A 115,343-nucleotide genomic window follows, 5' to 3' on the forward strand; every position below is an offset into this window, starting at 1 on the left:
CCGTTCATGATATTGAAATACATACCATATTGGTAAGCATCCATCATTTTTGTTCGATAAGCTTCATCGTTAATGGCATATGAACCGTTATAGCTAATCTTTGGCGTGCCTACTTTTCCTCTTTTCGTCGTAACCAAAACAACACCATTTGCCCCTCTAACACCATAAACTGCAGCTGCCCCATCTTTCAAAAAAGATATACTCTCAATTTCAGAAGGATCTAAATTGCCGAACAATGTTGCATCAGGTTGATTCTGTCCATCTACCTGAACCATACCATCAATAACGTATAGAGGATCTGTTGTCCCTCCATCTTTACTTGGCCCCATAGGTTTTCGTATAGTTAAAGACGCTTTCGTGCCAGGTCGAGTATTGCCTCCACTTACACTTAGTCCAGTAACACGACCCGCTAACGCAGCACCCACATTCGTCGAAGGTAAATCTTCAATTTCTTCAGCTTTTATCGCCACAACCGATCCAGTCAAATGTGCTTTTTTTTGTGTGGTATAACCAACTGTCACAACCTCTTCGAGCTCCTGACTTTCAGCCTCCATGCGTATGTTTAACACATTCTGGTTTCCAACTGGTATTTCTAATCTTTTATAGCCAACAAAATTGAGCACCAAAATCTCATTTCCAACTGGCAAATTTAGCCTAAACGTACCATCTGCATCCGTTGAAGTCGCAGTTTTTGATCCTTTAATGGATATCGTTACCCCTGCAAGCGGTTTTCCATTTTGATCAACCACCTTTCCTGTTATATTTTTAAAAAAAAGCAGATTGAGTTCACTTGAATTCGCACCATAAGAGAAGCATGGAACGGCTCCGCCTGTCATTATTCCAATAGCGAGCAGCTTTGCCAACCGAATAGAAGATTTTCTTGGAAATATAAAGTAATTCATAATTTAGGTCCTTGTTTATTGGTTTGTTTTTTTGAGTCTCGCGGCCCAGTTGTCACCTTCCTCCTTCAAATTATAGCCGTGAGACGCTAAATAGTTATTGATTTTGCCTTTGTATTTACCGAACCAAGCGTGTTTTTTTTCCGAAGATTCGGCCTGCATGGCAAAATCTCGAGCTTCATAAAGTAAACTGTCAATCATCTGTACTTCATCTTTTGAAAGACCGGGAATCATATCTTGATAGGCCTTTACGGTGTTCGGATAAACATGATAGGTCATGCCGTTTTTAACCGCTTCAACTTCTGCCGCTGTTAAAACTTGTTTTAACCGGTTTACGAAAGCTTGATTTAAATTGGTAGTTTCCTGAAGCGTCTCCTGTGCGATCTGCTCTTTTAGACTCTTATCCGTATTCTCCTTGATTTTTAAATCGCGAAGCGAATAACAGGCATTCAAAAGATAATATTGATCACGAATAATGTGAACGGCTCTCTCTTGCTTGGCCTGATCTGCTAGTGCTAGTTTAGCTACAATTTTTGCAGACCGATCTGTAATAGTTTTCCAATAGGCGTCTTCTGTTTGACCAAATGTCATAGACACGCTCAAAAATAAAATTGTGAATAATGTAAAACGTTTCATAGGCATGAAATGGTTTATCCCTTTTTTGGTTATTAAATATTAAATAAAGTCCCTTAACTTTATTTCCGTTATAATTGCTCAAAATAAACGTCAAAACGACACAAAATTTTAAGTGCTCAATATAACTGAAAATTTCATCGGCAACCGTCATGTACTATCCTGACCCACTTGCTATTTGACCTCTAGACTATCTACAATAACACCTTTACAGTCAACACCATAGAGTTTAATAAAGTAAGTCCCAGCATTGATCATTGTCTTTGTATCAGTATTGATATAATTCCACTTTCCGGAACGCGTAGGTTCCAACGATACAAGAGTTTTAGACACCAACACCTGCTTATTTTTGTCTAAAACTTCATAGTAAGCTCGACGAACTTCCTTAAATGGATTATGATACTTCACCGATAATGAATACACATCCGCTGCACCGACCTGAAACTCCCAAGCGATATAACTCTCACTAGTATTAAATACCAAACGCTTTTGTCCGGCAAACTCAATTTCGGAAACCCCTTCCCGCCAAAGGGCCTGATAGGCTTTATAGTTTTTGACCTCTTTCAAGTCATACACTGGAAGAAGCCCGCTCTGCTGCTGAAAAACCACAATACCTCCGCCGCGATCAGTTTTCAGCAAAACTTCCTCGCCTGCCTTTAGCACTTTACGGAATACGGCAAAATATTTTCCTGTATTCAATTGCACACTGTCTTTGGTACTTTCAAAATTTTCAGGTTTCTCATTTCCTAGATAGAAAGCAGTGGTAGGTTCTTTAAAACGTAGATGATAGGTGCTATCGCTATCAAGCTCAAAATAATCTGAGCCAAACAAGGATGGAGGCAAGGAAAAAAACGATGTTACGCTAGCGCCATCCTTTTTCAATACACTGCCTATATCCAGCCAACTATGGAGTTTTATATGCTGACGCGCTAAATCTAGATTATAATGATCTTGACCGCTTGATTCTAAAACTAGGTGAATATGCTCCTTTGTGGCGATGGAAATCGCTTGTAACACTGCTTGTCCAGCATAAACACGTGGGAAATTGATAACGATCTTTCCGTCAGCAACCCTCACAGTATACCTTTTTCTGACTGCACGCTGGAACCCTGCTTCTTTATAAATATCAAACTTATGTTCTACAATTTGACCATTAATAGCAATGTCAAAAATACGATCTCCTTTTCCGGATGAAAACTTCCCATACCAGGGCTCGGCAAAATAGAGTTCGACGAAGTAATCTCCATTAGTTACGTCAAATTGATAGCCCAACTTATCCAGCCCATAGCGGAAGCTCTGAAAAAGAGGCCAGTCTCCAGTTCCTTTAATTGGATCAAAAATAACGCGTTGACTGGCAAAATAAGTGTTCATCCCTTCAAAACTATCTGCCCAAGATTTACTGCCCCAGCCCAATTTAGACCGATACGGTTGGTCAGCTTTCCATTCTGCCCCGTATTCATCTGTATAATTATCGCCACCGCAATTCACACGGTAGAGATAATGATATCCAAGATCTGGTTTTAGAATTTTGGATGAGCCTACGGAAAAGTCTCGAAAATGTGGACTTTCGGGAAAATTATGTAGTATAACGGTGTCACGGCTAACGATCTTTCCTCCTATTCGTCCCTCGGCGTACAATATATTATACCTCACCTCAACACCATCAAATTCAATATGCTTTCCAAAACCAGGATGTTGCTTTTTTCCAAGTGACAGGGATCCTATATCATTGAAAAGTTCGACTTCCTCACAATTCGAAAAAATACGAATGTTGTCTTTCACTCCAGGGGCCAACCACCGATTTGGCCAAGAATGCATGGCGATATAAACCATTGGATGCTTCTTTTTACCATAATGCGACAGATACATGTAATAAGCGTCCGTAGGTTCTCCCCATGGGGTTAATAAACCTTTATAATTAACCGGTCCAATCCTGTCAATATCACGATTTCCTTCTCCCCCCTGAATACGCCCCGGATTATCATGTGAGTTCCAAAGCCATAGATAATGACCAATCGCTTTGGTTTTAACAGAGTCTGCTAAACGAACTTTTGTTTGTAGTATATCAACAAAGCGCTCTTCGTTGTAGTTATTTTCGTTAGGAAGATAGGGTGGTTCGGCATGTAAGCCCAAGCTCCTCCAAGCGCCGTACTCTCCTACAAGCTGCTGCTTTTTAAGATCCTCTCCATAGGTATTTTGATTTCCCCCGTAAGTGCCTGTCCAATTTTGCGGAACATCCCAATCGGTACCACTACCGCCATTGCAGGTAGTCACCAGCCGTTGTATAGACGCCGTAGGATCTAATTTCCGAATTAGTGCTGTACATTCCCGTGCAAAATCTTCCGGTAGTGTGCTCTCATTTTCAAGGCCCCACAAAATTACTGAAGGGCTATTTCTACGTTCTCGCACCCATTCTGTTAACAATTTTTTGAAATTTTCTCGAAATGCCGGTGTGTCAAACCAGATATGGGCGGCAAGCTGTGTCCACAATAAAATACCATGACGATCCCATGCGTGTTGATATCGCAGGTTATGGGGTTGATGTGCATCACGAAATGAATTGAATCCGAGCGTTCTAATTTGTCTAATCCGGGCATCAATCTCCTCCTCATCAAAGGCATGTGATTGTCCCAATTTATGTTCATACTCCGCAATGCCATTAATAAATATGGGCTTTCCATTAACCAAGAGACTTTCGCCAGAGGGCTTTAAACCTTTTGACCAGCGAACAGACCGAATTCCGTAAGGTGTTTCTATTTCGTCGACGATCTTCCGACCTATCTTGATCTGCATTTTTATGCGATATAGGTAGGGTGAATCCACAGACCATAATTGTGGATTGGCCAAAACCAGATCTTTCAGCCGAATTTCCTTTGTTGTGTTTACTTTTATCTGATCTTTCAATGTAGATTGAAGAATTGATATCCCTTTTTGATCCAACACTTCGGTTACAATCTCCACATCTTTATTTCTCTGACTTTTATTACTCACTTCTACAACTTGATGTACGATCGCTTTTCGATGATCGGCAGTCTCATCGTTCCAGTAATGCTCGCCAAAAGGCGTAATAGAGACTTCATTTTTAATTAACAAACTCACAGGTCGAAAAACTCCCATAGGCTGTGATCCTTCTGAAAATCCACGCTCAGTAGAACATCCGCCATCCACCCAAGGAAGATCCATGATATGAGCTGGATGGTCTGCCCGAACAGCTAGCAAATTAGGACTCCCGTCCAACTTAATCGCATCAGTAACATCCAATGTAAATGTGGTTCTTCCACCCGCGTGATATCCTACCCGAACACCATTTAACCAAACTGTAGCATAGGAACCTACTCCCTCGAAGAATAAATAGAACCTATTCTTTTTTCTTTGCTGTTTGAGCGAGAAATTTTTCCGATACCAGGAGTAACCATGTAAATTGCCATGTAACAATCTACGATAACCTTCGTAGCTATCCCAATTATGAGGAACATCGACTTTCCGCCAGTTATCGTCTGTCTTAAAAGAAGCCTGGTGAAATCCATTATATCTCGCGGAATCTTTTTGATCCATTATCGTCATCCAGTCAGCATCCAATGTTACTTTTTTACGAACGTTCTGACCAAAAGAAAATAGCCCAAACACTGAGATACATATACAGCAAAAGAGTCTTCTTATCAACATCAACCTGTTCTTCATTATTTCTTTAAAATCAATTCCCTACCAAAAGCATAAGATTTGCCTTTCTTTGTTTGAATCTTTACTTCATGGTTCTGATAACGCAAATGGAGGTCTTCTCCTGAAAGTGATTCAACGGTAACCCCTAACAACTGACTGTCTTTCCATTCCATATTGATCTGAAATGCGCCTCGCGCTTTAATTCCCTTCACTTTTCCGGTGCCGATTTCAGTAGGCAGTGCAGGTAATAGCTCAATCCCATCGACATGGCTCTGAAGTAACATCTCCACAATTCCCGATGCCCCACCAAAATTTCCATCGATTTGAAACGGTGGATGGGCATCAAATAGGTTTGGATAAGAACCACCTCCATTATCCGCCGGCCGCAATAGCATTTTTACCATGCGATAAGCATGCTGCGCGTCTTTTAATCTAGCCCAAAAATTAATTTTCCATGCTAAGCTCCAACCTGTCCCTTCATCTCCCCGTAACACCAACGAGCGCTTTGCAGCTTCAACCAGCTGTGGTGTACCCATCAGATTGATTTCATTTCCCGGGAATAAACCCCACAAATGGGATACATGTCGATGTTTATTTTGCGGATCGTCCATATCTGCCAACCACTCCTGCAGTTGTCCATATTGCCCGATTTGGTTAGGTGCAATCTGATTCTGCATGTCGCTAATCGAATCCCGTAAAAGACTATCGCTATCCAGTATCTTGGAGCTTCGGTTGAAAATATCAAATAAGGAGCGAATAATCTGATGATCCATGGTAGGTCCCTTAACCAAACCTCCATTCTCGGGGGAGTTTGAAGGCGAGCTGACCAACCATCCCGTTACTTTGTCCTTGACAAGAAAATCCTTAAAAAATAAGGTAGCATCCTTAATAATTGGATAATATTCTTTTAAAAAGTGTAAATCTTGTGTGTAAAGATAATGTTCCCAAAGATGTCGCACCAACCAAGCTCCACCTGTGGGCCATATACCATGGTTGGAATTATTAATGGGAGCTGTACCCCGCCATATGTCTGTATTATGATGTAAAACCCACCCCCGAGCGGCGTAATATTCTTTGGCCGTTTCTGCACCCGCTACGTGAAGGTCTCGAATCATCTGAAATAAGGGTTGCTGCAGCTCAGAAAGACTCAATGCTTCCGTCGGCCAGTAGTTCATCTCCAGATTGATGTTGGTTGTATATTTGCTCCCCCATGATGGCTCTAAGGATGAATTCCAAATGCCCTGAAGATTCATAGGTTGGCTACCTGGTCGAGAAGCAGCAATTTGAAGATAGCGGGCGTATTGCACATAAAGCGCGAGCAGTCCAGGATCATCCAGCATTACCGCCCTTTTTAATCTTCTATCTGTTGGAATAGTATCGAGCTGGCTACTATCGCCAAGTTCTATTGCAAAACGATAGTACAAATTCTGGTAATCTTTTTGATGAATTTGATACAATTTATCAAAGTCCGACTTCCATAAATTTTTGGATCTATCTAATGCACTAGCAGCATACTGGTCGTTCAGTTCTCGATAAGATCTAAAATTGGTTGATGCAGTTAGATAAATCTGGACCTCATCGACCTGTTTTACAACAAGATAATTACCCTCATAAAATACCCGACCACCTTTCAATTTGAGCTTGACAAAGGCTGTCCCTCGCATCGAACCATTTTTGACCCATACTTCCATGCCGATGGATGAGTCCATCATGTGATCAAGTTTGGCACGCTGGTGTTTGGTCTTTAGAGCAAGTCTAAAACTAACTTTTTTCTTCTGATCAGCCTGCAGTCGTACACCGATAAAATTGTTAGGCTGGCTCGCAAAATAGGTTCTTGTGTATTGTACTCCCTTGAAAACATAATTAACCCGGACTTCTCCTTTATTCAAATCAAGCACGCGATTATAGCGTTCGGCCCCTTTGTGATCGAATTTTAAATTTAATGAACCAAAAGGCTGATAGGATGCCTGATAACTGCCTATTTTGGGACTGTTTGAATCTTGAATAAAGTATTTCCACGCTCCATTTAGGGAGATTAGTTTTCCGGTGGAACTTTTTAATCCTATTGACTGATTTGTATCCTTATATCCAGCTACACCTCCTTTTCCTTCTAAATTGATTACCTGAATTGCAATACTATTCCTCCCTTCTTTCAGTAGCTCTTTAGGTATTTGATACAATCTTCTGGTATCATCTCCCACCGACTGACCCACGAGCTTACCATTAATATAGGTGTAATCGTTAGTTCGGATTTTATTTAAATCCAACGACCAGAGCTCTGACAGCTGATTTTTCGAAAGGTGAAATTCATAACGAAACCAAACGGCACCATCCAAACCCTCCAGCCCCTGATTCTCCCAACCTTCATAATGCGGCACCGCTATACTTGGCCATTTACTATCATCAAAAACGAACGCAAAAGGCCCATGCTTTTGCTCGCGAATGCGTCCAATCTCTTTTAGCCAAGCACTAGGATCTTCCGATTCACTTTTAAGCCCCATAAATTCCCGCATCGCTAAAGATTCCGCACCTCTCTGTTGTCCTTGATCAAGTAACTCCCGTATATTTTGAAGATACTTTGATGCGCCTTTTTTATTGTAATTTCGTGGTCCATCTGTCCATAATGTCTCTTCATTAAACTGCAATTCTTCCTCCTCGACTCCCCCATAAACCATGGCTCCGATTCGACCATTGCCAATAGGTAACGCCTCCTCCCACTGTTTGGCAGGATGATCAAACCACACACGTGTTTGTGCAAAAGCGGAGCCCAAGGGCCATATCGACAAAAAGGACAATAAAATATACAGATACAAACGCATTATTTAGCTTCCAAAGGGTTTACATTTGACGTTAACTGACCATTTTTATAATTACCACGGAGTATTTGTTTTACACGAGCTAGATTATTACCGTGAACATAGATAGCTTCATTTGCTGGTCCGACTAAATCCAAAAAGAGTGCTGTACCTAACAATGGAAAGCAACTCTGCACATTCACTGATTTACAATTTTCAAGCTCAATAAGCGATCTTTCAGCCACCGGTGTGGTGTTTTTTATATTCAATAGATTCAGTTCTTTACCGTTGTTGACGGATAATAGCGCACCTTTTGTGATCGCGACGTTGACATTAGTCAATGTCAATCCATTCACATTGAGCGCTGAAAAACCTGTGGTTCCCTGCATGTTAATCTCCGAAAACACGACATTTTCAATTGGCATTTCTGCTAAGCCTCGCATATACCCAATGCGATTTGTTGTACCAGATAAATTGTTGATAAAGATGTTCCTGAATTTAGGCGTACGTTCACTAACAGGCCCAGGTTCACTTTTAGCATATTCCATATCGAGTACAATAGCCTGATCTCGAATATCACGCATGACAATATTGGAGACTTGAATATTTTCTACAATCCCACCTCTACCTCTTGCGGTTTTTAAACGTATACCACGATCTGTTCCGTCGAAAATACAATTGGAAATAACAATATTTTTCACGCCACCTGACATTTCACTCCCAATAACTACCCCACCATGTCCGCGAAGCATCGTACAGTTTGTAATGGTATAATTCTCTGCAGGGATATTGATTTTCCTTCCCGAACGATCCTTTCCGGATTTTATGGTAATGCAATCGTCCCCTACACTAATGTGACAATTGGCGATGCGAACATTGGAGCAAGATTCTGGATTGATACCATCTGTATTAGGCGAAGGAGGGTTATCTATTGTAACGCCTTCCACGGTAACGTTATCACAATATTGTGGATTAATTGTCCAAAACGGCGAATTTTGAATTTTAATATCTCTGATCTGTACATTTTTACAGTTTAAGAACTGTATAAACGGCGGGCGTAAAAATCCTCTCTCAATCCATCCCGGAAGGTCCGGAGCCAAAACATCTTTATTGAGGCGCTTAAACTCTTTTTGCCATTTGCTATCTTCTGTCTGCTTCTTAACTTCAACCTCCGAATAGCCCCACCATTTTTTACCGTGTCCGTCAATGAGCCCGCGTCCTTGGATACTGATATTCTCTAGATTATTACCGTAAAATAATGGCGAAAAGTTTGTAACAGCAGTTCCTTCCCAACGAGATTCAACCATAGGTAAATACTCATCAAAATTATCGCTAAAATGTAACTCCGCTCCAGCATCGATATAAATCGTAATATTACTTTTAAGATGAATGGGGCCAGTGACGTATTTCCCCGCTGGGAAATAAATCGTACCCCCGCCTCTATTGGACGCTGCTGTAATAGCTTTTTTGATAGCCAATGTATTACTTCCGGTGCTGTCCTTCCGACCACCAAAATCCATGACGTTGAGCCAAGTTTGTGCCTGCAAACCCAACATGAATAAACAGAGTAATACAGTTATTATTCCATGACGATAGCTCTTTATGATCATATTATTTTAAGTTAATCTTACAATTTTTTAAATCCTTTTGTTGCATTGACTTTACGCCGTCCACATAAATGGTCAGCCCCTTACCTTTATGATATTTCTCGCCAGTGACATCCCAGTAAATAGCAATGTTCTTATTGTGATACGTTAACTGGGTGAGTGAAAAGTAGTCCCAATGATCTTTCGAAACCAACGGTTTTATCTCAAGAATAGGATTAGTCTGTGGTTTTATTCCAATTAGATCCTGAATAATGACATCCGCAAAGGTAGAATGGTTATAAAACTTACTTCTCGGATGATCTCCCTTCAACCATTCGCCAGTTTTCTCATCTTGATATTCACCGATGTAGGGTTTACCATTCATCACATGGGATTTGGCATATTTATGGATCTGCTCGTATAAATCGTTTGCATCAACTGCTTTATTCCTTTTATAATCGCTTAAATAATTAGCCATCCCCCTGATGGTCTGTGAACTTGTAAAAGGCCAAATTGCACCATCCCATTCACAGCTATGTCCAGTTCCACGGGTTCGAAATGTCGGTTCACGCCGCTCAGCCGTAGTTGTTCCCCAAGCTGCATTAAATCCTGCGGTATCAGGTAGCTGCAGCCAAGCTTTTCCATAAGCTGTTCTATCCGGAGGTAAATGGAAATACCATGGGATAAAACCGATTGCTTCCCGCGTGGGGTGTAGCCCCCCTTTTTCCATCTTTGTTTTAAAAAACTGATCTTCGTTGTCCCACAGGGAATCCAATACCAATTGGCGTAAAGTCTGTGCATAGGACTTGTATTTTCTCTCTAATTTTGGATTAGACACCAATTTGGCAATTTTCGCAATCGCTACAGCGTTTCCATACATATAGCTATTGATTGACGGACGCATATTGTGAACCTTACGTCCACCCGACACCGACTCTTCCATACCATCTTGGACGTCAAATTGCCAAAAGAGCCCATTTTTAGTCTTTCTTTCTTTTTCCCACTTTTCAAAATCCAAATCCAAATCCAATAGACGGTCTTGTAGATATTGATTATCAGGATTAACTTTACAATAAGCTAATAAGGCATCAGGTAGCCACGAGCTGAATTGATGAAATCTTGGCTTCGATTGATTCTTGTCTGCATGATAAAGCCAAAAGTCGACGTATTCTTTTAGAAATGCATTGTCACGAATCCACCTTCCTTCATACAAATGGTGTCCGAGCGCACAACTGATTGAATTGTATTTTCCAGCATGCTTTACTGGCTCAATAAATTCGGTCACCAAGGTGCCTTCCGGACTAGATTTGATATGTTTTCGGTAAGACCACCATCGAAAATAATAAGTTTGCTCGATGTCCTTATCCGGACATTCAAACAAAGGAATATTAGCCATCATCCAGTCATAGGCATCCTTATTCGAAATATTATTGATTACTGCTTCGTTATCATTTTTGTTAAACTCTTGAACATAGCTATGAACTTTATCTTCTAATTTTTGCTGTGCCTTTACATACGATAGCGCAAAAAAAAGAAGCGCAAGAATAGATTTTATAATTTTCATTCCTTATTTAATATCAAAAAAGTTGAAGTAGATGTATGGTATTCTCGTAATATACCCACTTCGTTTAAGTTATTTATCCTGTACTATCCTGAAGGACATGGTTGTATTTACAATTTGGTTCCACGATAATAGCCAAACAAGTCGTCAAGATCATCTCCTTGATTGTCCACGTCTGCATTATATGAATTAGAGAGTTCCTCATGATCCACTATACCCAAAATAAGCACCTCTCCCTTTGGAATCTTCAGCTCATTGACCCCTGGAGGAAAGGAATAGGTATGAATATCGACCATGGGCATGTATTGTATGCGTATTGCATTACGCATCCTTGCCTCTGCTTGACCAAAATCGTTTGCACTTGCATCAATTTCCAGTATAGGTTTAGGCGCAAAAACCTTGTCATCACTATTAAAATAACCAATCAATATCTTCACTGCTTTATTATTCTTAAAGCGAAGATGTGTTCCCTGAAGCTTTTGCTTTTCGGCATTAATCTGTAGTGCTTGCAGTCCTTCCAATTCATGGGCCATATGGGTAACCACTAACTCCTGATCTGCATACAATTTTGCGCCCTTTTTCAATGGAATAAGTTGCTGATGATCCAAAAACGTAACCTCTTCTGACTTCAATACCGCTTTGGTATGTGTATAGACACCCGAAATTGTGGCTAAAGAATCTATCGCATGTTTAAAATTATTCAACTCCGCTTCAAATACAGGAAGCATCTCTTTCCAGTGAACGAACGAAGCATCAGCTCCACGCATAGGTATCTTACGTTGTTTAGTCTGCATGCTATTTGCATATAGATAGGCCTGATTTGTGATCTGCGTAAGTTTTCGATATTCCGTCACACTTTGCTCCAAATCTGGCAGCGCTTTCCGAAGCGCGCCAAGATCATGGGAATACTTGTATTGAAGTAGCTGAATAGCTGCCTTAACCTTATAGCTATAATGATTGGCCAACAATTGATGAATCCGTATATCAGTAAGCCAGCGATTAAATTCTGCAACATTTTTCATTGGTTTTCCTAACCCCTTAATCAGCGCGGCTGCACGATCTCCATGTTTCAAAATTTCTTCCGACACTTGGAGAGGTGTCTCCCCAACATGGCCTTCCTTGTGGTAATCTCTCTCGACATAATCAATTATCATTTCTCCTTCCGGAGCTTCAGATTCATAAAGAAGAGTAAACAGACCATAACGATAAGGATTTATCAATTGCGTCATCAGCATTCCGAGTGAAGATGTCTGTCTATTACCATCTGTAATACCAAATCGCCTAAGTATTTTGGGCGATATCTCACCAATTTCTTCGATAGCCAATAGTAAATTCAGTGCATCCTTCTCGGGAATGCCATAATATCGGGAAAGTTCATTCGACCAATAAGATTGCTCTTGTGACAAACCTCGATTTTCATTCCAAGCATATCGTGACCATGCCTTGTACCACATCCAGTCGCGATCTACCTGAAGCAATCTATTATTTACCTTGTCTGCTGCATATGGCCAGTCCCAGTAAGATGCCTGGGGGTAAATATGAATACCGTTTGAATGATGAACTTCGTGCATGGCTTTGACCGATTTTTGGATAAAATCAGGTGAGCCATATCTAAATGGTTCCAAGTTGGCTAAAATATGAACATTCTGAATATGAACAGTACCAATGGCACTTAAAGAGCGATGTAACTCGGCCCACTTCCCTCTTGGCGTATAGGTGGTCAGCGCCTCACCATTATATTTAGCCATAGTATAGAGGTTTTTATAAATTGGTAATGCAGCTTTCATAACAGCTGGTGCATCAGTATCGTGGGCTCTTAAAATAATCGGTGGCTCATCATGAGTACCTGATGCATGTAATCCGTCCTGTACTCCCGGGATGATGGTATTGGTAAACCAGTTAATATCATCTTGACCGACTCCCTCCATTGCCTCGCCCAACGTGATCAGTAATCCGACGTTTGGATACTTAGCCACAAAAGCAGCAATACTTTTGCGTGTGTAATCGGAAATTAGCGGTGTAATAGCGCGATTGCGTTCTTGAGTTTTTAACCCATGACGATCGGCAAAAGGCTTCGGAATGATGATGTTATAAAACATCTGTATAATCCAAATCCCCCTTTTGTTAGCTTCTTTTGTCAAAAAGGTATAGATCTCCTCGTTTTTATCAAGTGTTGCCTCATCAACTTCCAGCGCATAAGAATAATCTTTTAATTTCACCAATGAAGAAAAAGGGTGCCCATTCCATAAATACAAAGCATTATACCTGTTTGCAACCATCATATCCAAATACTTCGACCACAATTTTTTATCATAAAACCATGGAAAAGATTCAGGTGTATAAGGATATTCGTAAATATCATGCCCAGGCAAATACGCAGTTTTTTGAAGGCCAATGCTTGTGCCGCGCATAACCATTTTTGGCCCATCGGCTAAAAAGAATGGCTCAGCGTTCAGCCAATGCCTGTCTGCCAACAACGCCATACAGCCATATAACACCCCGGACTCATCTGTACCAATCAAAGTGATCGGATCTTTTTTGCTCTTTCGAAATAGAACAAAATGTTCTTTTTCGATCAATTTACTCCTGATTGAGTCTGGTAAAGATTTCCTTTGTACTGCCGTACTTACCTCAATATCGAGATGGTCGGTAACAATTGATTTCATCAATTCTTTTTGTAACAGATCAACTGCATATTGAAATCGTTCTTGATTTACAATCCCTTCCATCGTGTAACGAACGGTACTCCTTTTATTTCCAGCATAAAGTTCAGCAAGTATTGAAAAGACACAAAGTAACAAGCATAATAGTCTTTTGCACATAATTGGTTATTTATAATTCACTAATAAATGTTAATTTTACATATAAAATTTCAAACATTAAAATTCGTATCTCGTTTTTTACAAAAGAGATGCTTTACAAAAGCAGATTTGTCTATTATTAACTAGAATATTTTAGTATTTTAGAGCATACTCAACACTAATTCATTGAAAAAATATTTGCTATTTCTAGATACAGAAACGTCTGGCCTACCGAAAAAATGGAATAAAAGGTACACAGAAAGCGATAATTGGCCACATGTACTGCAATTGGCCTGGATCATTTTTGACGAAGCCCAAAATGAGATCAAACGGAGCAATAAATATATCTACGAACCACTTATTCCAATCAGTCCGGCATCAGAGCAGATCCATGGGTTGACGCCCCCATTCTTAAGGCAATATGGTGAGAAGAAAAAAGATGTGTTGCGCAAGCTCAGTCATGACATCAAAAAATATAAACCACAGCTTGTTGGACATTTCCTTTCCTTTGATTTACAAGTATTATCTGCGGAATTCTACCGATCGAACCTTGCGCTTCCATTTGGTGAAATAGATTATTTTTGTACACTTTTACATAGCAAAAGGTATGTTAGAAATCCAAATATGGTACATCTTCCACTGTCGCTGTTACATGAATCCCTATTCTTGTCTCCACCGGAACATTTACACGATGCCGAAAAGGACGCTGAGATAACAGCTAAATGCTACTTTGAAATGATTCAACGAAACGACCTAACTCATCAAGATATCCTTAACCAACAAATAGAATTTCATAACATCTTTTAATTTTTTCCTAATGAAAAATTCCGAGGTTATCCTTTCTACACTAAAATCTACCCCTCCATTTCAGGCGCTGCCCGAATCCCTGCAGCTCAGTATTGTTAATCTATTCAATGAGTACCGCTTCTCCAAAGACACACTTGTTTATCGCCAAAGCATTACGGACATGGATGGAGTAGACTTAATCTATGAAGGTGAATATGAAACATTTTTCTTGGACGATTTAGACAACAAAAGATTAATAGAAATTCACCATAAGCCCTATTGTTTTGGCGGAATATCCGTCCTTTTAAATAGAACAAAAGCATTAAAATCCGTAATTGCAAAAAAAGGTACAATTATCTATCGGTTGCCTAGGAAAAACTTTATCGAGCTTTGTAACGCTAATGAAGAATTTTTTCATTTTTTCACTAATTCTTTTGGAAGAAGAATGTTGGATGAAGAATTTTCCCATTTTGTCAAATCTCCAGCTTCCTTTGAAGAAAGCTATTTTGCTGCAGATCAATTATACTCAAGAAAGATCGAACACATCACCTACAAAGATATTGTTGCTTGCTCCCCGCAAACACCCATCTATGAAGTTGCGAAGACCATGGCCAACCAAAAGGTGAGCTGCCTGTTCATAAAAGATGAAAACAGCATTATTGGTTATGTAACCGATATGACCTTGCGTGATAATGTAGTTGCTCAACAGGTGCCGGTCGACCACGAAATTATGGAAGCCATGGACAACCCCATTGTTAGCATTTCAGATCAATCTTATCTTTATGAAGCCGTATTAAAAATGTTCCGGACAAAATCAAGATACTTGCTCGTAGAAAAAGACGGGAACTATGTTGGCTTCCTAAGTCGTAATCGTTTGTTGAGCGAACAAGGCCAATCTCCACTTGTATTTATACAATCGGTAAAATTAGCAGAGACTTTGGATGAATTGCGTGAGAAATGGAACAACGTTCCGGAGATTATCCATCAATTGCTTGGCAGAGGCGTAAATGCTGAAATTGCCAATCAGGTAATCACAACGGTAGCAGACAGTATTGCACTCAAAGTCATCGAAAAAGTCATTGGAGAAATGGGCGAACCACCTGCTAAATTTGTCTTTATGGTGACTGGCAGTGAAGGGAGAAAAGAGCAAACATTAATGACGGATCAGGATAATGCCATTATCTATGAAGATAAGGCAAACGAACAACGTGAACTCGTCCGGGAATATTTTTTAAATTTTGCTACCAAAGTGTCAGATCATCTAAATACAATAGGTTTTAGCTACTGTACGGGCGGATATATGGCCAGCAATCCCGAATGGACACACTCCCTATCCCATTGGAAAAACAACTACAAAAAATGGATTGAAGAAAGTATCCCTGAGAACGCGATTAAGTTTTCAACTTTTTTCGACTGTAGACGCTTGTATGGCGATCAGGATATTATCAATCAGCTTAAAGATTTTCTTAATGTTGAATTACAGCGGCCAAATGATCGCTTTTTTACCTTTATAGCAAAAAATGCTCTTCAATATGAGCCACCGCTAACGTTTTTTAAAGCGATAAAAACCCAAACTATAGGATCATCCGAAGTATTTAATATAAAGAAAGCGATGACGCCTATTGTTGACTTGGTCCGCGTATACGCTCTTAAAAACCGAATTTATGAAGAAAACACTGGTGGAAGGCTCAAACAACTATTAGAATTAGGAATATTCACGCAAGAACAATATGAAGAATTGCATCAATCCTATTATTATCTGATGTCGATTCGACTGAAAAATCAAGCAAATCAGATTAGAATAGCCAAACTAAGTCCAAACAATTATGTACCGATGGACAGCCTGACAAATATCGAAAAAGCAACCATCAAAGAGATATTTAAAACGATCACCAACTTTCAGTTGGGAATCAAAGTTAAATTCACCAGCAACCTCTTCGGTTAACAGGACGAATTAACAGCAAACTGCTAAATAATCTCTTTCGGAAGGTTCAATTTTATATCCCTATACCCCTAAGGAAAACAAGAAAGCCATCAGTAAACTGATGGCTTTCTTATCGCATCTATCGACAGATTCGGTAGCTTCATTTATCAACGATTGATTAGAGGGTTTTGCTGCCTATTTCGTAGACAGTCTAATCAGCGTAAAGGAATATGGTGCCAAAGTGTTAAGAAGTTTTTTCCCATTATAAACAACAGTACTTTCCTTTGGACGGATATTTAATGGTTCTTCCAAGCTATTACTGACATTTAGGTCGGCATTGGCCAGCGTAACAAGATGTGCCGTAGCCGTTAGTTTCTTCTTTGAAACTACATCAAGATTAACTTTTTTTGGCTGACTATTATAATTGACAACTTTCACAATTAATTCCTTTGAAGCCTCGTCATAAACTGCAGATGCATACAAACTATCTTTGCCCGCAACGGATTCACCATCACGCATAATCGGAATAATAGCTGTACCCCTGTTGGTTGCATACAATTTTTGAACCTGGTAGCTAGGTGTACCATACACCTGCAGATTATCCACCCAAATTAGATCCGGCGACCATTGCCACCCATCTACATGACCAAACAATGGCGCATAAGATGCCATTTCAACCACATCACCATTTCGTTCAAGACCAGTCATGAATGCAGCTTCAGAAAGTGCTGCCTCCCACGTACTTTTTCCAGGACCGTTCGGTCTTGTCGTATGTGAAGCGTATTCGCCAGCAAAAATCTTTGTGCCGTTTCGGTTGTAATTATCATAACGGCTCGCACTTGAAAGAAACCAGGATGGTGGGCGATAATAATGTTCATCTATGATATCGATATTCATGGCACGCAACTTATCATCTAAGAAATCAAAGCGGTCCCCCTCTGGATCAGTACCTGAACTCGCTATAATTTTGATCTCTGGATGCTTTTCGTTCAATGCCTTCTTAAAAATGGCCAGACGTTCAATATATTGAGGTCCCCAATTTTCATTTCCAACGCCTAACATTTTGAGATGAAAGGGTTCGGGATGCCCCATTTCTGCACGCAATTTACCCCATTTTGTGGCAGTGGAGCCGTTGGCAAATTCAATCAGATCCAAGGCATCCTGAACATACTCATCTAACTCATCTAATGGTACAACTTCGCCTGTATTATACTGACAAGCCATCCCACAATTAAGAATAGGCACCGCAGTGGCGCCGATATCTTCTGCCAATAAAAAATATTCGAAGAAACCTAAGCCAAAAGTTTGGAAATAATCTGGCGTTAAACGATGTTTAAATTCGGTATTCCAACGGTTAATAATCAGTTCTCGTTCACTAATTGGACCAACCGTTTTTTTCCATTGAAATCGATTGGCCAAATCTCTACCTTCCACAATACAACCTCCCGGAAACCGGATAAAACCAGGCTTCATATCTGCAAGCATTTGAACCATGTCTTTACGCAAGCCCTTTCGTCTCCCTTTCCAAGTGTCGACGGGAAATAAAGACAACATATCGACATCTAAAGTGCCCTCACCTGTAAACCAAACATTTAATTTAGCCTTGTCTGTAGTTTGGTTAACAGGAAATTTGACCGCAGCTTCCGACCACGATCCGACGGGATCAAGAGGAAGTTCAGCGGCCCCAATTATCTTATTTTGAGGATCAAGCAACTCAACGTGGATCGTCATTCCTTTCGCAGTACTTTGGTATTGTAAAGAAAACTCATATGCTTCTCCCGCTTTCACCCCCATTCCCCTAAAGCCTTCATTTTGCAATCCTAATTTTAGATTGCTTGTATTATTTAATCTTAAATACCGTTTATTTCCCTTACGCTTACTGTCATTCACCAGCAAATAAGTACCCTCAACACCGTTTTCGAGCTTCTTCCAACCCATCCAAGGTTCATCAAATTCAAAGGATCTATTCTTCACCAATTCAGCATAGATCCCCCCATCAGCGCCCAAGTTAATATCCTCAAAAAATACCCCCCACATATGTGGCGATATTTTCCCCGAGGGCTTATCTAACTGAATATTTAATGCTATTGGTGACTGCGCCGCAGCAGAAAAGCCTAAACCCGCTAGCGCTAACATCAACGATACAACTTTCTTCATCTATATAATTATTTGATCATTAATCTTTAATTAATGAGTTTAAAACTATCTTAGGTTAATTCCAATACGATTACTGAAAAAGCAGGAATATCTACTTCAACAATACCATTAGCAACCTTCGCCTTGTTGTATACGGCAGGTGTAATGGTTGTCGGTTTGTCGAACGAATTATAATCGCGCAGATGCTCAGCAGTAAGTATTCTACCTGTCACTTTTCCAGCTTTCAATGAGCCCAAATCTACCTGAACTTTATTTTTCTTTTTTGGGTCAATATTTACAAAGGAAATATGTGTTCGGCCTTGCTTGTCCTGTGAAGCTGAAACCGAAACTGCAGGGATTTTCTCTTGATTAAATTCAAAATCCGTCGATTGCAGCGCTATAGGAATTAACTTCGCGTCCTGATGTACTTTATACATTTCCATGACATGGTACGTGGGCGTCAAAATCATATTCTTCCCTTCCGTAAGAATAACTGCTTGTAATACATTCACTGCCTGCGCTAAATTGGCCATCTTAACCCGACGAGCATGATTATTAAAGATATTCAATGTCATACCAGCAATCATAGCATCACGCATGGTATTCTGTTGATAGAGAAAGCCGGGATTTGTACCCGGTTCGACCTCATACCATCCCCCCCATTCGTCTACGATTAGATCTATAAGTCCTTTTGGATCGTATTTGTCCATGATGGCAATATTCTTCTCTACTAGTTCATTCATAAACCAAGCAGATTTCATGGTTTTGAAATACTCTTCTTCCGAATATTTCGTTGCAGAGCCTTTCTTATCCCAGTTGATGACCGCATAGTGATGTAACCCCATACCTTTCATCAGACCACTTGGAATTTTCTTCATGAGTGTTTCGGTCCAATTGTAATCTGCACTATTGGCACCAGAAGCAATTCGATATAGACCACTCCCATTCGTCCAATCCGACATGAAAGTAGCGTATTTGCGGTAGATATCAGTATAATAATCGGCAGTCATATTTCCACCACAGCCCCAAGCTTCATTTCCCACACCCCAGAATTTAACCTTCCAAGGTTCCTGCCGTCCATTTTTACGCCTCCAGTCTGACATGGGGCTTTCTCCTTTAAAGTTTACATATTGGACCCAATCAGCAAGCTCCTGCACCTCACCACTACCAACATTACCAGCTAAATAAGGTTCTGCTCCAAGCAATTCACACATATTTAGAAAATCATGTGTTCCGAATGAATTATCTTCTGTCACGCCACCCCACCAGTTATTAACCATAGCAGGACGTTGGGCTTTGGGGCCAACTCCATCTTTCCAATGATACGTATCGGCAAAACAGCCCCCGGGCCAACGTAGATTGGGGATGTTCAAATTTTTGAGGGCTTCGATGACATCTTTCCGAACGCCATCAGCGTGGGGAATCGAGTCATTTTTTTCACCAACATAAAATCCATCATAAATGCAGCGGCCCAAATGTTCAGCAAAATGACCATATATATGTCGACTTATAATCTGCTCTTGCTGCGGAGTTTGCAATTTAACACTACTCTGTCCATGGAGTAACCCATTGACCAGCGCGAATACAACGCCTAATGTAAATCTTAGCTTCATCCTATATTGACTTTACTTTTTCACGATAAATTTATAAGTCGTTTTGGAGCTATATTGCTCGCCCGGCTTTAATACTGTTGATGCAAAATTGGGATGGTTCGGTGCATCTGGAAAATGTTGCGTTTCCAAACAGAATGCCGAACGGAATGGATAGACTTTTCCTGCTTTACCTTTAGGGTCTGTATCCTTCATAAAATTGCCACTGTAAAACTGCAAACCAGGTTCGGTCGTATAAACTTCCATTGCAATACCAGTCTTGCTTGTATACACCTGAGCAACTTTTTGGAAACCATCTTTCTTATCAAGTTCAAAATTATGATCATAGCCCTTTCCGATCTTCAGCTGCGCATTTTCATCCTCAATCCGAGCACCAATACGTGTCGGCATCTTAAAATCAAATGCTGTACCCGCTACCGGCAAACTCTTTCCTGTTGGAATCAAGCTGTCATCAACTTCTGTAATCGCCTTTGCATCAATTTGAAGTTCGTGATCCAAAATCGAAGAATCACCGGCCCCGTTAAGATTAAAGTAAGCGTGGTTGGTAAGGTTCAATACGGTCTCCTTATCCGTTGTTGCTTGATAGTCTATCGCCAACCCATTGTCGTCCAAAGTGTAAGTTACCTCCATCTTGACTGTCCCCGGATAACCAGCTTCTTTATCGGGTGAAGTATAAGCCAATGTAATGGATGTTGCCGTGCTACTAACGATATCCCACACTTTATTATACACACCATTTGTACCACCATGAAGCGAATTTTCTCCGTCATTCTTTTCCAAAGAATACACCTCGCCATTCAGCTTAAACGAAGCTTTACCAATCCGATTACCATACCGTCCTACGATAGCCCCATAAAAATTATTATAGTTTTCCTTGTATTCATTAGCTGAATCATAACCCAAAATCACATCTGTCAATTGACCATCCTTATTCGGAACATTTAAACTCACCAAGCGTGCGCCATAATTTGTCAATGTAATGGCAAGTTTGTCATTCTTAAGCTGGAATAGTTTCACCTCTTTACCATCAATCTGGCTGTCAAAAGCCTGGTTGGAAGAAGAATCAGCCAGTGTCGATGCTGACTTATTTTGAGTTGACGGAGATTGGCAGCCATAAGCTAATGAAGCACAGGTCAACAAACCAATAATAATTTTCTTATTCATCTGCAATTAAGTTTTGTTCCATCGTTTTGATGGAGGCTTCCTAATTTCAATTAGGAATGGTTCATAATCATTTATTTAATCAAATAGCATTAATGCTACCAAAAACGCACATAAATAGCAGTGACCAACAATAAAGTCACGACAATTAATGCCAATACGGATGGTTCTACTTTAAACATCGATCGATCCAAGACGAAAGCTTTTGGATTAACCTTTGGTCCAAATAAGCTAACGGCAATCATAGCGATCATAGTAAATACAAAAGCTAATCCCATACAGATCTGGAACGGAATTTCATATACACCAGCTTTATTCAGATACGCGGTATAGATCCATGTCTCTGGTCCAAAAACTTTCGTTGCAAACTCGTTGAAGAATATAGACAACGCAAATCCAGTGATCAGTCCAGTGATAGCCGCCGCCCCTGTGGTTCTTTTCCAAAACATACCCAACAAAAACATCGCAAAAACCCCAGGACTAATAAAACCGGTATATTTTTGAATGAATGTAAATCCTCCGGCCCCGCCTATGCCCAGCGCATCGTTCCATGTAAACAGCACAGAAAGTAGAATAGAGATCACAATCGTTATCTTTCCTACCCAGACCATTTTAGCTTCGCTCGCGTCTTTATTGATATATTTTTTAAAGATATCCAATGTGAAGATTGTTGCGATACTATTTGCTTTTCCTGCTAATCCAGCAACAATAGCAGCTGTTAAGGCAGCTAATGCAAGTCCTTTCATACCATTTGGCAAATAGCCCAAAATTGCTGAATATGCATTATCGGCATGAAACACTCCTCCAGGAGCCATTTCGTGTTGTAACGCCCCATTTTTGTATAGCACATAAGCGGCTATCCCCGGAAGCATAACGATAATCGGCATAAACAATTTTAGAAATCCGGCAAAAAGAATTCCTGTTCGCGCAGTCTTCAAATCTGCTCCCAAAGCGCGTTGTGTAATATATTGATTGCAGCCCCAGTAATTTAGGTTGACAATCCAGATCCCGGCAAGGTACATCCCTATTCCAGGTAACATCAGATATTTATTAATATCTTCCTGACTAGCGCCAGGCCCGGGTTTATCAACAAAAAGGTTGAAATGCTCTGGAGAGTCTTCCATCAGCTTATTAAATCCAGCTAAGGCATCTTTTCCTAAACCAAAATGTTCGCTGACTAACGTCAGTGCTACATAGGTCGTCGCTATACCACCAATAATCAATACAACAACCTGAATAACATCCGTAAAACCAATAACACGCATTCCTCCTAGGGTAATAATCACCGCAAATACAGCTAAGGCGACTGTTATCGTATGAAAGCTATCTCCGCCGCCGGCCATACTTGAAATAGCGATTGCCCCTAAATACAAAATCGATGTCAGGTTGACAAAAACATATAAAAACAACCAGAAAATTGCCATGATAAGACTTGTCGTTTCATTGTATCGATTATTTAAAAACTGGGGCATGGTGAAAATCTTATTTTTCAAATAAACCGGTATAAACCAAACCGCCACAATAATTAGCGCTACCGCCGCAATAAGCTCATATGCCGCCACAGCAATACCGACCTCAAAGCCGTTACCGCTCATCCCTATAAACTGTTCAGCCGAGATGTTTGACGCAATCAATGACGAACCTATGGCCCACCAAGTAAGTGACCCTTCTGCTAAAAAGTAGTCCTTGCTACTGCTCAAACTATTGGTCTTTTTACGATAAATCCAATAGCCGTAGCCAGCTACGATAAAGAAGTAAATTACAAAGATGATGTAATCTACCGTTGCAAATTTTTCCATATTTCCCAAATTGGTTATTATAAATAAGCCACTTATGCCTTCACGAGAGAAGGACATAAATGGCTCAAGTTATTATTTACTGAGTAAATAATAAAGTTCATTCCATTTTAATTGATCTTCGAGTTTCGCTAGCGTGGTGTCCTCATCGATCAAAACATACTCCAGGCCGGCAATACGCGCAAAATCTTCGAGATATTCAGGCGTCAAACTCAAACTATAAGCGGTATGGTGAGCACCTCCAGCTAAAATCCAGGCGCTGCAACCTGTTTTCATATCAGGAAGCGGTTTCCATAATACGCGTGCGACAGGAAGCTTTGGTAAATCCTCTTCCACGGAAACACCTTGTACCTTATTAACGATCAAACGAAAGCGCGTTCCCATGTCGACCAACGAAGCATTCAGTGCATCCCCGCTCTGACCGTTGAACACCAAACGGGCAGGATCCGCCTTGCCACCAATTCCTAGCGGATGCACTTCGATACGCGGTTTTCCGGTTGCTAACGCCGGGTCTACTTCTAACATATGTGAACCAAGTACCATTGGATTCTGTGGATCAAAATGGTAAGTATAGTCTTCCATAAATGCAGTGGTCCCCGATAATCCTGCCCCCATCACTTTACATGCACGCACCAAAGCTGGAGTCTTCCAATCTCCTTCACCTGCAAAACCATAACCCTCAGCCATTAATCGCTGTACTGCCAAGCCCGGAAGTTGCACCATACCATGCAAATCCTCAAAAGTATCCGTGAAACCTTTAAAGTTTCCTTTTTCCAAAAACTTCCTTAAACCAATTTCAATTTTAGCAGCCTCGATTAAGTTCGTACGAAACTCTCCGCCAGCTTTTACATTTTCGGCCAACTCATAAGAAGATTCGTACTCTGCTAGCAGTGCTTCAATTTCTGCTTCTGTACTCGAGTTGATAACCTCTACTAAATCACCGATTGCGTAAGTATTTACCGAAAAGCCAAATCTCGACTCCGCTTCCACTTTATCGCCGTCTGTAACCGCCACATAACGCATATTGTCACCAAATCGTGCAAATTTTGCGCCCTGCCAGTCATGCCACCCAGCTGCCGCGCGAGCCCAAACATTGATCCGCTCAAGCACCTCCGCATCTTGCCAATGGCCAGTCACGACTTTACGCGCTATCTTTAGCCGGCTGACGATATGTCCAAACTCGCGATCTCCATGTGCGCTCTGATTGAGATTCATAAAATCCATATCGATACTACTCCATGGAATGTCCTGGTTGTACTGCGTATGCAGATGTAGCAATGGTTTTTGTAACGCCTTTAAACCTCTAATCCACATTTTTGCTGGGGAAAATGTATGCATCCATGTGATGACACCTATACAATTTTCCGCACTATTGGCGGCAGCCAATGTCGCATATATCTCATCGGTATTTTTTACGATCGGTTTATATTTTACTCCTACCGGAATTGCTTTTTGCGTATGAAGGTAATTTGCTATCTCTTCTGCATGTAGAGCAACTTGTCTTAAAGTCTCCTCTCCATACAGGTCTTGGCTACCCACGACAAACCAGACCTCAAGTTCTTTTAAATTGATATTCATGTTAAATTGTAGTTTTTCTATAGATTTTTTATTACTGAAAATTATTGACCATAATAGGAATTAGCACCATGCTTCCGTTCATAATGCTTTTTGATCAGTGCAGGCTTTAATCGAGGCGCATTCGGATTGATCTGTTCTGTCAACCAGGCCATTTTAGCAACCTGTTCGAGCACCGCGCTGTTATACACTGATTTTGCTCCAGTTTTACCCCAGGCAAATGGAGCATGGTTGCCAACAAGAATCATTTCCACTTCTTTATAGTCCAGCTCATGCTCAGTAAAGTGATTGATAATCTGAAAGCCTGTTTCATGCTCATAGTTCCCTGCAATCATTTCATCGCTCATTGGTGGGGCACATGGAATATCTTTTGTCAGGTGATCGGCGTGTGTGGTACCAAAAATAGGGATATCCCGCTGCGCTTGTGCCCATGCTGTGGCGTAAGTTGAGTGTGTATGGGTAATACCTCCAATCTCTTCCCAGTGTTTGTAGAGCAGCGCATGCGTCTTGGTATCGGACGACGGGCGGAGATCACCTTCAACGATTCGGCCGTCAAAATCCACAATTACCATATGCTCCGGCGAAAGTTCTTCATACGGAACACCACTAGGTTTAATAGCAAATACACCATGCTGACGATCCACCACACTCACATTTCCAAATGTAAAAAGCACTAAGCCCAATTGGGGTAATTGCATATTGCAATGATATGCTTCCTCTTTAATTGAATTATACATGATTAAATTTGAATGGTTAAACAGTAAGGGCACGCAATTCTTTTCCTTCTACGAAAGCACCCAAAGCGCGGTAACGTTCGTAGCGTTGAGCATACATGGGCACCCATTTCTCCTCGGGTATATAAGTTTGTTCAAAGCCTTGTCCCATCGCTGCCATTGCATCTTCGACGCGGTCATATAAACCCGCTGCCGTGGCGGCAAACATCGCTGCGCCGATAGCGCAGGTCTGCTCACTTTTGTGGATACGAATCGGCATATTCATTACATTGGCCATCATTTGCATAATAAAAGGTGATTTTTTTGCGACACCACCCAAACCAATCAAACCTTTTACAGGAATACCCTGGGCGACAAAGCGGTCCACAATCGCCTTTGCTCCAAAACATGTCGCTTCGACAATGGCCCTGAAAATACGTGGAGCATCAGTTCCGAGGTGCAAACCCGTAATCGCACCTTTCAAGGATTGATCTGCATCGGGTGTACGGCGACCATTGAACCAGTCAATTGCTAATTCGGACGCTTCTGTTACGGGAAGCAACGCAGCCTGCTCACTTAAACGAAACAATAGCTTATCCTCCAATGTGGCGATCAACTGTTCACGGTTTTCTTCAGACATACCTTCAACCTCTTGTATTAAATTCTTCGTTGGCCACAATAAAACCTGCTTCAGCCATGCGTAAGCATCACCAAATGCAGATTGTCCGGCCTCCATGCCAATCATTCCCGGAATAATCGAACCATCTACCTGCCCACAGATCCCCTTCACCAAAGTATGCTGTACTTCCTCCTTTGGGGCAACTAGCATGTCGCAAGTAGATGTTCCCATCACCTTACTTAAATAATACGGTTCAATTTGCCCCCCGACCGCACCCATATGACAGTCAAAAGCACCTACACCGACAACGACCGACGTCGTAAGACCTAATCGCTGTGCCCATTCTTCCGAAAGTTGGCCAGCAGCTTTATCAGCCGTATAGGTTTCGGAAAACAGTCGGTCGACTATACCGTCCAACAAGGGGTCTAGCGACGAAAAAAAAGAATTAGGAGGCAATCCTCCAAATTCTTCAGCCCAAAGCGATTTGTGACCAGCCGAACAGACACCACGTTTCATAGCAGCTACATCTGTTCCTCCAGTTAATAAAAAAGGAATGTAATCGCAATGTTCCACCCAGCTGTATGTAGCGGCACGCACCTTTTCATCAATCCTAAAAACATGAAGCAATTTGGCCCAGAACCATTCCGAAGAATAGACGCCCCCAACATACTTCAGATAATCGACTGAACTATTTTGATTATGAAGGTTAATCTCCTTGGCTTCCTGAACGGCAGTATGATCTTTCCATAAGACGAACATGGCATTGGGGTTGTGCTCAAATTCTGCCATTAAAGCTAGCGGAATACCCTTTTCATTTACGGCAACTGGAGTAGACCCCGTTGTGTCAACGGAAATCGCTCTTACGGTTTCACCGATATTGCTTAATCCCGATTTGCTTAAGCAATCTTTTATGGTCGCTTCCAATCCTTCGATGTAATCCAAAGGGTGTTGCCTGAACTGACTTAAAGCAGCATCACAATACTCACCTCTTTTCCAACGCGGGTAGTAAAATACCGAAGACGCGATTTCCTCGCCATTGTTAGCATCGACCAATACCGAACGGACCGAATCACTTCCATAGTCCACCCCAATGACATGCGATTTATTCATTTTTGCTGAATTTGGTTTATAACTTATAATTGTTCTTAACGTCTTACTTTTCAATTTTCCATCTGTAAAGTTAGCATTGAAAAAAATAATTAGTGTCAAATAAACATTTAATTTTTTAAATATGAAAGAAAATTTTCATATTTAAAAAATTAATCTAACTTCATAGCAGCAAATTATGATTGACCCTAAATCCTGATATAGGCATAAACGACTGTTTAAAGGAGTATATCAGACAATTATTATACTTATTTTTAGCTATTTACTTTTTTACATAGTTTTGCCCATGGAATTGGTGGGGTGAAGTCAGATAAAACGATAAAACGATAGACAATGGAATATTATAAAAAAGATTCAGGGATCCTTTTGGCTGTAGACTGTATCATATTTGGATTTAACGGCGAATCCCTAGAAGTACTTTTAATTAAACGCGATTTCGAACCAGAAAGAAATAAATGGAGCCTAATGGGCGGTTTCGTTCAATCCAATGAAAGTCCTGAAGAAGCTGCAAGCAGAGTGCTGAGACAGCTAACAGGACTTGAAAATGTATATATGGAGCAATGTAGCGTATTTGGGGAGCCTACCCGAGAACCTAACGATCGCGTTGTCAGCATCTGTTACTTTGCCCTGATTGATACGCAACAGTATAAACATATCCTCAGTGATGATTACGAAGCAAAATGGTTTCCTTTGCAAGAGCGCCCAGCACTTATCTTCGACCACGATCAGATGATTACGTCAGCGCAGCACCGCCTACGCATGAAAGCAGCGTTATATCCCATATTATTTGAATTGCTACCCGAGAAATTTACCATCCCCCAAATTGCGGCGCTGTATGAAGGCGTGTATAATATCGAGCTGGATAAGCGCAATTTCAGCCGAAAACTCCTATCTTCAGATCTTATCATCAAACTCCAAGAAAAGGATAAAGAAAACTCGAAGAAAGGAGCCTATTTCTTTAAATTGAATACGGCTATTTATAAGGAAAAGATCATGTCCTTTCTTCGTTATTTACCGAGCTGGTCTATTGAGCCCTAAAAATGAAGCAGGAAAATCTGATCTAACAATAGGAATATATTCACTTTCAATTTTCGTTTTTTCAATTATTCCTTATATTTATCACAGGTATATCCTAGCTTTACATCTAGGAAAAGCTAAATGATACATTTTATAACTATAAACAACATGAGCAAATTGAGATTAGCATTTATATTCTTTACAATTTTATTTATTTCATCATATACTACACTACAGGCACAAAATCCTGCCTCGGCTCCCCAGACTAAAACAGCACAACAGGATAATACCTTCAAGTATAGTCCCGATGGATTAAAAAAAGGAAGTTTGTCCAATCAATTTGATCACCTTAACTATATCTCGAAAAACAACTATGATTTCAAGATGGTACGTAAAACCAATCTTGACATTGTCAAAAGGAATGTGATTGATACCGTAGCAAAATTGCAAAAAGAAATCAGTTCCTTGAAATCATCTTCAAGCAATTATTCTTCGAACACAAAAAATTTGCAAGATTCTATCCAGGTCTTAAACGATCAGCTGGCACAAGAGAAAGAAAAGACAGAAAGTTTATCTTTCTTGGGAATCAATACATCGAAAGCTTTTTACAATACAGTTGTTTGGACGATCATTGGGATATTGGCAGTAGCGACATTTATTTTTCTATTTTCCTATCGAAAAGCAAAAGTGGATACAGTTGAATTCCAAAAGACAGCAGAGCAATCCCAGGAAGAATTTGCAACTTTTCGCAAAAAGGCTATGGAAAAAGAACAACTGCTTAAGCGCCAGCTACAAGACGAGTTAAACAAAAAAATCTAGCACTCTTTTTTCTAAAATTAGGAGATGTATCTTGATCGACCTGTAGCGAATTCATGAACCATTCGATTACAGGTCGATTTTATTTAGCAGTGTAGGTTAAGGAAGAATAACTATCTTTGCATAGATCGAAATTGAAACAGACAGAATTACAATAGATAACATTTTGACCTACGTTAATAAATTTATAATTTAATTATAAATTCTATTTGTTTTTAAATACGAATAACCTTATTTTTGCTGACCAAAAAAGAGGCCTTTTATGTCTCTTATATAAAATTGATTAATAAATATTTAGTCCCTATAATATGCCCAAGATTGGTAAAATAGCGCAGATTATCGGCCCAGTTGTTGACGTCAACTTCGCCGACAGTGAAAATCTACCTAAAATTTACGATGCATTGTACATTCAAAAAGAAAATGGACAACGTGTTGTATTAGAAGTTCAACAACACTTAGGTCAGGATCGTGTACGTACAATTGCCATGGACGCAACTGAAGGTTTAGTTCGCGGAATGGAAGTTGTCGATACTGGTGCTCCTATCAAAATGCCTGTTGGTGAAGAAATCAAAGGTCGTGTATTCAATGTAGTTGGTGATGCCATCGACGGGATCCAAAATCTGAATAAGGAGAATGGCCGTCCTATTCACAACGTGCCACCTAAATTCGAAGATTTATCAACTGAATCCGAAGTACTTTTTACTGGTATCAAAGTTATTGACCTTTTAGAGCCATATGCTAAAGGTGGTAAAATTGGTTTATTCGGAGGTGCCGGTGTAGGTAAAACCGTATTAATCCAAGAATTAATCAACAATATCGCAAAAGGTCACGGTGGTCTTTCTGTATTTGCCGGTGTAGGTGAACGTACACGTGAGGGTAATGACTTATTGCGCGAGATGTTAGAATCTGGTATCATCAAATATGGTGAGCATTTTATGGAAGGCATGGAAAAAGGCGAATGGCCTTTAGACACCGTAGACCACGAATTGATGAAGGATTCAAAATGTACATTCGTATTTGGTCAAATGAACGAGCCTCCTGGTGCACGTGCACGTGTTGCTTTATCAGGTTTGACAGTAGCGGAATACTTCCGTGACGGTGATGGCGAAGGTCAGGGCCGTGATGTATTATTCTTCATTGATAACATCTTTCGTTTTACACAAGCAGGTTCTGAAGTATCAGCCCTATTGGGTCGTATGCCTTCAGCCGTAGGTTACCAACCAACGTTGGCAACGGAAATGGGTTTGATGCAAGAGCGTATCACATCAACTAAAAATGGATCAATCACTTCTGTACAAGCCGTATATGTACCTGCCGATGACTTAACTGACCCTGCTCCAGCGACAACTTTCGCCCACTTGGATGCAACCACAGTATTGTCTCGTAAAATTGCTGAGTTAGGTATCTATCCTGCCGTGGATCCATTAGATTCTACATCTCGTATCCTTTCTCCAGCCGTTTTAGGTAACGAACATTACAATACCGCTCAACGTGTAAAAGAAATTCTTCAACGTTATAAAGAATTGCAAGATATCATCGCCATCTTAGGTATGGACGAATTATCTGAAGAAGATAAATTAACAGTACACCGTGCACGCCGTGTACAACGCTTCTTATCACAACCTTTCCACGTTGCAGAGCAGTTTACAGGTTTAAAAGGCGTATTGGTAGATATTAAAGATACCATCAAAGGTTTTAATATGATTATTGACGGTGAAGTAGATGAGTATCCTGAAGCTGCCTTCAACTTAGTAGGTAACATTGATGATGCTATCGAAAAAGGTAAAAAATTATTAGCAGAAGCAGTTTAATTTAGATTATATCTAAGAATAATGAAATTAACAATTATCACTCCTGACAAATTAGCATTCGAAGGCGAAGTAACAGCTGTTACTGTACCTGGCTCTGCAGGCTCTTTCCAAATTTTGAAAGACCACGCTGCCATCGTTTCTACTTTGGAAGATGGAAAAGTAATTATTCAACAAGGTAAAGGTGAACAAGAAGTGTTCATTAAAGGTGGTGTTGTCGAAGCAAAAGACAATGTCATTACCGTGCTTGCTGAAGGAATTATCGGAGATTAAATCAAATCGATTTTATAAAATTTAAAAGCTTCCGGTAGAAATATCGGAAGCTTTTTTTTTAAAGTTTTTTTGACGTTTTCATCATTTTAAGAAGAAAATTGACCGTTGTCACAAAAAATAATTTTATAGAACAGTAGACCAATTTTAAATACGGTATACGACTAACAAAATATAAAACCGAATAAACCTAATTTTTAATCAATAAAAATCGTTAAAACACACTAATATAAAATTTTATTCTAAATTCAAAATTAGCAGTTTGCCTATTGTCAATTATTGGAATTCCTACTACCTTGAGGAAATGAAATTCGAAAGTTTTTATTAAAACTTGAGATCACATGATTTACCACCAAAAACACCACGAAGGGAATTATTATACTGAGGTAAATTTAGGGTTATGAAATACTACGATAAAAATACATTGATCTATTTGAATGGAGCTTTTGTAAAAGCTTCCGAAGCGGTATTGGATCCGTTTGCACAGTCACTGCATTATGGGTATGCTGTATTCGATGGATTACGCGCATATAATACCCACAATGGCCCCCGTATCTTTAAAGCTGATAAGCACTTCGACCGTTTGAAGAGATCATGTGAAGGGGTTAATATTCCTTATCGTTGGAGCAATAGAGAGCTGATCGACATCTGTTATGAGCTACTGGCCACCAATAACCTCAGAGAAGCCTATATACGTCCATTGGTATTGACCGGTTCAAATATGCACTTAACCTCATCAACCGAAGCAACAATCATGATTGCAGCCTGGGAATGGGGTCCATATCTTGGTCAAAACTTATTACGGGTATGTATTTCGGATATCAAAAGACCTAATCCAAAATCGTTTAAAATTGACTCGAAAATCTCTGGGCAGTATGTTAACTCCATTCTTGCCACAACGGAAGCCATCGAAAGAGGGTATGACGAAGCTTTAATGCTCGACCACGAAGGTTATGTTGCCCAAGCATCCAGTGAAAACATCTTTATCGAAAAAGATTTCAAAATCTATACACCGCCCACGAAAAACATCTTCCCGGGCATTACACGCCAAACGGTAAAAAATATCTGTAAAAAGTTAAATTTTGAAGTTATCGAAAAGCAACTGACTGTTGAAGATATTTACACCGCAGACAGCGCCTTCTTATGTGGGACTGCCGCAGAAATCATCGGAATCAAACAAGTCGATGATGTCATCTATCAAGAAGCGTGGGAACACAGCATAGGGGCATCAATCCAAAGACGTTATAAAAATTTAGTATTAGAGAACGAAAATTATGAAGTCATCATCTAACGGCGAAAACGCAATGAACAAATACAGCCGTACATTTACACAAGACGAAACGCAACCTGCTGCAAAAGCCATGCTTTACGGTATCGGTCTTACAGATGCCGACATGGACAAAGCACAGGTCGGTATTGCCAGCATGGGATATGATGGTAATACGTGTAATATGCACTTAAATGATTTAGCACAAATCGTCAAGAAGGGCGTTTGGAACAATGATTTAGTGGGTTTGACCTTTGGAACTATTGGCGTCAGTGACGGTATGAGCAATGGTACCGATGGGATGCGTTATTCGTTGGTAAGCCGGGATGTGATCGCTGATAGTATCGAAACAATCTGCGGTGGACAATATTATGATGGCTTGATCTCTATTCCTGGCTGTGACAAAAACATGCCTGGTGCAATTATGGCAATGGCCCGTTTGGATCGCCCTTCTTTAATGGTATATGGCGGTACCATCGCTCCTGGCCACTACAAAGGCGAAGAATTAAATATTGTATCTGCATTCGAAGCATTGGGACAACGCATCTGTGGAAATCTTTCCGATGAAGACTATGAAGGCATTATCAAACATACCTGTCCGGGTGCTGGTGCTTGTGGCGGAATGTATACAGCAAATACCATGGCTTCGGCAATTGAAGCCTTGGGCATGAGCTTACCATACTCATCTTCCAACCCTGCGATTTCGGAAGAAAAGAAAAATGAATGTTTAGAGGCAGGTCAACATATCCGCACGCTGCTTGAGAAAGATATCAAGCCCTCTGATATCATGACACGTAAAGCATTTGAGAATGCGCTACGTACCATTGTTATCTTGGGTGGTAGTACGAATGCTGTACTTCACTTTATCGCAATTGGTAAAGCCGTAGGCGTAGATATCACGCAAGATGACTTCCAACGCATGAGTGACGAAACCCCTGTATTAGCTGACTTCAAACCATCCGGTAAATACTTGATGCAAGATCTTCAGCAATTTGGTGGAACTCCTGCTGTCATGAAATATCTTTTAAATGAAGGTTTACTTCATGGTGACTGTATTACGGTAACAGGAAAAACGGTCGCTGAGAACTTGGCTGATGTTAAATCAATCATGGAATATGACCAACCGATTATCAAACCCTTGAGCGATCCAATCAAGGCTACTGGACACTTACAGATTCTTTATGGGAACTTAGCAGAGAAAGGTTCTGTTGCCAAGATTTCCGGTAAAGAAGGTGAAAAATTCACTGGTCCTGCACGCGTATTCGATGGAGAGCATGATTTAGTGGCCGGTATTGCATCTGGTAGAATCAAACCAGGAGATGTTGTCGTGATCAAAAATGAAGGTCCTGTTGGCGCACCAGGCATGCCTGAAATGCTTAAACCGACATCATTGATTATTGGTGCAGGCTTGGGTAAATCTGTTGCTTTAATCACCGATGGCCGTTTCTCTGGTGGAACGCATGGTTTTGTCGTCGGGCATATCACACCGGAATCTTACAAAGGCGGCTTAATCGGCCTTGTACATGATGATGATATTATCGAGATTGACGCGGTCAATAACAGCATCAATGTACTCCTTTCGGATGAGGAGATCGCACAACGCCGTACCGCTTGGGTACAACCAGCGTTAAAAGTTAGCAAGGGAGTTTTATACAAATACGCCAAAACAGTTGCCGACGCCTCAGAAGGCTGTGTAACGGATCAGTAGAAAATAAAAAACAGAGACTTTAAGCGAATAAAGACCTAAACAATCGACGCTTAAGGTCTCAGATCGAATATCTAAATACTAAAAAGACTGAATAATCAACAAAAAAATCAACGTAATGAGTACACTGGAAATAACAGAAAATAAGGCGACCGCAGCACAACAAACTCCGACACAAATTTCGGGATCTAAAGCTGTATTGGAAGCCTTATTGAGCGAAGGAGTTGATACCGTATTTGGTTATCCTGGAGGCGCAATTATGCCTATCTATGATGCCCTTTATGATTATACGGATCGTCTGAAGCATATTTTAGTGCGCCATGAACAAGGTGGAATCCACGCGGCGCAAGGTTATGCAAGAACTTCAGGTCGTACTGGTGTCGTCTTTGCGACAAGTGGTCCTGGAGCAACAAACTTAGTTACTGGATTGGCTGACGCCATGATTGACAGTAACCCGATCGTCTGTGTTACAGGCCAGGTTTTCGCTTCACTATTAGGAACTGATGCATTTCAGGAAACTGATGTCATCAATATCACGGCACCGGTCACCAAGTGGAACTATCAAGTTACCGACGCCACTGAAATTCCAGCTGCACTTGCAAAAGCATTTTATATTGCCAGCACTGGCCGTCCAGGGCCGGTATTGATCGATATCACTAAAAACGCGCAATTGCAATTGTTTGATTATTATGGTTACGAAAAGTGCAACCACGTACGCAGCTACAGACCTGCGCCACAAGTACGAAAAGAATATGTCGAACAAGCGGCAGCCTTAATCAACAATGCCAAGAAACCATTTGTTCTTTGGGGACAAGGAATCATTTTAGGAAAAGCCGAGGAGGAATTTAAAACATTTATCGAAAAGGCCGGCATCCCTGCTGCAAGCACTGTTATGGGGTTGAGCGCTCTCCCAACAGACCATAAACTTCATGTCGGCATGCTTGGTATGCACGGTAACTATGCGCCAAACGTAATGACCAATGAATGCGATGTGTTAATTGCTATCGGTATGCGATTCGACGACCGCGTAACGGGTCGTTTAGATAAATACGCCAAACAGGCAAAAGTAATCCATTTGGATATAGACCCAGCTGAGATTGACAAAAATGTACAGACAACCGTACCTGTATGGGGCGACTGTAAAGAATCACTCCCGATGCTGACGGAATTGATAAATGCAACAGACCATTCTGCTTGGTTAGCGCAATTCCGCGAACTTGAAAAAGAAGAAATCAAGGAAGTGATCCAGGATGAACTTCATCCGCAAACAGATATTATGACGATGGGTGAAGTCATCAATGTGCTGAATGAATTGACGGGAGGTGATGCGATCATCACAACCGACGTTGGTCAACACCAAATGGTAACTTGTCGCTATGCTAAATTTAATAACAGCAAATCAAATGTAACCTCAGGAGGTTTGGGAACCATGGGTTTTGGACTTCCGGCAGCTATCGGTGCTTGGTACGGCGCTCCAGAAAAAACTGTTGTGGCCATCATCGGCGACGGTGGTATACAGATGACCATTCAAGAGTTGGGAACGATCATGCAATTTGGTGCAAAAGTCAAAATTATGATCCTCAACAATGAATTCCTGGGCATGGTACGTCAGTGGCAGCAATTATTCCACGACAGGCGCTATTCATTCGTGAACATCACCAGTCCTGATTTTGTTGCTGTAGCGAAAGGCTATTACATTGACGGTCAGAAGATTTCGGAAAGAAAAGATCTCCGCAATGCGCTGAAAACAATGATTGATCATGACGGAGCTTATCTATTGGAAGTGATGGTTGGTAAGGAAAATAATGTATTCCCAATGGTTGCTCAAGGAACATCGGTATCTGAGATACGCTTAAAGTAGAATTAACATGGAAAAACAAGAATATACCATCACCCTATATACAGAGAATTCGATCGGTCTTATCGGTCGGATTTCAACAATTTTTTCGAGAAGAAAAATCAATATCGAAAGTTTGAACACTTCCCCTTCTGAAGTGGAAGGGATACATCGTTTTACCATTGTGATCACGGAAGCGGAGGATGTTCTGCGTAAGCTTTGCCGTCAGCTGGAAAAACAAATTGACATTCTTAAAGCCTACTACAATACCAATGATGAAGTGATCTGGCAAGAACAGGCATTGTATAAAGTGCCTGCGGATGTTGTGAATGAAAAAGTTTACGTTGAGCGGTTGTTACGTCAATACGGTGCGAATGTCGTTGTGATCCGCAACGATTATATTGTATTTGAAACGGCCGGTCACCGCGAAGAGATTGATAAGTTAACCGAAGAGTTGACAAAATACGGCTTGATCGAATTTGTACGTGGAGCCCGTATTGCCATCATCAAGGATAGTGCTGGCTTCCACTCCAAATTGGTTCAGTTTGAAGCCCAAGAGCCTTCTGAAGAAATTGTAGAAAACGAATATCTCGACAAAAGAGATGATGTATTTACAATGTAAGCATTAAAAATATCATGCAAGAAACATTTAAATTTATCTTAAAGTCACGTCAAAAATTCATTGAATTAATTGAAGGTCTTTCTATAGAACAGCTTAACAAAATTCCTGTAGGATTTAACAACAATATCATCTGGAATTTTGCGCATATCGTTGTCAGTACCCAGACCTTGATCTATGTGCGTACAGGAATTAAAGCCGATACGGCTTGGGTGAAATATAACGAAGATTATAAAAAAGACACCAAACCGACCCGCTTTGTTGAACAAGCGGAGATTGATGAATTAAAAGAAATCGCAATCCGTAGTATTGAGCAAATTGCCGCCGATTATGACAATGGTGTCTTTGGAGAAATAACTTCCTTTTCAACAGCAACCTATGGTTATCCAATGGAAACCATTGAAGAAGTTATTGCCCTGACATCTGGACACGACAATGTTCATTTCGGCTATGCAATGGCGCAACGCAGATTAGTACAATAATTAGAACAAATAATCAACAACCCATAACAGAAAGAAAGTAAAACAATGGCAAATTATTTCAACACTTTACCGCTTAGAGAGCAGTTAGAACAATTAAGTCACGCTGAATTCATGGACAACACCGAATTCACGGATGGCGTAAATGCTTTAAAAGGTAAAAAAATCGTAATCGTAGGATGTGGCGCACAAGGCTTGAACCAAGGTTTAAACTTAAGAGATAGCGGATTGGACGTTTCTTATGCTTTACGTAAAGAAGCTATTGAACAAAAAAGAGATTCTTGGAAAAATGCTACGGACAACAATTTTAACGTAGGAACTTACGAAGAATTGATTCCCACTGCAGATTTAGTCATCAACTTGACTCCAGATAAACAACACACTTCAGTTATCAACGCCGTAATGCCTTTGATGAAAGAGGGTGCTACATTATCGTATTCACACGGTTTCAACATTGTGGAAGAAGGCATGCAAATCCGTAAAGATATTACGGTCATCATGGTTGCGCCAAAATGTCCAGGTTCTGAGGTTCGCGCAGAGTACCTTCGTGGCTTTGGTGTACCTACTTTAATTGCTGTTCACCCTGAGAATGACCCGCAAGGAAAAGGATGGGCTGAAGCAAAAGCTTATTGTGTAGGAACAGGTGGCCACAAAGCAGGCGTATTGAAATCTTCATTCGTAGCTGAAGTGAAATCAGATTTGATGGGTGAGCAAACGATTCTTTGCGGATTGTTGCAAACAGGTTCGATCTTATCTTTCGACAAAATGATCGAAAAAGGCATCGAAGCTGGTTATGCATCCAAATTGGTACAATACGGTGTAGAAGTTATCACTGAAGCGTTGAAACATGGTGGTGTAAGCGGTATGATGGATCGTTTGAGCAATCCTGCGAAAGTGAAAGCTTTTGAGATCTCCGAAGAATTGAAAGATATTATGCGCCCATTATTTCAAAAGCATCAAGACGACATCATGTCAGGCCACTTTAGCAAGACGATGATGGAAGACTGGGCAAACGGTGACGCCAACCTATTGAAATGGAGAGCTGAAACGGGTGAAACTGCATTTGAAAAAACACCAGCAGGTGATGTTAAAATCAGCGAACAAGAATATTTTGATAACTATACATTGATGGTTGCGTTCATCCGTGCAGGTGTTGAATTGGCATTTGAAACAATGGTTGAAGCGGGTATCAAACCTGAGTCGGCATACTATGAATCATTACATGAAACACCATTGATCGCCAACACAATTGCCCGTAAGAAATTGTTCGAGATGAACCGTGTGATTTCTGATACAGCTGAATACGGTTGTTACCTATTCGATCAGGCTTGTAAACCGTTGTTGGCAGACTTTATGAAAACTGTAGATACTGATTTAGTCGGTAAAAACTTTAACGAAGGCCGGGATGGTTCAGTTGATAATGCTCAATTAGTTGTTATCAATGAAATTTTACGCGACCACCCCGTGGAAATTGTTGGGCGCAAATTGCGTAAAGCAATGACCGCAATGAAAGCGATCAAAACTGTTTAAAGTTTGTACGGAATTATACATGCTTCAAAATCATGAAAATTTCGTAATTTAGTATATTGAAACCAAGGTGATATTGAGACATTTACAATATCACCTTGGTTAATATAAAAATAACATAAGAGAGAATAAAAAATGTCAAAAACTTTAGTAGAAAAAATTTGGGATGCGCACGTCGTCAAGCGCGAGGAAGGGTTCCCGGATATTATATATATCGACACCCATTTAATTCATGAAGTTACTTCACCTCAAGCTTTTGATGGCCTACGTAAAAGAGGAATCCCAGTTTTTCGTCCAAAACAAACGGTAGCTACTGCCGACCACAATGTACCGACACTTAATCAGCATTTACCCATCAAAGAAGAATTATCGCGCTATCAGGTTGATATGCTCACCAAAAATTGTGCTGAATTTGGTATTGAATTATACGGTTTGGGGCACCCCTACCAAGGTATCGTACATGTTATTGGTCCAGAGCTGGGTATCACTTTACCGGGCAAAACGATGGTATGTGGCGATAGCCATACCTCCACTCACGGCGCTTTTGGAGCTATTGCTTTTGGTATTGGAACCTCTCAGGTTGAACAGGTCTTCGCAACGCAATGTTTATTGCAGTCGAAGCCAAAAACGATGAAAATTGAAGTCAACGGTACCCTTCAAAAAGGCGTTGGAGCTAAAGATATCATCTTGTATATCATTTCCAAAATTTCTGCTGCCGGCGGTACGGGTTACTTTATAGAATATGCTGGTTCAGCGATCCGTTCATTAAGCATGGAAGCACGTATGACCATTTGTAACATGAGTATCGAAATGGGCGCACGTGGAGGCTTAATTGCTCCGGATCAGATCACTTTCGACTATGTCGAGGGCCGTGAATTCGCACCGAAAGGAGAAGAATGGGATAAAGCGTTAGCCTACTGGAAAACATTATATTCCGACGACGATGCCATTTTCGATAAAGTATTGACTTTTGATGCGACAGACATCGCTCCCATGATTACTTACGGTACCAACCCCGGGATGGGAATGGGAATTGCAGAACATATTCCGGCAACTACTGCTCAACCAGAATCGGAAAGACCATCGTATCAAAAAGCATTGGACTACATGGGCTTTAAAGATGATTCAACAGTGCTTGGCAACCGTGTTGATTACGTCTTCATCGGAAGTTGTACCAATTCCCGTATTGAAGATTTACGTGAAGTTGCCTCTTTCGTACAGGGTAAGCAAAAAGCACAGGACGTTGAAGTATGGATTGTACCAGGCTCAAAGCAAGTAGAAAAACAAGCTAAGGAAGAAGGCTTGGATAGCATATTTGAGGCTGCAGGATTCCAACTACGCGAACCGGGATGCTCCGCATGTTTAGGAATGAACGAAGATAAAATACCTGCTGGTAAATATTGCGTTTCGACTTCAAATAGAAACTTCGAAGGACGTCAAGGGCCTAATGCACGTACCATGCTGGTATCCCCCTTGACAGCAGCTGCCGCAGCAGTAACAGGTAAAATAACAGATGTAAGAGAGTTGATCTAAAAAAATTAAAACGTAAAATATATTAATCTAAAAATGAAAAGTACTACTAAAATTACATCTATCATCTTAGCGGGGGCTACACTTTTTACCAGTTGCGCAAGCAAAACATTGATTCAATCGAATCCTGTTGGAGCAAAAGTTTATATTCAAGGAGAGTACGCGGGTACGACACCGTATTCTTATAAAGACACCAAAATCGTTGGCAGCACAACTGACTTGAAAATAGAAAAAGAAGGTTATGAGCCTTTTATTACCAGTTTTTCCAGAAATGAAAAAGCTGACGTCGGTGCTATTATCGGTGGTATATTTGTACTCGTTCCATTTCTATGGACCATGAAATATAAAGAGCAACATACGTATGAATTGATACCTCTTGGTAGCGGAGCAAAAAAAGAGTCAACAGACACATCATTATCAGCTAAATTACAAGAGCTAAAAAAGATGTACGATGACAAGCTTATTACCAAAGAGGAGTATGAAAAGCAAAGAGAAAAGGTTTTGAACAATTAGCGTTCGACAAAAAATAAAACAGATAAAAAACGGAGGGCTAATAGACTCAGCTCCGTTTTTTATTTTGACTTTGAAAAAATGAAAAAATTTGAAACTTTAACTTCACGGGTAGTTCCACTACCTATTGAAAATATTGATACCGATCAGATCATTCCAGCGCGTTTTCTAAAAGCGACCACGCGCGAAGGATTTGGAGATAATTTATTCCGTGATTGGCGCTTTGATACAGACAATCAGCCCAAAACGGATTTCGTATTGAACAACCCGACCTATTCGGGAAAAATATTGGTTGCGGGTAAAAACTTTGGCTGTGGTTCTAGTCGCGAACACGCTGCCTGGGCTATTCAAGACTATGGTTTTGACGTTGTTATCAGTTCATTCTTTGCAGATATCTTCAAAGGAAATGCGCTAAATAATGGGGTTTTACCCATTCAAGTTCCAGAAGAGTTTTTAGGAAAGATATTTGAATTGGTACACCAAAATCCTAATACCGAAATTATCGTCGACCTGGAGAAACAAACGGTCATGTTGACAGAAACAGGCGATCAATTTGAATTTGAAATCAATCCATATAAAAAGTCATGCTTGATCAATGGATATGATGACATCGACTTTATCCTAAACCAAAAAGATTCAATCGAAGCATTTGAAGCAAACAGACAATGGTAGATCCTGTCGTCCATATTGCCAATTTAACTGTTCAGTACGGTAGAGATATCGTATTGCAAGATTTAAATTGGCAAATTTTTAAGGGTGAACAATGGATCATAGGAGGACCGAGTGGTACCGGAAAAACAACGCTTGCAAAAGCAGTTGCCGGTCAATTAAAATATGAAGGGAAAATCGAATTCAATCTCGGCTCCAATAATCCCCTTTCAGCAAAAATTCACTATGTTTCCAATTGGTTTCAGTTTACCAATCTCGAAGGCGACCGCAACTTTTATTATCAACAGCGGTACAACAAATTCGCAAAAAACGATACGTTAACTGTTTTTGCAGAGCTGAAACATTACGCACAGGAGGAACAACTCTCTTTTGACGATGTACGCAACTATCTGACAATTTTTGGTTTTGAAAATTTCAAAGATCAACAGTTAATCGAACTTTCCAGTGGGGAGCATAAAAGACTACAATTGATCAAGGCGCTATGGCTCGAGCCTGAGGTCCTTATCATTGATCAACCTTATACGGGTTTAGACGTACAGTCTCGACAAGACCTCAATCGCATTTTTGATCAGCTGGCAAATAAAGGGGTGACGTTGTTGCTTATTAATAATGATGATGAACAACCAAGCTGCATCAATCGTTTTGCGGAGATACAGCATGGTAAGATTGTTATTCGCCAAAATAGCAATGAGATATCCAGAGGATTGCCCCGCACAAGAAAAGCGCTCCCTTATTTTTTGCAACGAGCCCCTGAAGTAACTTCTCCGATCATGGTAAAAATGAACAAGATTAATATCTCTTATGGAGAAAAACAAGTTCTAAAAAACATAGACTGGGAGGTAAAAGCTGGTGAAAAGTGGTTACTTCAAGGTCATAATGGCTCTGGAAAATCAACTTTGCTTAGTTTAATCAATGGAGATCATCCCCAGGCCTATGCCAATGACATTTATCTTTTCGGTAAAAAAAGAGGATCTGGAGAAAGTATCTGGGACATCAAAGAACATTTGGGGATCATATCGCCAGAATTACATTGGTACTACGATATGAATGCCAACGTTGGACAGACCATCGCTTCGGGTTTCTTTAATTCCATGAGCCTCTATCAGCGATTAGGATTTGAACAACAGCAGAAGCTGGAGCAAATTCTTCATTTTTTTGACCTCAAAGAGGTTAAACATAAAACATTGGGATCATTACCCCTGGGCCAACAACGTTTGGCTCTACTGGCGCGCACAATCGTGAAACATCCTGAACTGCTGATTTTGGACGAACCATGTCAGGGTCTGGACAAAGAGCAGACACAGTATTTCAACGACGTCATTGATGATCTGAGTAAAAGCGGCCAAACCCTCATCTACGTAGGGCATTTCGACGCTCAGTTACCCAATTGCATTGATAATAAAATGGTGTTGGAAAAGGGAGAAGTGAAAGCGACAACAGAAGTTACCCACAAAAAAGAGGTGTTTTCCACATAAGAAATGTGGAAAACGCCCAGCTAGAATAGAAAATAGATGTTAGCGGTTAGCATTTAGAGACTAACGGCTCAATAGTTATAAAAACAATGAAAAAAAACATTTTAATCATACCTGGAGATGGTATAGGCCAAGAAGTAACCACTTGGGGTAAAAAAGTGCTAGAAAAAATTGGTGAAAATTATGGTCATGAATTTAGCTTTGACGAAGCCATCATGGGCCATACCGCAATTGAAGCTACAGGCAACCCACTACCTGACGAGACGTTAGCGAAAGCAAAAGCTTCTGATGCAATCCTTTTTGGTGCCATTGGCCATATCAAGTATGATAATGATCCATCGGCTAAAGTTAGACCTGAACAAGGCTTACTAAAAATCCGTAAAGAATTGGGTCTGTATGCTAATCTTCGCCCAATATTATTATTTGATGAATTGTTGGATGCTTCAAGCTTAAAGCCAGAAATTCTTCAAGGGACAGATATTCTTTTCTTCCGTGAATTGACAGGCGATGTGTATTTTGGCGAGAAAAACCGAAACGAGGACAACACTTTTGCCTCAGATCTAATGAATTATCACCGTTACGAAGTTGAACGTATCGCACGTAAAGCTTATGAGGCAGCGCGCACGCGTAGTAAAAGGTTATGCTCTGTTGATAAAGCTAATGTCCTGGAAACGTCGCGTCTTTGGAGAGAAGTTGTACAAGAGCTTGCAAAAGAATATCCAGATGTTGAAACAGAGCACATGTTTATTGATAATGCCGCCATGCAATTGGTCAAAAATCCAAAGAAGTTTGATGTTGTTTTAACCGCTAATCTTTTTGGTGATATCCTAACAGACGAAGCTTCGCAAATTGCAGGCTCTATGGGCATGTTGGCCTCTGCCTCTGTAGGTGATGGCACTGGTTTCTTCGAGCCTATACACGGCTCTGCGCACGATATCGCTGGTCAAAATAAAGCAAATCCACTTGCGTCAATATTATCTGCAGCCTTGATGCTTGATATTAGCTTTGGCCTACAGGAAGAAGCTAAAACGGTTACCAATGCTGTAGCTGAAACATTGAAGGCAGGCTGGAGAACTGGTGACATTGCAAACCGTAGCACAATAGCTTCAAAAATTTTAGGTACCCAAGAAATGGGGCAAAAAGTACTGGAGTTTATTAAATAGTATTGAGATATGAGTAATGAAGTAGTGAGTATTGGGAATCAGATGCCGCAAGCCTTTGCTCGGGCACTTAAATGCATTGCTTCTTACATATTTAGTTTATAAATCTTTTGAATTAAGAAATTATGTTACACGATCCTAATCATCTTTACATTTTCGACACCACATTGCGTGATGGCGAGCAGGTACCCGGATGCCAATTAACTACTCCAGAGAAAATTGAGATCGCAAAGGACTTAGAAAAACTGGGCGTTGATATTATCGAAGCTGGTTTCCCAGTGTCTAGCCCCGGTGATTTTCAATCGGTGGTAGAATTGTCCAAAGCCGTGAACGATGTCATTATATGTGCATTGACCCGTGCCAATAAAAACGATATTGATGTAGCTGCCGAAGCATTACAATACGCCAAACGCCCGCGCATCCATACGGGTATAGGCTCTTCGGATATGCATATCAAATATAAATTCAATAGTACACGGGAAGAAATTTTAGAGCGAGCGGTTTCCGCTGTAAAACATGCTAAATCCTATGTTGAGGATGTCGAATTTTATGCAGAAGATGCCGGTCGCGCAGATTTAGAATTTCTAGCTAAAATGGTGGAATCGGTCATTGCTGCCGGAGCTACTGTCGTTAATATCCCTGATACAAACGGTTATTGTTTACCGGACCAATATGGATCAAAAATCAAGTATCTGAAAGAACATGTACGCAATATCGATCAAGCGATCATTTCTGCACATTGCCACAATGACTTGGGACTTGCAACGGCAAATTCCGTCGCAGCGATACAAAATGGTGCGCGTCAGGTAGAATGTACAATAAACGGTATCGGTGAGCGTGCTGGTAACACTTCGCTAGAAGAAGTGGCTATGATCCTTAAGGTACACAAGCAAGCATTTGGAAGTTTAACATCAAATATTGATAGCCGCATGTTTACCTACTTATCCCGTAAGGTAAGTGAAATGATGAATATGCCTGTGCAGCCAAATAAAGCTATTGTAGGTCGCAATGCCTTTGCACATAGCTCAGGGATCCACCAGGATGGATTCTTAAAGCATCGCGAAAACTATGAGATTATTAGACCAGAAGATGTTGGTTTGTTGGAAGCTGATATCATTTTAACTGCCCGTTCGGGAAGACATGCACTCAAACATCATCTAGAGCGTTTAGGATTTCACCTTGAAAAAGACGATCTAGCAGATTGCTATCAACGCTTTTTGGTTCTGGCCGACGAAAAGAAAAATATTTGCGATGATGACCTAAAAAGCCTCGTCCAAGAAAAAATCTAGAAAAGGAAGGCTGCTCATGCAGCCTTTTTTCTTCAAAAAAATCAACTATATTTAAACACACAGTAGCGGTAGAATCTTTAGTATCACAGCGGGTATCTGCATTTTCTTACCGACCTTAACTGGGCAATCCTCTAACAATGAATCTTTCAACCTTAAATATCGATTCCGAGGCTACGCTTGAACGCATCAAGTCTGTGGTCAATCGCACCCCTTTACAGTATAACAGGCATTTATCCGAGAAATATGGCGCCGAAGTTTACCTCAAACGAGAAGACTTACAGGTCGTACGTTCGTACAAGTTACGGGGAGCCTATAATAAGATTATTTCACTTACAGAAGAAGAGCGGCAGCTTGGTGTTGTATGCGCAAGCGCAGGTAATCATGCCCAAGGCGTCGCTTTTTCCTGTAATAAACTCAATATCAAAGGGGTGATATTTATGCCCGGCCCGACACCACGCCAGAAAATCTCGCAAACCGAAATGTGGGGTAATGGCAATGTAGAAATCATCTTAACCGGGGACACCTTTGACGACTGCCAAAAGGCTGCGCTAGCTTATACCGCAGCGTACGGCATGACTTTTATCCCTCCTTTTGATGACCTTAAAATTGTAGAAGGTCAGGGCACCGTTGCTGTTGAAGCCTTGCAGGATTTACCGGATATGGATGCTATGTTTATTCCTATTGGTGGTGGCGGTCTGGCTGCAGGCGCTAGCTATTACCTTAAAAATAAAAACAAAGCCATTAAATGCTATGGTGTAGAGCCCGAAGGTGCTCCTTCCATGCAAGCTGCCCTAACACATGGTGCACCGATTGAACTTGAACATATCAACAAATTCGTTGACGGGGCCGCTGTTAAAAAAATCGGTGCCACAACCTTCGAAATCGCCAAACAACTGCTGGATGATACGCGCTCTATTCCCGAAGGAAAAATCTGTACCTGTATATTAGAACTATATAATAAGGATGCAATTGTCGTCGAACCTGCAGGAGCACTTTCAGTAGCAGCGCTCGAGTTCCACAAAGATGAAATTAAAGGAAAGAAAGTCGTCTGTATCATCTCCGGTGGAAATAATGATATTGACCGCATGAGTGAAATCAAAGAACTGTCTTTACTTTACGAAGGTTACAAGCATTATTTCATCGTTCGTTTCCCACAAAGACCTGGCGCATTAAAACTTTTCGTATCCGAAGTATTGGGACCTAAAGACGACATTACGCGATTTGAGTTTATCAAAAAGACAGAACGAGAAAGAGGCCCCGCGCTGGTCGGCATCGAGCTCAACAAACCCGAAGATTATACAACATTAATTGAACGCATGAAAGAATATAAGTTTGATGTCATTGAGATCAACAAAGACCAAACATTATTCGAGTATTTGGTATAAAAATAAAAAGCAAAATTTTCATCACATAAAAATCTTATATTTAATTGTTTAATCAAAAAAATAAGCACATATGAGAGTAGTAATTTTAGCAATTTTGACCTTAATAGGTCAGCTTACCTTTGCGCAGACAGACAAAAGTAAACGACCAAGTCCTCCTGACAACACCAAGGTGACTACGGTCGATGGTATCACGATCGACATCAATTACAGCCGTCCATCATTAAAAGGCCGTCAATTGGGTGTTGATGTTGCCCCTATCGGTAAAGTATGGCGAACCGGAGCAAATGAAGCCACTACGATCGAATTCGATAAAGATGTATTGGTTGAAGGCAAGAAATTGGCCGCTGGAAAATATAGTCTTTACAGTATCCCGGGCGAACATGAAACAACGCTCATGTTCAATAAAGTTTGGAATCAGTGGGGAACGAAATATGATTCCAAAGAAGATGCCTTAAGCATTTCCGTCAGTAACGCAACAGCAAGTACCGCACAGGAACAATTTAAGATCAATGCCACTCCACAGGGAACAGTCTCCTTGGAGTGGGGAGCATATGTCGTACCCTTTACGGTTAAAGCGAGCAAATAGGTGCGATGCTTTCCAGTGAATCAAAATTTATTGCACAGAAAAAGGGACTGATAGTAGTCCCTTTTTTATAACAACACCGTATCGTGCAGATCTTAATAGTTTTGGCCAGACAGTTAATTTTTCAAGTATTTTTGCAAAAATTGATCCTGCTCCCACAGTAGATGGAATATATTTTCTTTGGCTACATACCCATGCGCTTCACGCGGCAAAATCACCATCCGCACAGGAGCTCCCAAATTCTTTAGCGCCTGGAAATAGCGCTCGGTCTGCAAAGTAAACGTCCCGGGATTATTATCTGCTCCACCGTGAATCAATAACAGTGGTGTTTTCATCCGATCAGCACTTACAAAAGGAGACATGGTCATATACAACGCGGGATCATCCCAGAAGTTTCGCTGCTCACTTTGAAAACCGAATGGTGTTAAGGTTCGATTATATGCTCCAGAGCGTGCTATTCCCGCTGCAAACAATTTGGAATTGGACAACAAATGTGCTGTCATAAATGCACCATAGGAATGCCCGCCTACCGCAACTTTTTTTCGATCGATATAGCCCAGCTGGTCTACCGCATCGATTGCTGCCTCAGCATTAGCCACAAGTTGCTCAATAAAAGTATCATTCGGTTCTTTCGTCCCTTCCCCAACAATTGGGAAGGCAGCATTATCCAGTACAGCATACCCTTTAGATACCCAATAGATAAAAGAGCCATAACTTGGGAATGTAAACTCCTTAGGATTGGCGGTATGCTGTCCAGCCGTATGCTTATCCTTGTATTCCCTTGGGTAAGCCCACATGAGCAATGGTAATTTTTCCTTTTTATTAAAATCATAACCTGCAGGCAGATAAAGCGTTCCCGAAAGCTCTACCCCATCGTTACGCTTGTAATTCAAAATCTCTTTATGAACTTTTTCCAAAGATTTGAACGGGTTTTCAAGAGCTGTTAGTGTCGTCTGTTTCCCAGATTTCATATTTTTCATGTAATAATTGGGATAGATCGATGCTGATTGAAGCGAAATTAATAAATCCCCTGTTTTGGGATTCACTATTTGGGTAATACGTTCTTGTAGTGCGGATGCCGCTGCAGTGTACATTCGCTTTTTCTTTAAAGATTGTAAATTGAGCTCATCCACAAAGGGGAACTCGCCATCTTTCGTAAACCCTTTGCCCACAAATAAAACCTTATCTTTATCTATATACATGGAGTAAGTGCCTAAACTATTTCTTTCCGTATACACGTCGCCAGGATCATTATATACGTCCTGACTGTTCCGATCGTGCAGCAGTTTGGATTCTCCTGTGGAAGGATTAACCACAAAAGTTTTCCTATTTCTAGTATCATACCATTGCGAATGAACCAAGGCGTACTTCTCATTGCCCCATACGACACCGGCATAACGGTCTTTGGTTTTGAAAATAAGCTTTCCCGCCCCCTTGAAAGGGTATGACAAGGTATATAAGGCATCCCGAAACTCCGCCTCCTTATTGGCATCCCCGCCGTCAAGTGCTTCAACATAAGCTAACGTAGCGGGTTGGTCGCTCCGCCAATGCCAGGCCCGCTTTCCCGAGCGTGTCGACGAAAACCCTTTCGGCATGACTTCCGTCAAAGGAGTCTCATTAACAAGCGTGATTTCTTTACCAGTACGATCATAGATATGTACCTTTTGCGGAAAATACGATAGCGGAACCACATACGAATAGGGCTTCGTGATTGTCGATACCATCACATATTCGCCACTCGGGGAAAAGCTGATCCCTGTATAAATGGCTTTGTCTTTAAAAGACGAAATTTTGCCGTTAAGATCCACAAGCTGCAGATTTGACTGCGCCAATGTTTCAAAGTTTGTCTCGTCCAATGGGCTCTTCAGCAAGTCCTGATACGTTCTCAACTGCGAAACCTTTCCATCGCTTGTTGAAACAACCGGTCCTTGCGGCAAATCTTTGGAAGGATCCAACAGTGCAGGCCTATCCTGTGGCAGACTGGTAATCATTAAACCTGACGAATTTCTTAACCATTGAAAAGGTGCCGTCATTGTCCCATTCAAATTGTAATTGGTTAACTGTTTGACGTTCCGCGTAGCCAGATCAACAACAAACAAAGCTGTACCACTATCATTGCTATTGCTGAATGCCAAATACTTATTGTCCGGAGAAAACACAAAGTTGGATAGTGCCGCATTTTCTGGCATCCCGGCAAAGTCAGTATATTCAAGATTTTGATCTATTTTTTTTAAGGTAATCTTATCGTAAAAGAGCGTTGAACTCTCCATATATGTTTTCGGATTAATCCTTAATCCTGCCAGTTTCATTTCTTCCTGCCCCAATTCGGCCAGACTTTTATAAGTGGGGCGAAATGTAAAAAGCATCCAATTTTTATCGCCTGAAATTATCAGCTGAGGAGGGCGTACATAATCGGCCAACGCCAGGATTTCAGTAGAGGGTTTTTGAAAGGTAATGTTTTCTTGCGCTTGCGTTTGTAGTGAAGTTAAAAGCAAGAGACCATAGAATAGTTTCTTCATAAATTTATTTTTCAAATTAGGGCAAAATAAAATAATAAAACATTCATTACGAAGCAAGATTTGTAGCTTTTTTATGACACTAAAATTAAACTTAAATCATTTGTAAAAAAGGGGTAAAAATTACTAGTTTAAAGTTATCCACATTTTTAAAATACACACAATCAAACACTTAACCACAACAATCCGCTACAAACGCATGCTCTATTAAACTTTTACCCAAAATGTGGAAAAGTCTACCTACCGCATAGCAGGAAAATGTAGGATATTTGTTAAGCTGATAAAGGAATTAGCAACTCAACGAAGTTTTTTACGTATCAGAAACAGATCTTTCTATTTAATAAGTATCTGTTTTCAGCGCCCGGCCTAACCTTAGGATCGGGTTCCCCTATTCAAATTGATACAATTAACTTCGTTCCGAGTTTTTCTATAAAGATTGGAATAAAAAAAATAAACAAGTAACATGGCAAGAATTATCAAATTTGAGAAAAACGATTGTGCCCCTTGCGCACAAGTATCGGCTTATTTGGATCAAAAAGGTATCCAATATGAAACGGTTAATCCTTTTGATGAACCAGACTTGGCTGCACGATTCAAAATCCGCACAGTTCCTACTGTAATTGTGTTGGAAAATGAAGAGATTCAACACCGTATCATTGGCTTTAAACCAGAAGAATTGGCCGCCATTGCACTTTAATAAATTCAGCGTATCATTTAAACCAAACAACAACATGATACACATTTATTATGATTCCAAAACGGGCAACGTACAGCGTTTTATGGATAAGGTCGCTCAAATAACAGGCTGGCAAATCCATAAAATAACCCGCGATTTGAAGGTAGAAGACCCTGGCCATTTGGTCACTTTCACCACAAATTTTGGGCAGGTACCCGATAACACAGTAGAATTCATGAAACGCGAAGCTAAAAACATCTATTCTGTTACTTCAAGCGGTAATCGCAATTGGGGGCCGAATTATGGCTTGGCAGCTGATCGCATTTCACAAGATTTCGACATTCCACTGGCATTCAAATTTGAACTGTCCGGAACAATGGAAGACATTAATCAATTTATTGACATCTTAAAGAACTTTTGCGATGGTAGCAAACGAAGTAGCAAAAAACTGGATATTGCTTAATAATGAAATCATGATTAAGCATGATGACGAATTCAGCTTACATAAAGATAAGGAAGCAGTTCGTGCCTATTTCTTGGAATATGTAAATAAGAACACGGTGTTCTTTTATACATTGAAAGAAAAAATAGACTATTTGGTAGAGAACAACTATTATATTGACTTTTACCAATGGTTTACATTTGAAGAAATGGAAGAAGTATTCAACTATGTATACGCTAAAAAATTCCGTTTTGAGTCTTTTATGGCGGCCTTCAAGTTCTTCCAGAGCTACGCTTTGCGTGACGATTCTGGTGAGAAGTTCCTAGAACGCTATGAAGACCGCGTTGTTGCTGTTTCCCTATTCTTGGCAAGAGAAGAAGGCGTAAAAAAAGCAATTGAATACGCCGAAATCATGATCAATCAAGAATACCAGCCGGCGACACCTACCTTCTTAAATGCAGGAAAGAAGCGCTCTGGTGAATTGGTTTCTTGTTTCCTTGATGAAATCGGTGACAACTTAAATGGTATTGGTTACGCTGTTGATTCCGCTATGAAGTTATCTTCTATCGGTGGTGGCGTATCGTTCAATATCTCCAAAATCCGTGCTCGTGGCGAGGCAATCAAAGGTGTTGAAGGTCGTGCGGGCGGTGTACTTCCTATTATGAAAATTATGGAAGACACATTCTCCTATGCCAATCAATTGGGACAGCGTCCAGGTGCAGGTGCCGTATATCTTAATATTTTCCACTCCGATATTGAAGAGTTTTTGGATTGTAAAAAGATCAATGTTGACGAAAAGGTACGTATCAAATCCTTGTCTATCGGTATTATCGTGCCTGATAAATTCATGGAATTGGCAGAAAAAGATGAACCTTGTTATTTGATCTATCCACATACCGTCATGCAAGAGTATGGACAATTCTTGGACGAGATGGATATGGACAAAATGTACGACGAATTGATCACGAATCCAAATGTGAAAAAGAAAAAGATCAATGCCCGTCACCTCTTGGTTAAGATTGCACAGACACAAAAAGAATCCGGTTACCCATATATATTTTTTAAAGAGAATACCAACCGTGTCCATGCGTTGAATGAAATCGGTCAGGTAAAATTCTCTAACCTATGTACGGAGATCATGCAGGTATCTCAAGTATCCGACATTGAGATCTATGGCAAACAAGATACCATCCGTTATGGCATCTCCTGTAACTTAGGCTCTTTAAATATTGCGACTGTAATGGACAACAAACGTATCAAAGAGACCGTAAAAACGGCTATGCGTGCGTTGACTGTCGTTACCGACGTAACTAATATCGATATGGTTCCTTCGATTGCCAAAGCCAATCGCGAGTTGCATTCCGTTGGACTGGGTGCGATGAACTTACACGGTTATCTTGCAAAAAGCTTCATCATGTACGAGTCTAACGAAGCATTGGATTTTGCCAATACGTTCTTTATGATGATGAACTATTATTCATTGGAAGCATCCATGGAAATTGCCAAAGAACGTGGTAAAACATTTGTTGGATTTGAAAAATCAGCCTATGCTGACGGCACCTATTTCGATAACTATGTCAACCGCGATTACATGCCAAAGACAGCTAAGGTAACAGAGTTATTCGAAGGAATACATATTCCAACGGTGGAAGATTGGTTAGCATTAAAAGCACAAATCAAAGAACATGGCATCTACCATGCTTACCGCTTGGCTATTGCTCCAAATCAGTCGACTTCCTATATCATGAATGCTACTGCATCGGTTATGCCTATTGTAGATATCATTGAAGTACGTGAATATGGCGACAGCACAACTTACTATCCAATGCCATATTTGACAAATGATAATTATTTCTATTTCAAATCGGCATATGATATGGATCAATTCAAGGTATTGAAGCTGATTTCAGTCATTCAACGTCATATCGATCAGGGTGTATCCACTATTTTGCATACCAACTCAAAAGATTCGACGAGAGATTTATCGAGATATTATATCTATGCACATAAACTAGGGTTAAAATCCCTTTATTACACACGGACAAGAAAATCAACGATTGACGAATGTGTCTCTTGTTCAGCTTAATTTTGCGATTTGGTAAACTAAATGCCTAATACTTTAAACTAAAAATGAGTAAAACATATAAAGCCGTCAACTGGAATACCCCCGAGAACGATTATGTATTAATGTTCTGGGAACAAAATATCCGTCAATTCTGGATCGACACAGAATACATTCCATCGAAAGATATTGATAGTTGGAAACGTATCAGTCCAGAAATGAAAGATGCGTATAAAAAAGCATTGGGTGGCTTAACCTTATTGGATACCCTTCAGAGTCATACGGGTATGCCTAAGATCATCGATCACATCGACACATTACAGAATAAAGCGGTATTGTCCTATATGTGTATGATGGAAGCTATCCATGCAAAATCGTATTCTACTATTTTCACGACAGTTTCTACAACTGCTGAAATCAACGATATTTTCGAATGGGTTCAGCAAAATAAATACTTGCAATACAAAGCGCAAACAATCGATGGTTATTATCGTGCGATCGATAAAGAAGACGCTTCAGAAGAAGAAATCTATATGGCGATGGCTTCTTCGGTATTATTGGAGTCCTTCCTGTTCTATTCCGGATTCTTCCTACCATTATGGTTATGTGGACAAGGGGAGATGGTCGCATCAGCTGATATCATTAAAAAAATCATCGCTGATGAATCGATACATGGCGTATTCGTAGGATTGATCGCTCAAGATCAATTCAAAAAACTAAAAAATCAAGATCAGGTCAAAGCACGTTTCTTGGCACTTCTTTACAATTTATATGAAAATGAATTGAAATATACCGAAGAGATCTATACCGAAGTAGGTTTAACTGCCGAGGTGAAAGAATATGTTCGTTATAATGCCAACAAAGCGTTAATGAATCTTGGATTTGATCCGATCTTCGAAGTAAAACAGGTTAATCCAATCGTATTGAATGGATTGAATACCGAGACAACACAACATGATTTCTTCTCCAAGAAATCAACGAACTACGAAAAAGCAACTGAGATTGTTCATCTAAAAGATGATGACTTTAAAATGGATGTGGTCGTAGATATATGATACTGGCGATAGCGTCAAAAAGCCGTTAAGATAAATTCTTAACGGCTTTTTTTATGTGGTCTCAATACCCAGCAGGGTATGAACATCACAGTCAGACTGAGTATTTGCCTGAAGGAGTACTAAACAGAGCGCTGCTCCTAAAATAACCTTGCTGATTCTGGATTTTCACCTACAAATCACTTTAGATAATCATGGCTATCCATTTTGATAGCCATGACTACTATTGAAAGATCTATTGATACCCTGGATTCTGCGTCAATTTATTGTTGCGTTGAATCTCATCAGGTGAAATAGGCCATAAGAGGTCGGATTCTTTAAATGTCGCACCCGATGCGTTTTTCGCACCAATAAGCGGAACAAAATCTACTTTTCCGGCTTCTGTTGTGGAGATTACAGGGAACATTTTCGTACGTACAATATCATCCCACATTTTGTATTCCAACGGAAACTCACGAAGACGTTCTTTCCAACATTCTTTGACAAAATTTTCTGCTGATAATCCTTGTAGCTCGGCCGTGAAAGCAGCAACAGATTTTCCAGCTGTGTTCGCACGTGCTTTGACCTGTGCTAAATATCCGGCTGCTTCAGCACTGACTCCGGTTGATTTAGCGATACCCTCTGCAGCAGTTAACAAAGCTTCGGGATAACGGTAAAAATTCCAGTCCTTGGTCCCTCTTCCCGTCGTTAACAGAGCTTGCTCATCAACATAGTACCATATACCAGCATCTTCCGAAGTCCATTTTTTACCGTTAATCGGATTGGTATAAGACCAGTGATAGAACTGGTTAGGTTTGATCCGTAAATCATCTTTATCGTAAACATTCAAAAACTGCTTCGTAGGACCAAAAACACGCTCAAATATTGAATAAGTAGTAAATACCGAAACTGCAGACGAGCTAAAAGCTGTTGCAGTCCTTGCTCCGCTGTTAGCAACAAGGTCATCAAATTCCTGTGCATAAATCACCTCATCTAGGTCATCCGTCTTACGCAATAAGTTGTAGGCACTATTTTCTGCAAAATCCGTATTTTGGGTCATCTTATGCGGCGAATTGACCACAATTTTAGCCATAGTCGCCGCATCTGCAAATTTACCTTGTTGTAAATAAACATCGGCCAAAAGCATTGCTGCTGCATATTTTGTAATGCGATGGCCCTCTGCAAATTTTTTAGCTGGTAGCACTTCCACAGCACTTTTCAGGTCTGCCTCTATCAATTCATAGATCTTCGTCGCCTCTGTACGTTCTAGATAAAGTGGATCGTTCAATGTCTCATTCGGGAGTGTATACAAGGGCACTGCTCCAAATGTTTTGACAAGATAAAAGTAGTTGTAGGCTCTAAAAAATTTGGCTTCAGCCAATAACGTATTTTTCTTGGTCTCATTGACCATGTTTATCTGCGGGATATACTTTACACCTGCATTAGCGATATTAATGGCTTCGTAAGCTCCATCCCAAATCGTATTCATCGTGGGTGATATTACGCTCGTATTTTGCTGCCGGGTCAGCTCACGCGCAAACAATGTGACACGCTCTTGCCCTTCATAACTATTCGTAAAATACCCTGTTAAAATGGTATTAATGGAAGCCGTAGAACCTAGATAGGAACCTGTTGTAGAATAACGTAATGGTGAACCCCGACGGTAAAGTGCATTTACAGTTGCTTCGGCCTGTCCTTCATTTTCATAATAGCTAATTAATGACAGGTTAGAGCTAGGATTTTCGTCCAAAAATTTATTACAGGATGTTGTGAGAGCCAGTCCGGCCAATAACAACAGAAATAATTTATTCTTCATCTTTTTAAATTCTATGCATTAAAATGTAACATTAACACCCAAAGAGAATGTTTTCGCTCTAGGATAGGAGAAAAAGGTCATGTTTTGTCCGAATTTTCCATTCCCTTGTGCAGTAAATTGAGAAGTCATTTCTGGATCATACTGAGAAGTACTTTCCGGGTCGTAACCTTTAAAATCTTTTGACGTGAATAAGAATGGATTATTCGCATTCGCGTAGATACGCAGTCTCGACAAGCCTATCCGCTTTAGTACGTCCGAATTAAACGTATAGCCAAATTGTATCAAATTTACACGCACATAAGAACCATCCGCAACCCAAGCATCGTCCACATTGGTGTCCTGTCCCGCATGCCCTCCATTAGTCAGGTAGATCGCCTGTTGTTTGGTATCCGGATTGGAACCGTTATAGGCATCCGTCAGAATTTCCTTCAGACCGTTCGTAATACCAAAACGGTCATATGTTGAATGGAAAAATTGTTGCATGACATCCACTCCCTTCACAAATTGGAGGTCTAACGTAAAGTCGAAGTTTTTATAACGCAAGTTGTTGATTAAGCTACCGGTCCAATCTGGCAGACCTTTACCGATGATCTCTTTCTCAGTCGTTCTTTTTGCACGCCCGATTTGACTTAGCGTAGCATTTCCGGCATCCACATCAGCTTTAGTATATACCCCCAATCTTCTGTAACCGTAAAAACTATTTAAGTTTTCGCCAACGCGGATCACACTATTTGCACCACCGACCCAATCGTTCTTTAAGATATCTGCATTGTTCTCCCCCAATTTCAATACCTTATTCTTGTTGTAGTTGGCGTTCAACGATGCTTTCCAATCAAAATTCTCATTGGTCACAATCGTACCGGTAATCATCATATCCAGCCCCTGATTTTGTACGGCGCCGATATTTTTCATGACGGATTTAAAACCGGTCGCTCTTGGTATCGGTGTCTCCAACAGAAGGTCTGTTGTTTTTCGACGGTAATAAGAAACATCAAAATTTAGACGATTTTGAAGTAAACCCAATTCCACCCCAACATCAAATTGTGCAGTTTTCTCCCACTTTAAATCTTCATTTGAAATCGTACTGACATAAGACCATGGCGCCCGCGTATTATTTAATAAAATTGTACCGGCATCTACGATTGATAACGATCGATAAGGATCAATTTCAGAGTTCCCTGTCAAACCGTAACTTGTATGCAGCTTCAAGTTGCTAATGGTCTGATTATCCTTTAAAAATTCCTCGTTGGACACATTCCAAGCCAAGCCTAATGAAGGGAAAAATGCGTATTTATTGTTCTTACCAAATTTGGATGAACCATCGTAACGGCTAGTAACTGTTGCAGAGTAGCGATTATCATACGAGTATGCTGCCCGCAAGAAATACGAATTCATCGCCCAATCATTGTAGAATGATTCAGGCGTCGCTGGCGTTACACCTAGGTTCATTCGATTATACTCATAGAAATCATCTGGGAATCCTTCCGTCCGCATTTTATCGTAGTCATAGGTCTTCTTTTGCCAAGAAAGACCTGCCATCGCATTGATGCGATGTTTATCAAATTGCTTATTATAGGTCAGATAGGTTTCTTCCTGCCAATACAGCGTATTCGTATGCGAACGTTCTGCCCAGCCATTTGGTCTGGAAATATTGTTTAATAATTTTGAAGAGTATCCTTTATAGTCTTTCCTGTGGTGATCAATCCCCAATTGCGTTTTCAAATCCAACCCATCGGCCAGATGAAACGTTAATGCCGCATTTCCAAAAATCTGCGTATTATAGCGTAGGCGTTTTTGTAAATCCAAAATGGAAACCGGATTTGCCATTCCTTCAAAACTTAATTTTTCGGCTACCGTAGACGATGCAGAATTTGTATATAGTCCATTTTTATCATAAACAGGATACCAAGGGATCATCTCGATCATGGTACGACGCGCTTCCTGTCCACCACCGTCTTCCGGCGTATAACGTCCCCAGGTATGATTGACCGTCAAATTAATTGCAGTAGAGAGCCATGTTGTCGGTTTTGCATCATAAGCCATTTTTGCATTGATCCGCTTATTCCAGGTATTGTTCATGATTCCCTGCTGATCCGTATAATTCAAAAATGCACCAACAGATGATTTCTCATCACCTTGTTGCACATTCAATTGGTGATTATGTGAAATGGCCGTACGGGTTGCCTCGCGTTGCCAATCGGTATCATACAATGGATTGCCATTTGCATCAAAATAGTCTGCATCATTAAACCACGTCTTTTTATCTAACGACCATGACTTTCCTTGGTACTTATTTTCATTTTCCAATCCAATCATAAAGGCATCCACCCATTCCTTTGCATTGAGCAAATCCATGTAGCGCTGAGCCGAACTTACACCGGCCGATCCTTGATAACTAATCGTTCGAGATCCATCTTTGTTTCCGCGTTTTGTCGTCACCAGGATAACACCATTTGCACCGCGCGCACCATAGATCGCTGCTGAGGAAGCATCTTTTAAAACCTCAATATTTTCAATATCATTCGGATTCAACAAATTGAAATCTTCCATCACGACTCCATCTACTACATATAATGGGTTGGAAGAAGAGTTGATCGTCGCTACACCACGAATAACAACTCTATTTGCATTAGCGCCAGGTTGGCTTGAATTCGAAAAGATATTTACCCCAGAAGCTTTTCCTCTCAGGGCGTCCAAAGCGCTGAAACTTTGATCTTTAATCAGGTCGGCTCCTTTGACCATCGCAATAGACCCCGTTACATCCGATTTACGCATAGTACCGTATCCTACAACGACAACTTCGTCCAATTGACTTTGATCATCGTCCAATTGCACGGAAACTGTTGTACCGGAAACAGTAACTTCTTTGGATTTGTAACCGACGGAAGAAACTACCAGTACATCCCCCGATTTAGCATCTAGTGTAAAATTACCCAAGGCATCGGATTGCGTACCTTTTGAAGTACCTTTAACGGCGATGTTTACTCCCGAAATTGGCTTTCCGGTAGCATCCAATACTTTTCCTTTAACTTGTTGCTGCAAATGGTTCATCTCTTTGACGACGGATTTGCCTTCGTACTTGAATGAAGTTCCGACTGCGGCATTGACTTGTTGGAAAGTACCAGCAATGACAGCTAATGAGAAAAATAGTTTCGATTTTTTCCCAAGCTGCGCAAGTGATTTTACGTCAACTTTGCTCATATTAATAGTGATTTGGTTTATAAAAACGTTTTAGCAAAATGAAGCTTAGAACGTCTAGTTTAATTTAGTTTCCCTTAATTGATGTTTTTTTGCAATCTGCTGCTTGAAAAATTACCTATTAGATTCCTTTTGCGTCCATTTACGATAAAATAGAAAGCACCGGACCTAAATGCCTATGAAATTATTGTTTCACAGAATTCGCAATAAATTAGCTAAATCGCTTTTGCTTTTGTTGTAAAAATTTTTTGGTTTCCAATTTTGGTTTTTTAATTGTCTATAACTTCTTGTCTTTCTTTTGGTTATTATTTCTTGGTTGTCACATGTTATCCAGTTGGAAAGATAACATTTTAATTTTACTGGAGAAAGATTTTTTTTAAAAACCTTTCTCCAGTACAGTATTTTTAGATATTTCCTTTTTTCATTTCGTTGATCGCATAATCGACAGCCCGTGCCGAAAATGCCATATACGTCAATGAAGGATTTTGTGTTGATGTAGACGTCATACTTGCACCATCAGTGACAAATACATTTTTCACCGCATGCATTTGATTCCATTTGTTCAATACTGAAGTCTTCGGATCGTGTCCCATACGAGCTCCGCCCATTTCGTGGATATCCAGCCCCGGAGCCTGCCAGCGTGTATCGGGCCGAATATTTGTGAATCCAGCATCCGTAAACATTTCTGTCATGACAGCGATGTAATCTTTTTTCATTTTTTCATCGTTCTCATCATAATCGACAGCAATTTTTAACAGCGGAATTCCCCAATCATCTTTTTTACTTCCATCTAATGAAACCATCCCGGATTCTTTTGGTATGGTTTCACCCATCATGTGAGATCCGACCTGCCAAATACCCAGTTTAGGATTTAACAAATTATTTTTCAGATCAAGTCCTAAACCCGAACGATCGGACTGTTTACCGCGCGAAGCTCCGAATCCGGCAGCATACCCCCTTAAAAAGTCGGTCTCCTGCTTGTGCAAGTTTCTGAAACGTGGAATGTATCCTCCACCTGCGGGATTCCGCCCTTCGGTCTTAAAATCTAACAAACCTTCGTACTCGGCATAGATACGTGCACTATAATTATGAAAGGCAACGTATTTGCCTAAAACGCCACTATCGTTGCCCAAACCATTTGGAAAGCGGTTGGATGTAGAATTCAATAAGATCAAATTTGTATTAATTGCCGCCGCATTGACAAAAATCAGCTTAGCATAAAAATCAATCTCTTCTTTTGTATTGGTATCAATCACACGTACGCCCACGGCTTTTCCTTTTTGTTCATCATACAGGATGGAGTGAACTACAGAAAATGGTCGTAAGGTCATATTTCCGGTCTTTGCGGCCCAAGGAATTGTCGTGGCATTCGAACTGAAATATCCACCGAAAGGGCATCCGCGCTGGCAAAGTACCCGATTTTGACACTGTACACGACCTTGCTCGATGTGAATGGGGTTGGGCTTAGAGAGGTGTGCACAGCGGGCTGAAATTACCTTGCGTTCCGGAAATCTCTTTTGAACGCTTTCTTTAAAATACTTTTCAACAATATTTAAAGGGTATCCCGGCAGAAACTCACCATCTGGCAATTCTGGAAGTCCGTCGTGGTTTCCAGCAATGCCGGCAAATTTTTCGACGTAACTGTACCAAGGCGCTAAATCGGCGTAACGTATCGGCCAATCTACAGCAAAGCCATCTCTGGCAGGGCCTTCAAAATCAAAATCAGACCAACGTTGTGTCTGTCTCGCCCATAACAGCGATTTACCCCCCACCTGGTATCCCCTGATCCAATCAAAAGGCTTCTCCTGAATATACGGGTGCTCTTTGTCCTTCACAAAAAAATGGGCTGAATCCTCATGAAATGCATAACATTTGCTGACGACTGGATTTTCTTCCTTTACTTTGAAAGGCATTTCGTTCCGATGCTCAAACTCCCAGGGCATCATATTGGTGGTTGGGTAATCTTTAATATGCTGAACATCACGTCCACGTTCCAACACCAATGTTTTTAACCCCTTCTCGCACAACTCTTTTGCGGACCATCCTCCGCTAATTCCAGAACCGATTACAATAGCATCGTAGGTCCTGCTTTTTTCACTGTCAATATTTAAATTTGCCATGTGCTATTTACACCTTAACTTTTACCTCACCATTATACGGACCCGGAATAAGTTTATAGATCACCTTATTCTTCATCACATATTCTGAGTTCATATACCCCTGAATTGCACGTGATTTGAACATATCAAAAAAAGCCTTCTCGTCAGTTTGGTCTTTCAATCCCGCCAATGTGGTCTCCGTTTCTTTACGGTTCGCTAAATTCAACTTTTTCCTCAACGCATTGAAACCTGCGACAAATTTAGCCTGATTTTCTGGTGACTCACAATCGTCCACCATTTTGATGACAAAAAGATGCAAATTCAGATCCTTTCCTCCCGGTGTATCCGATTTTGGAATTAGTATGTCGGCGAGATTGCCCAAAAATTGCTCATCCTCCGCCGAAATCTTCAGCTTATTCAATACAATGGACGCACCACCATCATTCAGACAGGACGACAAAATCGTCAGTCCGCCTGCTACAATGAAAAATTGCTTTATCGCGGTTCTTCGGTTCATAATCAGAATTCCATTTACAATTCGGTAATATTACGTATATCCAAATAAAAATACAAATGCTAAAACGATTAAATTATCCGGCAATCCTTAAATCCATTGTGATAACAGCGCTTTTGCTTCAGATAAGTTTTCCACAATGTTATCCACAGCTGTTAGTCTATCACGTTCTACCTCCTGTTTCGTTACCGCAATCAACCGCATACCCGCGCCCAAAGCCGATTTACTTCCAGTTATCGTATCCTCAATAGCCACACAACTATCCGCTGCTAAGTTTAAGTTCGTCAATGCCAAACGGTATGGCTCCGGATTAGGCTTGGGAAATTCGACGCACTCACGGGTAACGAAAAATTCAAAATAATCCAAAAGCCCATGTTTACCCAAAACCGTATCTACCGTACTGCGGAAACTGGAGGTGACAAGTCCGATATGAATGCCGCTCTCTTTCAAAAACGTTAAGATTTCCCAGGCATCCGGCATCAATTCAATGTCGCTCATGTTGGAATCGGCATAAGCTGCACGTGTACGCTTCCACATATATTCTTCCGTCGTATCGTAGCCGTAGTCATCGACCAATCGTTTGACATTATGTGCTAAAGTATGCCCTGCAAAATCACGAATCCAATCTTCGTAGCTGATCACTAAATTAAATTCATCCTTTAATATCGGCGCCCAATTTTTGAAATAGAAATATTCCGAATCAATCAACGTTCCGTCTAGGTCAAATAACACTGCCTTAATTTTATCCATAGTGTTAAAGATACACAAGTAGACTGAAAAATCCTATTAAATGACACCGCAATAGGTCGAATTGGAGAGTACACCTTGATAGGTATCCCAAAAACCGATGTAGACATGATAATCAAATTTGTCCATTTTAAATCTCGGGATCTCAACCGTACATTCACCCTGCCATGCATCCGCGATAGCCATTTTGAGATCCCCCTCCCTATCCAAACTGACCAAGGCCAAATTTAATTTAAAAGTGCTATCCCTGTATTTCGGATTCGGTATCCAGTGTAATTTCAGCAGATCATCCTCCCATCGAGCCTCAACACCTTCGGGTGACATGAGCTCCCCGACAAATACCTGCACTTTTTCCATATTAATAACAGGTCTATTTTCGACATCCAAATCAATCGCGTTTTTGAGAATCTGCTGTTGTGCAAGCTGAAATTTCCCAAGCCCCGATTTTTTAGATTCTTCAAATTGATACCCAAAATTAACAATAGGCTTTATCCAGCCACAAAACTTACCGGCCAATTTAATTTTTTCACGATGTGTCAATTGCGCGTGAGTTGGAGGTTTGGAACTTTTTCTACGCGAACCGCGTATCACCCATTTGCCATTGAGGTTATAACCATAGACTGAGCCCACTTTACCACGAAAACCACCATTCGGACCATCTTCTAATATTGCCATTTTTAAACCTTTTTATTGTAATGCTATAATCTATTTTACAGCCTAACAAATAATAGCCATCAATGTTTGACTTAGTTTAGTAATAAGTTAGAATTTAGATAGGTTTAAGTTAGGTTTTAATTAGGCTATACCTAAACAAACCCTATCTAAACCCTAAGCTAACCCTAACTAAACCCTATGCAAATAGTCCATTTGACCTAGTGGATCATACAGGTTGTTTATCATCATTTTTGGATAAGGTTTGGACATTTACTAAGTTTGTTGAGGTGAGCTATACATAACGAATACCGCTTAACAGACATATGCGATGTACGTCGAGCTTAAGTGCTCGCTAAGAAATCTAAAAGCTTCATCGCCTTAAAAATTTATATCATGAAAATAATTGCTATCGGTCGCAATTACATCGACCACGCTAAAGAACTCAATAATCCAGTCCCTGAAACTCCCATTATATTTTTAAAACCTGATACTGCGGTGTTAAAGGATAACAAAGATTTCTATTATCCTGAATTTTCAAAAAATATCCAGTTTGAAACCGAAGTCGTCCTTCGGATATGTAAGGAAGGAAAACATGTGACACCAAAATTTGCATCAACCTATTTCGATGCTATCGGCCTAGGGATTGACTTTACCGCAAGGGACGTGCAGCAAGAATTAAAAGCAAAAAGCCTTCCCTGGGAATTGGCAAAAGCATTTGACCATTCGGCAGTCATCAGCAACCTGATTCCTAAAGAAGAATTTGCGGAAGTAAATTCGATTGATTTCTCCCTGCAGCAAAATGGGCAAAAAGTTCAGCAGGGAAATACCAAGGACATGATATTTTCCTACGAAGATCTGATTGTCTACACCTCCAAATTTATTACCCTACGCAAAGGTGACCTCATTTACACCGGAACTCCAGTTGGTGTCGGATCTGTGGCCATCGGCGATTTATTGGAAGGTTTCATTGGCGAACAGAAGATGTTTAGCTGTAAAATCAAATAGCTGGGAATAGCATGATAAAAAAAACGACAGCAATGCTCTCCCTGCTGGCCTGCATGGCAGGTCTAATCAAGGGACAAGATATTATCAAAAGCCGCAATTATCCACAAAATTATTTTGTACGCCCGATGGATATTCCTCCACAGGCTTCGGGATCGTTTGGGGAATTGCGCGCGACGCATTTTCATGGCGGAGACGATTACCGCACACAACAACGTATAAATATCCCTGTACATGCAGCAGCCGAAGGTTTTGTATCCCGTGTACGGGTACAAATAGGTGGTGGGGGCAATTATGTTTACATTGATCATCCCAATGGTTACACCTCGGTGTACATGCACCTCGAAAGCTTTAATTCGGATCTTGCGAAAATCGTTAAAGATGAGCAGTACAAGCAAAAACGTTTTGATGTCGATATATTTCTCAAACCCAACCAAGTTCCTGTAAGAAAAGGTGAGTTTATTGCAAATTCAGGTAATACCGGTGGTTCAGCAGGCCCACATCTTCATTTCGAGATCCGGGATACAAAAGCACAATTGCCGCTCAATCCGCAATTGTTTGGCCTGTTGTTTCCAGACGGTGTAAAACCGATTATCCGCGGTATGACGGTCTACGATTTAGGTTCCGAAATATTCGACGAAAATACTCCTCGAAGACATCAAACGATCAAGTCGGCCGGCAATGGTACCTATAGCTTAGCGAGTACCGCGCCGATACCCGTGAATGGCACCTTTGGATTAGGAATTAACACGGTTGATAAACGGAGAGGCATCTCTTTTACATATGGTGTGTATTCGATTGAACTATTTTTGGACAATAAAAACATCAGCACGGTACTGTTCGAATCCATTCCTTTTGATCAGACCCGTGCGATACAGTCTTACGTAGACTACCCTTATTTAAAAAAGTCAGGGGTACGCGTGCAAAAAAGCTTCAAAGATCCAAACAACCCGATCAACATCTTCAAAAACTTGGATAACCTCGGTAAAATAACATTGAAAGACAATGAGGTTCATGATGTAAAATATGTGGTTAAAGATGTCCAAGGAAATACGAGTGAATTGAATTTTAAGGTACAAAACAATCCGTCCCTGTCAATCAGCCGCCCAAATGCGAAGGGGCTTAAAATGTTTCACTATGCCGAGGAAAACAAATATGAAGCGGAGAATGCGCGTATTTACATGGGCAAAAACATATTGTATGACGACCTTTATTTCAATTATACACAAGGAGCAAAACCGGCAAGGGGTTACTCGGCAATGCATTATATCCATAACAGCTATACGCCGGTGTTCGGATATTATAAGCTCATGATCAAACCAGACTACACCCTATCTGATAACCTGTATGACAAAGCCTTGATTGTTTCTTCTGATGGCGGAGCACAAGGTGGTCAATATGAGAACGGCTGGGTGGTAGCCAACGTACGCGAATTTGGTGGTTTTTACATCGCTGTCGATACCATTGCACCAAATATCACTGCGCGTAACCTGACCGACGGCAAGAATGTTTCCAATCAACGCTCCATCGATTTTACCATCAGTGACAATCTATCGGGTATAGCTACTTTTAATGCTTATATTGACGGGAAATGGGCTTTAATGAAATATGACCCTAAAACAAGACATATCTGGCATGACTTCGAACCGGAACTCAGCAGTGGCAGACATGAGTTTAAACTCGAAGTGAAAGACAACAAAGGGAATTTGAAGACATACGAAGCTTCGTTTATGAAATAGCGACCTGATTTTCGGCAATAAATCTGCGGTTTTAAGAGATTAATCGTATCTTAAATGACTAAATACAGCGTATTATGGCAACACTAGAAGTAGGACAGAAAGCACCGGATTTCAGTGCAAAAAATCAACATGGCGAGACCGTCCATCTTTCCGATTTTAAAGGGAAAAAAGTTATTTTATATTTTTATCCCAAAGACAATACACCAGGCTGCACCACGGAGGCCTGCAACTTCAGAGACAACTATCAGTCTTTGCAAAAAGATGGTTTTGAAATCATAGGTGTAAGTGTGGACGATGAGGCATCACATCAAAAATTCAGCAGTAAACATGAGCTCCCTTTTCAGTTGCTTGTCGATGAAGACAAGAAACTCGTCGAGGCGTATGGTGTATGGGTCGAAAAAAATATGTATGGCAAAAAGTATATGGGCACCGCACGTACTACCTTTGTAATTGATGCAGATGGTATTATCCAACATATTATCAAAAAAGTAGATAACAAAAATGCGTCTCAGCAGATCCGCGATTTAGGCGTTTAAAATCTAAATACTTATATCTATATTTGCCACTTATGAGCAAACAGACAGACGACTTTTTCAAAAGTGTAGTATCACACGCGAAGGAATACGGTTTTGTATTTCAATCGAGCGAAATATATGACGGATTAAGTGCCGTCTACGATTATGGTCAATTGGGTTCGGAACTAAAAAACAACCTCAAAACTTATTGGTGGAAATCCATGGTGCAGTTGAACGAGAACATTGTTGGTATCGATGCCGCAATTTTTATGCACCCCACAACATGGAAAGCCTCGGGTCACGTCGATGGTTTCAATGACCCAATGATCGACAATAAAGATTCAAAAAAACGTTACCGTGCGGATCAATTGATCGAAGATAAAATTGCGCGTTATGAAGCGGATGGTAAAACAACTGAAGCAGCAGCATTATTAGAGTCGTTGAATACAGCATTGAATGCAGACGATTTAGCTGGACTAAAAACCATCATTGAAGAACATAACATTGTATGCCCAGTCTCAGGCACCAAAAACTGGACTGAAGTACGTCAATTTAATTTGATGTTTGCAACCCAAATGGGTGCTATGGCTGACGGTGCAGATCAAGTGTACCTTCGTCCTGAAACTGCACAGGGTATTTTCGTCAACTTCCTGAACGTACAAAAGACAGGACGTATGAAAATTCCTTTTGGTATTGCCCAAATTGGTAAAGCTTTCCGTAATGAAGTAATCGCACGTCAGTTTATTATGCGTATGCGCGAATTCGAGCAAATGGAAATGCAATTTTTCTGCCGTCCGGGAACCGAATTGGAATGGTATAACAAATGGAAAGAGACACGCCTGAAATGGCATTTGGCATTGGGCTTCGATCCTTCTAACTACCGTTACCACGACCATGATAAATTAGCGCATTATGCAAATGCTGCTGTTGATATTGAATTCAATTTCCCATTTGGGTTTAAGGAGGTTGAAGGTATCCACTCACGGACAGATTTCGATTTGAAACAACATCAGGAGTATTCTAAAAAGAAAATGCAATATTTTGATCCGGAGATCAATCAAAACTACATTCCGTATGTGATTGAAACTTCAATCGGATTGGACCGCCTTTTCTTAACTGTACTATGTAACTCTCTGGTAACGGAAGATTTGTCTACGGAAGAAAAACAAGATTCGCGCGTTGTATTGAAATTCCCCCCAGCATTGGCTCCGGTAAAAGCTGCCATTTTACCATTAACCAAAAAAGACGGTTTGCCAGAGAAAGCGCGAGAAATATTGAATACGCTGAAATTGGATTACAATGTTCAGTACGATGAAAAAGATGCTATCGGAAAACGTTATCGTCGTCAGGATGCTATCGGAACGCCAATCTGTATTACAGTTGATTACGATTCTTTGCAAGATAATACTGTCACGATCCGCCACCGCGATACGATGGCACAAGAACGTGTTGCCATTGCCGATCTTGAAAACATAATACATGACCTAGCTGGTTGGAATACCATGCTAAAGAAATTAATATAGCCAAAATGCTATAACAAAAAAGGTGTCCACTGTTGGACACCTTTTTGTTATAGATGTAGGGAGGCTAGATGCTCGATGAAAATAGTTTAGTTAGTATTCGATCGTGATATTGTCGTCCCAATGTTCGTTCTTCACGACCTGAAAACCCAGATTCCCATTATCAGTTTCCAACAATTTACCCTTAAATTGTATCTGAACATTGTTTCGGATTTCGCTTCCCAGTTCAAACGTACGTAGCAGTTGGCCTTCTCTGAAAACGCGGAACTGATATTTAATAACCTTGTTTTCTAAATAATAGCCCATAAATTGATTGAACGAAAAGCTTTTATTTTCTGCTGTAAATTGTGGCACTATCGTCAACATACTTTTATCAATCTGATCACTACTTCGCGCTATAAAGGGGTAATAATGAAATACAGGATGAAGCTGCTGTACTTGAATACTATCAATTACACTGAGATCCTCCGTATCGGTAAATGTCAGTTTAACCTCGCTATAAATCCGGTTTAAGTTCAATACCCGCTCGGTAACACCTTTCACTTCAAAGGTATCACGACCGGCAAATAACTCTGCAGACCGTTCAGAAAAAGGGTTCGTAGCATAAAAGTGCTCAAAATCAGCGGCCTCCGACATAACGAGAGGCAATGTTGAATTTTTAGCAATCAGGCTCAGATAGTAGGTGCCATTCGGCAATTCTAAATCAAAAGCGTCCTGCGAGTTAAGCACCCCTGAGGTAACCATCGCCTTCGAATTTGCATCGAAAACATGGTAGTAGAATTTGCTGGGTAGCGCTTCCGGATTAACTTGACCATAAATCATCAAATTATCCATCTTAAAGGTGCCTGTCGTTGAGCTGTAACCCGATCCACCATCTCTACTTCCAGCCAATAGTGAGATTTTTAACCAAAGCTCTTTACTGTAACCGAGGGGAATATCTGCCAAAGAGGTGTTCACGGCGACTTTTCCTGACAATGATAGATTTGAGGGATACTTAATGGTATCTGAGAGCAGCGAAAAACTATTTCCTTTATCCAAGGAATAACTCAATAGGAGCGCTCTTGGCCCTGTACTTGAGCTATTTCCATCAAATGCCCAGCTGCCTATGGAACGAATACCTTGCGTTGGAATTTTAATCAAGATCTCTCTAGCACCTTTGAAGCTAATGGCTTTCCCCGTGGTGGGCCAGCCGGCCAGAAAATCATAATCTGTCTTTCCGTCGTTGTAATTGATTAAGCTACCTTCATCTAGCGCAGTCTCAGGAACGGTGTTACTGTTGTCAAAGGTCCAATGATACAGTAGCAACTCGCTTTCGGAAGCGGTTCTGTGTAAGGCAGCTCGATTTGGTCTTGCTGATTGTTTTTTTAGCGGAGTAACAATCGCTTCAAAATCCTTGATTTTGAATTTTACGGCATGAATTGTTTCATTGTTTTCATCGGGAAGTTTTGCATGCTTTTTGCACGAAGGCAATGCCGCTAAAACCAGGATGAATACACCCGAAAGAATTCCCCAAGTTGACTTGGATGTTCTTTTCATAAATATAAATGATTTATAAGTTAATTAACCGGCATAATAAAACTAACGTATTAATTATTTAGATCCAAAAAAGTAACTAAAATGTTACAAGTGATTTTGGCTTTTGAGAATATCTTGTCGATTTACAATGCATGGCTGTATTATTCTTAAGGTAGAGGGCGACCTTATCTTTTACGTTTAACGAGACTTCCAATGGGATGTGATGGGTAGCTGCCAATTGCAAACAACTCGCTGTAACATTAACACGTTAGTCGCGCATGCGGTGTTCCTGCAGGTATTCGCTCGGCGAGAGTTTGGTTATTTTTTTAAATACCCGATTAAAATTCACAACATTATTGAATCCCGTCTTAAATGCGATGTTCGAAACGCTCTCCGAAGATTCATCAATCAACATTTTGCAGGCGCGTTCAATTCGGATTTCATTGAGAAAAGTAACATAGGTCTTCCGGGTATGCTTCTTAAAATACTTACAAAACGCATGTGGTGTCATGTGCGCTACCGCAGCGATATCTTCCAGGGATATCTTGTCTCCAAAGTGCTGAAAAGTATATTGGAATATTTCGTTGATCCGCAATCCTTCGGCATCTGAAAACTTCTTTTGTGGGATACCGGTATACAGCGAAGTCCATTGATCTACCTTTTTACTCAAAAAGTTAATCAGCTTCACGAGCGATAGCAAGCGATCGATACCCGCGCTGGCATTGATCTGTACAAACTTCTCTTTTAATGCCACAGCATGTTCCGCATCCAATTTTTTACTGACATTGATGTGTTCCAAAAAATACTTGACATCATCAAATTCAGGGAAGTCCAAGAATGATCTAAAATGTTCATAGTCGAAAAAAATATGGATCGCATGGATGCCATCCTTTACATCCTCTCCTGTTTTGAACATATGCGGTTCATCCGCGTCCACAATATAGATTTCATCCTGTTCGAAACTGTGCGTAAAGTTGCCGATCATAAAGGTTCCCCGGCCTTTTAAAATATAGGTCAGCTGGATTTCCTTGTGCCGGTGGTAATTGCTGTAGAACGAAGGCAGAATGTCTTCCTGCACACAAATAGATCCCTGGTAAACTACCGGAACTGTAAATTGAACAACTTTCATTATATATTGAAATAACAAATATTAAACAGTTATTTCAAATATAGCACTTTTTTAAGACAATAAACGTTAATTTTTGGCGATAAATTCCTTTACCTTCGCCACAAACTTCGGCATGGCAGGATCTTCACCGTTTAACGATAAGATCTCCAGTGTTTCCGGATTAATCCAAAGATAACGTGGTGTGCGGTCTATCCCAAAATTATTTTCCATCGTAGCCTGATCGTTGTAGTTTAAAAAGTAACTCTGTTTTCCCAGGGCAAGATCTTTGCTTGCTTTCGTCCATTTGTCCAGATCCTTATCCAGCGAAAAATAAACAACCTGTACCCCTAGGGCATTCAATTGGGCTTCCTTTGTCCGTAACATCTTGATATCAGCTTTACTATTGCCATTCGAAGCCTTCCAAAAAGCGGCAATCAGCATTTTCGATTTTGACACATCGTTCAGGTTCAGCGTATCCCTTTGCACATTCATTGGCGTTATTGATGGGAACACAGGCATATTTTCATAAAAATCTTTCACCTTATCGACCTTTTCCCTGGCAAATTTGAAATAAGGGTGTTTCTGTAGTTCAACATCAAAGCCCTGCAATGCCACATCAAATTTCTTATAATTTGTCTGGTCGAGCGATACATACTTAAAAAAATAAGGCAATAGCAAAGAGGAACGGTGGGTACTGTCGAGAATAAAATCGGCATAAAGTGTGCGTGGGTTAAATGCTTCAGTGCTGCTCAACCGCTGTATTTCATCCACCGCTTTTTCATAAGAACCATCGTTTTTTGCTGCCATCAAAGGCAACTGACTCTCCAGCTGCCTTACCCGCTGACTTTTATTGGTGCTTTTACTTTTTTCCTCCTGTTCACGTTGTTGATATTTCGCATTGAACTGCATAAAATCTTTAGCATTGGAAGAAGATGTCGTCAACGTAAATTTCCCATGCTCTTCGTGGAGATCGTAGTCGCCTCCACCTTCGAGAACTAACGTATAGGGTTTCATTCCCTTGATCTGGATATCGTAAAATCCCGCGATGGCCAATTCGCCTTCCAAAACAAATTGTCCATTTGTGACCTGCGTTTTTACAAATTGCTGCAATCTATTGTCGTGATCCACGAGGCTTACCTGCGTCCCATCCGGGGCAGTGGTTTTTCCGGTGATCGTGTAACTGAAACTCTTCGCTATTGCTGCATTCTTTTCTGATTCTGTGCGTTGGGAACAGCTTGTTGTCCCCAAGGCCAACACCGCTATCAAACACAAAAAGTTAACGCACTTCATAATCCCTGTAATTTCCATTTTCAAATAGTCGAATCTTTCCTTTTTTTCCATTAATCTGCAAAGCGGAGACTTTCCCATTCTCCCATGCGATGTCTACTGTATAATTTCCTCGGGCCTTGAGTCCTTTAACTTCCCCTTTTGGCCAAGCTTTGGGTAATGCAGGCAACAGATGGATATACCCATTATGGCTCTGAATGAGCATCTCGGCAATCCCAGCTGCTCCACCAAAGTTCCCGTCGATCTGGAAAGGGGGATGTGCGCAGAACAAATTGGGGTAAGTGCCCGCTCCGACCCCTTGGTAAGTTGTTTCATTACGATATGCCGGTTTGAGTAGCTGTCTTAAAATCTCGAGCGCATGATCTCCATCCTGTAATCTTGCCCAAAACAATATCTTCCAGGCTCTCGACCAGCCAGTTCCTTCATCCCCACGTACAGCGAGCGTCTGACGTGCGGCTTCAGCCCATTCGGGCGTTGTTTGTGGCGATATAAATGCTGCTGGATATAGGCCATATAAATGCGATACATGCCGATGTGTAGGCTCGACTTCCTCATAGTCCTCCAGCCACTCCATCACGCGCCCAGAAGCGCTAACTACGACAGGCGGTGGAATATTCTTTAGCTTCTTTTTAAGGCTATCAACAAAAGCATCTTTCTTTTTAAGAATAGCATCTGCCTGAATGAGTGCCTGATACAATTCCCGCACGATCTGGTTATCAATTGTAGGTCCCATCACCACCGCAGCGACTTTCCCATTGGGCATCCGAAAAGCATTTTCGGGCGATACGGACGGCGACGTTACCCACCAGCCTGTTTTAGGGTCTTGAACAAGTGTGTGATCGTAAAACACGGCAGCTCCTTTTAATATGGGATAAATCTCGCTGAGGTAACTTTTATCCCCGGTAAAAAGATAATGTTCCCAAAGATGATTACATAGCCAGCCCGAAGCCGTACTCGCTCCCCACGAAGCTTGCTCACCCGGAGCAGAATATCCCCATACATTTGTCATCATATAAACCACCCATCCTGGCGCATTATAGTAAGCCTTTGCGGTTTGTTCACCTGTCTTAGCGATACGCTTGATCATCTCGATAAAAGGCCGATGATATTCGCTCAGGTTGTTGACCTCTACTCCCCAATGATTCATCTGTGCATTGATATTGAGATGATAGTCCCCATTCCAGGGTGTATTGATCTTATTTGCCCATAGGCCCTGCAAGTTAGGGGGAAGTGAATTTGCAATTTTCGGAGCAGCACTTGAAATATTCAAATACCTGCCAAATTGGTAATAAATTGTTGCCAGATCTGGATCCTGTACTGGATTTTTGTAGAAATTTGCTATCCGTTCATTCGTAGGAATAGTGTCATTCGCAACATTGCCAAATAGGTTGAGCTGTACCCGATTGAAAATCTTTTGGTACGCAGCAAGATGGTTGCGGAATATTTTTTGTTCGTCAGCGACTTTTGCCGCTGCCACATTTGCCTTGACAACAGGTAATGGATCCTTTCCATAATAGGAAGTACTTGCGGAAAAATAGATCGTGAGGTTGCCCTTTGCCGATACTTCCAAGGACTGATCCTTTTTGTTGATCTGCAGATTTTCACCTTTTACCTGAATTAATCCAACGAACCTCAGGTTTTTACCACCTTTTCCATCTGGTAATGATCCTTCAATTAGAATTCCATCATTCAGTAGGGTATACCGGTCGATATTCTCTTGGCGCTGGAACGATAGGTCTACCGTCTGTACTTTATTTTTCGGTTGGTTCAGTTGGATAAGTCCAACATTTTTGTCTAAGGAAGTATAATATTTTCGTTGGAACTGCTGCCCGTTGATTTTAAATGAAGTTTGCGCAGATGCTGTCGCTAAGTCCAATGTGCGTTTGTAGTCTTGCACTGTACCGGCTGGCAATTTATAATCCAGTAGCAGGTTGCCGAACAGTTGATAACAGCCATAGGGTACAGTTGCTCCGTTACCAAATCCCGACCCCTTTCCTTTTGTAACAAAAGTTTCGTTGACCAGCTTTTCGGCCTCATCATTTTTGCCCGCTTTAAGTAGTGCCTGAATGGCATCGACATTCTTATAGGCCGCATCCTTATTGGGATCCTCGGGGCTACCCGACCACATGCTGATCTCATTGAGTACAATTTTTTCCTGATGGGGATTGCCATCCGGCATCATGCCGATAAGTCCGTTTCCCAGTGGCAAAGTTTCTTCCCAGACTTTAGCGGGTTTATTATAGCGAAGTACGAGGGGCTTTTGCTGAGCAAAAAGCATTGTGGTATGACTGGTACATACCACAATGAGCATTAAAATTCTATTTACCATACAATTCAAATTCTGCTATGGCTAATTCGTTGCCTTCTATAAATTGCTTGGGCTCAAATTTGATAAACTTGGTTGCGCTATTGGTATCAAAAAACACCTGTTGTAAAATTGGGTTTGCTTTAATATTAGAGAACTCTCCTTCTTTGGCGACAGTCCATTTTTTACCGTCGGCACTGGTGGATATGCGATACTGTGTAGGTGTGCCAACATGCTTTCCATCCTGACGAGGAAGGAAGCCGATACCAGAAACAGGTTCGTCAGTGGAGACAACAATTACGCCCTGGTCGGCAACTGTAGCGAAAGTATTCGCCTTTCCATCTAACATATAGGCGTTGGCATTAGATCTGCCAGTTTTAATCTGAAAACCACGTAGTTTTTTGACTTCTTCCGTACGAAAGGCAAATGGCTCATCATATTCCTTAAACAATCCAAAATCACTGAGCGTAATCGCTACAGGTGCATAAATATGTAACCTTAATCGACTTGCCGTCTGCGGCTGTTCCAATTTGATCAGGCGGTTTGCCCCAATGCTTGTTGCTTTAGCTAAGGGCTTCCAGCTGTTATTTTCCCATCGTTCAACAGAAACACTATCGATACGTTGCCCTAGCTTAATATTCTCCCTTAACTGTATAAGATCAAATTTAGCAGGTGATTGTAATTTAATTTCTAGCGTAGCCGATGTTTTGGCATCGTCTGTTGCCCAATAACTGTAGCGGTCGCCATCGATAATAAACGCTGTACTGTAGGTTTTACCGTCGTCATTACGCGTATTTGATGCGGTAATGCTTGCTCCTTTGGCTAGATTTGTACGGAAAGTTTCCTTCACTTTTTTTCCAAAAGCCTGCAACGACTTCACATCGTGCTCATGTAATGTACCGGAAGGCATCGGTGCTAAGCCCAGGTTCATGCAGGCTCCCCTACCTACACATTTCAGGTAGATTTCAAACAGTTCATTCGGTGTTTTTACGCGGCTATCTTGTTCTGCATGGTAAAACCATCCGGGACGTTGAGGCACATCACATTCAGCAGGTATCCAATATTTACCGTTACGGTCGCCCGTTTCGGCATTGTGTGACTCTGTTGCACCTGGAACAGCGACTTTTCCGTTTAACCCGATCGGAGTAAATGTTGCCCAAGATGTTTCGGCCGCATAGCCTCTTTCATTGCCCACCCAACGCATATCCGGACCGATATCTGAAAAAATCACCGCTTGGGGCTGTAATTTACGTACGATGGGCCAAGTTTTTTCATGCCATTCATAGTAGGTTGTACGATCGATGATGCGCTTCCCTTCGTGGCCACCATAGAAGCCATCCCCACCATTTGCGCCATCATGCCAAGAGGTAAACAATGGTCCATAATTGCTCATTAGTTCAGTGAGCTGTTGCCTGTACGCATCGGCATAGGCTGGAGTACCGTAACGTTCATCGTGACGGTCCCAAGCCGAAAGATACACACCAAATTTCATCCCATTCCGGTGGGTCGCCTCCATAAATTCTTTGACCATATCACCTTTTCCATTTTTCCATGGTGAAGCGGCAATACTGTAAGATGTTGACTTGGTTGGCCATAAACAGAATCCATCGTGGTGTTTTGCGACGCTAATAAGTCCCCGGAAACCACCTGCCGCTGCAGCTTGCGCAATTTGGTTCGCATCAAAAGCCGAAGGATTAAACAATGCAGGCTGTGCATCACCGTAACCCCATTCTTTGTTTTGAAAAGTTGTTGGCGTATAATGGATCAAACAATACGTTTCCATCTCTTGCCACTTTAATTGACGCTCGGTTGGCAAAGCCCCATAAGCTTTTAAAGTATCTGACTTGGCTACAGTTCCGCTGGAAAGTAAAATGGAGGATAACAAGATTGTCAACATAGTCTTTATTTATGTGCTAGAAAATTAGGTTGTAAAGCCCTAAGATAAGAAGTTTTTACAAAATGCTGTATGTAACATTTGCGTACTATTGTAACCCAAAAATCAATTCGCGGATAAAAAGTCTTGAATGTTAATACCGCTAAGCATACCCGAAAATCACTTGGTCCGACTGAAACTGTGGCAATCGAATACCAACTATGATCCACTGTGAGCAAGCAAACAAGTTTAACATGCAAAAAAATACCCTTGGAAATCTGATGAAAATAAATGATTTCACTACTTAAAAATGTGGATATAAAATTTTCATCTCGTACCTTTACATATCATGAAACAAGATCAATCTAAAATCATACGTGAACAGGTCGATCGTTCTGCACTTCGCGAACATTCGACACCTTTATACCTTACATCAAGTTTTATCTTCGACAGCGCTGAACAAGGTCGGGCGGTCTTTGCTGGCGAAGAGGATGCGATGATATACTCCCGTTATGCCAACCCAAATACTTCAGAATTCATCAATAAAGTGTGTATTCTGGAAGGAGCAGAAGCAGGCTTATCATTTGCGTCCGGTATGGCGGCCGTATTTGCTTCCTTTGCGGGAATTATTGAAAGTGGAGACCATATCGTTTCTTCACGCGCAATCTTCGGGTCTACTCACCAGTTATTTACGGAGCTATTCCCCCGCTGGGGAGTGACCACGACTTATGTGGATGCCGCAAATCCCGAAGAATGGGAAAAAGCGATCCAGCCCAATACAAAAATTATCTTTCTAGAATCGCCCTCTAACCCCGGTTTGGAATTGGTGGACCTGGAATGGTTGGGTAAGTTCAAAGAGAAATATCCCCATATTATCCTTTCTATCGACAATTGTTTTGCCACACCTTATCTCCAGAAACCCATTCAGTATGGATTTGACCTGGTTATCCATTCGGCAACAAAATATATGGATGGGCAAGGTCGTGTTTTGGGCGGGATTGTTGTCGGTAAACAAGCGCTTATCGACAAACTGATGTTCTTCATCCGTCATACAGGTCCAGCGTTATCCCCATTTAATGCCTGGATCATATCAAAAAGTTTGGACACTTTGGGCATCCGTGTGGACCGCCATTGTTCCAACGCATTGGCTTTGGCTGAAGCTTTGGAAAATCATCCGGAGATTGAAGATGTCAAATATCCATTCTTGCCCAGCCATCCACAATATGAACTGGCCAAGAAACAGATGAAAGCCGGTGGCGGCATTGTAACGTTGGTGGTCAAAGGCGGCTTCGAGCGCGCGAAAGCTTTTGTGGACCAGTTGGAGATGATTTTATACACGTCCAATCTAGGCGACTCAAGATCGATCGCTACGCATCCTGCTTCCACCACACACTCTAAACTATCCGAAGATGAACGTCTCAATTTAGGCATCAAACCCGGCAGTATCCGTCTATCGGTGGGCTTGGAAGATCAACAAGATATTATCAACGATATCTTGCAGGCTTTGGAGAAAACAAAATAACAGCGAACAAACTCTGCTTAAAATCAAAAACGCCTTCGCAATATGCGAAGGCGTTTTTGATTCGTTCTGACATCGCCCTTAATTCAAGGACGCAATGGCTGCAGCATAATTTGGCTCATCTGTAATTTCCGCAACTTGCTCTTCATACAATACCTTTCCGTTTTCATCCAATGTAATAACCACACGGCTCAACAGACCTGCCAAAGGACCATCGACGATAGTCAATTGATAAGCGTCAGAAAAGTTTGAATCTTTATATTCTGATAATGTCACGACATTATTTAAACCTTCTGCTGCACAAAAACGTCCTTGCGCAAAAGGTAAGTCTTTGGATATACACAACACGACCGTGTTATCCAACTGAGAAGCCTCTTGATTAAATGCACGTACAGAAGCAGCACAAGTTCCTGTATCGACACTAGGAAAAATATTTAACACAATTTTTTTTCCTTTAAAGTCTGCAAGAGACTTATCGGAAAGATCGCCTGCAGTTAATTTAAAATCAGGAGCTTGCTCGCCAACCTGAGGTAAACTGCCTTTTGTATTTACTGGATTGCCTTTAAATGTGATTGTAGCCATATAATTATGATCGTTTAATTTTATTATCCTTGCACTTAAAGGTACGAGCAAAAAAAATATTACACAACATTTATTAATTTTAGTCAAACATTTATTATGTTAGCATTGTATTTGAAAGAGGAATGTTAACCAAAAATAAACACTAGTATGAAGAAACTACTATTCTCAATACTTTGTGCAAGTCCGTCACTCCTGTTTGCACAAGGATCTCAAGTGAATCTACAAAGTCCCAAAGCTGTGGGAATGGGGGGAGCAGGTTCTGCTTACTTTTTAGATGAGTCTTCCATTTTTTATAGTCCGGGTGCTTTAGCAAAAATGGATCATAACGCCATTTCCGTTGCTGGAAATGCTGTTATGTACAAATCTGCCTTTCAAGAGGTCGGCAGCACCGTTGTTTATAATACTAGAAATCAAATATCTACTCCTTTTTCAGTATTTGCTGCATTTGGGCCTAAAAATTCCTGGTGGAAAGCCGGTATTGGAGTTTATACACCATATGGTGGGGCTGTCGATTGGGGAAAGGATTGGGTTGGTAAATTCAGTTTAGTTAGCCTTTCGCTACGCGCAATCTATATTCAACCTACATTAAGTTTCAAACTGACTGAAAATTTTAGTGTCGGTGGTGGTTTCGTCTATAACGTCGGTACGGTAGACCTGGAGAATTCAGTTCCGGTATTCTACCCAGATGGTCATGCCGGATTAGCAACCTTAAAAGGCACCGGTACAGGTACAGGCTATAACGTGGGTATCCACTACAACTTAGAGGACGAATTTTCCATCTCTTTAAGTTACCGCTCGAAAGTTGTCACTAAACTTAAAAATGGGGATGCAACTTTTGACGTACCGGAATCGGTGGCAAGTAATTTTCCTGCGGGCAACAAATTCAGTGCTGAGTTACCGCTTCCATCCACTTTTGCTGCCGGAATAGCCTTCCCGCTTTCGGAAAAGCTAAAAATGGCGATAGATGCAACACTGATCAATTACGACATTTATAAGGCACTGGATTTTGACTACAAAGAAAATACACCTGTCTTACAAGATACGCATTCACCAAAAAATTATGATAAAGCAGGGTCAATCAAAGCAGGTTTGGAGTATATTGCCTCCGACCGTTTGCAATTGCGTGTAGGAGGGGGCTATATCGCCACTCCAGTACAACAGAGCGCCTATGTTTATCCGGAGACACCAGATAACACCCGATATTTAATCTCTGGAGGTTTTACAATAAAACCATCACCAAAATTTGACGTCACAGGTTCTTTTGCTTATCAGCGCATCATGGCTCGCCAGTCAACCAATATTGAGAGCCGTCTTTCGGGGACTTATGCGACTAACATTTTTGCTCCAGGCATTGGTGTAAGCTATAAATGGTAATTAACAGCCAAATTTGACTAAGATGAAAAAAAACAAACTTTACATAGCCGCAGCTTTAGCACTTGTCGCTATTGCTTCGTGCAAACCTTCTTTGGAGGAGTATACACCTTCGGCAGGATCGCTTAATTTTTCAAAATATGTTGCCATTGGGAATTCATTGACGGCAGGATACGCAGATGGGGGACTTTATCTGGAGGGGCAAAAGGTTGCTTACCCCAACTTAATTGCTGAGCAGTTAAAACAAGTGGGTGGTGGGGAATTTAAATCGCCGTTTTTCACTGAAGATCAAGCCAACGGTTCTGGCTACATTACCCTAACAGCACTTGTCAATGGACAGCCTGTGACGGCACCTGTGACAGATAAACTGGCCTACAGACCTGGTTCAACAAAATTATTGACGAAATATACTGATCCGGTCAATAACCTCGGTGTACCGGGTATGCGGATGGATCTATCTATGGTAGCAGGTATGGGCTCAACTGCCGGCAATCCGTATTTCGAGCGCTTATTGCCCGACGCGGACGCCTTGAAAACGTATTTCACCTATTCAACGACACAAAACCACACTTTTTTTAGTTTTGCACTAGGTAACAACGATGCATTGGGTTGGGCAACGAATGGTGGAGTGGTCAATATGAATCCAACAACAAATCAGCCCGATCCAACAACCGTATTGACTGAAACTGCTCAATTTACAGCGATTCTCAATGGCTATGTGCAGGCGCTGACTGCCGGTGGGCAAAAAGGTGTACTGGCCACCATTCCAGATGTAACCGCAACACCTTATTTTACAACGGTTACCCGTACGGCCCTGCTGGCAGCTGTCAACGCAACAAATCCCCCTGCGCCGGTAACAAATATTTATATCGCTACGAAATCTGGAACGCGTGCAGCGACTGATCAAGATTATTTTGTACTTCCTTTCTTGTCTGCAGGACTATTGGGTAAGCCAAACGCAGCACAGTTTCCTTACGGCTTGCATCCATTGAACCCCGTGGAAGACAAATACGTGCTTGATGTAAGCGAAACAGCAACAGTTGTGAAGCGGATCAACGAGTACAATGCAGCCATCAAAGCTGCTGCAGCTTCAAAAGACCTCGCTTTAGCAGACGTAAATGCCTTCCTAAACAATGTAAAAGGTGGCGTTCGTATCAATGGATTAGCCGTTAGTGCCAAATACATCACTGGAAATGCGTTCTCTTTGGATGGCATCCACCTCACGCCAATTGGTAATGCCCTCATGGCAAACATCTTTATCAGTGCCATCAATTCTAAATATGGATCGAAGATCCCACAAGTTGACGTAGCCAAATATCGCGGTGTTAAACTGCCAGATACCGTCACAAAATAAACAGTGACCAGCATACTGACAAAAGGCAGACGAATAATCGTCTGCCTTTTTGTATATTTGTGTTGCACGGATTTTAGTTAGATCTGTTATTATCAATGAGGTCTATTCGCTAAAATTGGTGTGCAAAAAATGAATAAAATATGTTAAGATGAAAATCAAATTAAACCGTGTCAACCAAGCTGTGCATTTCGAAGCCAGCAGTGAATTATCTTCGGTCAAAGTCAACATCGATGGCTCGGAAGCGATCGGCGGCGAAGGAAAAGGTGTTCGTCCGATGGAATTGGTTTTAATGGCACTGGGTTCTTGTAGCGTCTTTGACCTCCATAGCATACTGGTAAAACAACGCCAACAAATTGACGATATCCAGGTCGAAGTGGAAGGTAAACGACGCGAAGAAATTCCGCAAGTGTTTACCGATATTCACATTAATTTTTTCCTAAAAGGTAAAATTGATGAAGTAAAAGCGGCCAAAGCGGCTGAATTAGCCGTTAAAAAATATTGCTCCGTACACGATATGCTTGCCGCTGGCGGTATTAATATCACGTATTCCCTGAAAATAAACTAAGGAAATACCTTTCTGACATCTGATTGTCCTCCACATCCGACGTGGAGGACAATTGCTTTCAATCCTTGCCGTATTCATTTTCTTTATGGATATAATAGGTAAAGAGATATGAACAATTTGATTTTGCAAGAATTCAATAGATTTACAAGCGGTTCTGCTCTTCTGTTTTTGCGGGCTGATTGTTACTTTTGACTTTTTGATTTCCAAAATGGTACCGAAGCGTCAGATTCACCTTTCTGGTATCCCGATAATCTTTATAAAAGTTATTTTGATCGGCATATTTTGAAGATATGGTCATTATTTCCGTTTTAAAGATGTCCATAAACGATAGATTCACCTCAAACTTGTTTCTAAAGAATTTTCGATTTGTCATCACATACGTACTGGAATAGCCAGTTATTTTAAATGGTCCCTGAATGGTGGGGGACGTAAAGGTATTGCCGAGCTCCAGATTCCAGCCTGCTTCTTTGCTCAAGACATAGCTGCTACTTATATTTCCGTTGCCAATATATACATCGTTCTTGTGCAGCACATCATCAGTCCCCATAAAGTAATTCTCATTGTACATTCCCTCTAGCTGCAGGTTCATTCCCCACCGTTCAGTAAACTGAAAACTCTTACCTAGGTCTATCCCTGCTCCCTGCCCCTTTTTAATGTTGGTATAGTGATAAATCAGCTGGTGGTTAACATTATCCTGCAAGGCTATTTCCATATTGGGCCACTTTTCAAATCGGTAGAAGAGATCAATATTCCAGTTGTTTTTAGTCCACGTCAGATTCAGGTTATGCACGATCGTAGCCCTTAAACGGGGATCTCCCTGAAAGTATGAAAAACGATTGTAGTAGGATTTTGCGGGATTGAGCCAAGAATAAGAAGGACGACTGATCCGCTTTCCGTAAGAAAAACCGAACTGCTGATTTTCCGTCAAGTCATATTGCATATAAAATGTCGGGAAGAGCACAAAATAATCCTGTTTATTGATATCTTCTGGTTCTGATACAATGCCCTTCAAGTTGGTATATTCTCCTCTTAATCCTGCTTTCCAGCTCCATTTTTTCCAGGTATAGTCCAATGAACCATAAAGAGCTACATTCCGTTCTTTGTAATCAAACTCACTGCTCTTATCCGGCCTATGCTCCAACTTTCCCGATTCATCATCAGTGAACACAAGACTGTTTGTCGTTGTAACATCGCTAAATTTCCCTCCAAATTCCATCCCAAGCTGCTTTACTTTACCGGAAAAATCGACCTGTGAAGAAAAGAGCCTATTTTTATTTCCGTTGTTGCTAATAAATCGTGTATCCCTGGGTTGTTGATCCTTAAATCTCAGCGCGGTGAGCACATCCTGATTATTTGTCGAATGATGGTCTGTAAAGTAAGAAGACCAATTTATACTCCAGCTGGCGTTAAGCTTCTTAATGACCTGGAGATACATGTTTTTTGTTTCTGAAGATGACTCATGATCGTTTGTTGTGAGGTAGCTCGATTGTTGAATACGGTTGCTATCGTAAATGACAGTTGGCACCACGTAGGTACCATAGGTTTTGGGGCCATAATATCCGTTTAGACCTCCGCTAACAGTCCAGGTTGAATCGGGTGTGTATTCCATCGAAAGCACATAGCTGTTCTGACTGTTATTGGTATCAAATCGATCCATCACACCTTCCCACGAAGTTTGCTCATTGGGGTAATACACATAATTTGTTTCGTAACGTGCGTAAGTTCCTCTTCCAAAATTATAGGTGCCACGAAGGTTGATTTTTTCATTTCTATAATACTGGGTCAGCCCAAACAGTTGCTTCCAGGTACTGCTTTTTTCGGCCAATGCCACCGCCGCACCCCGATATCCATAGAGGTTCGATTTGGAAAGCTTAATATTGATGATGGTACTGCCCTCGGCTTCATATTTTGCAGGAGGGTTGGTAATGACCTCGATCGATTGGACATCGCTGCCCGACGTATTCTCAAGATAGGTTTTCAATTCCTCCCCCGTGAGCATAACTTTTCGTTCATTAATCATTACAACAATATTTTTACTCCCACGGACCATTAAATCTGAGCCATTTGCCATCACCAATGGCGTCCGTTTCAGAATGTCCCAACTGTTGAGTGCCGAAAGATTAGAATGCTGCACGTTAAATTCCAGGCGGTCCAACTTGCGGATCAATCTCGGCGCCCGCCCGATGACCTGTGCTTCTTCGAGTACTTTTGATTCGGGAATAAGTTCAAGTACCACAGGGCGAGCAATGGTGTCGCTACGGAAAAAGTGCTCCTGAGGTCTAAAGTTAAGATAAGTAGACCGTAGATAATAGCTGCCAGGATAATCCAGCGACAGCATAAACTTTCCAAGATGGTCAGTTTTCACTTCACGAATGGCTTGATAGTTACTATCCAATAGCATAACGGTTGCACCTGTTAATACAGTTTTGTTAGTATCCTGAACTTGTCCCCCGATCTTTGTCTGCGCTGAAAGCGCTAAAGGGAAAGCTAGAAAAAATAGGATCGATTTCATGTACAAATAATTAGTCTTTTAATTTCATTAGCGCATACCTGGATTATTATATCTATTAGCTGTGCTGTCAAATGCATGGCTTTTTATGGTTATCCGTATGTGACAGTCGCTGACCTTTCACACGCTTCCGATGGCTCAAAATTGTCCATCTCCGTAGTAAATAATGGTTAATGAAGGGTTAATGCTGCGTTAAAGTATATTATATTTGCCTTTGGCAGTTATATTTGTGTATGGAATTGAAACCCAAAAATTATAGTGTGCTTTTTACATTATTTTTTGCTGTACTGATCGGCATTCAGGGCTATCAATTGTACAACACCTATCAGCTCAAACAGCGCGATATTTTTGCAACAGTAAAAAGCAGACTGAATAAATTTCCAAAAATTGACAGCCTTTTTGATGATGATTTAATGAGCAAGGACATCGCCAGAGACTACTACATCAAATTGGTTAAAAATGAGATAACAGCTCAACAGCTTAAAGGGCTATATCATGCCAATGCACGTAAAACCTCCGGAAAGCTCACGCACTATGTCGACAGCCTATTTCAACCACTGGGTATGGCTGTTATCCTAAAAAAAGAGATCTTGGGTATTTATTTTAAAAACTTTAACAAGCAGATTGCTGATGGCCCTATTACGGTTTACACCACACGGGGAAATTTCCAACGGCCTGTTGAACTTTCTTCCAGTGAATGGATAACGGAAAAAACCGAAACACAGAAAATTGAAGAGAGCATCCAAAGTAAGGAAATTTTGTACACCTTTTTAGTCCACAGGAAAAGTTCTTTTGAGGTAACCAATCTCCACTGGATATTATTCAAAGAACTCACATCCCTCCTGTTGAGCACCTTATTCATATTGGTCGCCTTTCTTTGGCTTTTTTATAGAACCATTCAAAATCTCAAAAAACAGCAGAAGCAGATCACCGTGCTTCACGACGTGGTTGACAATGTATCGCATGAACTTAAAACCCCTATTGCAACCTTGAAAATTGCAGCTAAAACACTTCGAAAATCGACAGATGAAAATATTATAACGGTCATTGAGCGGCAAGTCAATCGCCTGGAAAACACCCTTGATCCACTGACCGAAGACTTTAAACCAACGGATTATTCTCCTGTTACCGCGATGGAACTCCAAGCGATTTTCGATGATTTTCAATTGACGAACCCGGACATTGCATTTGAAACAAGTCCATTGCCTGAAGGCAAATTGTGCTTGGGCCTCAGCGATGCGACAACATTATTTCAGAATCTCATGAATAATGCTGTAAAGTATGGCGCAAAATGGCTTAAAGTGCATTTTGAGCAAAAGAAAAATACGCTTTCAATTTTCATACAAGACAATGGCGATGGCATGGAGGATTGCGAACTTCCTTATATTTTCGACAAGTTTTACCGCATCCAAAAAAGCAATATACACGACACCAAGGGATTGGGAATCGGCCTTTTCCTTGTTAAAAAAATTGTGGATCGTTATCAGGGACAGCTTACAGTAACGAGTAAGCTTGGTGTAGGTACTACGTTTAACATTCAATTGCCGCTCGTTGCTATTCCATCATGAAGTAAGTTTAATCAGCTGCGGGAAAGAAATAGGAAATAAGCCCCAAGACAATGCTAATATCGCAAGCATAGAAAAGTAGTTTAAATGAACGACTGAATATAAAAAATGAACAAATTACTCCTCGTTGAAGATGATCCTGATTTTGGGTTTATGCTCAAGCAATACCTTGAGCTGTCTGCATTTGTCGTAGATTGGATAGCGCAGCCTCAGGATCTTATGGAAAATTTTCAGCAGCTAGCGGGCTACGACCTGGTTATACTGGATGTGATGCTTCCTCAAATCAGCGGCTTTAGTCTGGCCAAAGAAATTAATGCCCTGCATCCGGCATTACCATTTATCTTTTTAACCGCCAAAGAACAAAAGATCGACAAGCTTACGGGACTAAAAATCGGTGCTGATGATTATGTTACTAAACCTTGCGACCCTGAAGAACTCTTGCTTCGCATACAGAATATATTAAAACGAAATCAGAAAAATAGTACGCCAAAATCGATTGCCATCGGGACATATGTATTTCACCCCGAACAGTTAGTATTAAGCCATGCACAGGGTCAGTTTAAGCTCACTGAACGCGAAGCACAACTGCTCCTATTTCTATGGCAACACAGGGGCCAGCTTGTCACGCGTGAAGATATTCTTGAAAAGGTATGGGGGAATGCAGATTTCTTTACCGGAAGGAGCATGGATGTCTTTGTTACCCGGATCCGCAAATATTTAAGCCTGGATCCCAATCTGAGCATCAATTCCAATAGAGGTGTCGGATTTACGATTCAATTTTAAGCGTTATCCAGCAATCTCTTCCTTCCGTTTGTTCCATAATTTCTCTGCCCAACGGCCAACAAACCAAAAGGACACGGCCAAAATCAAAAAGAATACTGCTCGATTGATGTTGTCCCAGAGGTATTCCACATAACGTGTATAGATATTGAGCACTAAAAATACAAACCCAACTTCTCTGGTCACATTGTCTTTCGCTTTTAATCCATAGACGACCAGAAATACAGATACCGCAGTTGACAATATACCCCAGTAGAACATATGGTATTGACGTACGGTGGTCCATTCATAAAAATCAGCATAATTCCCAAAAATAGAGAGTGTCCATAAGGATACCATCAGATAGATCAATCCGACAATATAACTGATAGGCTGAAAGACTTGTAGCTGTGCGAACCGTGGCTGAGCCCAAACGGCCAGTGCAGTGATCAGTGTCCCAAAAATGGTAAACCGAAGGGGATAATTCATTCCCCAAAACTTGAAGCCCCAATTGCTATGGTACGCCGTTTCGGTTGCAAACCATACCCCTAGCGCCAATAGCATAAATGTCCAGATGAGCTTACTATCAAGCTTGACAGCAAGAAAACCATAAATCGCCACGGAAAGCAAAAATAAAAGCGAGTAGTGCATGGTATCTTTATCCAATACCTTACCCATAAATCCAATACAGGCTGCCGTAGCGAAAACTCCAATCAGCATCATGGTTTCGGTGGATAAGTTTTTATACGGATAGCGTTTCTTATAGCGCAACCCCAGGGTATAGAACAATACGGCCACGGCAGCAAAAAAGAAACAAAACAAGATATTTGGTGCTTCGTAAAGGGTATCCACAAAGGCTAGGAATGACGCATCGGTAAACAGCGAAAAAACGGCGAATACCAGAGATGCCAGTGCAATCCAAAAAGCATACCGAGCCAGTTGCCCCCAATCAAAACTTTTCACGTCCAAACTCTCCATCAGCTCGTTCGCTTTTTGCTCATCCAATAAATTTTCTTTCTTCCAGAATTGGACAATATCATCGATCGATTGCTTTTCTTGTTTGCTGACGTCGTATTTTCGCATACATTTAGATTTATGGTGCAAGGTACATTATTTTTTTAAATCACTTGTATATCACATTTTATTCCAAAAGTCAGATCGGCTCGCATAATTCCTTTAAAATCTGTAATTTTGCATGTTTTGCATTTAATCCCTCACAAAGGGACCTTAAGGAGTTTTCATGGCAATAAAAAGAAGTCCAGATTTGGGCGAACAAAGTGAAGTTCAGGTATTTGGAGCGCGTGCGCACAATTTAAAAAATATAGATGTTTCTTTTCCAAGAAATGAATTGGTTGTAATTACAGGTCTAAGCGGAAGTGGAAAGTCATCTTTGGCTTTTGACACCATTTATGCCGAGGGGCAACGCCGCTATATGGAGACATTCAGTGCGTATAGCCGCCAGTTTTTGGGTGGTATGGAACGTCCGGATGTGGATAAAATATCGGGCTTAAGTCCGGTAATCTCGATTGAACAGAAAACAACCAGCAAAAACCCCAGGTCTACTGTTGGAACGATCACTGAGGTGTATGATTTTATGCGTTTACTTTTTGCCCGTGCTGGAGAAGCCTTCTCTTATGTGACCGGAAAAAAGATGGAGCGCATGTCGGACGATCAGGTCATTGAACGTATTCTGACTGAATTTGAAGGACAGGCTTTAAATATCCTGGCACCTGTGGTCAAAGGACGTAAGGGGCATTATCGGGAATTGTTCGAACAAATCCGCAAGCAAGGTTATGTGAAGGTGCGTGTGGATGGGGAAATATTGGATCTTGTTCCAAAAATGCAGGTTGACCGGTATAAAATACACGATATTGAAATCGTAGTAGATCGTCTGAAAGTAGAGCGTGAAGATAAAAAGCGCTTACAGACGTCGGTCATGCAGGCGATGAAAACAGCAAAAGGAATCATCAAAGTCTCTAACAAGGACAACCAGGAGCAATTTTATAGCCGTTATCTCATGGATGCGGAATCGGGTATTTCGTATGATGAGCCACAGCCAAATACGTTCTCATTCAATTCGCCTTATGGTGCATGTCCCACGTGTGATGGTTTAGGCTATATTTTTGAAATTGATAAGCATGCGGTTATTCCGGACAAAAAGCTAAGCATTCAAAAAGGCGGTTTAGCGCCTCTAGGGCCCACGCGTGAAAACTGGACGTCGGAAGTATTGAAAGCTGTCGCTAAAAAATTGGATTTTACCATTTCAACGCCGCTTGAAAAGCTCAATGAAGAACAGATTGATCAGCTTTTGTTTGGAAATAAAGAAGAGCCTATCGTTGTCACGGTTTCTTATGGCAGTTATGGCACGCGTGAATATCGCGTTGAATTTGAAGGCATCTTTAAGATGCTGGAAGAATTTTCTGGAAAATCATCGGATGAAGCCCCTTCGTTAGATGATTTCAGAACAAAAGTTACCTGTCCTACCTGTGCGGGTGCCCGATTGAAAAAAGAATCTTTACATTTCAAAATTGCCGATAAGAACATCCATGAACTTGCTACGATGGATATCACTTCCATCAAAGAATGGTTTGACCAGGTAGAAAGTAAACTTGACGAACGCCAGCTTATTATTGCCACAGAGATCTTAAAGGAAATCCGTGCGCGTTTGGGTTTCTTGCTGGATGTAGGTCTAAATTACCTGACCCTGGACCGTACAGCGAAGACGCTTTCAGGTGGTGAGGCACAACGCATCCGTCTGGCCACACAGATTGGTTCGCAATTGGTGAATGTACTTTACATCCTGGATGAGCCGAGTATCGGACTGCATCAACGGGACAATGAGCGACTGATCAATGCACTCAAAAACCTACGCGATATTGGTAATTCGGTGCTTGTGGTAGAACATGATAAAGACATGATCCTACATGCCGACCATGTTATCGACATGGGACCTGCTGCGGGAGTTCATGGTGGTACGGTGGTTGCCGAGGGCACACCTAAAGAAATCTTAAAATCAGACTCCCTGACGGCGGCTTATCTCAATGGAACAAAAGAGGTAAAAATCCCTGAAAAACGTCGTACGGGCAATGGAAAAACATTGTCGTTACGAGGTGCAACAGGGCATAACTTGAAGAATCTTTCGGTCTCTTTTCCTTTAGGAAAGCTTATTGTGGTGTCCGGTGTTTCGGGTTCGGGCAAATCCAGCTTAATTACAGGTACGTTGTACCCGATTTTGAATAAACATTTTTTCAGGGCGAAAGCAACTCCACTTCCCTTCAAAAAAATTGAAGGGTTAGAACATATTGACAAAGTTATCGAAATCGATCAAAGCCCTATCGGTCGTACACCGCGATCTAACCCATCAACCTACACAGGTGTATTTTCGGATATCAGAACCTTGTTTGTCCAGTTGCCTGAAGCAAAAATCAGGGGCTATAAGCCCGGAAGATTCTCCTTCAATGTGAAAGGTGGTCGTTGTGAAACCTGTCAGGGAGCCGGACTAAAGGTCATTGAGATGAATTTTCTTCCGGATGTGCAGGTTCCTTGTGAAACCTGTCACGGAAAACGCTACAACCGAGAGACTTTGGAGGTACGCTATAAAGGAAAATCCATTTCCGATGTTCTCGATATGAGCATCAATGATGCGGTGGATTTCTTCGAAAATGTACCGAGTATCTACCGAAAGATTAAAACACTGCAGGATGTCGGTTTGGGTTACATTACCTTAGGTCAATCTTCGACAACCTTATCAGGAGGTGAGGCTCAGCGGGTAAAATTGGCTACTGAACTTTCTAAAAAAGATACTGGAAACACATTTTACATCCTTGACGAACCGACTACCGGTCTTCACTTTGAAGATGTGAATGTACTGATGGGTGTTATCAATCGTTTAGTAGACCGTGGAAATACGGTATTGATCATCGAGCACAATCTGGATGTGGTCAAATCGGCAGACTGGGTGATTGATATTGGTCCTGAGGGCGGTAAAGAAGGGGGCCAGGTCCTATTTGAGGGAACGCCTGAAAACTTAATTAAAAATAATAAAAGCGAAACGGCACGTTTCTTAAAGCTGGAGATGTGATGTCGCTGTAGATGCCCTATCATTGAAATGGAGAACCATTGTTTTTACTCCGGACTTGGGTAAGGCATACTGTATCCGACCGCCGTTAAATTGTGCATAAGTAATTCAATAACCCATATGCAATAATTATGTCGGTTTTGCAGTTTGTTTTAGTATGTCAATAGGTATCATTTGCAGCCAGTTAATTGGTATAGGTGAACGCTTTAAAGGCTTTTATTTTAAAGGAACAAGTGGAATGTCCATTTGATTTTCATCCGTGTTTATACGCTGTAAATATGGATATTTCGTAACTTTGTATTATATGTCGGATATTATTCAATTACTTCCAGATAATGTTGCTAATCAGATTGCGGCGGGAGAAGTGGTGCAGCGACCAGCGTCTGCCATTAAAGAATTGATTGAAAATGCTATTGATGCTGGAGCTGACAAAATAAAACTTATTGTTAAAGACGCAGGCAAGTCATTGATTCAGGTCATTGACAATGGCTGTGGCATGAGTGTGACTGATGCCCGCCTTTGCTTTGAACGGCACGCAACATCAAAAATTCGTAAGGCTGAGGACTTATTTGCAATCCGCACCATGGGTTTCCGTGGTGAAGCAATGGCATCCATTGCTGCGATAGCGCAGGTCGAACTCAAAACACGCCGTGTCGAAGATGAACTAGGGACAGTTGTTGAGATAGAAGGATCAAAAGTTGTCAACCAATACCCGGAAGCTGTTGCTGCCGGAACAAATATTTTAGTAAAAAATCTTTTTTACAATATTCCTGCACGGCGGAACTTCTTAAAGAGTAACTCCGTAGAAATGCGTCATATTATTGATGAATTTCAACGTATAGCCTTATCCAATCCACAGATTTTCCTGACTTTGCACAGCGACGGAAATGAAATTTATCATTTGCCCGCGGAGACGCTCAAACAGCGTGTTGTCCATATTTTCGGGAACAATTACAATCAGCGCCTTGTTCCTGTCGAAGAGGATACATCCATCATCAAAGTAGAAGGTTTTGTTGGGAAACCCGAGTTTGCAAAGAAAACTCGTGGCGAACAGTTTTTCTTTGTCAACAAACGCTTTGTACGTGACCCTTATCTTCATCATGCTGTGATGAATGCTTATGAGGATATTTTACAAGCCGAAACATTCCCTTTCTATGTCTTATTTATCGACATAGATCCTGCGCGAATCGATATTAATGTACACCCTACAAAGACCGAAATCAAGTATGAAGACGATAAGGCCATTTACGCCATTATACGGTCTGCAGTAAAAAGGTCACTGGGGCGGTACAACATCATGCCTTCGCTGGATTTTGAACAGGAAACAAGTTTCACCAACCTGATTACCAAAAAGGCCTTGGATGAAATTATTATTCCAACAGTAACGTTCAATCCGGATTTTAACCCGTTTGATACGGACAAATCAAAATCCAATTCGAGCTATACCCGATCAGAAAGCTATGCGGAAGGACTTACCAAGAAAACGGGCGGGATTCCGAGCAATTGGGATTCCCTCTATCAAATCGTCGAAAAAGAAGAGTCCGTTCAGCTACCTCTGCATAGAAAATCTGAGTTAGATGACGATGGTCCACAGGTTATTCAAGTCGAAGATAAATCATCATCGAAGCTCTTTTTCCAGCTGCATAATAAATATATTGTTTCCCAGATTCACTCTGGATTTATTCTGATCGATCAGCAGGCTGCGCACGAACGTATTCTTTTTGAACAGTTTCTTACACAGCTGGATCAACATAGAGGTCTGAGTCAGCAGAGTTTATTTCCGCAGACGTTAGATCTGCATGCCGCAGATAATGAATTGATGAAAGATCTCCTGGAGGACATCAATGGTTTGGGCTTTCAAATTCGGGAATTTGGAAAAAATTCCTATATTATTGACGGAATTCCAGCCGATTTAGGGACAGGATTCGATGAAATAAAGATGATTGAGAAAATATTGGAAGATTATAAAAACAATCAATCTGAGTATAAGCTCGCTAAGCGCGAAAATCTTGCCAAGAGCCTTGCCCGCAATGCAGCCATTAAGCCGGGTACTGTATTGGACAACACGGCTATGGCAGAGCTGGTAGATAAGCTTTTCGCTTGTCACTCGCCCAATATCTCCATTTATGGAAATCCTGTCATTGTAACATTTACATTGCAGGAGTTAGCGGAAAAATTTGGTAAAAACTAGAAGATAAAATATATGTTTCCACAATTAACACCTGTTATCAAGAATTTATTGATCATCAATATTGTATTTTATATTGGATCGCAAATTGTACCTGTAGCATATGATTATCTTGCGGTCTATTATCCCGACTCGCCTTATTTTAAAATCTGGCAGGTAGTCACGCACATGTTTATGCATGATAAAAACAATATTAGCCATATCTTTTTCAATATGTTTTCGCTGGTCATGTTTGGGCCAATGATTGAGCAGGTACTTGGATCGAAACGTTTTTTAAATTTCTATATGGTATCTGGAATCGGTGCCTGGTTTCTCTATACCGCAGTGAATGGTTTACAGCTCTACAATGCGACGGGTTCTTTTGCCCCCCTTCATGGTATGAATGGGAACGAGCTTATCTCCTTGGCAAATACCGGGAATAACGAAGCTTTAACCTACCTTATTCCCATGCTGGGTGCTTCTGGGGCTATCTACGGTGTGCTATTGGCATTTGCCTACCTTTTCCCAAACATCCCGCTGCAATTTTTGTTTATTCCTGTACCAGTCAAAGCGAAATACATGATCGGTGGATTTATCCTTATCGAAATCTATATGAGCCTGTCGCGGCCCGGAGATTCTGTGGCTCACCTGGCTCACGTCGGAGGAGCACTATTTGGCTATCTACTACTTAAACTCTGGAAGGTTAGAAAGGGAATTTATTAATATCGTGCGAAATGAATAACATCGGGCTAAAAGATTTTTGGAGACAAACCTATAAAACTGGATCACCAGTACCGTTAGTAATTAGTATTCAGGCGTGTTTGTTTGTCCTCATCTATTTTTTGGATCTACTCTTTGAATTAAAGATCGTTTCGCAAAGCTTTCTGGAACCTTTAGTGAGAGGATTGAGCCTACCAAGTAGTTTTTCGCGTTTTCTCGAACAGCCATGGTCTTTGTTTACATCAAATTTTGTGTATGTAAAACTTTGGACTATACTCTTCGAAAGCTTATGGCTCTATTGGGTCGGTCAGATTTTTTTTACTTTCTTAAACACAAGGCAGTTTTTATTTATTTATATCACCTCTTGGCTATTCGGCGGTATCCTCTACGTGGGATTCGGATCGCTTCTTCCGATGTCCAGCGATTTACAGCTCATGGGCGGATCGCTCCCTCTGGCGGCGGTATTAGCGGCTATTGTCACGTTAGTTCCCAAGTACGAATTACGCTTACTGCTTATTGGTAATATCAAATTAAAATTAATAGCCATCATTTATTTTGGGTTGGAATTCCTGGCCCTCACCCTGACAAACCGTCCCGCGGCCATTTCCTATTTTGCGGTTATTTTATTTGGAATGGGATTCACCTATGCATTAAAATCGGGGATGGACTGGTCCACAATATTCCAGAAAAAGCAAAATAAGCCTGCAAAAATGAAAGTCGTTGTAGGCAACAACATACAGACAAATCGGAAACATCGTTATGACCTGCCCAATCAGGCCGAAATCGATGCCATTTTAGATAAAATTTCTGTTTCTGGCTACGACAGTCTAACGAATCCCGAAAAAGAAACGCTCTTTAGGGCAAGCAACAGTGGTGATAAGGTTGATGGATAGAAGGACATTTTTAAGGAGAAAACTGGGGTTTATAAGTAAAACAATGTTCCTGGCAAATGTGCTTGCGATCGTTGCATTACTCATGAGCTATTCGGCGACCTTCATTAATCCCAAATCCTTTTGGCCAATTGCATTTATGGGCTTAGGCTACCTTCCGATCCTGCTTATTAATATTGGATTTATCTTTTACTGGCTACTCCGCAAACGAAAAATTGCACTTTATTCATTCGTTACAATCCTAATCGGCTGGCCTTTTTTAACTAAACATTGGAATATTCGCAAGGAGAATGCCCCTGTCTCGTCGGAAACACGTACGCTGCGCATCATGACCTTCAATGCACATTTATTCAAAACGGTAAACGATGAGAAAAAAAACTTTAAAGCCGATGTTGTTCGCATTATCGACAGTATATCTCCCGATGTGATCTGCTTTCAGGAATATATTAGTAAAATTAAAGGAAAGCATGTTTTTTCGGAAGAGTTTAAAGACAAGCTCGGCTACGATTACTTTTTCTTCGAACCTAGCTCTAAAAATGATTACGAGGCCTATGGAATGGCTGTCCTTTCACGATTCCCGATTTATGATTCAGGCACTATAAGAGACAACGATTACGGGATCAATCGAATCAGTTATGTCGATGTCAAAAAACAGGATACTTTGATTCGCCTCTACAATATACATCTCCGTTCTTTTGCACTTCAAAATGAAGACAAAGAGTTCATTCAGAATTTATCCAATACTAATGAGTTGGATAATTCAAGAACACGTAGACTGAGTCGCAAACTGAAGAATGCATTCGAACTGCGGAGTGAACAGGCACATTCATTAAAGAAGCATATGAATGAATGTCAATATCCTTATATTGCCGTAGGTGATTTCAATGATACGCCGATGAGCTACTCGGTCAATCTGATTGGAGATGGTATGTACAATGCATTTAAGGAGAAAGGTAATGGCTGGGGCGTGACGCATCATTCCCTTTTACCGATCTTTCAGATTGATTATATTTTTGCAAGCCAGAAATTTCAGGTGATGAACTATCAGATCGTCAAAAAGAAATTATCAGATCACTATCCGGTATGGGCTGATCTTAGACTTAAACCTTAGGCATTTGATACCCTAATGTTTTAAGCCCTATTTCGATAAATTTATCTCTTCTATTTTTGATTTTATAGTAGGCTTCACGGCCAAAATAATAGCGTCCTACTAATGCTTCGATATCGGATTGAATGATATCATGTAAATTTGCAGCTTCTCTGGACGTTACCGAAATACGCTTTTGGCTATTGAGATATGAAATAAATAGATCAAATTCTGCCGCAGGCAAATGGTAGCCGCTTATAAAATTCTCGATAGAATATGCGGGCAGATGTTTTGTGAATCGATCATAAACGAACTCTTCGATTGCATTGGAATGAAAGATCTCGCGGTATTTGGCACTGGTCTCATTGGTATCAATCGGGATGGTCACATCGGGAAGAATACCGCCACCACCAAACACAAGCTTTCCTTTGCTGGTTGTAAACATTTCTTTTTGACTAAATTCGGTATCCATTGTCCAAAGATCGAAGCCTGTCATGTATTTTGCTGCATCAAAATTGGCACGTGTATATTTTCGTTGAATACATCTTCCAAGCGGCGTATAGTAACGTGCCACGGTCAAATTGATTGCCGAACCGTCTGAAAAATCAAATTGCTCTTGTACCAATCCTTTGCCATACGACCTACGTCCGACAATTGTTGCCCGATCCAGGTCTTGAAGAGCGCCGCTCACAATTTCGCTTGCTGAGGCAGTGCTTTCGTTGATCAGCACAATGACACGGCCATCGCCAAACTCGCCAGGCTTTTCGGAATAGAAATCCTGACGTGGCTCATTGGCTCCTTCGGTATACATCAGGAGTCTTTTTTCCTGAAAAAATTGACCCGCTAGATCAATTGCCGTGTGCACAAACCCACCACCATTATTACGTAAATCTAAAATAAGATCTTGCGCTCCACTTTTTCGTAAGTCAATGAGTGACTGCCTGAATTCGTCTGCCGTCTTATGTCCAAACCTCCGAATTTTAACATAAGCTGTTTTTGGAGCGATCATATAGGATGCATCTAAGCTCGAAACATTGACCTGATCACGAATCACTTTTATTGGATTGCTCAATACCACTCCATTACGCTGAATGGAAATCAATACCGCTGTTCCTTTCTTTCCACGGATCAGTTTTTCTATTTCGTTTTCGGTCACTTTTCTTCCGACAAGGTCGTTATTTCCGATCTTTAAAATGCGGTCACCAATACGCATTCCTGCTTTCTCAGCAGGCCCTGCAGCAACCATCCCAACGACGAGCAGGGTATCTTTCAAGCGAAAATACTCTACTCCAATACCGTCAAATGTTCCTTCAAGGGTCTCCTGCTTGGCCTGTACTTGATTTGGTTTCAAAAATGTGGAAAAAGGGTCTAAGCGGGAAACTACATGCTCAATGGCTTCGTCCTGAACGGTATCTATACTGACGTTATCGACATAATTTTCAGCAATTAATTGAATGAGATATTGCAGTTTATCCGAATTTCCGTTGGAGCGTAAACTTGAAAAGGTTGTTTTTTGGTTACTTCCTTGCTCTTCAGCATAATTTTGTCCCAACAGCAAGCCGAGAAGCAATACTGCAGCATATGTAGCGGCTACAAAAATATTTCTTTTAATACTTTTTTGCATGGGAAATCTTCCTGAATTATCGAAGAAGAGAAAAATTATTCAACATTCATTACCTGATCAAAAATAATAAGTTTATTCGGTTAAACGAGTACGTGAACCATATTTTTACATTAAAAATTAAAAATCCATTCTGTGGTTTAGAACAGCCTGTCAGTGCCATGCGTCCGTTCAATTCCATCCCGACAAACTTTCGATGAATCGAAGAGCAAGCCGTAGGACTTTTCCGATCTTTTGCTCAAAACAGTATTATGCCTCAATTTAACTTGCAAATCCGCGTAAATTTATCTTAGTTTGAGTGGAAAAAGATTCAACTGGTATGCACGAAATCGAACCTTATTACAATTGGCGGGATTATTACATTGCCGCTGAAGATGAACAATCGCCCTTCTATGGCACGATCTATAGTGAATTCGATTTTGATAAACAGGTCTATAATTTTCTCCTGCATCCGCAATGGGATGAATTTGGTTCGCTTACTTTATATTTAAAAATACTGTTTGTCGACTATGAGAAACACTATTGCATTATCGAACTGATTGGTGAATGGAATGATGCCATCTACAATGATATTATGTTATTCAAGCGAGAAATTATTGATGTATTGATCAGTCAGGGTATCAAATATTTTATTGTAATCGGCGAGAATGTACTGAATTTTCATGCTTCAGACGACTCATACTATGAGGAATGGTTTCAGGATATTGAGGATGGCTGGATTGCAGGCATTGGTTTCCGTGAACATGTGATCGAAGAGTTCCAACAACAGAATATAGATTATTACATTAATTTTGGTGGTGGCTTGAATACGCTTGCTTGGCGAACATTAAAGCCGAAACAGGTATTCTATCATGTGAATGAATCCTTGACAAAACGGCTTGGTTTTTAAGATCTGCTTATTGGGAGTATTATTATTAATCCTTGTTCTTTACTGTATTATCCTGTAACTTTGTGATTGATGTATGATGTGCTTGGCGCATGTACTTTTAATTTTACGTTTTATTTATACTTACATACTATGTCATTCAGAATTGAAAAAGACACGATGGGTGAAGTTCAAGTACCTGCAGACAAATACTGGGGTGCACAGACAGAGCGTTCACGCAACAACTTTAAAATTGGACCGGCAGCGTCTATGCCACACGAAATCGTCGCAGGCTTTGCCTATTTAAAGAAAGCAGCCGCTTATGCTAATCACGAGCTGGGTGTATTATCTGTGGAGAAACGGGATGCAATTGCTGCAGTATGTGATGAAATCTTAGCGGGCAAATTGGATGATCAATTTCCATTGGTTATCTGGCAGACAGGTTCGGGCACGCAATCCAATATGAACGTGAATGAAGTTGTGGCAAACCGTGCGCAAGTGCTGGCTGGACATAAAATCGGTGAGGGCGAGCCTGTGTTAAAAGCAAATGATGACGTAAACAAATCACAATCATCGAATGACACTTTCCCTACCGGAATGCATATCGCAGCTTACAAAGCTGTGGCAGAAGTGACCATTCCAGGCGTAGAAAAATTGCGTGACACCTTGGCTAAAAAAGCGGAGGAGTTTAAAAATGTTGTAAAAATTGGCCGTACACACTTAATGGATGCTACTCCGTTGACGCTAGGTCAGGAGATTTCAGGTTATGTTGCTCAATTGAACCATGGTCTGAAAGCTTTGAGAAATACACTTTCGCATTTGTCTGAACTTGCACTGGGAGGTACTGCTGTAGGTACAGGATTAAATACACCAAAGGGCTATGATGTTGTCGTTGCTAAATATATCGCTGAATTTACCGGCCTACCTTTCGTCACTGCTGAAAACAAATTCGAGGCTTTGGCTGCTCACGACGCAATTGTTGAAACACATGGTGCATTGAAGCAATTGGCTGTAGCCTTAAATAAAATAGCAAATGACATCCGTATGTTGGCTTCTGGCCCACGCTCTGGTATCGGTGAAATCTTGATCCCTGAGAACGAACCAGGATCATCCATTATGCCAGGTAAAGTTAATCCGACACAATGTGAAGCCTTGACGATGGTGGCGGCACAAGTAATGGGTAATGATGTTGCGATCACCATTGGTGGAACACAGGGCCATTATGAGCTGAACGTGTTCAAACCATTGATGGCGGCAAACTTTTTGCAGTCTGCTCGCCTTTTGGGTGATGCTTGTGTTTCATTTGAAGAGCACTGTGCTGCAGGTATTGAGCCTAATTACAAACGCATCAAAGAATTGGTAGACAACTCATTGATGTTAGTAACAGCGCTAAACACAAAAATTGGTTACTACAAATCAGCAGAAATCGCGCAAACAGCGCATAAAAATGGGACTACGCTTAAAGAAGAAGCCGTACGCCTGGGTTATGTGACTCCTGAAGACTTTGATGCTTGGGTTAAACCAGAAGATATGGTTGGAAGTTTAAAATAAGCTGTGAATTTTATTTCAATAAAAAATATACAAACGAAGACATACCTACTGGCATTTGCCATAGGTATGTTTTTCTTTTGTACAGCCTGCAAATTCAATTCAGATATGCAGAGCGAAGGCGCGCCCTTTTTACAGGGAGAATGGGTCCAAGACAGTATTCCAGGACAACAGCAGATGATGCAATATACTTTGACCGATTTCAAGTTTACCTGTGATTCTGTTTACGCGACGATGCACGTCAACAATAAAGTACAGACAATACCGGATAGCTGTTACAAAGATGGATCCTGGACAGAACATGCAAAGGGTATTTATGTTTTGCGTGGGGACTCTATCCTTGTCGATGGTATTTATACCAAAGAAAATGGCAAGCAAAAGATTTCTGGCTGTTATCTTTCCGGCCAGTATATCCCCCGCTTTAAAGTCGTTTATCATGCTGCTGATTCGGTCGTACTGGAAAGCAGGTTAGATCAACGTCAAATCATCTTAAGAAAAACTAAAAATATTACCTGTGTCCCTCAAAAAAGGTATCAGTAGTTTTTAGTACAATCTATTTATTATCTTCGTACCATTATCGTACAACCTCAACCTTAAAACACAATGAACAAAGGAATTATTTCTTTGGCATTTGGCGGGCTCGCCATCGGAATGACCGAATTCACGATGATGGGGATTTTGCCGGATATTGCCCAAGATCTTCGTATTGAGATCCCTACAGCCGCCCATCTGATTGCACTCTATGCACTAGGTGTCGTTGTCGGTGCCCCCACATTAGTGCTATTTACGGGAAAATATCCTCCAAAGAAGGTATTGCTGTTCTTAATGCTGCTGTTTTTTATTTTCAATGGCCTTTTTAGTATCGCACCGGGACAGTTTTTGATCAGCCTCTCCCGCTTCATGGCAGGGCTTCCGCACGGTGCATTTTTTGGTGTTGGGTCTGTTGTTGCTGCTCGCTTGGCGCCGAAAGGAAAAGAAGCCCAGGCCATATCCATTATGTTTACAGGAATGACCATTGCCAATTTGGCTGGAGTACCGCTAGGAACCTATCTCGGTCATCATTATTCATGGCGGTTGACCTATGGAATTATCAGTATATTGGGTTTAATCACTTTTGCAGCAATATATGCTTGGATGCCAAAAATTGAAGCTTCCAAGGGGAATAACATGTTTAGTCAGCTCAACTTCTTCAACAAAAAAATTGCCTGGCTATTAATGGCTATTATCGCCATCGGCACCGGTGGACTTTTTGCCTGGATCAGTTACATCGCCCCTTTGGTGACCAATGTATCGGGTATCGCTGCTGATCGTGTGCCACTGATTATGATCCTGATCGGTGTTGGTATGTTTTTCGGGAATCTTATCGGTGGAAAATTGGCGGATACAATCTCCCCAACCAAAGCTGCGATTGCTAGTTTTTCCGCCATGGCGCTATGCCTTGTGATGGTTTACTTTATTTCGCCATTGGGCTGGACAGCCTATCCACTGGCCTTTATTACCGGACTGGTGTCCTTCACTATTGGTTCGCCGACACAACTGATGTTAATTCGCGCTTCAAAAGAAGCGGCAACACTGGCTGCGGCAGGTGGTCAGGCCGCCTTTAACCTTGGCAATACCTTAGGTGCATTTTTAGGTGGAATTCCAATAACCTTGGGTTTAGCTTATAACACACCGTCGCTTGTTGGTGTGGGTATGGCGAGCATTGGTGCACTCTTAACCCTGTTGTATTTGAAAGTCTACGACAGTAAAAGTCAATAAAAATAGCATAATCAAATGGCGCGAACCAGTTATATCAGTGTACTTCGTATTGTTGCGATATTCCTCGTTATCTTGATTCATTCCTCTTCGGGCTACCTAAACAGCAACGAATTTGAGTCATTCGACTGGAGTTATGCCAATTGGCTCAATAGCTTCTCGCGCTTTGCAGTACCCCTATTTGTCATCATCTCAGGCGCACTGCTGCTACAGAAAGACGAAAGCACGGGACAGTTTTACCGAAAACGTCTGTTAAAAATTGTCCCGCCTTTTCTTTTTTGGACTGTCGTTTATCTTGTCTATTATTTCATTCGTTACATTGATTTTAACTATATCGGTTTTCCACAAGTTATTAACATTGTGTTAATTCGCTTAAAGTCAGGAACGAATGCACACCTTTGGTATCTATATATGATACTTGGGCTCTACCTTGCAGTGCCATTTATCCGTAAAATTGTGGGCAACTGCAGTAAAAGAGAGCTTGAGATCTTTTTGGGGTTGTGGTTTGCAGCGTTATTTTTCATGAATAAATGGTTTAATAGTGTCCTACCTAATTTTGATTTGACTTTTTTCTCGGGCTATATGGGGTATTTGGTCTTAGGTCATTATCTGCGCAATTACCCGGTTGGGATGGCAAAATTGTCGAGTTTTACATTTTTTCTGGTATGCTGTCTGACAACTACTGCAGGAACATATTATCTGAGTGTATCACGAGGGGAATTTGATCCGACACTCTACAATTATCTTTCGCCGAATATTGCCTTAAGCGCCGGCTTTTTATTTATTTTCGTTCAACGCCTTAAACTCCCAGAACAACTCAACGCCTTCTGGGAATTTATCGACATTCACAGCTTTGGCATTTACTTATGCCATATTTTATTGCTGAATTATATCCATCCGCTGCTTCCGTTGTCCACGATGTGGAAGATACCGGCTGCAACGGTGATCACGCTATTGGCAAGTGCTTTATTGACCTACCTATTACGGAAAGTTCCGTATGGCAAGTATGTCAGTGGCTAAGTCAAGCAACGGAGTTTTGTTTTATAATTTTTCTCCTTCAACCTTATTGTAAACATAAAGATGTGCGTTGGGACCATCGATTTCATGACCTTCCTGATCCAGTCCGATCAGCTTATTTTCCCCTACCTTTAATTTTATATTGGTTTCTTTCCCTGTGAGATGAACAACTGTCCCGTTGTCGTGCCACATGACTTTGCCAGTATCTTCAACCTTGGTATTTTTATTAATATATTCACTCACAATAGTGAATGTGTTGTTACTTTTTAAGGTAATGTTGGTTTTGATTCCTTCACAGTCGGCACAGGGAATAGTAGCTTCGTAGGTACCGGGCCAATCCAGCGAATTTTGCGATGTATGGGCATTATCTGCAGCCGCAGTCTCATGTGTAACAGAATCTGCAGCTGTATGCTGACTATTTTTTGAGGTTTGATTGCAAGCACTTAGCGAAATCGCTGCTAAGCAAAAATAGAATACGGGTAATTTCATAGCTGTTATTTTTTGATTTAAAAACATCCAACAGCAAGCAATTTCAGCGCCAAGAAAAGTAGCGGTTGGTATTGGGCTATCTATATGATAAAAAAGGCTTCTTGAAGAAGCCTTTTTTATTGTAAATAACTGTATTGCTTACAGTTTAAATAATCTATTTTACCGCTACCGCGGGTATTGCATAAGTCCTATTCCGATTAGAATGGTAGATCATCGTCATCTGATGAACCAGCTAAATCTACAGGAGCAGGCATATCTGCGTAACCTGGGGAAGAAGGTGCTGGAGCAGCATTACCCAATTTTGTTACACGCCATGCAACCAATGAGTTAAAATAAGTTGTTACGCCATCTTTATTCGTCCAGGGACGACCACGAAGATTAAAAGATACTTCTACCTCTTCACCAATCGCTAAGTTATCAAAGATTGACGTTCTGTCTTGTGTAGCTTCAAAACGGATGTACTCAACAAATTGTGGGTTTTCGGCATAAGCTACAATCATATCGCGTTTTTTGAATGATTCTGTCACTTGTTGTGTCGCTCCTATCTCGTGTACTTTTCCTCTAATTTCCATAATCAAAAAAATAAATATTAAAGCGTAAAATTAAGCAATTTTTGAGGAAGAGTTTAATTAACTTTGTACAAAATATGATGGAAGTTTTCAACACCCCCAATAAAGTTATTATAACGTGCAATAAGCGCTTATCACCTTATTTGCAGCAGGAAGTTAAAGAGTTAGGTTTTGACATTGTCAGGGCATTTCCTACAGGAGTAGAGTTAAAGGTTAGTATAAATGATACGATCAAGCTGAATCTGAACCTACGTACAGCATCGCAAATTTTGTATTCGTTAAAAGAGTTTACATCAAATAATCCTACGGAGCTTTATGAACAATTAAGTCAAATTGCCTGGGAAGAACTCATTCAATTTGACGGATACTTCTCGGTCAGCTCCAATGTGGACAATGAAACAATCAGCACACCTTTATTTGCAAACGTCAAGGTTAAAGATGCTATCGTGGACCGCATTAAGGAAAAAAAGGGTATGCGTCCTAATTCAGGTCCAGACAACAATAAAGCTGTTGTACACCTGTATTGGAAAGATGACCGCGCAGAAATTTTTATCGATACTTCCGGTGAGACCCTAGCAAAACATGGTTATCGCAAGATCCCTGGAAAAGCGCCTATGTTAGAAGCTCTGGCAGCCTCTACTATTATTGCGTCCAAATGGGATGGTCATTCTCCTTTTGTGAACCCGATGTGCGGTTCTGGAACGTTAGCAATCGAAGCCGCTCTGATTGCAACAAACAGGAAACCGGGTTTGCTGCGCATGAATTACTCTTTTATGCATTTCATCGGTTATGATGAAACTGTGTTCTTCCAAGAGCGCAGACTACTGAAAGATCAGATCAATAAAAAAGCGGCCCCACAAATTATTGCTAGTGATATTTCGGAAGAGGCGATCAATGTTTCCAAGATGAATGCCAGGACTGCCGGCGTGGAACAATTAATTTCATTTGAAGTATGCGATTTTGCCGAAACACACGTTCCTAAAGAGGAAGGTGGCGTTATTTTATTCAATCCTGAATACGGTGAACGCCTAGGCACGCACAGCAAACTGGAAATTACCTACAAGCGTATGGGGGATTTCATGAAGCAGGAGTGCAAAGGGTATAGAGGCTATATATTTACAGGGAATCCAGATTTGGCAAAGAAAATTGGGCTGCGTGCATCCCGAAGGATAGAGTTTTATAATGGTAAATTAGATTGTAGATTATTAGAATACGAATTATACGAGGGTACTCGCGAAAAAACAAAAGTATTGTATGAATAACATTATTGAGCGCACAGTAGCATTTGTGCAAGACCGATTGAAATTTGCAGAAGCAGGCCACGATTGGTCGCATATTCAACGCGTATGGAACAATACGAAGTTAATTTTAGAAAATGAAACGGCAGATGTCATGGTCTGCGAATTGGCCGCGCTATTACATGACATCGCTGACAGTAAATTTCATGATGGCGACGAAACTGTAGGCCCTCGTGTTGCCGGAGAGTTTTTGGCAAGTCTAGAAATTTCGCCTGAGATCATTGACCATGTTAAAAAAATTATCTTCAACATGTCTTTCAAAGCAAGCTTAGGCGAAGTGTCATTCCATTCAAAAGAGATGGAGATCGTACAAGATGCGGATCGCCTGGATGCCATCGGAGCCATTGGTATTGCCCGCGCATTCAGCTTTGGCGGAAACAAGGGACGTGAGATGTATAACCCTAACATTCCCGTACAGGAATATAAGGATAAAGAGGCGTACAAACATTCGGAAGCTCCTACAATCAATCACTTCTACGAAAAACTCTTATTGCTAAAGGATAAGATGAATACAGAGGCCGCGAAGAAAATAGCAGCACATCGCCACGATTATATGCTCAGCTTTCTAGATGAGTTTATAGCCGAATGGAATGGTAAAAAATAAATTACACTTAACAATTACTAAATATAAAAGTGGTACTTTAGATCTTGTACATCGAGATAAAAAGTACCACTTTTTGCTTTCTATAACGTCAGCTTTAGAAATTATTCGCAAGAAATAATGATATGATCAGTGGTGCTCTTATGCGGTTTAGCTTATAAGCTTCAAGATTAATTGTTCAAAAACAGGAATAAATAAACGGGTGAAACGGATAATTTATACCGTTTAAAACAAACACTCATACATAATTATAGCATGAAAAAACATATTTTTAGCTGCCTTACGCTAGCCATGGTGATCTCATCTTCGGCATTATTTGCACAAACTAAAGCCATTGCGCATCGTGGCGTATGGAAAAACAGCCACCTTCCCCAAAATTCAATTGCATCGTTAACTGCTGCTCACGATCTCAAGCTTTTTGGGTCCGAGTTTGATGTGCATCTGACCAAAGACAACATATTGGTTGTCAACCATGACAATGATTTCTATGGTATCGATATTGCTACAGCAACATACAAGGAACTTTTGGAGAAGAAGCATCCTAACGGTGAATCTATTCCCACTTTGGAAGAATATCTTAACGCCGGAAAAAAATTGAAGGGTTTACGTCTTATCCTTGAATTAAAAATTAATAAACTCGGCGTCGAGCGTACGCTTGAAGCGACCGCAAAAACAGTGGAAATGGTCAAAAAATTAAAGGCGGAGAAAGTCACCGACTATATTTCCTTTAGCTTTGAGGCTTGTCAAAAGATTCACGAACTTGCTCCCAAAGCCAATATCCAATACCTTACGGGCGACAAATCTCCAGCTGAGGTAAAGGCTGCTGGAATAAATGGATTGGATTATCACTTTTCGGTTTTCAAAAAGAATGGCACTTGGTTAAAAGATGCGCATCAGCTTGGTATGAAAGTGAACGCATGGACAGTAAATACTGCTGAGGAGATGACCAATTTAATCAATCAGAATATTGATTTTATTACAACGGATGAGCCTGAATTGTTACTCCGCATATTAAAGAAATAAGAATGCTTTAACATAGTTATGCCCCACAATCAGCTGATTAATTAAAAAGGTTGACATCGTGGTCATTAACAAATCACCAACATTTAAAAACGAAACTATTCATGAAAAAAAGTCTTTTTCTATTTTTAGCGCTCTGCATTTCCTTTCTATCTTATGCCCAAGAATTTATTGCGGGCAGCTATAATATTCGCCAAAGAAACACTGTCGATGTGGACAACATGTGGAACGACCGTAAAGTTCCGTTAACTAATCTGATCAAATATCACGGCTTCGATATTTTTGGTATTCAGGAGGGATTCTTTGATCAGGTTCAAGATCTTAAAAAGCTGCTTCCTGGATTTGATTACGTGGGAGTTGGACGCGATGATGGCGCTCAGGAAGGTGAGCACTCCGCTATTTTCTACAATACAAATCGCTTTAAAGCGATAAAGAGTGGAACTTTTTGGCTTTCAGCAACCGACACCGAACACCCGAATAAAGGCTGGGATGCAGCACTACCGCGGATCTGTACTTGGGGTATTTTTGAGGATAAGGCCAACAAAAAACGCTTTATCTTTATGAACACACACTTTGATCATATCGGTCGTACAGCACGTACCGAAAGTGCCAAATTGATTTTGGCAAAAGCAAAAGAGTTTGCCAAAGATCTACCGTTGATTTTAACCGGCGACTTCAATGTGGATGAAAAGGATGAAGCTTATTTCACCTTAGCAAACAGCAAAGTAGTCACTGACGTACATGAATTGGCAGCATTCAAATACGAACCCAATTCTTCCTTCAATGGCTGGGGAAAAAGCATCAGACCAACAGGCCGCATTGACCATATTTTTATTACCAAACCTTTCCAGGTTAAAAAATATGGTATCCTAACGGACACGTATATGAATAAATTCCCTTCAGATCACTTTCCAGTGGCAACGACACTCTCCTGGAAATAATATTTCGTGAAGAAATCCTATCGTAAAAACAGCAGGTCCGATGAAGACCTGCTGTTTTTGTTTAAATTGCGTCAATTGATGATTTGGGGTGATGCATCCGTACGATCTCTACAGATTGCTGTAGCCTATCTGCTACGATGCTAGACAATAGCCATGGTTCCTAGAAATTGGGTTAAACTTTCACATAGATTAACAGTCGATATGTTTAATTTTGACAGCAAAACAATAACATGATGAAATTTCCACTATTATATGGTACACTATTTGTCTCAGGACTACTTTATTCCAATGCAAGTGACGCACAGATTTTTAAGAAAATCAGTGAGACATTTACAAAAGCAAATCAGGGCCAAACCGACAGTACTAAAACCACTACAGCTTCAAATACTAAAGCAGCAGCATCGAAATCCAATACCTTGACCTCTTTATCTAACAAAGATGCTTCTTTGGGGATCAAACAGGCTTTAAGCAATGGTTTAAATCTGAGTATCGAATCTTTAGCAAAGAAAGATGGTTTTTTGGGTGACGCAGCAGTAAAGATTCTGATGCCTGCCGAAGCACAGAAAGTAGAAAAAACGCTTCGCGCTGTTGGTATGGGAAAATTATGCGATCAGTTTATACAGAGCATGAACAGAGCTGCTGAGGGAGCCGTTAAAGAGGCTGCCCCTGTATTTGTCAATGCACTTTCGAAGATGACGATTACAGATGCGACCAATATTCTTCTAGGCAGCAAAGAAGATGCTGCGACAACGTTTTTTAAAACAAATACATCGACGGAGTTAACGAACAAATTTAGTCCTGTTATCAAATCTGCCATGGGTGCAAACAATGTGGACCAGTATTGGACACAATTGACCTCAGCTTACAACAACCTCCCTTTAGGCAATAAAGTGGAGACAAATCTTACTGCCTACGTTACGCAGAAAGCAATTGACGGCCTTTTCATCAAAGTTGCCGAACAAGAGTCAAAAATTAGGCAGAACATAGGTGGCAGTAGAAATACCAATATCTTACAGCAGGTATTTGGTTACGCAGATGAAAAGAAATAGAGAACGAATACAATTAAAAAAGAACCTGTCAACGATATGTGATAGGTCTTTTTTTTGATGTGGAATGATCCAAGATTTCTTTTCAAATATCGAAGGGTAAAACTTTAGTATTCAAAAGCGCCAATGCAATTATATGTAGCAATAAATTCCCTTCAACGGCAAATAAGGTCGTATCCGCTCCTATAGGTTTCAGTTCCTATCGGTTTGTTAATAAATAGAATTAAACCCATGGAGTAGGGACAATTTGTTTGTAAATGCAACCAAATTAAATTGCAAATAAAAAGCAATTTATCTAAGTTTGATCGCCCTTATCACATTAAGGCTATTAGAAAATGAGCACATTTGATATCAATAACATAAGTGATTTTTCGGTATCCGAAAGATTTCAACGCTATGTACAGATTGACACACAATCTGATGCAAATTCACCAACATGTCCTTCCACGGAAAAGCAAAAAAACCTTGGAGAGTTACTGGTAAAGGAATTGTTAGCGTTAGGTATTTCAGACGCGGCAATGGATGAAAATGGCTACATCTATGCAACCATCCCTTCCAATACTACAAAGCAAGTTCCTGTTATCTGCTTTTGTTCTCATATGGATACTTCTCCGGATTCTTCGGGGAAGGATGTTAAACCTGTGGTACACACAAACTATCAGGGACAAGACTTGGTGCTTCCTGACGACAATAGTATTGTCATCAAATACGCTGAGCATCCAGACCTGGCCAATCAAATTGGCAATGATATCATTACTGCCAGCGGCACCACGTTATTGGGTGCAGATGACAAAGCTGGTGTGGCGGAAATTATGGATGCGGCCCGTTTATTAATGAAACATTCTGAAATCAAACATGGTGATATCAAAATACTTTTTACGCCTGATGAAGAGATTGGTAGAGGTGTTGATAAAGCAGATCTAAAACGTTTAGCAGCAGATTTTGCCTATACCATGGACGGTGAAAGAGCAGGTACTATTGAAGATGAGACATTTTCAGCGGATGGGGCAACGTTGACTATTCATGGTGTATCTGTGCACCCGGGTTTTGCCAAAGGGAAGATGCAAAGTGCTATCAAAATTGCCAGTGCAGTAATTGATGCATTACCAAAAGATCGGCTTTCCCCTGAAAGTACCAGTAAAAAAGATGGTTTTGTACATCCTGTTCATATCAGCGGTTCGGTAGAAAAAGCAGAAATTCAGTTTATCATACGCGATCATGTGACCGCCAATCTCAAGAAACACGAAGACGAACTGGAGGAAATAGCAAAATCTATCGTGGGAAAATACCCAAATTGTACGTATACTTTCGCTGTAAAAGAACAGTACCGTAATATGAAAGAAGTGCTGGATCAGCATCCTGAAATCATGGAAATCGGCATGGAGGCGATCAACCGCGCAGGAATGGTGGCTGAAAGAAGAAGTATCCGTGGTGGAACAGACGGCTCGCGCCTTTCATTTATGGGCTTACCTTGTCCGAATATTTTTGCCGGAGGCCATGCTTTCCACGGAAAACAAGAGTGGGTAGCGGTACAAGATATGGAAAAAGCTGTTAAAACAATTCTACATGTCGTATCTTTATGGGAAGAGAAAGCATAGTTGGACTTCATCCTGCCAAAGGCATTGTGTATGCCCAAAATAATATCAATTTCTGAGCAAATAACTGAGTATAACAGGTTCATTTATAGAATTAAAAAGTAGACACGCATAAATAATTAACAATGAAAAACGACGTATTAAAAGCGATACATTACAGAAGATCCGTATTTCAAGCTTCTTTTACAGAAGAAGAAGTCAGTAAAGAAGATATCTTGAATATTTTGGAAGCCGCTAACGCGGCTCCGACCCATAAAAGAACACAACCTTGGCGTTTTGTAATCTTCCGTAAAGAGGGGTTAGAACGTTTAGGGGCCGAATTGTCACGTATTTACAAATCGGTAACACCAACAGAGAAATACACGGAGGCAACAGAAATAACCATGGGTAAAAAAGCAACCCAGTCAAACGTTGCCATTGCGATTGTTGTCAACTATACGGGAGAAGTTCCTGAATGGGAAGAGCTGGCCTGTACCGCTGCTGCAGTTGAAAACATGTGGTTAGCTGCGCACTCGCTAAATATCGGCGGATACTGGGCAACCCCAGGTTTAATCAATCACTTGGGTGGTTTCTTAAATCTCGAAGAAAATCAAAAATGTATCGGTCTATTTTATTTAGGGCATCATCAATCTGAGCCACGTGAACCGAACCGTACACCAATTGAGGAAAAAATTCGCTGGGAAGAATAAACTGTATTCCTCTCCAATAGAATAACAGCCCACTTCTTACAAAATGGGCTGTTATTTAAAACATCAATCTCTATTTCATTTCAATTCCAAAACAATCCGGTGGTTTAATCACATTTGCTTGTGCTTGCTTTTTTTCATCCTTGACAGGAAAAGTGATCTTCAGCCGTCCTTCTGTTCCCTGCCATTTTGGTCCATTCTGTAGCAGGCGAACCGTTTCATTAATGAGTGACTGATCGGGTTGTCCTTCGGCACTAATATTAGTGGGCACTCCATTTTTGTCGACTGTAAAATTGACAATAATTTCGCCACTTCCTACAGGCGCTCCAGACTTCTGATTGAGGTACTGTTCAAAAGTTTTCCAGCCTTCACGCGGTGTTGCGTCGCCACCGTCCAGCAAAGGTTGAACAGACACCTTGTTCTCAGGTTCACTTAATTCCACATCCGTTGTACGGTCTGCTTTACTGCTAAAATGCCTAAAATATAAGAGGGCCAATAAAGTCACAAACAGCACACCTGCGGTTGCACCTATGGCCAAACGCTGCCATGTGAAATACTGGGCGTGCCGTGTTGCAACAGTATCTTCCACCCTACGATTGAGGCGCTGTTGTAAGAGGCTCAATTGCCGGGCATCCACACCATTTTGTAATCGGTAACCATCGATGGCATCTTGTAAAAAGGGATCTTCCAAGGCTTCACGTTCCAACTGAAACATCTCCTCCTTACTCATCAAACCATGGATGTAATTATGGATCCTTGATAATTGATAATTATTTTCCATTTTCTTTCCTTTCCATACAGATCTTCAGATTGCGCTTTCCATTTTGAATAGCACTTTTGACCTTATTCAAGTCATATCCAGTCAAATCTGCAATATCTTTATAACATTTTTGCTCGAGATAGAACAAACGTACACATTCCTCTTGTTCGCGGTTTAAAGTTTGCATACAGCCTTCCAGTTTCTCGAAATCCTTTTCTTCCCACTTCGCTTCACTGGTATCATTTAGCTTTTGTTCGCTTTCAAACAAATTGTTTTCAATATCAACCTGCGTCGTCCGCTTATCCTTACGTAATTGCATAAGGCAATAATTTTTACTGTAAACGTGTAACCAGCTCTTAAAATTATCGACTTCATATTGACGAAGCTTCGGTATCAGTTCTTCAAATATCTGCATCACAGCATCCTGACTACGATCGGGATCCTGTAAGTATTTAAAGCACACACCATAAAGCAAAGACATATAGGGCGAATATAGTTTCCCCAGTGTAGACAAGTCGCCGCTTGTTTTATAGTGTTGTAAAAGCTCTTTTTCGTTCATGCGCAAATCATTCACCTTAATGATGATTTAATATACAAATTTCCATATATAATAAAAGGAGCTATTGAAAATTAGTAAAAAAACAAAAAACCGTCCCCATGATGAAATGGAGACGGTCGATAAGAATATACTATGAATTACGGATTTAATTACCTTGTTTCCAATTGTATCGCAGTGTAACGCCATAAGTCCTTGGATCCGCAACTACACCTGCGTATTGCCCATAACTTCCCGGTGCCGCCAGCAACTGCTCGTAGTAATCTTTATTGGTTAGATTTCTACTCCACACAAACACCGAAATACCATTCGATCCCCTGAATCCTAGCCTGGCGTTCAAGACCGAATAGGCATCAATATTTAGGTATTGGGATGGTGAAGAACTGGACGAAAATTTAGAACGGTGAAATAGGTCTGCACCCAAAAAGTAAGATCCATTAATCCCAATCAGCTTACCGCTTTTATTTGCTTCGCCACCCAGCGACCAAGACCATTTGGAAACACCAGGAAGGGCGCCGCCAGAGATATCTTTAAAAGCCTGAGCTCCGCCAACCTCCTCTAAAGGGACAGGTGCGTTGGTAAATTTGACATACTTGGCATCTGTATAGGCTAGCGCTCCATTCAATCGGAGAAAATGTCCGATGTTGATGTTTCCATCCAATTCAACTCCCTTTACACGCACCTTCTCGGCATTGGCCAGATAACCACGGTTTACCCCCGGTTCAGGCGTCTGCACTTGAGTCTGATAGTCTTTGATATCCGTTTGGTAGACGGTCAGATTGAGCAGTGAATTGCGTGTTGGATTCGTCTTCACACCAATTTCCTTATGGCGGACAGCCTCAGGTTTTACTTCAGCGAGATCCAGCAACACTGCTCCATTAGCTGTCGGCAATCCACCGACGTTGATACCGACAGGTTTATAGCTGATGGAATACGTTGCGTAAGCATTTATCTTTGGATTGAAGCGATATCTTGCGGAGAGTTGACCAGAGAAATTATCTGCATCCGCATTAACATCAAAAGTCTGATTGGTATATACACCGTTCTTTAAGGCAAGCAGTGCAGGGTCTGAGGTCTGCAAACCGCCATAGGTCTGCCTATCGTAGTTAGCCACCTTTTTATCGTAGTTGTAGCGCAAACCTGGGAGGATATGTAATTTTGGCGTCACAGCCCAATCAATCTGTGTATAGGCTGCCAAGCTTGTGCTTTTAATCCCGTAAACGGTCTTGATTCCAAAATTGTCAAATAATCCCGGTGTCTGCCACAAAGCACTGGTAGAGCTTTTTTGAAAACGCCAAAAGGCAGATCCTGTTTCTTCGGTATGTACGGGATCTGTCCCCAGATCCTGCCAAAGGCCAAATAAACCAACAACCCCGCTGACCTTTTCACTGATCTTTCCAGAGTATCTGAATTCCTGCGACCACTGGTTATGGACAGAATTACCTGCTGAAACAGTGTATACCGGAAGTCCCAAGTAATCGCGGTCATTGAGCGGAACCCATGTCCATGTCCGCCACGCAGAGGTTGAGGTCAGTGTCCCTTCGCCAATCTTGATATCGGCATTCAATGCGACCCCACCCAATTTATTGTCAGCTTTAGATTGAGTATCCAAATCTATCTTACGCTCGAAGGCACTTTTATAAGGCAACTCGTAGCCCAGATCTTTAATAATTGCATCAAATTGTCTGTAGTCTGCACGCTGTGTTTTTACAACTCCGGCAACCGCCCAGCCGTAACCATCAGGTTTTTGTGATGACACATCACCCGAAAGCACCAGTTTGATATTTTCGGTTGGAGTAAACAGCAATTGCCCTCTAAAGCCCAGGTTGTTGATATCATTGATCTTTCTATTGGTATGTACATTAAACAAGTTTCCATCCCGTTGTGTGCCAGAGAATGAAGCTCTCGCAGCCAGGTTTTTGGCCAACGGTCCTGAGATGGACGTCTTCGCCTGAATAAAACCTTGGTTTCCATAACTCACTTCCACATTGGCTTCAGGTGTGAATTGTGGTAAACGTGAGGTTATATTAAATGCACCTGCTGTTGTATTCTTTCCAAAGAGTGTACCTTGAGGTCCACGTAGTACCTCTATCTGGTCGATATCAATAAAGTCCAGCCAAGTCGCGGCAGGGCGGGCAATATATACACCATCAAGATAAAATCCTACACCCGGATCGATCCCATCATTGGTGAGGCCATAAGTTGAGCCCAATCCACGGATATTAAGCGTCGTATTACGTGCGTTCGATGCATACAACTGAACTGTAGGTACAAGCTCTTTTAGTCGATTGACATTAAAGGCGCCTGCATCTTCCAATGCAGCGCCACGAATAATCGATACGGGAATAGGAACATCCTGTAACTGCTCTTTACGACGGCGCGCTGTTACCACCACCTGATCCAATGCTTCCAACCGCGGCGTAAGCTCGATTACTGCCGGAGAATGGTCCACCACAATATGACGGGTTTGATAACCAACAATGGATACAATCAATGAAAAAGGTAATTTTTGTCCTGTTACAAACTGGAAAACTCCTTTACTGTCGGTTTTCACCTGGTGTGTAACGGCCTCCAACTGAACCGTCACGCCTTGCAGGGGTTCTTTTGTTACGGCGTCAATTATGGTACCTGTCAATGAGGCATTTATAATAGGTTTAGGGTTTTCTACTTGCGCGTAGGTATGGTAAGAACCTGTTAAAAGCAAGCTAAAAATGACGCTAATTCGAAAAATAGCATTTTTTTTCATAAATTTATTCAGTTTAATGGTGAATTTAAAACAAGTGCCAACGCCAATCGATACTTGCTTCATTGTTAAAACTTGGTAAAAGGGAAGCCTCGGCTTCCCTTTTCTAATATAAGAGAGTGTAAGAGAGAAATTTTAACAACACATTCGTTTTTGGCAACTTTCTAGGCCAACAACAGCTCCTTCTACCGAAGCAACCAATAAACTTGTTTTTGAAAAGTAATTTTGTTTCATTCTTTTTATCTTGTTATTTTCTTTTATTTACCTTTTCCATACACGATTGAGTTGTATAGGCCTACCGCGCTGCAATTTTAAAAAGCGAATAACACTTATATCTATGAAAGATCAAATGCTATTGCTAGTTCGATTCATAATCAAGTCAGTCCTTTTTCCTCGCCTTCCTATTTACCTGTAAATCAGATAACGATACAAATATATAAATATTTTTTAAAAGACTACTAGTTTGATAGATTTAATAATATTTTTTTTTAAAAACCCATTAAACCTTTATTATAAGACAGTTAAAGCAAAAATAAGCGGTTCGAATTTCTTTCAGCATCAAAAAAATCAAGAAGGCAACCACCCTACTCCCCAACTATCCAGCGAAAATCAAGAAGCAAGCGATTTTATAAAAAACGAAGATCTGTGCTACGAATCAGAAAAAGAAACACTATTCATAAGCTCATGATGAAAAGCATAAAAAAGGCCGTCCTGGTTTGGACGGCCATCTTAACAGTCACATATAACGGTCGATTTTACATTGAAACACTTACCGACTTAGCGAAAGAGCACCAGGGCAATCAATAAGGTAATAATAACATTAAAAGTCTGGGCGATCAGAAAGGCATATAGTGGCTTCTTATTATCTTGCAGAAATAGGTCCTTAAAGTTCGTTTCCAAACCAATGGATGTAAATGCAAGGGTAAACCATAGTCCTTGTAAGTTCTTCAAGCTTCCTTTCACCGCATCAATCTTTTCGGGGGATACTACGAAAGAAAATAGCAACGATGCAAATACAAATCCCAGCACAAACTTCGGAAAACGTTCCCATATAATTTTCAGCGTAGGTTTATCCCGTTTTGTTTCATCATCAACCGATTTCGCATAAGTCCAATAAATACTGATAGCAAAAGCAGCTAGCCC

Annotated in this window: 87 protein-coding genes (2 of these 87 running past the window's edge); 51 read left to right on the plus strand and 36 right to left on the minus strand. The window is 40.9% G+C overall.

The window, feature by feature from the left end:
• From B2107_RS17435 to B2107_RS17465, 7 genes are all read right to left on the minus strand, one after another.
• Window positions 1–902, minus strand: the start of a protein-coding gene (locus B2107_RS17435) for a SusC/RagA family TonB-linked outer membrane protein (RefSeq protein ID WP_293956979.1). 2,362 nt of this gene lie to the left of the window's left edge; 902 of the gene's 3,264 nt are visible here — the first part of the coding sequence; its start codon is at window positions 900–902; its stop codon lies off the left edge, out of view.
• A gap of 15 nt (window positions 903–917) precedes the next feature.
• Window positions 918–1,490 (minus strand): DUF3826 domain-containing protein, encoded by a 573-nt coding sequence (locus B2107_RS17440; protein ID WP_293956980.1) that lies wholly within the window; start codon window positions 1,488–1,490, stop codon window positions 918–920.
• Window positions 1,491–1,706: 216 nt separating this feature from the next.
• Window positions 1,707–5,159 (minus strand): malectin domain-containing carbohydrate-binding protein, encoded by a 3,453-nt coding sequence (locus B2107_RS17445; protein WP_293956981.1) that lies wholly within the window; start codon window positions 5,157–5,159, stop codon window positions 1,707–1,709.
• A gap of 53 nt (window positions 5,160–5,212) precedes the next feature.
• On the minus strand, window positions 5,213–8,011 hold the full coding sequence (locus B2107_RS17450; RefSeq protein ID WP_293956982.1) for a glycosyl hydrolase family 95 catalytic domain-containing protein: 2,799 nt from the start codon (window positions 8,009–8,011) through the stop codon (window positions 5,213–5,215).
• Window positions 8,011–9,597 (minus strand): glycoside hydrolase family 28 protein, encoded by a 1,587-nt coding sequence (locus tag B2107_RS17455; RefSeq protein ID WP_293956984.1) that lies wholly within the window; start codon window positions 9,595–9,597, stop codon window positions 8,011–8,013. Before B2107_RS17455 ends, B2107_RS17450 begins: the two co-directional genes overlap by 1 nt.
• A 1-nt stretch (window position 9,598) precedes the next feature.
• Window positions 9,599–11,137 (minus strand): MGH1-like glycoside hydrolase domain-containing protein, encoded by a 1,539-nt coding sequence (locus B2107_RS17460; RefSeq protein WP_293956985.1) that lies wholly within the window; start codon window positions 11,135–11,137, stop codon window positions 9,599–9,601.
• Between the two features lie 107 nt (window positions 11,138–11,244).
• Window positions 11,245–13,956, minus strand: a complete 2,712-nt coding sequence (locus B2107_RS17465) for an alpha-d-galacturonidase (RefSeq protein ID WP_293956987.1) — start codon at window positions 13,954–13,956, stop codon at window positions 11,245–11,247.
• Between the two features lie 165 nt (window positions 13,957–14,121).
• Here B2107_RS17465 and B2107_RS17470 point away from each other — a divergent pair, with 165 nt between their 5' ends.
• Window positions 14,122–14,742 (plus strand): 3'-5' exonuclease, encoded by a 621-nt coding sequence (locus B2107_RS17470; RefSeq protein ID WP_293956988.1) that lies wholly within the window; start codon window positions 14,122–14,124, stop codon window positions 14,740–14,742.
• A 10-nt stretch (window positions 14,743–14,752) separates the two neighbouring features.
• The gene (locus B2107_RS17475; RefSeq protein WP_293956989.1) at window positions 14,753–16,666 is read left to right on the plus strand and encodes a DUF294 nucleotidyltransferase-like domain-containing protein; all 1,914 of its coding nucleotides are present in this window, start codon (window positions 14,753–14,755) and stop codon (window positions 16,664–16,666) included.
• A 174-nt stretch (window positions 16,667–16,840) separates the two neighbouring features.
• Here B2107_RS17475 and B2107_RS17480 read toward each other — a convergent pair whose 3' ends face one another.
• From B2107_RS17480 to B2107_RS17510, 7 genes are all read right to left on the minus strand, one after another.
• On the minus strand, window positions 16,841–18,802 hold the full coding sequence (locus B2107_RS17480) for an alpha-L-arabinofuranosidase C-terminal domain-containing protein (RefSeq protein ID WP_293956990.1): 1,962 nt from the start codon (window positions 18,800–18,802) through the stop codon (window positions 16,841–16,843).
• 50 nt (window positions 18,803–18,852) lie between these two features.
• A complete protein-coding gene (locus B2107_RS17485; RefSeq protein WP_293956992.1) occupies window positions 18,853–20,394 on the minus strand; it encodes an alpha-N-arabinofuranosidase in 1,542 nt (513 codons plus the stop codon).
• A gap of 12 nt (window positions 20,395–20,406) precedes the next feature.
• Entirely contained in the window at window positions 20,407–21,555 is a 1,149-nt protein-coding gene (locus tag B2107_RS17490) for an aldose epimerase family protein (RefSeq protein ID WP_293956993.1), read from the minus strand.
• A gap of 95 nt (window positions 21,556–21,650) precedes the next feature.
• Window positions 21,651–23,351, minus strand: a complete 1,701-nt coding sequence (locus B2107_RS17495) for a sodium:solute symporter family transporter (protein WP_293956994.1) — start codon at window positions 23,349–23,351, stop codon at window positions 21,651–21,653.
• A gap of 72 nt (window positions 23,352–23,423) precedes the next feature.
• Window positions 23,424–24,926 (minus strand): L-arabinose isomerase, encoded by a 1,503-nt coding sequence (araA, locus tag B2107_RS17500; protein WP_293956995.1) that lies wholly within the window; start codon window positions 24,924–24,926, stop codon window positions 23,424–23,426.
• A gap of 41 nt (window positions 24,927–24,967) precedes the next feature.
• Window positions 24,968–25,660, minus strand: a complete 693-nt coding sequence (locus B2107_RS17505; RefSeq protein ID WP_293956997.1) for an L-ribulose-5-phosphate 4-epimerase — start codon at window positions 25,658–25,660, stop codon at window positions 24,968–24,970.
• Window positions 25,661–25,676: 16 nt separating this feature from the next.
• On the minus strand, window positions 25,677–27,365 hold the full coding sequence (locus B2107_RS17510) for a ribulokinase (RefSeq protein WP_293956998.1): 1,689 nt from the start codon (window positions 27,363–27,365) through the stop codon (window positions 25,677–25,679).
• A 330-nt stretch (window positions 27,366–27,695) separates the two neighbouring features.
• Between B2107_RS17510 and B2107_RS17515 the strand changes: the two genes are divergently transcribed.
• From B2107_RS17515 to B2107_RS17600, 18 genes are all read left to right on the plus strand, one after another.
• Window positions 27,696–28,400 carry an NUDIX hydrolase gene (locus B2107_RS17515; protein WP_209578175.1) on the plus strand — a complete coding sequence of 235 codons (705 nt, stop codon included), beginning with the start codon at window positions 27,696–27,698 and terminating at the stop codon, window positions 28,398–28,400.
• Between the two features lie 147 nt (window positions 28,401–28,547).
• Window positions 28,548–29,198, plus strand: a complete 651-nt coding sequence (locus tag B2107_RS17520; protein ID WP_293957000.1) for a hypothetical protein — start codon at window positions 28,548–28,550, stop codon at window positions 29,196–29,198.
• A 305-nt stretch (window positions 29,199–29,503) separates the two neighbouring features.
• Window positions 29,504–31,006 (plus strand): F0F1 ATP synthase subunit beta, encoded by a 1,503-nt coding sequence (gene atpD / locus B2107_RS17525; protein ID WP_046673738.1) that lies wholly within the window; start codon window positions 29,504–29,506, stop codon window positions 31,004–31,006.
• 21 nt (window positions 31,007–31,027) lie between these two features.
• Window positions 31,028–31,276, plus strand: a complete 249-nt coding sequence (atpC, locus tag B2107_RS17530) for an ATP synthase F1 subunit epsilon (protein WP_209578172.1) — start codon at window positions 31,028–31,030, stop codon at window positions 31,274–31,276.
• A gap of 397 nt (window positions 31,277–31,673) precedes the next feature.
• On the plus strand, window positions 31,674–32,564 hold the full coding sequence (locus B2107_RS17535) for a branched-chain amino acid transaminase (RefSeq protein ID WP_293957001.1): 891 nt from the start codon (window positions 31,674–31,676) through the stop codon (window positions 32,562–32,564).
• Window positions 32,548–34,248 carry a dihydroxy-acid dehydratase gene (gene ilvD, locus B2107_RS17540; RefSeq protein ID WP_293957002.1) on the plus strand — a complete coding sequence of 567 codons (1,701 nt, stop codon included), beginning with the start codon at window positions 32,548–32,550 and terminating at the stop codon, window positions 34,246–34,248. Before B2107_RS17535 ends, ilvD begins: the two co-directional genes overlap by 17 nt.
• A gap of 115 nt (window positions 34,249–34,363) precedes the next feature.
• Complete coding sequence (ilvB, locus tag B2107_RS17545; RefSeq protein ID WP_293957004.1) at window positions 34,364–36,106, plus strand: biosynthetic-type acetolactate synthase large subunit; 1,743 nt, start codon at window positions 34,364–34,366, stop codon at window positions 36,104–36,106.
• A 7-nt stretch (window positions 36,107–36,113) separates the two neighbouring features.
• Window positions 36,114–36,704 (plus strand): acetolactate synthase small subunit, encoded by a 591-nt coding sequence (gene ilvN, locus B2107_RS17550; protein ID WP_293957006.1) that lies wholly within the window; start codon window positions 36,114–36,116, stop codon window positions 36,702–36,704.
• A 14-nt stretch (window positions 36,705–36,718) separates the two neighbouring features.
• The gene (locus tag B2107_RS17555) at window positions 36,719–37,183 is read left to right on the plus strand and encodes a DinB family protein (protein ID WP_293957007.1); all 465 of its coding nucleotides are present in this window, start codon (window positions 36,719–36,721) and stop codon (window positions 37,181–37,183) included.
• Between the two features lie 45 nt (window positions 37,184–37,228).
• Complete coding sequence (gene ilvC / locus B2107_RS17560) at window positions 37,229–38,710, plus strand: ketol-acid reductoisomerase (protein WP_293957008.1); 1,482 nt, start codon at window positions 37,229–37,231, stop codon at window positions 38,708–38,710.
• 132 nt (window positions 38,711–38,842) lie between these two features.
• Window positions 38,843–40,240, plus strand: a complete 1,398-nt coding sequence (gene leuC, locus B2107_RS17565) for a 3-isopropylmalate dehydratase large subunit (RefSeq protein WP_293957009.1) — start codon at window positions 38,843–38,845, stop codon at window positions 40,238–40,240.
• A gap of 33 nt (window positions 40,241–40,273) precedes the next feature.
• Window positions 40,274–40,750 (plus strand): PEGA domain-containing protein, encoded by a 477-nt coding sequence (locus tag B2107_RS17570; RefSeq protein ID WP_293883949.1) that lies wholly within the window; start codon window positions 40,274–40,276, stop codon window positions 40,748–40,750.
• Window positions 40,751–40,828: 78 nt separating this feature from the next.
• Complete coding sequence (gene leuD, locus B2107_RS17575; protein ID WP_293957010.1) at window positions 40,829–41,419, plus strand: 3-isopropylmalate dehydratase small subunit; 591 nt, start codon at window positions 40,829–40,831, stop codon at window positions 41,417–41,419.
• Window positions 41,413–42,891 (plus strand): ATP-binding cassette domain-containing protein, encoded by a 1,479-nt coding sequence (locus B2107_RS17580; RefSeq protein WP_293957011.1) that lies wholly within the window; start codon window positions 41,413–41,415, stop codon window positions 42,889–42,891. The genes leuD and B2107_RS17580 overlap by 7 nt, the downstream gene beginning before the upstream one ends.
• A gap of 86 nt (window positions 42,892–42,977) precedes the next feature.
• Complete coding sequence (gene leuB, locus B2107_RS17585) at window positions 42,978–44,051, plus strand: 3-isopropylmalate dehydrogenase (protein ID WP_293957012.1); 1,074 nt, start codon at window positions 42,978–42,980, stop codon at window positions 44,049–44,051.
• Between the two features lie 122 nt (window positions 44,052–44,173).
• Window positions 44,174–45,337: a 2-isopropylmalate synthase gene (locus B2107_RS17590; protein WP_293957014.1), complete on the plus strand. Its 1,164-nt coding sequence runs from the start codon at window positions 44,174–44,176 to the stop codon at window positions 45,335–45,337.
• Window positions 45,338–45,474: 137 nt separating this feature from the next.
• Window positions 45,475–46,722: a threonine ammonia-lyase IlvA gene (gene ilvA, locus B2107_RS17595; RefSeq protein ID WP_293957015.1), complete on the plus strand. Its 1,248-nt coding sequence runs from the start codon at window positions 45,475–45,477 to the stop codon at window positions 46,720–46,722.
• Window positions 46,723–46,792: 70 nt separating this feature from the next.
• Complete coding sequence (locus tag B2107_RS17600; protein ID WP_293957016.1) at window positions 46,793–47,308, plus strand: DUF2911 domain-containing protein; 516 nt, start codon at window positions 46,793–46,795, stop codon at window positions 47,306–47,308.
• Between the two features lie 113 nt (window positions 47,309–47,421).
• Here the strand turns inward: B2107_RS17600 and B2107_RS17605 are convergent, their stop codons facing one another.
• Complete coding sequence (locus tag B2107_RS17605; RefSeq protein WP_293957017.1) at window positions 47,422–49,824, minus strand: S9 family peptidase; 2,403 nt, start codon at window positions 49,822–49,824, stop codon at window positions 47,422–47,424.
• A gap of 460 nt (window positions 49,825–50,284) precedes the next feature.
• Here B2107_RS17605 and B2107_RS17610 point away from each other — a divergent pair, with 460 nt between their 5' ends.
• From B2107_RS17610 to nrdF, 4 genes are read left to right on the plus strand one after another with little or no spacing between them, the layout of a single operon-like run.
• Window positions 50,285–50,518: a thioredoxin family protein gene (locus B2107_RS17610; RefSeq protein WP_046673718.1), complete on the plus strand. Its 234-nt coding sequence runs from the start codon at window positions 50,285–50,287 to the stop codon at window positions 50,516–50,518.
• Between the two features lie 34 nt (window positions 50,519–50,552).
• The gene (nrdI, locus tag B2107_RS17615; RefSeq protein ID WP_293957018.1) at window positions 50,553–50,960 is read left to right on the plus strand and encodes a class Ib ribonucleoside-diphosphate reductase assembly flavoprotein NrdI; all 408 of its coding nucleotides are present in this window, start codon (window positions 50,553–50,555) and stop codon (window positions 50,958–50,960) included.
• A 10-nt stretch (window positions 50,961–50,970) separates the two neighbouring features.
• Complete coding sequence (nrdE, locus tag B2107_RS17620; RefSeq protein ID WP_293957019.1) at window positions 50,971–53,025, plus strand: class 1b ribonucleoside-diphosphate reductase subunit alpha; 2,055 nt, start codon at window positions 50,971–50,973, stop codon at window positions 53,023–53,025.
• Window positions 53,026–53,069: 44 nt separating this feature from the next.
• Window positions 53,070–54,056, plus strand: coding sequence for a class 1b ribonucleoside-diphosphate reductase subunit beta (gene nrdF, locus B2107_RS17625; RefSeq protein WP_209578155.1), 987 nt, complete (start codon window positions 53,070–53,072; stop codon window positions 54,054–54,056).
• A 232-nt stretch (window positions 54,057–54,288) separates the two neighbouring features.
• Here nrdF and B2107_RS17630 read toward each other — a convergent pair whose 3' ends face one another.
• From B2107_RS17630 to B2107_RS17655, 6 genes are all read right to left on the minus strand, one after another.
• Entirely contained in the window at window positions 54,289–55,848 is a 1,560-nt protein-coding gene (locus tag B2107_RS17630; protein WP_293957020.1) for a RagB/SusD family nutrient uptake outer membrane protein, read from the minus strand.
• Between the two features lie 18 nt (window positions 55,849–55,866).
• Complete coding sequence (locus B2107_RS17635) at window positions 55,867–59,049, minus strand: SusC/RagA family TonB-linked outer membrane protein (RefSeq protein WP_293957022.1); 3,183 nt, start codon at window positions 59,047–59,049, stop codon at window positions 55,867–55,869.
• 401 nt (window positions 59,050–59,450) lie between these two features.
• Window positions 59,451–61,166: a GMC oxidoreductase gene (locus B2107_RS17640; protein ID WP_293957023.1), complete on the minus strand. Its 1,716-nt coding sequence runs from the start codon at window positions 61,164–61,166 to the stop codon at window positions 59,451–59,453.
• A 7-nt stretch (window positions 61,167–61,173) separates the two neighbouring features.
• Window positions 61,174–61,662 (minus strand): gluconate 2-dehydrogenase subunit 3 family protein, encoded by a 489-nt coding sequence (locus B2107_RS17645; protein WP_293957024.1) that lies wholly within the window; start codon window positions 61,660–61,662, stop codon window positions 61,174–61,176.
• An 87-nt stretch (window positions 61,663–61,749) separates the two neighbouring features.
• Complete coding sequence (locus tag B2107_RS17650) at window positions 61,750–62,409, minus strand: HAD family hydrolase (RefSeq protein ID WP_293957026.1); 660 nt, start codon at window positions 62,407–62,409, stop codon at window positions 61,750–61,752.
• Window positions 62,410–62,445: 36 nt separating this feature from the next.
• Window positions 62,446–63,081 carry a DUF6266 family protein gene (locus tag B2107_RS17655; RefSeq protein WP_293957028.1) on the minus strand — a complete coding sequence of 212 codons (636 nt, stop codon included), beginning with the start codon at window positions 63,079–63,081 and terminating at the stop codon, window positions 62,446–62,448.
• A gap of 372 nt (window positions 63,082–63,453) precedes the next feature.
• Here B2107_RS17655 and B2107_RS17660 point away from each other — a divergent pair, with 372 nt between their 5' ends.
• From B2107_RS17660 to B2107_RS17675, 4 genes are all read left to right on the plus strand, one after another.
• Complete coding sequence (locus tag B2107_RS17660; RefSeq protein WP_293957030.1) at window positions 63,454–64,065, plus strand: fumarylacetoacetate hydrolase family protein; 612 nt, start codon at window positions 63,454–63,456, stop codon at window positions 64,063–64,065.
• Between the two features lie 11 nt (window positions 64,066–64,076).
• A complete protein-coding gene (locus B2107_RS17665) occupies window positions 64,077–65,801 on the plus strand; it encodes a M23 family metallopeptidase (RefSeq protein WP_293957032.1) in 1,725 nt (574 codons plus the stop codon).
• A gap of 74 nt (window positions 65,802–65,875) precedes the next feature.
• Window positions 65,876–66,337 (plus strand): thioredoxin-dependent thiol peroxidase, encoded by a 462-nt coding sequence (bcp, locus tag B2107_RS17670; RefSeq protein WP_293957034.1) that lies wholly within the window; start codon window positions 65,876–65,878, stop codon window positions 66,335–66,337.
• 32 nt (window positions 66,338–66,369) lie between these two features.
• Window positions 66,370–67,839, plus strand: coding sequence for a glycine--tRNA ligase (locus B2107_RS17675; protein ID WP_293957036.1), 1,470 nt, complete (start codon window positions 66,370–66,372; stop codon window positions 67,837–67,839).
• A 90-nt stretch (window positions 67,840–67,929) separates the two neighbouring features.
• Here the strand turns inward: B2107_RS17675 and B2107_RS17680 are convergent, their stop codons facing one another.
• The 5 genes from B2107_RS17680 to B2107_RS17700 all read right to left on the minus strand — a co-directional run bounded on the left by B2107_RS17680 (window position 67,930) and on the right by B2107_RS17700 (window position 75,948).
• Window positions 67,930–69,372 carry a hypothetical protein gene (locus tag B2107_RS17680; RefSeq protein ID WP_293957038.1) on the minus strand — a complete coding sequence of 481 codons (1,443 nt, stop codon included), beginning with the start codon at window positions 69,370–69,372 and terminating at the stop codon, window positions 67,930–67,932.
• 247 nt (window positions 69,373–69,619) lie between these two features.
• Entirely contained in the window at window positions 69,620–70,480 is an 861-nt protein-coding gene (locus tag B2107_RS17685) for a helix-turn-helix domain-containing protein (RefSeq protein WP_293957040.1), read from the minus strand.
• A gap of 66 nt (window positions 70,481–70,546) precedes the next feature.
• Window positions 70,547–71,749, minus strand: a complete 1,203-nt coding sequence (locus B2107_RS17690) for a DUF4369 domain-containing protein (protein WP_293957042.1) — start codon at window positions 71,747–71,749, stop codon at window positions 70,547–70,549.
• Window positions 71,736–74,075, minus strand: a complete 2,340-nt coding sequence (locus tag B2107_RS17695; RefSeq protein ID WP_293957043.1) for a glycosyl hydrolase family 95 catalytic domain-containing protein — start codon at window positions 74,073–74,075, stop codon at window positions 71,736–71,738. The genes B2107_RS17690 and B2107_RS17695 overlap by 14 nt, the downstream gene beginning before the upstream one ends.
• Window positions 74,065–75,948, minus strand: coding sequence for an alpha-L-fucosidase (locus B2107_RS17700; protein WP_293957044.1), 1,884 nt, complete (start codon window positions 75,946–75,948; stop codon window positions 74,065–74,067). Before B2107_RS17700 ends, B2107_RS17695 begins: the two co-directional genes overlap by 11 nt.
• Window positions 75,949–76,273: 325 nt before the next feature.
• Here B2107_RS17700 and B2107_RS17705 point away from each other — a divergent pair, with 325 nt between their 5' ends.
• Complete coding sequence (locus B2107_RS17705; RefSeq protein ID WP_293957045.1) at window positions 76,274–77,446, plus strand: trans-sulfuration enzyme family protein; 1,173 nt, start codon at window positions 76,274–76,276, stop codon at window positions 77,444–77,446.
• A 78-nt stretch (window positions 77,447–77,524) separates the two neighbouring features.
• Here the strand turns inward: B2107_RS17705 and tpx are convergent, their stop codons facing one another.
• Entirely contained in the window at window positions 77,525–78,025 is a 501-nt protein-coding gene (gene tpx / locus B2107_RS17710; RefSeq protein ID WP_293957046.1) for a thiol peroxidase, read from the minus strand.
• Window positions 78,026–78,172: 147 nt separating this feature from the next.
• Between tpx and B2107_RS17715 the strand changes: the two genes are divergently transcribed.
• The 3 genes from B2107_RS17715 (at window position 78,173) to B2107_RS17725 (ending at window position 81,315) form a co-directional block, all read left to right on the plus strand.
• Window positions 78,173–79,399: an OmpP1/FadL family transporter gene (locus B2107_RS17715; protein WP_293883995.1), complete on the plus strand. Its 1,227-nt coding sequence runs from the start codon at window positions 78,173–78,175 to the stop codon at window positions 79,397–79,399.
• Window positions 79,400–79,421: 22 nt separating this feature from the next.
• Window positions 79,422–80,750 (plus strand): SGNH/GDSL hydrolase family protein, encoded by a 1,329-nt coding sequence (locus B2107_RS17720; RefSeq protein WP_293957047.1) that lies wholly within the window; start codon window positions 79,422–79,424, stop codon window positions 80,748–80,750.
• A 148-nt stretch (window positions 80,751–80,898) separates the two neighbouring features.
• Window positions 80,899–81,315: an OsmC family protein gene (locus tag B2107_RS17725; RefSeq protein ID WP_293957048.1), complete on the plus strand. Its 417-nt coding sequence runs from the start codon at window positions 80,899–80,901 to the stop codon at window positions 81,313–81,315.
• Window positions 81,316–81,457: 142 nt separating this feature from the next.
• Here the strand turns inward: B2107_RS17725 and B2107_RS17730 are convergent, their stop codons facing one another.
• Complete coding sequence (locus B2107_RS17730) at window positions 81,458–83,827, minus strand: outer membrane beta-barrel family protein (RefSeq protein ID WP_293957049.1); 2,370 nt, start codon at window positions 83,825–83,827, stop codon at window positions 81,458–81,460.
• A 230-nt stretch (window positions 83,828–84,057) separates the two neighbouring features.
• Between B2107_RS17730 and B2107_RS17735 the strand changes: the two genes are divergently transcribed.
• Window positions 84,058–85,392, plus strand: a complete 1,335-nt coding sequence (locus B2107_RS17735) for a sensor histidine kinase (protein ID WP_293957050.1) — start codon at window positions 84,058–84,060, stop codon at window positions 85,390–85,392.
• Window positions 85,393–85,497: 105 nt separating this feature from the next.
• Window positions 85,498–86,172 carry a response regulator transcription factor gene (locus B2107_RS17740; RefSeq protein WP_293957052.1) on the plus strand — a complete coding sequence of 225 codons (675 nt, stop codon included), beginning with the start codon at window positions 85,498–85,500 and terminating at the stop codon, window positions 86,170–86,172.
• A 3-nt stretch (window positions 86,173–86,175) separates the two neighbouring features.
• Here B2107_RS17740 and B2107_RS17745 read toward each other — a convergent pair whose 3' ends face one another.
• A complete protein-coding gene (locus B2107_RS17745; RefSeq protein ID WP_293957054.1) occupies window positions 86,176–87,231 on the minus strand; it encodes a DUF2157 domain-containing protein in 1,056 nt (351 codons plus the stop codon).
• 157 nt (window positions 87,232–87,388) lie between these two features.
• Between B2107_RS17745 and uvrA the strand changes: the two genes are divergently transcribed.
• The 5 genes from uvrA (at window position 87,389) to B2107_RS17770 (ending at window position 95,114) form a co-directional block, all read left to right on the plus strand.
• Window positions 87,389–90,229, plus strand: a complete 2,841-nt coding sequence (gene uvrA, locus B2107_RS17750; protein ID WP_293957056.1) for an excinuclease ABC subunit UvrA — start codon at window positions 87,389–87,391, stop codon at window positions 90,227–90,229.
• A 301-nt stretch (window positions 90,230–90,530) separates the two neighbouring features.
• Complete coding sequence (mutL, locus tag B2107_RS17755; protein WP_293957057.1) at window positions 90,531–92,417, plus strand: DNA mismatch repair endonuclease MutL; 1,887 nt, start codon at window positions 90,531–90,533, stop codon at window positions 92,415–92,417.
• Window positions 92,418–92,429: 12 nt separating this feature from the next.
• Entirely contained in the window at window positions 92,430–93,116 is a 687-nt protein-coding gene (locus B2107_RS17760; protein ID WP_293957058.1) for a rhomboid family intramembrane serine protease, read from the plus strand.
• A gap of 11 nt (window positions 93,117–93,127) precedes the next feature.
• Window positions 93,128–94,006, plus strand: a complete 879-nt coding sequence (locus tag B2107_RS17765; protein WP_293957059.1) for a rhomboid family intramembrane serine protease — start codon at window positions 93,128–93,130, stop codon at window positions 94,004–94,006.
• A 43-nt stretch (window positions 94,007–94,049) separates the two neighbouring features.
• On the plus strand, window positions 94,050–95,114 hold the full coding sequence (locus B2107_RS17770; RefSeq protein WP_293957060.1) for an endonuclease/exonuclease/phosphatase family protein: 1,065 nt from the start codon (window positions 94,050–94,052) through the stop codon (window positions 95,112–95,114).
• Here B2107_RS17770 and B2107_RS17775 read toward each other — a convergent pair.
• Entirely contained in the window at window positions 95,104–96,714 is a 1,611-nt protein-coding gene (locus B2107_RS17775; RefSeq protein ID WP_293957061.1) for a S41 family peptidase, read from the minus strand. The genes B2107_RS17770 and B2107_RS17775 overlap by 11 nt on opposite strands.
• A gap of 316 nt (window positions 96,715–97,030) precedes the next feature.
• Between B2107_RS17775 and B2107_RS17780 the strand changes: the two genes are divergently transcribed.
• The 5 genes from B2107_RS17780 (at window position 97,031) to B2107_RS17800 (ending at window position 101,899) form a co-directional block, all read left to right on the plus strand.
• Entirely contained in the window at window positions 97,031–97,600 is a 570-nt protein-coding gene (locus B2107_RS17780; RefSeq protein WP_293957062.1) for a hypothetical protein, read from the plus strand.
• A gap of 129 nt (window positions 97,601–97,729) precedes the next feature.
• Window positions 97,730–99,127 carry a class II fumarate hydratase gene (gene fumC / locus B2107_RS17785; RefSeq protein WP_293957063.1) on the plus strand — a complete coding sequence of 466 codons (1,398 nt, stop codon included), beginning with the start codon at window positions 97,730–97,732 and terminating at the stop codon, window positions 99,125–99,127.
• Between the two features lie 105 nt (window positions 99,128–99,232).
• On the plus strand, window positions 99,233–99,664 hold the full coding sequence (locus tag B2107_RS17790; RefSeq protein WP_293957064.1) for a fumarate hydratase: 432 nt from the start codon (window positions 99,233–99,235) through the stop codon (window positions 99,662–99,664).
• A 63-nt stretch (window positions 99,665–99,727) separates the two neighbouring features.
• The gene (locus B2107_RS17795; RefSeq protein WP_293957065.1) at window positions 99,728–100,882 is read left to right on the plus strand and encodes an MFS transporter; all 1,155 of its coding nucleotides are present in this window, start codon (window positions 99,728–99,730) and stop codon (window positions 100,880–100,882) included.
• 15 nt (window positions 100,883–100,897) lie between these two features.
• On the plus strand, window positions 100,898–101,899 hold the full coding sequence (locus B2107_RS17800) for an acyltransferase (protein ID WP_293957067.1): 1,002 nt from the start codon (window positions 100,898–100,900) through the stop codon (window positions 101,897–101,899).
• Between the two features lie 21 nt (window positions 101,900–101,920).
• On the opposite strand, the gene B2107_RS17805 is transcribed toward B2107_RS17800, so the two are convergent.
• Both B2107_RS17805 and B2107_RS17810 read right to left on the minus strand, forming a co-directional pair.
• Window positions 101,921–102,385, minus strand: a complete 465-nt coding sequence (locus tag B2107_RS17805) for a copper resistance protein NlpE (protein ID WP_293957068.1) — start codon at window positions 102,383–102,385, stop codon at window positions 101,921–101,923.
• Between the two features lie 197 nt (window positions 102,386–102,582).
• Entirely contained in the window at window positions 102,583–102,957 is a 375-nt protein-coding gene (locus B2107_RS17810) for a DUF3127 domain-containing protein (RefSeq protein WP_070570272.1), read from the minus strand.
• 77 nt (window positions 102,958–103,034) lie between these two features.
• On the opposite strand from B2107_RS17810, the gene B2107_RS17815 reads away from it, so the two are divergent.
• The 7 genes from B2107_RS17815 (at window position 103,035) to B2107_RS17845 (ending at window position 110,144) form a co-directional block, all read left to right on the plus strand.
• Entirely contained in the window at window positions 103,035–104,216 is a 1,182-nt protein-coding gene (locus tag B2107_RS17815; protein WP_293957352.1) for a THUMP domain-containing class I SAM-dependent RNA methyltransferase, read from the plus strand.
• The gene (locus B2107_RS17820; protein WP_293957070.1) at window positions 104,209–104,856 is read left to right on the plus strand and encodes an HD domain-containing protein; all 648 of its coding nucleotides are present in this window, start codon (window positions 104,209–104,211) and stop codon (window positions 104,854–104,856) included. The genes B2107_RS17815 and B2107_RS17820 overlap by 8 nt, the downstream gene beginning before the upstream one ends.
• 252 nt (window positions 104,857–105,108) lie before the next feature.
• Window positions 105,109–105,876 (plus strand): glycerophosphodiester phosphodiesterase, encoded by a 768-nt coding sequence (locus B2107_RS17825; RefSeq protein ID WP_293957072.1) that lies wholly within the window; start codon window positions 105,109–105,111, stop codon window positions 105,874–105,876.
• A 101-nt stretch (window positions 105,877–105,977) separates the two neighbouring features.
• The gene (locus B2107_RS17830; RefSeq protein ID WP_293957073.1) at window positions 105,978–106,814 is read left to right on the plus strand and encodes an endonuclease/exonuclease/phosphatase family protein; all 837 of its coding nucleotides are present in this window, start codon (window positions 105,978–105,980) and stop codon (window positions 106,812–106,814) included.
• Window positions 106,815–107,047: 233 nt separating this feature from the next.
• Entirely contained in the window at window positions 107,048–107,863 is an 816-nt protein-coding gene (locus B2107_RS17835) for a DUF4197 domain-containing protein (protein ID WP_293957075.1), read from the plus strand.
• Window positions 107,864–108,195: 332 nt separating this feature from the next.
• A complete protein-coding gene (gene pepT, locus B2107_RS17840) occupies window positions 108,196–109,458 on the plus strand; it encodes a peptidase T (protein WP_293957077.1) in 1,263 nt (420 codons plus the stop codon).
• 122 nt (window positions 109,459–109,580) lie between these two features.
• Window positions 109,581–110,144, plus strand: coding sequence for a nitroreductase family protein (locus B2107_RS17845; protein WP_293957079.1), 564 nt, complete (start codon window positions 109,581–109,583; stop codon window positions 110,142–110,144).
• Window positions 110,145–110,214: 70 nt separating this feature from the next.
• Here B2107_RS17845 and B2107_RS17850 read toward each other — a convergent pair whose 3' ends face one another.
• The 4 genes from B2107_RS17850 to B2107_RS17865 all read right to left on the minus strand — a co-directional run.
• Complete coding sequence (locus tag B2107_RS17850; RefSeq protein WP_293957080.1) at window positions 110,215–110,922, minus strand: hypothetical protein; 708 nt, start codon at window positions 110,920–110,922, stop codon at window positions 110,215–110,217.
• Entirely contained in the window at window positions 110,912–111,460 is a 549-nt protein-coding gene (locus B2107_RS17855; RefSeq protein WP_075994424.1) for an RNA polymerase sigma factor, read from the minus strand. Before B2107_RS17855 ends, B2107_RS17850 begins: the two co-directional genes overlap by 11 nt.
• A 145-nt stretch (window positions 111,461–111,605) precedes the next feature.
• Complete coding sequence (locus tag B2107_RS17860; RefSeq protein ID WP_293957082.1) at window positions 111,606–114,203, minus strand: TonB-dependent receptor; 2,598 nt, start codon at window positions 114,201–114,203, stop codon at window positions 111,606–111,608.
• A gap of 774 nt (window positions 114,204–114,977) precedes the next feature.
• A protein-coding gene (locus B2107_RS17865; RefSeq protein WP_293957083.1) for a YeiH family protein crosses the window boundary here: on the minus strand, window positions 114,978–115,343 show its final stretch. Its footprint extends 891 nt past the window's final position; the window shows 366 of its 1,257 coding nt (coding positions 892–1,257); its start codon lies off the right edge, out of view; it ends in the stop codon at window positions 114,978–114,980.

The sequence above is a fragment of the Sphingobacterium sp. UBA7855 genome, from assembly GCA_002500745.1.
In the GTDB taxonomy this organism is placed as follows: domain Bacteria; phylum Bacteroidota; class Bacteroidia; order Sphingobacteriales; family Sphingobacteriaceae; genus Sphingobacterium.

Excerpts from the sequence above, each read along its gene's own strand:
- B2107_RS17440 (WP_293956980.1), bottom strand. The coding sequence starts at position 1,490 with ATGACATTTGGTCAAACAGAAGACGCCTATTGGAAAACTATTACAGAT.
- B2107_RS17450 (WP_293956982.1), bottom strand. The coding sequence starts at position 8,011 with ATGCGTTTGTATCTGTATATTTTATTGTCCTTTTTGTCGATATGGCCC.
- B2107_RS17455 (WP_293956984.1), bottom strand. The coding sequence starts at position 9,597 with ATGATCATAAAGAGCTATCGTCATGGAATAATAACTGTATTACTCTGT.
- B2107_RS17460 (WP_293956985.1), bottom strand. The coding sequence starts at position 11,137 with ATGAAAATTATAAAATCTATTCTTGCGCTTCTTTTTTTTGCGCTATCG.
- B2107_RS17465 (WP_293956987.1), bottom strand. The coding sequence starts at position 13,956 with ATGTGCAAAAGACTATTATGCTTGTTACTTTGTGTCTTTTCAATACTT.
- B2107_RS17475 (WP_293956989.1), top strand. The coding sequence starts at position 14,753 with ATGAAAAATTCCGAGGTTATCCTTTCTACACTAAAATCTACCCCTCCA.
- B2107_RS17480 (WP_293956990.1), bottom strand. The coding sequence starts at position 18,802 with ATGAAGAAAGTTGTATCGTTGATGTTAGCGCTAGCGGGTTTAGGCTTT.
- B2107_RS17485 (WP_293956992.1), bottom strand. The coding sequence starts at position 20,394 with ATGAAGCTAAGATTTACATTAGGCGTTGTATTCGCGCTGGTCAATGGG.
- B2107_RS17490 (WP_293956993.1), bottom strand. The coding sequence starts at position 21,555 with ATGAATAAGAAAATTATTATTGGTTTGTTGACCTGTGCTTCATTAGCT.
- B2107_RS17495 (WP_293956994.1), bottom strand. The coding sequence starts at position 23,351 with ATGGAAAAATTTGCAACGGTAGATTACATCATCTTTGTAATTTACTTC.
- araA (WP_293956995.1), bottom strand. The coding sequence starts at position 24,926 with ATGAATATCAATTTAAAAGAACTTGAGGTCTGGTTTGTCGTGGGTAGC.
- B2107_RS17505 (WP_293956997.1), bottom strand. The coding sequence starts at position 25,660 with ATGTATAATTCAATTAAAGAGGAAGCATATCATTGCAATATGCAATTA.
- B2107_RS17510 (WP_293956998.1), bottom strand. The coding sequence starts at position 27,365 with ATGAATAAATCGCATGTCATTGGGGTGGACTATGGAAGTGATTCGGTC.
- B2107_RS17515 (WP_209578175.1), top strand. The coding sequence starts at position 27,696 with ATGGAATATTATAAAAAAGATTCAGGGATCCTTTTGGCTGTAGACTGT.
- B2107_RS17520 (WP_293957000.1), top strand. The coding sequence starts at position 28,548 with ATGAGCAAATTGAGATTAGCATTTATATTCTTTACAATTTTATTTATT.
- atpD (WP_046673738.1), top strand. The coding sequence starts at position 29,504 with ATGCCCAAGATTGGTAAAATAGCGCAGATTATCGGCCCAGTTGTTGAC.
- atpC (WP_209578172.1), top strand. The coding sequence starts at position 31,028 with ATGAAATTAACAATTATCACTCCTGACAAATTAGCATTCGAAGGCGAA.
- B2107_RS17535 (WP_293957001.1), top strand. The coding sequence starts at position 31,674 with ATGAAATACTACGATAAAAATACATTGATCTATTTGAATGGAGCTTTT.
- ilvD (WP_293957002.1), top strand. The coding sequence starts at position 32,548 with ATGAAGTCATCATCTAACGGCGAAAACGCAATGAACAAATACAGCCGT.
- ilvB (WP_293957004.1), top strand. The coding sequence starts at position 34,364 with ATGAGTACACTGGAAATAACAGAAAATAAGGCGACCGCAGCACAACAA.
- ilvN (WP_293957006.1), top strand. The coding sequence starts at position 36,114 with ATGGAAAAACAAGAATATACCATCACCCTATATACAGAGAATTCGATC.
- B2107_RS17555 (WP_293957007.1), top strand. The coding sequence starts at position 36,719 with ATGCAAGAAACATTTAAATTTATCTTAAAGTCACGTCAAAAATTCATT.
- ilvC (WP_293957008.1), top strand. The coding sequence starts at position 37,229 with ATGGCAAATTATTTCAACACTTTACCGCTTAGAGAGCAGTTAGAACAA.
- leuC (WP_293957009.1), top strand. The coding sequence starts at position 38,843 with ATGTCAAAAACTTTAGTAGAAAAAATTTGGGATGCGCACGTCGTCAAG.
- B2107_RS17570 (WP_293883949.1), top strand. The coding sequence starts at position 40,274 with ATGAAAAGTACTACTAAAATTACATCTATCATCTTAGCGGGGGCTACA.
- leuD (WP_293957010.1), top strand. The coding sequence starts at position 40,829 with ATGAAAAAATTTGAAACTTTAACTTCACGGGTAGTTCCACTACCTATT.
- B2107_RS17580 (WP_293957011.1), top strand. The coding sequence starts at position 41,413 with ATGGTAGATCCTGTCGTCCATATTGCCAATTTAACTGTTCAGTACGGT.
- leuB (WP_293957012.1), top strand. The coding sequence starts at position 42,978 with ATGAAAAAAAACATTTTAATCATACCTGGAGATGGTATAGGCCAAGAA.
- B2107_RS17590 (WP_293957014.1), top strand. The coding sequence starts at position 44,174 with ATGTTACACGATCCTAATCATCTTTACATTTTCGACACCACATTGCGT.
- ilvA (WP_293957015.1), top strand. The coding sequence starts at position 45,475 with ATGAATCTTTCAACCTTAAATATCGATTCCGAGGCTACGCTTGAACGC.
- B2107_RS17600 (WP_293957016.1), top strand. The coding sequence starts at position 46,793 with ATGAGAGTAGTAATTTTAGCAATTTTGACCTTAATAGGTCAGCTTACC.
- B2107_RS17605 (WP_293957017.1), bottom strand. The coding sequence starts at position 49,824 with ATGAAGAAACTATTCTATGGTCTCTTGCTTTTAACTTCACTACAAACG.
- B2107_RS17610 (WP_046673718.1), top strand. The coding sequence starts at position 50,285 with ATGGCAAGAATTATCAAATTTGAGAAAAACGATTGTGCCCCTTGCGCA.
- nrdI (WP_293957018.1), top strand. The coding sequence starts at position 50,553 with ATGATACACATTTATTATGATTCCAAAACGGGCAACGTACAGCGTTTT.
- nrdE (WP_293957019.1), top strand. The coding sequence starts at position 50,971 with ATGATTAAGCATGATGACGAATTCAGCTTACATAAAGATAAGGAAGCA.
- nrdF (WP_209578155.1), top strand. The coding sequence starts at position 53,070 with ATGAGTAAAACATATAAAGCCGTCAACTGGAATACCCCCGAGAACGAT.
- B2107_RS17630 (WP_293957020.1), bottom strand. The coding sequence starts at position 55,848 with ATGAAGAATAAATTATTTCTGTTGTTATTGGCCGGACTGGCTCTCACA.
- B2107_RS17635 (WP_293957022.1), bottom strand. The coding sequence starts at position 59,049 with ATGAGCAAAGTTGACGTAAAATCACTTGCGCAGCTTGGGAAAAAATCG.
- B2107_RS17640 (WP_293957023.1), bottom strand. The coding sequence starts at position 61,166 with ATGGCAAATTTAAATATTGACAGTGAAAAAAGCAGGACCTACGATGCT.
- B2107_RS17645 (WP_293957024.1), bottom strand. The coding sequence starts at position 61,662 with ATGAACCGAAGAACCGCGATAAAGCAATTTTTCATTGTAGCAGGCGGA.
- B2107_RS17650 (WP_293957026.1), bottom strand. The coding sequence starts at position 62,409 with ATGGATAAAATTAAGGCAGTGTTATTTGACCTAGACGGAACGTTGATT.
- B2107_RS17655 (WP_293957028.1), bottom strand. The coding sequence starts at position 63,081 with ATGGCAATATTAGAAGATGGTCCGAATGGTGGTTTTCGTGGTAAAGTG.
- B2107_RS17660 (WP_293957030.1), top strand. The coding sequence starts at position 63,454 with ATGAAAATAATTGCTATCGGTCGCAATTACATCGACCACGCTAAAGAA.
- B2107_RS17665 (WP_293957032.1), top strand. The coding sequence starts at position 64,077 with ATGATAAAAAAAACGACAGCAATGCTCTCCCTGCTGGCCTGCATGGCA.
- bcp (WP_293957034.1), top strand. The coding sequence starts at position 65,876 with ATGGCAACACTAGAAGTAGGACAGAAAGCACCGGATTTCAGTGCAAAA.
- B2107_RS17675 (WP_293957036.1), top strand. The coding sequence starts at position 66,370 with ATGAGCAAACAGACAGACGACTTTTTCAAAAGTGTAGTATCACACGCG.
- B2107_RS17680 (WP_293957038.1), bottom strand. The coding sequence starts at position 69,372 with ATGAAAAGAACATCCAAGTCAACTTGGGGAATTCTTTCGGGTGTATTC.
- B2107_RS17685 (WP_293957040.1), bottom strand. The coding sequence starts at position 70,480 with ATGAAAGTTGTTCAATTTACAGTTCCGGTAGTTTACCAGGGATCTATT.
- B2107_RS17690 (WP_293957042.1), bottom strand. The coding sequence starts at position 71,749 with ATGAAGTGCGTTAACTTTTTGTGTTTGATAGCGGTGTTGGCCTTGGGG.
- B2107_RS17695 (WP_293957043.1), bottom strand. The coding sequence starts at position 74,075 with ATGGTAAATAGAATTTTAATGCTCATTGTGGTATGTACCAGTCATACC.
- B2107_RS17700 (WP_293957044.1), bottom strand. The coding sequence starts at position 75,948 with ATGTTGACAATCTTGTTATCCTCCATTTTACTTTCCAGCGGAACTGTA.
- B2107_RS17705 (WP_293957045.1), top strand. The coding sequence starts at position 76,274 with ATGAAACAAGATCAATCTAAAATCATACGTGAACAGGTCGATCGTTCT.
- tpx (WP_293957046.1), bottom strand. The coding sequence starts at position 78,025 with ATGGCTACAATCACATTTAAAGGCAATCCAGTAAATACAAAAGGCAGT.
- B2107_RS17715 (WP_293883995.1), top strand. The coding sequence starts at position 78,173 with ATGAAGAAACTACTATTCTCAATACTTTGTGCAAGTCCGTCACTCCTG.
- B2107_RS17720 (WP_293957047.1), top strand. The coding sequence starts at position 79,422 with ATGAAAAAAAACAAACTTTACATAGCCGCAGCTTTAGCACTTGTCGCT.
- B2107_RS17725 (WP_293957048.1), top strand. The coding sequence starts at position 80,899 with ATGAAAATCAAATTAAACCGTGTCAACCAAGCTGTGCATTTCGAAGCC.
- B2107_RS17730 (WP_293957049.1), bottom strand. The coding sequence starts at position 83,827 with ATGAAATCGATCCTATTTTTTCTAGCTTTCCCTTTAGCGCTTTCAGCG.
- B2107_RS17735 (WP_293957050.1), top strand. The coding sequence starts at position 84,058 with ATGGAATTGAAACCCAAAAATTATAGTGTGCTTTTTACATTATTTTTT.
- B2107_RS17740 (WP_293957052.1), top strand. The coding sequence starts at position 85,498 with ATGAACAAATTACTCCTCGTTGAAGATGATCCTGATTTTGGGTTTATG.
- B2107_RS17745 (WP_293957054.1), bottom strand. The coding sequence starts at position 87,231 with ATGCGAAAATACGACGTCAGCAAACAAGAAAAGCAATCGATCGATGAT.
- uvrA (WP_293957056.1), top strand. The coding sequence starts at position 87,389 with ATGGCAATAAAAAGAAGTCCAGATTTGGGCGAACAAAGTGAAGTTCAG.
- mutL (WP_293957057.1), top strand. The coding sequence starts at position 90,531 with ATGTCGGATATTATTCAATTACTTCCAGATAATGTTGCTAATCAGATT.
- B2107_RS17760 (WP_293957058.1), top strand. The coding sequence starts at position 92,430 with ATGTTTCCACAATTAACACCTGTTATCAAGAATTTATTGATCATCAAT.
- B2107_RS17765 (WP_293957059.1), top strand. The coding sequence starts at position 93,128 with ATGAATAACATCGGGCTAAAAGATTTTTGGAGACAAACCTATAAAACT.
- B2107_RS17770 (WP_293957060.1), top strand. The coding sequence starts at position 94,050 with ATGTTCCTGGCAAATGTGCTTGCGATCGTTGCATTACTCATGAGCTAT.
- B2107_RS17775 (WP_293957061.1), bottom strand. The coding sequence starts at position 96,714 with ATGCAAAAAAGTATTAAAAGAAATATTTTTGTAGCCGCTACATATGCT.
- B2107_RS17780 (WP_293957062.1), top strand. The coding sequence starts at position 97,031 with ATGCACGAAATCGAACCTTATTACAATTGGCGGGATTATTACATTGCC.
- fumC (WP_293957063.1), top strand. The coding sequence starts at position 97,730 with ATGTCATTCAGAATTGAAAAAGACACGATGGGTGAAGTTCAAGTACCT.
- B2107_RS17790 (WP_293957064.1), top strand. The coding sequence starts at position 99,233 with ATGCAGAGCGAAGGCGCGCCCTTTTTACAGGGAGAATGGGTCCAAGAC.
- B2107_RS17795 (WP_293957065.1), top strand. The coding sequence starts at position 99,728 with ATGAACAAAGGAATTATTTCTTTGGCATTTGGCGGGCTCGCCATCGGA.
- B2107_RS17800 (WP_293957067.1), top strand. The coding sequence starts at position 100,898 with ATGGCGCGAACCAGTTATATCAGTGTACTTCGTATTGTTGCGATATTC.
- B2107_RS17805 (WP_293957068.1), bottom strand. The coding sequence starts at position 102,385 with ATGAAATTACCCGTATTCTATTTTTGCTTAGCAGCGATTTCGCTAAGT.
- B2107_RS17810 (WP_070570272.1), bottom strand. The coding sequence starts at position 102,957 with ATGGAAATTAGAGGAAAAGTACACGAGATAGGAGCGACACAACAAGTG.
- B2107_RS17815 (WP_293957352.1), top strand. The coding sequence starts at position 103,035 with ATGGAAGTTTTCAACACCCCCAATAAAGTTATTATAACGTGCAATAAG.
- B2107_RS17820 (WP_293957070.1), top strand. The coding sequence starts at position 104,209 with ATGAATAACATTATTGAGCGCACAGTAGCATTTGTGCAAGACCGATTG.
- B2107_RS17825 (WP_293957072.1), top strand. The coding sequence starts at position 105,109 with ATGAAAAAACATATTTTTAGCTGCCTTACGCTAGCCATGGTGATCTCA.
- B2107_RS17830 (WP_293957073.1), top strand. The coding sequence starts at position 105,978 with ATGAAAAAAAGTCTTTTTCTATTTTTAGCGCTCTGCATTTCCTTTCTA.
- B2107_RS17835 (WP_293957075.1), top strand. The coding sequence starts at position 107,048 with ATGAAATTTCCACTATTATATGGTACACTATTTGTCTCAGGACTACTT.
- pepT (WP_293957077.1), top strand. The coding sequence starts at position 108,196 with ATGAGCACATTTGATATCAATAACATAAGTGATTTTTCGGTATCCGAA.
- B2107_RS17845 (WP_293957079.1), top strand. The coding sequence starts at position 109,581 with ATGAAAAACGACGTATTAAAAGCGATACATTACAGAAGATCCGTATTT.
- B2107_RS17850 (WP_293957080.1), bottom strand. The coding sequence starts at position 110,922 with ATGGAAAATAATTATCAATTATCAAGGATCCATAATTACATCCATGGT.
- B2107_RS17855 (WP_075994424.1), bottom strand. The coding sequence starts at position 111,460 with ATGAACGAAAAAGAGCTTTTACAACACTATAAAACAAGCGGCGACTTG.
- B2107_RS17860 (WP_293957082.1), bottom strand. The coding sequence starts at position 114,203 with ATGAAAAAAAATGCTATTTTTCGAATTAGCGTCATTTTTAGCTTGCTT.